Origin of the sequence: Pelagibacterium xiamenense (genome assembly GCF_021166475.1) — a bacterium.
In the GTDB taxonomy this organism is placed as follows: Bacteria; Pseudomonadota; Alphaproteobacteria; order Rhizobiales; family Devosiaceae; genus Pelagibacterium; species Pelagibacterium xiamenense.
The window spans coordinates 226,293-339,677 of the sequence record NZ_JAJOYS010000003.1 but is presented as its reverse complement, the minus strand read 5'-3'; the positions used below and the strand labels follow the sequence as shown (position 1 = coordinate 339,677).

Genomic DNA, 113,385 nt, shown 5'->3' with positions numbered 1-113,385 from the left:
CTGCCTTCCTGTTCCAGCGCGCGCTTTCTTTTGCGATCAGCGTTGTCGTCGCGAGCCTGGTCGTATTCGTGGTGCTCGAAGTCGTGCCCGGGGATCCGGCGGCGTTCATGCTTGGGCTCAACGCGGCGCCGGATACCGTGGCCGCGCTGCGTGAGCAACTCGGCCTCGATGCGCCGGTCTGGATGCGGTATTTGGGCTGGATCGGCGGGATTTTCACCGGAGAGCTGGGGACCAGTTATACCTACCGGGTGCCCGTGGCGGAACTGATCGCTGCGCGGCTCTGGGTATCCGTTCCGCTCGCGGCCTACGCCTTGACCCTTTCGACGCTGATTGCCTTTCCTGTTGGCATCCTGGCCGCGGCAAGGCGGGGAAGCGCAGTCGATGCGGGAGTAATGGGCGGAACACAACTGGGGATAGCGGTTCCCAATTTCTGGTTTGCGATGCTTCTGGTGCTCGTTTTCTCGGTCACACTACGCTGGTTTTCCGCCGGCGGGTTTCCCGGGTGGGATGCGGGGGCTTTCGAGGGCCTACGCGCGCTGACGCTCCCGGCGATCGCGCTGGCGCTGCCACAGGCAGCGATCCTGGCGCGCGTCATGCGGTCGGCGTTGCTCGATACGCTCGAGGAGGACTACATCCGTACAGCACGGGCCAAGGGGCTGACACGCGGTCAGGCTCTTTGGCGGCATGCTGTGCGCAACGCGCTCATTCCCGTGCTGACGATACTCGGGTTGCAGTTTTCCTTTCTGTTGGCGGGTGCCATCATCATCGAGAACGTCTTTTTCCTGCCCGGGCTGGGTCGGCTCGTCTTTCAGGCAATCAGCGCGCGCGACCTCATTGTGGTGCGTTCAGTGGTGATGTTGCTGGTCATCGCGGTCATCCTCGTCAATTTTCTCGTCGAGATTGCGTATAGCCTTGTCGATCCGCGGCTGGGGCGCCGGGTATGAGCGCGGTTGCTGTCGAGTCCGCAGGCCTTTGGCGTGCGGCACTTCGGTCTCCAGCGGTACTCGTCGGCGGCATGTTGAGCCTGGCCATCGTGGTTTTGGCTGCTGTTTCGCTCGTCTGGACGCCCTATCCGATCGACGGTGTGGCGATCGGCGCCAGATTCGCCCCACCGTCGTGGACACACTGGCTCGGGACGGACCATTTCGGACGGGACCTCGCCTCGATGATCATGGTCGGTGCGCGAACGTCGATCGCTGTCGCGCTCGTCGCAGTGGGCGTGGGCGTCGTCCTGGGGGTGCCGTTGGGTCTGGCTGCGGCGGCAGTGCGGGGGTCGGCGATCGATGAGGTCATCATGCGGGGCAATGACCTTGTATTCGCGTTTCCTGCGCTCGTCATCGCCATCCTGATCACGGCTGTCTTCGGGCCCGGTGCCGTCAATGCGATTATCGCTATCGGCATCTTCAATATCCCTGTTTTCGCCCGCCTGGCGCGGGGGGCGGCGCTCAGTCTGTGGACGCGGGAATTTGTGATGGCAGCTCGGTTGGCGGGCAAGGGGCGAGCACTGATTTCGGTAGAACACGTCCTGCCCAATATTGCCAACACGCTCATCGTACAGGCGACAATCCAGTTTTCTCTGGGAATCCTTGCTGATGCGGGCCTTGCCTATGTGGGACTGGGCGCACAGCCCCCAATTCCAAGCTGGGGGCGGATGCTCGCCGAGGCGCAGACGATGATCGCACTGGCGCCGCACGTGGCGATCGTACCTGGCCTTGCGATCGTTCTGACCGTTCTTGGGCTCAATCTTCTTGGAGACGGTCTGCGGGACCTCTTTGATCCACGGCTGCGTGGAGTGCGCCGATGAGCCTGTTACGCATTGAGGGCCTAGAACTTACCATCGGCGATACGCGGATTCTCGAGGATATCGCGCTATCGCTCGACGCCGGGGATGTTCTCGGCGTCGTTGGCGAATCCGGTTCGGGCAAGTCGCTGACAGCACTTTCGATCATAGGGCTTCTGCCCGAAGGCGCGCGCCTTTCGGGCCGTATTGCCATCGACGGGCGAGAGGTCGTTGGCGCCTCCGAGTCGGCGCTCACCGATTTACGTGGTGACACGGTCGGGATGATCTTCCAGGAGCCGATGACGGCGCTCAATCCGCTCATGACCATCGGCGACCAGGTCGCCGAAACGATCGTCGTACACCGTCGTGCCGGTTGGTCCGGGGCCAGGAAGACGGCCGCGGCAGTGCTTGAGCGTGTCGGGCTGCCCTCGAGCCAGATATCTCCGGACAGGTATCCGCATGAGCTTTCGGGCGGGCAGCGCCAGCGTGTGGGAATCGCGATGGCGGTTGCGCTCAAACCGCGCCTCCTGATCGCGGACGAGCCGACAACAGCGCTCGATGTCACGACGCAGGCGCAAATTCTCGCTCTTTTGCGCGCGCTGGCCCGTGACGAGGAGATGGGGCTGATCCTCATTTCGCATGATCTTGCTGTTGTGGCGCAGATGGCCGACACCATCGCCGTGATGCAAGGCGGCCGGATTGTCGAACAAGGAGAGTCTTCTGCGATTCCCGGGCGTCTCAAACACCCTTATTCGCGCGCGCTGTTCGAGGCTTCGACGCATCTACCGCCGAAGCGAGCGCGCGAGCGGGGGGAAATGTTGCTATCGGTTTCGAACGTGGTTCGGGACTATCCGTTGCCGCGGCGTGCGTTCTGGGAGGCCAAGCGCGCGTTGCGGGCGGTCGATGATGTGACGTTCTGCATCGATCGGGGCGAGAACGTTGGCCTCGTGGGCGAGAGCGGGTGTGGAAAATCGACCCTTGCCCGCGCGATTGTCGGGCTGGAGACGGTACAAAGTGGCCAGATCATGCTGGCAGGCCGACCGGTTGCCGGACTGCACAACACGGCGTTTATTACCCGGCGCGACATGCAGATGGTGTTTCAGGACCCTTACGGGTCGTTCAATCCCCGGCACAAGGTCGGCAGGCTGGTTGCCGAACCGCTGCATTTGCTGGGGCGGGATGCGCCGGACGGCGCGGCGCGCAGTCGTTCTGTCACCAATGCACTCGAGCAGGTCGGCCTCGGCAGTGCCGACGCGGACAAGTTTATCCATGAATTCTCGGGCGGGCAGAGGCAACGAATCGCGCTTGCCCGGGCGCTGATCACGGCACCGGCGCTTGTGGTGCTCGACGAGGCCGTTTCTGCGCTGGACGTCTCGATCCGTGCGCAAATCCTTGACCTCCTGGCTGAGCTTTCCGGACGGCTGGGGCTTTCCTATCTGTTCATCTCGCACGATCTGCACGTTGTGCGGGCGATCACGGATCGGGTTCTGGTCATGCGGGCTGGCCGGATCGTTGAGGCTGGCGCAACCGAGACGGTTTTCGCGTCGCCACGGCATGCATACACCCGCGCTCTGATTGCGGCGGCGCCGACGTTTGGCCGCGCGTGAGGAGATTGCGCGCCGGCTCTGCAGAGGTCCCTTGCGTCATGGGGCAGCCGGCGGTAATGACCAAGGCAGATCGGGCCTCATTTCGACGAAAAGGTGACAGCAAATGGTGGATTTCGCACACGCGCGCCGAACGATGGTGGACAATCAGCTTCGGACGAGCGGGATTACCAACTGGCGCATTCTCGACGTGATGAACCGGGTGCCGCGTGAACTGTTCGTTCCCCGAACCCGCGATGCGCTCGCTTACAGCGACGAGGAAATCGCAGTATCGGAAACCAGGACGCTGCCGACGCCGGCGATTTTCGGGAAACTCGTGCAACTCGCCGAAGTGGGCCCTGATGATGTCGTTCTCGATATCGCGTGCGGTACGGGTTACTCCACTGCGGTTCTTGCAGGGCTCGCGAGTGCGGTGGTGGCTCTTGAGGATGAGGAGGCTTTGGTCACCCAGGCCAACGACATTCTCGCCGATCTCGACATTGGCAATGCGGCCGCGGTGTGCGGACCGCTGGAGGCCGGCGTTGCCAAAGAAGCGCCGTTCGATGTCATCCTCATCGAGGGGGCTGTCGATCTGGTCCCTGAAACCCTGTTCTCCCAGATGCGGGACGGGGGGCGGCTTGTTGCTGTGATTGGCTCGGGCAATGCGGCAGTGGCGCACCTCTACGTCAAATCCGGCCAGGGCGTGGTTTCTCGCGCTGCATTCAACGCGAGCCTCCCGGTGCTCGATGCGTTCAAACGCACCCAATCCTTTGCATTTTAGCGTTTGCGCACTTTTTGTGGCGCGAACGGGGCATTTTTGCGTTCAATAATGTCGTAGACGAGTCAGTAAGGGACAGCAGTGTTGCCAAGTCGCCACGCCTCCCGTTCAGAACATTAAAAATTGTCTACGAGCGGCCTTGAGCGTTGAAAGCGGCTGACCGGCGCCTTACGTTAGCCGCGCGCTGGAGGCGGTTGTTATGTCGATTTTTCATGTCTTTCGTGTGAGCGCGGCTGCGCTTCTGGTTTCTGCTACATCCTTGGCCGTAAAAGCGGAATCGTTGCCGGAGGCCTTGGCTTACGCCTACTCCAACAACCCCGAGATCGCGTCCGCGTTCCTTTCCGTGCGCTCGGCGCGGCAAGCCATAAGATCGGCGGAAGGCTCGTTGCTGCCGACCGTTGGTGCGTCGGGCAGCTATCAAGCGAGTTGGACCGATACGCCGCAGATACCCGGCGAGAATTTCAACGACACCGTCTCCCTGGGGCTCAGCTACAATCAGACACTGTTCGATAACGGCGCCAGCCAGCTTGGCATTCAGGTTGCGGAGGCCGACTATGACGCAGCGACGCATGCTGCGACGAACACCGAGCAGAACGTGCTGCTCAATGTCGTTACGGCTTACTATAACGTCATTTCCAACCAGCGGATCGTCGGGATCCGTCAGGAAAACCTGTCGTTTGTGCGCGCACAGTTGCAGGCGGCTCGAGACCGGCTCGAACTCGGCGAGGGGACGCGGCTCGAAGTTGCGCAGGCTGAAAGCGCAGTAGCGCAGGCGAGCGCGAACTATCAGGCGGCGGTCAACAATCTGCGGACCAGCGAAGCGACTTACGAGCGCTATGTCGGACACGCGCCCAGCAATCTCTCGGGCGGCATGGGGGTCTCGCATCTTCTACCGTCGTCGATGGACGCCGCGCTTTCCATCGCAACCAGCGGTCATCCAGGGCTTCTCGCATCTCAGGCCCAGATCCGGTCCGCCCAGCTCGAAGCGCAGCAGACGCGGGCCGGGTTCGGCCCGAACGTTTCGGTGCAGGGGCAGGCGGGGTTAAACGGATTTACCTCCGGTTCCACCGCAAGCTCGGCCAGCGTGACGCTGAGCCTTTCCATTCCGATCTATACGCCGACGCGTGATCCCTCGATCCAGCTGGCAAATATCGGGCGCATGCAAAGCGAGCTTGATGCGTTCGTGACCCGCGATCAAATCGTTGAAGCGGTACGACAGGCCTGGGCCGGCATGCAGACCGCTGGCGCACAGATTGAATCGGCGACGGCGGCAGTTGCCGCCAGCCGGCTGGCCGTGCAGGCGGTTGTCGACCAGAGCGAAGTCGGGCAGGCGACGACACTCGATGTTCTTGACGCGCAAAGCGACCTTCTCATAGCGGAGGAAACGCTCGTCTCTGCGCAGGCGCAGCGTAATATCGCAACGTTTTCGCTGATCTCGGCTATGGGCAAGCTGACGGCGGCCGATCTGCAGCTTGCCGTGCAGCCGCGCGACGCCGAAGGGGCACCGATTACCCCGAGCGCGGCGCCGACCGATAGTTGGTCCGGCCTGCGCTAGGCCCTTTTACGGCGAAGATCGTCAGTTTTTCGTGGAAGAACGCCGCTTGCACCGCAGAGCGGCGTTTTTTGCAATGCGACGCTACGTTAATGTATTGTAAAGCGAATCAAAGACGGACGCGCCGTCTTGAGGCGTTTCAGTTGTAGAGTATCGGTCCGGCGCGAGGCGGGACCATTTCCGAGCGGGGCAGCGATGAATCAGCCGGCATCCAAAGAACCGACAATGGATGAGATCCTGTCGTCCATTCGGCAGATCATTGCCGACGACGATGAAGCGGCAAGCAAGACACCGGCTACACCTGCTGCGTCCGCCAAGCCGGTTGCAGCGAGCCCGGCACCCGCTCCGGAGCCGGAAAAGCCGTCGCCGGCGCCGGAAGTGAAGTCGGAGGAGCCGCTTATTGATCCGTTCAGCGACGACGATGATGAGGCGGTCGTGCCCCTGGAACTCTCTCCAGAGCAGATCGTGGCCGAGGAGGCAGTGAAAGGCCCCGCTGAGGACGATGATCTCGGCGCGCTTGACGCGGAAATGCCGTCTGCGGAGAGTCTCGAGGCTGCTGCCGGACTTGTAGTGCCCGACGATGTCGCTTTCGAACAGGATGACGACCCTGAACCTGCGGCGAAGGCGCAACCGCGCGTATCCGAAGGGGCACCGATGCCGGACGAGAGCCTGAGCAGCGATCTTGCCGATGAGCTGCTCGAACCCGCTACGCAGGCAGCGGTCCGCGGTGCGTTCTCGAAGCTTAATACGCAGAAGCTTTCGCCCGAAATGCCGCTTGGCGCCAGCGGGCTGACGATCGAGGCAATGATCCGCGAAATGCTGCGGCCCATGCTCAAGGAATGGCTGGACGAGAACCTGCCCACGATGGTGGAGCGGATCGTTACGCAGGAAATCGAACGGGTTTCGCGCGGCGGGAACTGATTTCGCTCTTCGGGGTGCCGCCGCGGTTGACTCTTGCGCGCGGCTTGGCTTTACAACTTACAAAATCCTAGATTGCGCCCGTCCCAATGTTGGGGCGGGCTGTTTCTGTGACAGGTATTTCATTCATGATCGAAAAGACCTACGAGCCGGCAACGGTTGAGGGGCGCATTTACGAGGAATGGGAGGCCGCCGGCGCCTTCGCGGCGGGGGCTGGGAAAAAGCCTGGCGCGGATAGTTACACGATCGTCATCCCGCCCCCCAACGTCACGGGATCTCTGCATGTCGGGCACGCGCTCAACAACACCATTCAGGATATTTTAGTCCGGTTCGAACGCATGCGCGGCAAGGACGTGCTCTGGCAGCCGGGCATGGATCATGCGGGTATAGCTACGCAGATGATCGTCGAGCGGCGGCTTATGGAAGCCCAGCAGCCAACGCGGCGCGAACTCGGGCGCGAGAAATTCCTTGAAAAAGTCTGGGAGTGGAAGGCCGAGAGCGGCGGGAACATTTTCAACCAGCTCAAAAGGCTCGGTGCGTCTTGCGACTGGTCGCGCGAACGCTTCACGATGGACGAGGGGCTTTCCAAAGCCGTGCTCAAGGTTTTCGTGCAGCTTTATAAGGAAGGGCTTATCTATCGCGACAAGCGCCTGGTGAACTGGCATCCGGGGCTGCAAACGGCGGTTTCGGACCTCGAGGTCGAGAACATCGACGTCAAGGGGCACATGTGGCACTTGCGCTATCCGCTCGCCGACGGCGTGACCTTTGAATTCCCTGTCGCCTTCGACGAAGAGGGCAGGCCGACCGAGTATGAGACACGCGACCATATCGTGGTGGCGACAACGCGGCCCGAGACCATGCTGGGCGATGTCGCTGTAGCGGTCCACCCGGAAGACGAACGCTATGCGCCCATTTTGGGCAAGTTTGTCGAACTGCCGATCGTCGGGCGTCGGATTCCGATCATCGCGGACGAGTATTCTGACCCCGAAAAAGGAACCGGGGCGGTCAAAATTACGCCGGCGCACGATTTCAACGATTTTGAGGTCGGCGCTCGGCACGGGCTTGAACCGATCAATATCTTTACGACCGAAGCGGCGATTAATGAGAATGGGCCGGAGACGTATCAGGGCCTCGACCGTTTCGCGGCCCGTAGCAAAGTGGTCGAGCATTTCGAGAATGCCGGACTTCTTGTCGAGGTCGAAACCAAGGTTATCGCGGTTCCCCACGACGAAAAGTCCAAGCAGGTCGTAATTGAACCCTATCTGACAGATCAGTGGTTCGTGAATGCCGCCGAACTCGCCAAGCCCGCTCTTGCCTCGGTCAAGGAGGGGCGGACGTCGTTCGTGCCCAAGAATTGGGAGAACACGTATTTTTCATGGCTCGAGAACATCCAGCCATGGTGCGTTTCGCGCCAGCTTTGGTGGGGACACCAGATTCCCGCCTGGTACGGTCCGGACGGACACTATTTTGTGGAAACCAGTGAAGAAGAAGCTTTGGCGAGCGCACGGGCGCACTATGGGCAAGACGTCGAACTGACGCGCGATCCTGACGTGCTCGATACGTGGTTCTCATCGGCGCTTTGGCCGTTTTCGACCCTGGGATGGCCTGACCAGACGCCCGAACTGGAGCGGTACTACCCCACCAACGTTCTGGTGACCGCTTTCGACATCATCTTCTTCTGGGTCGCTCGTATGATGATGTTCGGGCTGCATTTCATGGGGACGGAGCCGTTTTCGACCGTCTATGTCCATGCTCTGGTCCGCGACGAGCACGGCCAGAAGATGAGCAAGACCAAGGGCAATGTCATCGATCCGCTCGAATTGATCGAGTCCTATGGGGCCGACGCGATGCGCTTTACGCTAGCGGCCATGGCGGCTCAGGGGCGCGACATCAAGCTGGCAATCAGCCGGGTCGAAGGGTACCGCAATTTCGTTACGAAGCTCTGGAATGCAGCGCGCTTCCTTGAGATGAACGAATGTGTGCGGGTCGACGGGTTCGATCCTCGCTCGGTCGAGACATCGCTCAACCAGTGGATCGTGGGATCGACGTCGCGCGCCGTCGCCGACGTTACCCGTTCGATCGAGGGCTACAAGTTCAACGAGGCGGCCAACTACGCCTACGATTTCGTTTGGGGCACCTTCTGCGACTGGTATGTCGAGCTCGCAAAGCCGGTGTTTTCGGGCGATGACGCGAGGGCGAAGGCCGAAACGCGGGCGAGTGCGGCATGGGCCCTGGATCAGATCCTGAAGATGCTGCATCCGTTCATGCCGTTCGTAACCGAGGAGCTTTGGGCTGAAACCGGCAAGGTCGGGCCTGCGCGGGCGGGGCATCTTATGCTTTCAGAGTGGCCAGAGCTCAACGGGCTCGACTACCCGGAGGCGAGCGCGGAGCTGGGCTGGCTTTTGGAGGTCATCTCGGCGATCCGCTCGGTGCGCACCGAAATGAACGTGCCCGCAGGCGCCAAGGTGCCACTCGTGGTGGTTGGCGGTGACGCGACCACAAAGGAGCGCATCGGCATCCACGAGTCCGCGATCGCGCGGCTCGGGCGTGTGGCCCAGATCTCGGGTGCCGATACTCCGCCCGACAGTTCGGCGCTGTTTGTCGTAGGTGAGGCCACGTGGGCGCTGCCTCTGGCTGACCTGATCGATATCAACGCGGAAAAGAGCCGACTTGCCAAGGACATCAAGAAGCTTGACGGCGAGATCACCGGGCTCGAAAAGAAGCTCGGAAATGAGCAGTTCCTGGCAAAAGCACCCGACGAGGTTGTTGAGGAACAGCGTAGCCGTCTGGCCGAAGCGGTCGCACGGCGCGAGAAGCTCGAAAACGCGCTTGAGCGGTTGAGCTGACGCGGCGATGCGCCCGGTCAGACATGGGGCCCGGCGGCAATGACGCCGGGTCTCTGCCATTTGTGGCAAATTTACTACAGTCTTTGATGAGTCGTGCCGGGCGGACAGCGAGTCATCTTTCCGTAACCCGCAGTGCCACAATCTGACCCCAAACAAGCCGGACAACATCGGCTGGGCGGGCGGATTGTCTTGGGCGCGAATGGGCGCTGCAAGATCTGTTGTCCCGTGCGCGAAAACGGTTTGCTCATTGTCATATGTGGCTAGAGCGGATGGCGGGAGAAGCGGTTGACGACAGGAACTGCGAGCGCGGATTTCAGGGGCGGCCAATTGCGGCGGCGCGAGCCGATTGTCGCCGCCAATGTGCCCATAGTTCGCTCTAATCCCGACACAAAAGCCAATTATTCTGCATTTACAGCGTGGCCGGTGCGGCATGTGGCCCATAAGGCAGTCTGGTCGGCCAGACGGCGGGTTTTCGCCGCGGAACTTTCCCGGCGGATCGAAAAGAACAAAAACAAAATTAACAGGTGGGCGGCAGGCAGCGTACTTGCCGACCGAAACGAGACGGTTGAGTACTCCGGAAATGTGGTCCGCTCCGGCATGCGAGCGTGGCTTGCGCCGGGGATAAGAAGGTGTGTGATGCCGATAATGAGAAGTGTTGCGATCGCGGTTGCGGCATTTTCGGGAGCTTGGATGGCTGGAGTTGGTGTGCCCGTTTACGCGCAGAGCGCGGCTGACGCGGCGCACGAACTCGCCCTGATGCTCGACAGCGCGACAATGGATTTGAGCGGAGACAGTCTTGTTTCCGCGCTTGAGAATGCGGCGGCGGCTGGTCAGCCGATCGCGCTGTGGCAGCTCGGGCTGATGTATGAGTCGGGTGTTGGCGTGGAAAAGGATCCAGCCAAGGCATTCCGGTATTTTTCCCAGATTGCCAACGAAAACGCGGATGCGCCGCCACGATCGCTTGACGCTGATATCGTCGCGCAGTCGTTCGTCAAGATGGGCGAATACTACCTCAATGGCGTGCCCGACGCGGGCGTTGCAGTCGATGAGCGCCACGCGCAGAACCTGATTTTGCACGCGGCATCCTATTTCGGCGATGCGGACGCGCAGTATCGGGCGGGTCTACTCTATCTTGATCCCGATCAGCTTGGCGTCAACCCGCTTCAGGGCGCGCGCTGGCTATCGCTTGCAGCGCGTAAGGGGCACCCGGGCGCTCAGGCGCGTCTGGGCGACCTGCTCGTCCGTGGTGAAGGTATTGAAAGCCAACCCGTCGAGGGGCTGATGTGGCTGATCCTGGCGCAGCGCAACGCGGCCGGTACCGGCGAGGAAAGCTGGATCACCGAGTTGGCCGAAACCGCCAAGGCGGGCACGTCGGAACAGAACGTTTCGGCGGCACAAAGCGCTGCCGATATGCTTGGTGCCCAGTTCGCCGGATATTGACGATGTGCTCAGGCGGCGGCGTTGATCGCCGTCAGGGCGAAATCGCCTTCCACGGGAACGTGGTCGGACGGCTTGTCCCAGCTGCGGAGGTCTTTGTGGATCTTGACGGCTTTCAAACGGTCCGCGGCCTGGGCCGAAAGCATCAGATGATCTATGCGGATCCCGTTGTTGCGCCGCCAGGCGCCGCCCTGGAAGTCCCAGAACGTATAGGCGGCATCGTCGGTCGTCGCGCGTAACGCGTCCGTCAAGCCGAGATACGAGAGCGCTCGGAATTTTTCGAGGCTTTCGGGGCGGAACAACGCGTCGCCCCACCAGACCTTCGGGTCGTGGCAGTCATGGCCCGTAGGGATCAGGTTGAAGTCACCCATGAGGATGAAGGGCTCCTCGAAGGCGAGCCGAGTGCGCGCAAACGCGTGCAGGCGATCCATCCAACCAAGCTTATAGGGGAATTTCTCGCTTTCGACGGGATTGCCGTTGGGCAAATAGATGTTGCACACGCGCACCACGCCGCCTTCGGTCGAAAATACACCTTCAATCAGACGGGCTTGCTCGTCTGTATCGTCGCCCGGTAAACCGCGATGAACCTCGTCAAACGGAATGCGCGAGAGCAGGGCTACGCCGTTGAACCCCTTCTGGCCGTGCGTTTCGACATTGTAGCCGCGCGCCTCGAATTCTGCCCGCGGGAAGTTCTCATCGATGCACTTGATTTCCTGCAAGCCGACGATGTCGGGCTTAACCTCGTCGAGCCAGGTGAGGACGCCATGAAGTCGTGCGTTGATGCCGTTAACATTCCAGGTTGCGATGCGCATCGGGCCGTCCGGGGTCTAGTTTTCAGTAAGGGCGAGGCGCAAGCCCAGGAAGCCGAAGGTGCCGGCGAATCCCCGCTTTAGCCAGGATAAAACGTTCGGGCGGGAGATGACATAGTCCCGCGCCAGCGCCGCGCAGGCGCCGTAGCCGACGAAGCTTACGAACGTGATGGCCATGAAGACGAGCGCATGGATAAGCATCATCGCAGTCGCGTTTGCGCTTTCGAACGAAACGAATTGAGGCAGGAAAGCGAGGAAAAACAGCGAGAGCTTGGGATTGAGGATATTGATCAGCAAGCCGCTTGTCGCGATGCGCCGCAGGCTCACTGGCGCGCGCTCAGCGCTGACGGTCAGAGCGCTGTTGTCGCGGAGGATGCTCCAGGCCATGTAGAGAAGGTAGGCGGCGCCGGCGTACTTGATGAGCGTGAACGCAACCGCGCTTGTATGAAAGATCGCTGCAAGACCGACAATGCTGGCGAGTGCAGCAGGCAAGATGCCCAAGGTGCACCCCAGCGCCGCAGCGATGCTTGCCCTGAAGCCGCGCCCCAAGCCGATGGCAAGGGTATAAACCACGCCGGTCCCCGGAAGCAGGACGACCACGATTGACGTCAGCAGAAACTCTATGCTCATACGGCCCTCATTGCTCAAGGCGGGACCGTAGCGCAGGCTAATGTCGTGCGGCCAGCGCTAATTCGGGGTTTGCGCGAGTCTAAACTGAAAAGCTCGTTCCACACCCGCAGGACGCAACCGCATTCGGGTTCTTGATCTGGAACGACTGGCCGATGAGGTCGTCTACGAAATCGATCTCCGCGCCGCCCATGAATTCGAGGCTGAGCGAATCGATGTAAACGGTTGCCTCGTCCCGGGTCAGAACAAGATCGTCGTCATTGGGTGCTTCCTTGACGAGGTCATATTCGTACTGAAATCCCGAACAGCCGCCGCCCGATACCGAAATGCGCAACGCCGTGCCGGCGTCTTCTTTCGAAAGGATGCGGCGGATGCGCTTTGCGGCGCGTTCTGTCAAAACGACTTCGCTAGAAGAGAGTTGGACGTCGGACATGGCTCTGGTAACCCGGTTGATGTCACACGCAAATTGCGTGGGCTCCTGTAACATAAGAACATTGGCGCGCGCTGAAAAGAGGCAGACGTGGTGCAATCTGGAATCGGCCTGGCGGCCTATGCGTCCGATCCGGCAAAAACACGTGGACGCCTGGTGGCGCCCAGCGCCAGCCCGACACGCTCGGACTTTCAACGCGACCGCGATCGGATCATCCATTCGGCGGCGTTCCGGCGCCTGCAGCACAAGACTCAGGTGTTTTTGCACCATGAAGGGCATCACTACCGCACACGTCTGACCCATACGCTCGAGGTCAGTCAGATCGCGCGTTCGATTGCGCGGGCGCTGCAACTCAACGAGGATCTGGCTGAGGCCATTGCGCTTGCGCACGACCTCGGACATACACCGTTCGGGCACGCTGGGGAGCGCGTGCTGGCAGACTGCATGGCGCCCTGGGGTGGATTCGATCACAATGTGCAGGCGCTGCGCGTCGTCACCGTGCTTGAGAACCGCTACGCCGACCATGACGGGCTCAATCTCACATGGGAAACGCTTGAGGGGATATTAAAGCACAATGGTCCGCTTATGGACCGGGACGGCAATCCCGCAGGACGCTATGAGCGCGAGGGTATCCCTGCCGGACTTGACGCGATCCCGGCACTAGAGGACCTGATGCTTTGGAGTCATGCCAGCCTCGAGGCTCAGGCAGCGGCGATCGCGGACGACATCGCATACAACGCGCACGACATCGACGATGCAGCAAGGGCAGGGTTGCTGCAAATCGACGATCTTGTCGACGTGCCAATGGTCGGTCCGATCGCTGGCGAGGTGCTGCGCGAATGGCCGGATCTTGAGCGTGGGCGGCAGATTCACGAGGTTCAGCGCCGACTGATTACGCGGACGATCGAGGACGTTATCGCCGAAAGCGAAGCGCGGATTGCGCGTACTGCGCCGGAGAACTCGGACGCAGTACGCCACTGCGGAAAGACGCTGATCGGGTTCTCGGCAGGCATCGCTGACGAGGAACGGGCGTTCAAGGCTTTTATGTTCTCGCGGGTCTATCGCAGCGAGGACGTCATGCGTCCGGTTCGCGCAAGCGAGTCGGTCGTGCAGCGGCTCTTCGGTACTTATCTCAAGTCAGGCGATATGCCGGGCCGATGGGGGCAGGCGTTTGCAGCCGCCGCGGGGGACAAAGACAGGGCGAGGATTGTTTGTGACTTCATCGCCGGAATGACGGATCCGTTCGCCCTGGACGAGCACCAGCGTTTGTTTGACGCCAGACCGGAATTCCGTTAACCCGCTCGCGGACGATCGACAGCTTATTTTACCCAGGTTCGAAATGGATATTTTTGCCCTTTTTGAGGGGCGCGTCTCCGATGCGCTGATCGCAAGCTTTCCCGAGCTCGAGGGCAACGCGGACATTTTGGCGCGCGTCGTGGTCGAGCCGCCGCGCGATCCGGCGCACGGCGACCTTTCGACCAACGCGGCGCTTGTTGTCGCCAAGCCGCTGGGCAAGAACCCACGGGAGGTTGCGGCGGCGCTTGCTACACATTTCGAGAAAGACGAGGATGTCGCCTCGGTCGAGATCGCGGGACCGGGTTTTCTCAATTTCCGGCTCAAGCTCGAAATCTGGCATCAGGTGCTTGCTTCCATTGCCCGGCTTAAGGGAGACTACGGCCGTTCCAAGGTGGGGCAGGGCGAGAAGGTCAATGTCGAGTACGTGTCGGCAAACCCGACCGGTCCGATGCATGTGGGGCATACGCGCGGCGCTGTGTTCGGAGACGCGCTCGCGTCGCTTCTGAGCTACGCGGGCTATGACGTTACCAAGGAATACTACATCAACGATGCCGGTTCTCAGGTCGATACACTCGCGCGCTCGGCCTACCTGCGCTACCGGGAAGCGCTTGGCGAGGCGATCGAAATCCCATCGGGCTTCTATCCCGGCGACTATCTGATCCCCGTCGGCAAGGCACTGGTTGAGGAATTCGGAAATTCTCTGCTCGATCAGCCCGAGAGTGCATGGCTGGCTCCGGTCAAGCAGCATGTTCTCGCTGCGATGATGGAACTCATCAAGGATGACCTTAGAAAGCTCAATATCGAGCACGAGGTCTTTTTCTCCGAAAAAACGCTGCACGGCGCCGGCGGCGAGATCGAAAAGACTCTGGCCTGGTTGCGGGACGAAGGGTTCATCTACGAGGGCCGACTCGAGCCTCCCAAGGGCAAGACACCGGAAGACTGGGAGGATCGCGAGCAAACGCTGTTTCGTGCCAGTCAGTTCGGCGACGATGTCGACCGGCCGCTGATCAAGTCGGACGGGAGCTACACTTATTTCGCTGCCGATATCGCGTATCACCGGAGCAAGGTGTTGCGAGGATATACGACGTTGATTGACGTGCTCGGCGCTGACCATTCTGGCTATGCGTCTCGGATCGCGGCGGCAGTCAAGGCCGTTTCGGGCGGCACCGCCAAGGTGGACGTGCGGTTCTGCCAACTCGTCAAGCTGTTGCGCAATGGCGAGCCGGTCAAGATGAGCAAGCGTAGCGGCGACCTCGTGACGCTCGCGGACGTGGTCGACGAGGTGGGACCCGACGCGACGCGGTTCATGCTTTTGTTCCGCCGGAACGATGCGCCGCTCGACTTCGATTTCGCCCTGGTCAAGGAGCAGACACGGGACAATCCGGTCTTCTATGTCCAGTACGCGCATGCGCGGTGCTGGTCGGTTTTCCGGAATGCGGAAAAGGACATGCCCGAGCTCGATGTGTCGCCGGAGGCGCTTTTGGAGGCGGACCTGGGGCTTTTGTCGAGCTCAGATGAAATCGAATTGATGCGCATGATCGGGTCTTGGCCGCGCCAGGTCGCGGCAGCGGCACGCGCGCACGAGCCGCATAGGCTCGCATTCTATTTGCATGAGCTTGCGGCGCTGCTGCATGCCTTCTGGGCAAAGGGTAAGGAAAATCCAAGTTTAAGATTTGTTAACCAAGACGATCCGACACTGACGGTTGCACGACTCGCGCTTGTGGATGGCGTGCGTCAGGTCCTTGTCAATGGTCTTGGTTTGCTTGGCGTCAGCGCGCCGAAAGAGCTTTCATAATTAAGGCGCATTGCTGTGGACAAGTGCCCGATTAAGCTCACACTATTGCGCAGCTTTGGGCAAAGACGAACCGGGGCGATGCTCTTATGGACACTTCCAAGCAACGGCAAACATCGGCGGATGAGGATACCTCTGACGATCTGATTGCGGAACTGGCGCGATTGGTGGCCCAGGATGCGCGACCCGGCAATGCCCGGGCGCCACAGCGGCGGACCGAGCCTGGTTTTGCGGCCGAACGATCCGAGCCGGTCATCGCAGACGAACCTGAGGCGCAGGAGGAGGGCGCTGGACGTGACGAGCGCGCCGGCACAAATGCGAGCGTCGCGCCTGAAGGATCGGGCAGTGACGACGACATTATGCCTGTCTTCGATTTCGGTTTCGGTACGGCCCACAAGGTTGCGCAGGCCGAGCGCGAACCCAGCAGCGGTGAAGCGGCGCAGCAACCTGACCATGATCCGATCGCGGACCTCATCGTAGGCGCCGAGGCCGGAAGGTTTGATGCTGACCGGAGTGATGGCGCAGGCGACCTGTTCGAGGCCCCACCCGTTGCGGCGAGCGGTCCCGTCTCCCGCGTTTCACCCGACATGGCTGCAACCGCCCATAGCTCCGGACGTCGCGATGCGTCGTCGGGACGCGATCCTCTCAGCGAGATCGAAGCGTTGATCGGCGAAGCAGCCCGTGTGAGCGCATCGGGGACCGGCGGTCGTCGGGTACGTTCTGCTTTTTTGGGCGAGGATCAGGATCCGCAGACAGTCGAACGCGCTGTGGATTTCGCCGAGGATTCGATGCGGATCGCGCGAGAGGCGCGCAGCCGCAACGATCATGCGCGGCAAGATATAGAGCCGCCAATGCCCGATCTGAACCAAGCGGATTTTTCTCAGCGGGCTGACGAGCCCTATGCTGAAGGAGGCGACGATGGGCGGGTCGCTGCAGCTGCCCCGGCACGTGCGCGCCGGCGGTCCAGTGGCATCGTCGTGCCTGCGCTGGCGGGCGCGGTCATTTTCGCTTTGATCGGCGGCGCCTATGTCCTGTTCTTCTCGCCGCAGCAGGAATCCGGCGAACCGCCTGTGCTGACGGCAGAAGCCGGGCCGCTCAAGGAAGAGCCGGAAGAAGCCGTGACAGCATCGGCGGCGAGCGATTCGGTGGTCTTTAACGAAATGTCCGGGACTGCGACCAATGAGGGCGAAGCGCTTGTTTCGCGCGATGAAACCGGTGGTGTGACCGGCAACGCCGTCTCCAACCTCATCACGAGCGAGGATGGTACGGGCGAACTGGTCAATCGGTCAGTCCGCACTGTGACAGTGCGTCCGGATGGCACAATCGTGAGTTCCGATGACGGCGTTGCGGGAGGGACCGTCCTACCCGTCGATCGGCCCAATGTGCCGACGCTTTCCGATAGTGCAGCGAGCGAAGACCCGATCGGCGACGCCATCGTGGCGGCGATTGGTGAAGATACGGCGGCCGCCGCCCCGGCACCGGCCGCAGACCCCAATGTTTCACTTGCAGAGACCGCAGAGGCACCGGCCGGCGATGCCGCCGCGAGCGCTGACGATCCGAATGCTCCGCGGCCGATACCGCGGCCAGAAGGCCTCGTCGCATCCAATGCCACGACGCCCACCAGCTCGAGTCCGGCTGGTAACGAAGGCCAGCCGGAGATCGCCGCGGCGGTCGACACCACTGCGACCACACCCGCAACAACTGTTGCGGCGGCGCAACCGAGTGCGACGACGACCTCTGTAGCCGGCAGCGGCAGCGAGCCCGCAGCCTGGGTACAACTTGCCTCGCAGCGCAGCGAAGAGGTGGCGCGGGCCGGGGTCAGCGACCTCCAGTCGCGGTATGGGCCTTTGTTCAATGGCGCTGTTCCGGAGGTCAGCCGTGTCGATCTTGGCGAGCGCGGTATTTACTACCGGGTTCGGCTGCCACAGCCAACGCTGGCGGATGCCAATTCCGTTTGCGATGCGATCAAGGGGCAGGGCGGCGACTGTTTCGTGCTGAACAACTAGCCTGCCGATTGCCAGAAGGCTTGACGCGTGCGGGGGGAGTGGCAATGCTCGCCCAAAGCGTGTTCCTGCCCATCGTGAGCCCTTAATGGCCGATCCTTTGCACAGCTGGTTCGAAGACAATCCGGCGCCCGAACCGGATGCTGTGATGTATGTCGATGTGGGCGGGTACGAAGGCCCCCTCGATCTGCTATTGGACCTGGCACGCAAGCAGAAGGTCGATCTGTCTCGGATTTCGGTGTTGGCGCTGGCCGAGCAGTACCTCTCCTTCATTGAAACGATTCGGAAGCAGCGGATCGAGATCGCCGCCGACTACCTGGTGATGGCGGCGTGGCTTGCTTATCTCAAGAGCCGGCTGATGGTGCCCCAACAAGCCGATGACGAGGAACCGAGCGGCGAGGAAATGGCGGCGATGCTGCAATTTCGTCTCGCTCGGCTCGAGGCGATGCGGGAGGCCTCCGAGCGGCTGATGAATCGCGCCCGCCTTGGCCGCGAGGTCTTCGCGCGCGGTATGCCGGAGCCGGTCTCGATCACCCGGCACAGCCTTTGGGAAGCCGATCTTTACCAGCTCCTGAGGGCTTATGCGGCGCAGCGCGAGCGGAATATCCCCCCTGACTACACGCCAAAACAGCGTACGGTCTGGGCGTTGCAGGAGGCGCGCGAGATTCTCGAGCGGCTGATCGGGCAGAGTCTCGAATGGGTCTCGCTCGGCGCCTACCTCACGGAGTACCTGGCAAAACCCGAGGAGCGGACGACGGCACTGGCCTCGACTTTTACCGCTTCGCTCGAACTTGTGCGGCTCGGTCAGGTCGAGTTGCGCCAGACCCAGGCCTTCGCACCACTGATGGTGCGGCGGCGCCAGAACGAGCGCAACTGATGGACGAACAGGACAAGGCCGAGGAGCGGATGGAGCTCCATGCCCGCAATCTGCGGATTATGGAAGCCCTCTTGTTTGCTTCGTCCGAACCGGTGGCGCTTTCGGAGATCGAGCCGTACCTCAGCGACGGGGCCGACGCCGAGGCGCTTGCGCTGGAATTGCAGGAGATCTATGCGCCGCGTGGAATCGATCTGGTGCGCCGGGGCAGCAAATGGGCATTCAGGACTGCCGAAGATCTCAATTTCCTGTTGCGCCGCGAGGAAACCGAGAACAAGCCGCTTTCGCGCGCCGCGCTCGAAACGCTCTCCATCATCGCCTACCATCAGCCGGTGACCAGGGCCGAAATCGAAGAAGTGCGCGGCGTTTCGATTTCGAAGGGGACGCTCGATGTTTTGATGGAAGCAGGGTGGGTGCGTATGCGCGGGCGGCGGCGCACGCCGGGCCGGCCTGTGACCTACGGTACGACCGAGGCATTCCTCGATCACTTTGGGCTTGAGACGCTTGGCGATTTGCCTGGTCTTGAGGAACTCAAGGGCGCAGGGCTGCTCTCGAGCCGCATTCCGCCGAGCTTTCAGGTGCCGCTGCCACATGATGGCGGGCTGCGCGAGGACGAGGATCCGCTCGATCCCGACGATGTCGGGGACGAAGATATCTCCGTCGAGGAGGACGAAAACGCGCGCGAATAAGCGTTCACGATATTTGCCATGCGGCAAACTGAGCATCGCTTTTGGGCAACTCGTCCTTGTTTTCGGCGCTAATTGACAATATCTCTCAAGGCAAACCCGTTGGCCGGATTATCCGGTCGACCACAGGAGGTGCGTTTACATGAATCCAGGACCCTGGGGCATTCTTATCATCGCAGTCGTCGTGTTGCTGCTTTTCGGTCGCGGCCGGATTTCCAGCCTGATGGGCGAGGTTGCCGGGGGCATCAAGGCCTTCCGCAAGGGCATGGCTGATGACGAGAAGCCGGTGGCCGAAATCGATCAGTCGTCGAAGTCCGACGCTGCGATGTCCGAGGCCAAGGACACCGAGCGCAATAAAGACGCGTGATTTCGGCGCCCTTGGCGCCAGACAAGGATAGCAATCGATGCTTGGCCTAGGCTGGAGCGAAATGCTCGTGCTCGCCGTGGTTGTGCTCATCGTGGTGGGGCCAAAGGACCTGCCCGTGATGTTGCGCAATCTGGGGCGCATGATGGGTACCGTCCGGCGCATGAGTAACGAGTTCCGCCGCGAGATCGACAAGGCTATCGCTCTGGACGAGGTCAAGGAGGTCAAGCGCTCGGTCACAGAGCCGCTTCGGCAAACCTCGCAGGATATCAATCGCGAATTCAACGCGATCCGGAGTGGAAAGGTTGAGCCTACGGGCACTCTGAAGCCTTCCGAACCCGGCAAGGAAAGCGTCGCCGATGAGATCCGTGCGCGCGCCGGGATGACGCCTGCCAGGATCGAGGCGAACGAGACCGACAGCGGCAACGCGCCGGCCAGAACCAAGGCTGCAGCACCATCGGCCAGAAAAGCGGCTCCGCGCGCTGTAAAGTCCGAAACGAAAACTTCGGTGGCCTCCGGCGGCGCGGAACCTGTCCCGTCGGGGGCAAAGGCGAAATCATCGGGGTCGGGCGCGACGAAAGGCAAATCCACCAAGACATCCCGAACGTCATCGGGCAAAGGTGAGACGAAGTCGGCGAGAGCATCGGCCGGTTCCAGTGCCAAGCCGGCAAAACGCACGACGGCCGCTGGCAAGGCTCCTCAACGCCGGGCGGCACGGGCCAAGGCGGAGACAGCCGCCTCGCCGGATTCGGGGGAAAACTAGACCATGGCCGCAACCGAGTCCGAGCAGAAGGCCATCGGGTCCGACACGTCCACACGTGAGGATGAACTCAAGGGAAGCGAGGCGCCCCTGATCGAGCATCTCGCGGAATTGCGCACGCGGCTGATCTATTCTGTCATCGCGCTCGCGGTTTTGTTCGTCGGGTGTTTTTTTGTCGCTGACTATATCTACAATTTCCTTCTGGGACCGTTCATTTCGGCAGCGGGAAGCCCTGAAGACGTCCGGCTGATCTATACGGCCCCGCAGGAATTCTTCTTCACGAAGCTGTCGGTCGCGCTGTTCGCGGCGATTTTTCTCGCCTTTCCGGTGATCGCAAGCCAGATCTACCTGTTTGTCGCGCCGGGTCTTTACAAGAACGAGCGCTTGGCATTCCTGCCCTATCTCATTGCGACTCCGGTTTGCTTCGTCGCTGGCGCGGCGCTGGTTTATTACGGCGTGATGCCGCTTGCGCTGCGTTTCTTCCTCGGGATGCAGCAAACCGACACGGGCGGCGTAACGATCGAAATGGTGACACGGGTCTCCGAATACCTGTCGCTCACCATGACGCTCCTGCTCGCGTTCGGCGTCTGCTTCCAGCTTCCCGTCATCCTGACACTCCTTGCCCAGGTCGGGTTGATCGGTGTCGAAGACCTCAAGCGCTGGCGCAAATATGCCGTGGTCGTCGTGATCACCCTCGCTGCGTTCCTCACGCCGCCGGATCCGATTTCCCAGATCGGTTTGGCGATCCCGTTGCTGCTCCTTTATGAGCTTTCGATCATCGCGGTGAGGTTCATTGAAAAGCGGCGGTTGGCCAAAGAGGGCGATTGATGAAGGACCTCGAAAGCTAGCCCTCCGCTGGGCGGCTTGTCTTTCCACACGGGCTCGGTTAGGCACGAGCGGTTGCAAATTGTGCAACCGACCGACAATTCACGCCAACCGGACCAGGAACATGTTCGACATCAAATGGATCAGCGCCAACCCTGAGGCCTTCGATGCCGCGCTAAAGAAGCGCGGGATGGAACCGCAGGCGTCGTCCCTCATCGCGATCGACGATGAGCGCCGGTCCGTGGTGACCGAGCTCAACACCGTTCAGGAGAAGCGGAACGCTGCCTCCAAGCAGATCGGGCAGGCCAAGGCGCAGAAGGATGAGGAGAAAGCCCAAGCGCTCATGGCCGAGGTCAAGGCGCTCAAGGAGACGCTTGGCGATCTCGAGGTCCGCGAGCGGGAACTGACCGAGCAGTTGCGTGAAGCGCTGTCGGTCATCCCGAACCTGCCGCTCGAAGAGGTGCCGGAGGGTGCCGACGAGGATGACAACGTTCCCTATTTCCGCGCCAACGAGGGTGAGACGACGCGACCGGCCAAACCCGAATTCGCGTTCAAGCCCAAGGAGCATTACGAGCTCGGCGAAGCGTGGGGAACGATGGATTTCGAGACGGCGGCCAAGCTCTCGGGCAGCCGGTTTGTCGTTCTCAAGGGTCAACTTGCGCGTCTGGAGCGGGCGTTAGGGCAATTCATGCTCGACGTTCAGACGCTCGAGCATGGGTATACCGAAATCCAGCCACCGCTGCTCGTGCGCGACGAAACCATGTACGGAACGGGTCAGCTTCCCAAGTTCGACGGCGACTTTTTCTTCGCCGGTCACGGCGACGGACGGCTTGCACTCATCCCGACAGCTGAAGTTCCCCTGACCAACACGGTACGCGAGGTGATTTTGGCCGAAAGCGAACTGCCGTTGCGGCTTACGGCCCTGACGCCGTGCTTTCGCTCGGAAGCCGGATCTGCAGGGCGCGATACACGCGGAATGATTCGGCAGCATCAGTTCACCAAGGTCGAGATGGTTTCCATCACGACGCCGGAAACCTCGCGCGATGAGCTCGAGCGTATGCTCGGTTGTGCCGAGGAAATTCTGAAACGTCTCGGGCTGCATTATCGGGTCGTCACGCTGTGCACGGGTGACATGGGATTCGGCGCACAGAAAACCTACGACATCGAAGTTTGGTTGCCGGGGCAGAATGCTTATCGCGAGATTTCCTCGGTGTCCCTGTGCGGCGATTTTCAGGCGCGACGCATGGATGCGCGCTACCGGGATGGGGACGGTCGACCGCGCTACGTCCACACGCTCAACGGGTCCGGGCTGGCTGTCGGGCGGACGCTCGTCGCGGTTCTGGAGAACTATCAGAACGAAGACGGCTCCGTCACAATCCCGCCAGCGCTGCGCTCCTATATGGGGGGAACAGAGACCATAGGTGGATAGGAGAGGCCCTTGCGCATCCTTTTGACCAATGATGACGGCGTGGATGCGCCGGGACTTGCCGTTTTGCGAGAGATTGCGCTTTCGCTCTCAGATGACGTGTGGGTCGTTGCGCCTGCACATAATCAGAGCGGAACAGGGCATCGGTTTACATTCGGCTATGAGATTGCGCTCGAAGAGCGCGGCGAGCGGATCTTTGCGCTCGATGGCACGCCGGCAGATTGCGTCGTCGCCGGCGTAACGCATGTTCTCAAGGACAAGAAGCCGGACATTGTGCTGTCCGGTGTCAATCGCGGACAGAATCTTGGTGATATCGTCCACTGCTCGGGGACAGCGGCGGGCGCGCGCGAGGGCGCGCTTCACGGTGCTATCGGCATCGCGCTGAGCCAGGGGATGGACTATTCGAACGGCCGCGACGAAATCAGCTGGGAATGTGCCCGCGCATTCGGGGCGGAGACGGTCGAATCGGTGCTTGCGCTCGCGCGGGGCGGAGAGACCTACTTCAATGTCAATTTCCCGCTTTGCCTCCCCGAAGACGTCAGCGGCATCCGTCTCGTGCCGCATCAGCGTTTTTCGCGTTCACCATTCGAGCTCTATCCAAGCGACAATGCGGGAAAACACTTCGTCGCCATTCTTCAGACGCCCAAACCTCTGGACCCGAGCGCGGATTTCCATATCCTGCACGAAGACAACGCGATAACGGTGACGCCTTTGCTGCTGCAGCAGACCGATATGGCCCTTATCGAGCGGTACGATGGACGGTTGCCGTTCTCCGGACGCACGCGCGTGTGAGCATGGAGGACCACGACGGCCCAGCCGAACTCTTCGAAGCGCGGGCCAGCCTGATCCTGCACCTTCGGCAACTCGGCATCACGGATGCCGACATTCTCAGAGCGTTCGAAATCGTGCCGCACGAGGTGTTCGTGCCCGAACAGTTCGCCCGATATGCCTATCGCGAGGGTTCGCTGCCGATCGCGTGTGGGCAATCAATCACCTCACCGACCATTCTCGCGGGCCTGATTGCGGGGCTCGAACCCCAGGGCGTTAACAAGGTGCTTGAGGTGGGGACGGGCTCCGGCTATTCGGCTGCGTTGTTGTCCCGTATGGCGCGGCGTGTATTCAGTTTGGAGAAGTATCGTGCGCTCGCTACCGTCGCCCTCGAGCACTGGCGGGTTATTGGCTACACCAACATTGTCGGGCTGCATGAGGACGGTTTCAACGGCCTCGCGCAGCAGGCACCGTTCGACCGCATTCTCCTCACCGGCTCGGTCACCGACGTTCCCGAGGATGTCATCGAGCAGCTTGCCGACGGCGGGATCGCGGTCCTACCGCTTGGACCGGCCACCGAGAAACAGGCGATTTTGCGAATCGAGAGGGCCGACGACGATTTCGTCGAAACCGAAATCGGTACGGTCAGGCTGCCGCCTTTGACGCCTGGCCGCTCGCGGATGCTTTAGCTCTATTCGGCGCCAGCGCCTTAAGCTCGTCTTTACCTTAACAAGTTTACTCTAATTGCATCGAGTAGACGAGTTGACGAGTAGCCCCATGAGTTTCCGCGTAAATGGATCTCTTGCCCGAACACACGCATCCGGGCTGGCCCTTGTGGCCGCATCACTGGTTCTTGCCGGATGTGCCAGTTTGGGACCTCAGGGTAGCGACCCCACGACGACAAGTTCGACGACCCGGGTGGGCGGAGCGCAGATCGGTCAGGTCATGCCGAGCTTCCTGCCGCCCGCGAATGTCGGCAATGGTGCGCAGGTCGCGTCTGCCTCCGGGCAGCCGGCGCTTATCGATCGCACGACCGCGCAGCCGGTCAATGCGCAGCAGTCCGCGGTCGTTTCCTCCGATCTCCCTGCTCTTCAGTCATCGTCAGTAACGAGTACACAGGCCATGCCAGCGCAAACCGCAGTTGCTTCCGCGTCTCAAACTCCCGCAACACCCCAGCAGCCCGCTGCGACGCAGACGCCGCAGCTTGCCGTGGTGTCTGGGGATACCTATCACCACACAATCGCCTCCGGCGAATCGCTTTACACGATCGCCCGGCGCTACGATGTGAGCGCGACTGACATTATCGCGGCGAACAATATCGCCGCGCCGGATCAGATCCGGGTCGGACAGCAGCTCGTCATACCCGGGCGGCCCGATCTTCTTGCGGAGCGCGGGCAGGAGCCGCAACAGGTGGCTTCCGCAGACAGCACCCAGACGCTGACCGCGCCGGATGGTACGCAGGCCGCTAATGTCGTGACGCAGACGGCGGCCGCTCCGGCGGCGGCAACCGCTCCGGCGCCTACAGCCACGAGCCAGCAGGCGACCCAAACGGCCTCCGTCGCGCCGCAGCAGAGCGCGCCGGCTGCTGCCGAAACCAGTGATACATTCCGCTGGCCGCTCTCAGGCCGCGTGATCACCGATTTTGCGGCCTCCAAAGGTACCGGCATCAATATCGAGGCGCCCGAAGGCACCACGGTCCGAGCCGCCGAGACAGGCGAGGTCATTTATGTCGGAAATGCCGTCGAAGGTTACGGCAATCTCGTCCTCGTCAAGCACGCCAACGGCTTTGTGTCGGCCTATGCTCACCTTCAGAATATCGGTGTGGTCAAAGGCGATACGCTGTCTCGCGGCGATGCCATCGGCACAGTCGGGATGACAGGTTCGGTCAATCGCCCGCAGCTCCATTTCGAACTGCGCCGCGGTGCGACGCCCGTGGACCCGGTCCCTCATCTGGCCGGATAAGGCCGGCTCCGAACAATGCTCCTTGGGAGGCTGCGCGAGTCAGATCGCGCAGCCTTTTTCGCCTGCCAGGTGCCGAACGAACTGGATGGCGACGCGGCCTGAACGCGCACCGCGCGTTGCCGACCATTCTATTGCCTTGGCGCGCAACTCATCCGCACCGATCTCGATGCCGTAATAGCGCACATAGTTGTGCACCATTTCGAGATAAGTGTCCTGATCGCACTTGTGAAAACCGAGCCAGAGCCCGAAACGGTCGGAGAGCGAGACTTTTTCCTCGACTGCCTCGCTCGGATTGATGGCCGTTGAACGCTCGTTTTCAATCATCTCGCGGGGCATCAGGTGTCGTCGGTTGGAGGTGGCGTAAAAGAGTGTATTGTCTGGCCGTCCTTCAAGCCCGCCGTCGAGGACTGTCTTGAGCGCCTTGTAGGTGGTTTCGTCGTGATCGAAGCTCAAATCGTCGCAATAGACGATAAAGCGCTCGGAGCGCGTCACAAGAAAGCGAAGGAGTGCCGGTAGGGAACCGATGTCCTCACGGTTGATCTCAATCAGAACGAGACGTGCAACCGCCGGATCGTCGAGCGCGTTGATATGGGCATGAACCGCCTTGACCATGGAGGACTTCCCCATACCGCGCGCGCCCCACAAGAGGGCATTGTTTGCGCCGTATCCGCGCGCAAAGGCGAGGGTGTTCTCAACAAGCTGATCACGCAGATGCGCTACGCCTTCAAGCAACTCGAGCGGAACGCGGTTGACCTTGGCAACGGGCATCAGCAGTTGCCGCTCGCCGCTCCAGGCATAGGCGTCCGTGCCGGAAACCAGCTCCGGAGGCCTTGTGGAAATCCCGGCCATGCCGTTGAGGGCTGTGGCGATTTGCTCCAGCGCAGCGGAAATGCGGGAGAGAGGTTCGGATTCGGTCACGGGGGTAGGGCTCCTGGTCCGGGTCGGCTTGTTTGGCTTTGCCTTTCAACAGACCCAATTGTATAGTCCGCGCGATTTTTTGGGCGGCAGGGCCTGCCCAAACCCGCACGCGGCCTTTATATGGGCCATTCAGCCATGCTTTGACAAGCAGACCGCAAGGAGTCGTTATTTATGTTCATTTCGCCCGCTTATGCGCAAGGCGCCGGTGGCGCGTCGGGAGCGGATTTCATTACGAGTTTCATCCCGATCATTCTGCTCATCGTTATCTTCTGGTTCCTCATCTTCCGGCCCCAGCAGAAGCGGATGAAGGCGCATCAGGCGATGCTGGGCGCCATCAAGCGCGGTGACACGGTCATTACCAGCGGCGGCATCGTGGGTAAGGTTACAAAGGTGACCGAAGGGGACGACCTCGAAGTCGAGATTGCCACCGGGACCAAGGTCAAGGTCGTGCGCAGTATGATCTCCGACGTGCGGACCAAGTCCGAACCGGTCAACGACAATGCGCCGGCTGAGGACGAAGCCGCAAGCGCGCCGGCAAAGAAGCCCGCGCGCCGCTCGACGCGCAAGACCAATGCTAAGTCTGCCGCGAGCAAGAGTGCGGAAGATTCAGGGGATGCCTCCGAAAGCGGCAGCGACGAAAACAAGTCGTAGGCCGCACGGTGGCCAGGCATAATTTGGCCACATCATAGGCATTACACGCAGGGCGGGCCGCGCGTTTTGGTGGCCCGCCGGTTATTCCCGACCCGTCAGGATGGTCATATTATGAAATTCTCGCCGATCCGGTCCGCAATCATCATTTTCGTTGCGGTGCTGAGCCTGTTGATGGTGATCCCGAATTTCCTGGATGAGGAAACGGTCGCCGGATGGCCTGATATTCTGAAAGAGCGCATCGTCCTCGGGCTCGACCTCCAGGGTGGATCGCATCTGCTGTTGCAGGTCAATCGAGGCGAAATCGTCGAGAACAGGCTGAGCGAGATTCGGCGCGAAGCGCGGGCTATTCTTATCGAGGCCGGGATCGGAAGCGTTATCACCACACAGGATGAGACGCTCAATATCGCGTTGACCGATCCAAGCCAGGCTGCCGCCGCTCGAGAGGCGCTCGTGCCGCTGGAGACGACGATCGGCGGCAATGCTTTTTCGGCGGGGACGACGCCTGAAACCGAGATCACGGTTACCCCGGACAGCAGGATCGAGATCGCGCTCACCGAAGAGGGGATCGCGAGCCGGATGTCGTCGCTCGTTACCCAGTCGGTCGAGGTCATCCGTAGCCGTATCGACGAAGTGGGAACCACCGAGCCGGTCATTGCGCGGCAGGGTGACGACCGTATTCTCGTTCAGGTTCCGGGCTTTGACGATTCCGAGCGTCTCAAGGATCTCATCTCGCAGACTGCGCGCCTGACCTTCCATTTGGTCTACCCCAACATGACCGTCGCGCAGGCGCGGCAGCAGGGGCTGCCCGCCGGCACAGAGATCGTGCCGACGCGCGAGGGGGGCGAGGAACTGATCTACGAAGACGTCGCGCTCGGCGGCGAGCAACTGGTCGACGCACAACCGTCGTTCGATCAGAGCAATCGCCCCGTGGTCTCCTTCCGCTTCAATACCCAGGGCGCAATCACCTTCGGCGAGATCACGAGTGATAACGTCAACCGCCGCTTTGCGATCGTGCTCGATGGCGAAGTGATCACCGCGCCGGTCATTCAGCAGCCGATCACGGGTGGTCAGGGGCAGATTTCGGGCAATTTCACATCCGAAAGTGCCAGTGACCTTGCTGTACTCCTGCGCGCAGGCGCGCTGCCGGCGACACTTGATGTTATTGAAGAGCGTACGGTCGGGCCGAGCCTTGGTGCGGACTCGATCAGCGCAGGTGTCACCGCAGGCCTGATCGGCACGCTGGGCGTCGTAATCTTCATGTTTGCGGCCTATGGGCTATTTGGGCTTTTCGCAAACGTCGCGCTTGTCATCAACGTTGGGATGATTCTTGCGGCGCTCTCCACATTGGGCGCGACGCTGACGTTACCCGGTATCGCCGGTATCGTCCTGACCATCGGTATGGCGGTCGACTCCAACGTTCTGATATTCGAGCGCATCCGCGAGGAATTTGCGGCCGGGCGTGGCGCATACCAGTCGATCGAAACCGGTTTCAAACGCGCGATGACGACAATCGTCGATGCGAACGTGACAACGCTGATCGCGGCTGCGGTTCTATTCTTCCTGGGTTCCGGGCCGGTACAAGGCTTTGCGGTGACACTGGCCATCGGTGTTTTGACCACCATGTTCACCGCCTATCTCGTGACACAACTGTTTGTCGGGTACTGGTTCTCCTGGAAACGGCCCAAGTCACTCAAGATCAATGTTCTCGAGCGGTTCCTGCCGCTCGAGCCGAAAATTCCGTTCATGGCGTGGCGCAAGATCGGCTTCGCATTCACGCTCGTACTGATCCTCGCCACTGTCGGGCTCGAGGCCACGCGTGGGCTCAATCTGGGCATCGACTTCACCGGGGGCAGTGCCATCGAACTGCAGGCAAAAGAGGGTGAAGCCGATATCGGCGCACTCCGGGCCAAGCTCAATGCACTTGGGCTTGGTGAAGTGCAGGTTCAGGAGTTCGGGGCGCCCCAGGACGTTCTGGTGCGGATTGGCGCGCAAGAGGGGGGCGATACAGCCCAGCAGGAGGCCATGTCGCTTGTCGCCGATTCGGTCTTAGCCGATTATGACGTGCGGCGCACCGAGGTGGTCGGACCGACGGTTTCGGGCGAATTGGCCTTCAACGGCATCGTCGGCATTCTCGTGGCGATGATCGGCATCGTCATCTATGTGTGGCTGCGGTTCGAGTGGCAGTTCAGCGTCGGCGCCATCCTCGCACTCGCGCACGACGTGATCCTAACGGTGGGGCTCTTTGCGCTCCTGCAACTGGAGTTCAATCTTTCGAGTATCGCGGCGGTGCTGACGGTTATCGGGTATTCGCTCAACGATACGGTGGTCATTTACGACCGCATTCGCGAGAATCTCACCAAATACAAACGTATTCCGTTGGCCGACATCATCAACATGTCGCTCAATCAGACTCTCGCGCGCACGATTTTGACAGGCGGTACGACCGCGCTTGCGCTCCTGGCGCTGGTGTTTTTCGGCGGCGAGGTGATCCGCAGCTTCACGGTCGCGATGGCGTGGGGCGTGCTTGTCGGGACGTATTCGTCGATCTTCGTGTCGGCACCGATTCTTTTGTATCTGGGCGTCAAGACACGGAGCGAAACCGAGGCAGGGCCAACCAAGCCTGAAAAGCGGGCTGATGGCGCTGCCGTCTAGGAGCAGTTTTTGACCTGGGAACCGGGGCAGGGCCACTATCCCCATCAGGCTTCTATCGATGCCTACGGCAACTTCGGTTTCCGGTTCGCGGACATGTCGCACCGTGGCTCGCTGCTGTGCCTTCCCTCGGGTATGTTCGCCTGGGAGGTCGAGCGGCCGGAGGACGTCACGCTGGCCTCGCTCGACCGCGTATTGGCGCACGAGGAACTGGACGTTCTGCTCGTTGGGCTCGGATCCGACATCGCAGCTATCGATCCGGCGATCCGGGGGGCGTTCCGCGAGAAGGGCATCATTATCGAAGCTGTATCGACGGGCAGCGCCGTGCGGACGTATAACGTCCTGCTCAGCGAGGATCGTGCCGTCGCCGCGGCGTTGATCGCCGTTGAACAGGCTCGCTGATGGCGGAGCAGCGGCAGTCGGAAAGTTTGCGCCACGCGGCGGATGCCTTGCGGTCGGCCGACCCGGATCGCTATGCGGCAACGCTTATCGTGCCGCCGGTACACCGGCCAAGCGTGCAAGCGCTTTACGCCTTCGCTGCGGAGGTGGCCGGGATACGCGAGCGTGTGTCCGAGCCGACGCCGGGGGAGATTCGGCTGCAATGGTGGGTCGATGCGCTCGAAGGCAAGGGCCATGGAGAGGTCCTACAAAATCCGATTGCCGATGCGCTTCTTGATACCCTGGCAACATATGATCTTCCGGCAGGGCCGCTCGTGCGGCTCCTTGCGGCGCGGCGTTTCGATCTTTACCACGACCCGATGACCGATATGGGCCAGTTCGAGGGGTACGCAGGCGAGACGACTTCGATCCTCTACCAATATGCCGCAATGATTTTGTCCGGCGGGTCGGCGGAGACGGCGGCGGACGCGTCCGGACATCTCGGCGTTGCGCAGGCGCTCAGCGGACATATGAAGGCGTTTGGCTTCAATGCCGCTCGGGCACAGATATTCCTGCCCCTGCAGATCTTTACTGCCCATGGGGTCACTGAAAAGGAGATCTACGCGGGGAGCGCTTCAGATCGCATGGCCGAGGCGTTGGCGCAGATCGGGGACATCGCGCGCGAGCATGCAGAGAAGGCACGCAGCGCAATTGGGGCGTTGCCCAAATCCGTGCGTCCCGCCTTCGCGCCGATTGCACTGGTGGAAGCCGATCTGACCCGGCTTGAGCGCGATCCGCTTTCGGTCCTCAAAACTCTACCGCAACGGTCGCCGCTGGGGAGATTGTCACGGTTGATCTGGTGGGGCCTCAGGAACGGTTAGGCCGATTTGAGCCAGGTCTCGAGATCGGCCAGTGCGCGGGTGGAAATTGCTTTTTTCTTGGCCTTTGCCTTTTCCGGGCCGCGCCAGCGTTTGATGCCATCCGGCTTCTGCGGTGTGATAGCAGGAAACAGCCCGAAATTGACATTCATTGGTTGGAAGCTCCGGGCTCCTGAATACGCCTCGGCCTCGAGGTGCCCTCCGGTGATGTGACGGACAAGCGCTCCGAAAGCCGTGGTTTGGGGCGGGATGTCGGCTTTGCCGCCCTTTGCTTCAGCGGCGGCGAAACGGCCGGAAATGAGCCCCATGGCGGCGCTCTCGACATACCCTTCCACACCAGTGACTTGCCCGGCGAAGCGCAGACGCGGGTCGGCTTTGAGGCGCAGGTCGGGGCCGAGCACCTTCGGCGAATTGAGGAACGTGTTGCGATGCAGCCCGCCTAGCCGTGCAAACTGCGCATTTTCGAGGCCGGGAATCATGCGGAAGATCTCCGTCTGGACGCCGTAGCGCATCTTGGTCTGGAAGCCGACCATGTTCCAGAGCGTGCCGAGCGCGTTGTCCTGGCGAAGTTGCACGACGGCATAGGGGCGGTTATCGGGGTCGCGCGGATTGGTGAGCCCGACGGGCTTCATCGGGCCGTGGCGCAAAGTCTCGCGGCCACGCTCCGCCATGACCTCGATGGGGAGGCAGCCGTCGAAATAAGGAACGATCTCCCAGTCCTTGAACTCGTGTAGCGGAGCATTGAGCAGGCCATCGATAAAGGCGTTGTACTGCGCTTCGTTCATCGGGCAGTTGAGATAGTCCGCGCCTGTACCGGCCGGTCCGGGCTTGTCGTAACGGGATTGGGCCCAGACGATGTCCATGTCGATCGAATCGTAGTGGACGATTGGCGCGATAGCGTCGAAGAAGGCGAGGGAGTCTTCCCCCGTGAGCTTTTGAATGGCGTCGGCCAGTGCAGGGGAGGTGAGGGGGCCGGTGGCGATGATGACGTTGTCCCACTCCGCCGGTGGCAGCCCGGCGATTTCTTCGCGGGCTACGGCGATTTTGGGATGCGACTCGATAGCCTGCGAAACAGCTTTGGAAAAGCCGTCGCGATCAACCGCAAGTGCACCGCCGGCGGGTAGCGCGTGGGCGTCGGCGCACTTCATGATCAGCGAACCTGCGCGGCGCATTTCTTCGTGCAGCAAACCGACGGCATTATGCTCGTGGTCATCCGAGCGGAAACTGTTGGAGCAGACGAGCTCGGCCAGGTGATCGGTCTGGTGTGCGTCGGTTGGACGAATCGGGCGCATTTCATGCAGCACGACGTCGATACCGGCCTCCGCCGCTTGCCAGGCTGCTTCGGACCCTGCGAGCCCGCCGCCGATAACATGGATTACGCGCATTTCTTCCCCGCATTGGATATCTTGCGGCATGGCTATATCGGCTCGCGCGCGCCGAACCAAGTCCGATGCGGGCGATCTCATCGGCTTGTGAGGAGGAAATGACGGTTGGGAGGGTCAAAAAGAAGAAAGGCACCCTGTTTAGAGGGTGCCTTTCAAAACTCGTGTGCCGCGTGTTTCTTGCAATCAGATACCGTTGGCATGATCGCGGGCGATGCGCTGAATGTCGCTGCGGGCGATACCGAGGTCATTCAACTCGCGGTTGCCCAGGGCGTTCAGCTCGCGAACGGTCTGCTGGTAGGCCGACCACTTCTTGAAGGTCTTGCGAATATCCATTTGGTTGTCTCCTTTCGTTTGACGCCCAATACCTAAGTGGAATCGGTCCGGCTTTGCAGACCGGTTTTGCTCAAGCCCGCCTTGCACATTGTGCATGCCTAATGGGCAACGCCGATAACCGATTATTAACTGCGCAAGGTAGGGGGGAAATGGATACTGGAGACCCGGTACAGTGGGGAAGCGCAAGTTCGGACCATGCGAAAGGCAAAGCGGCGGCCAGTAAGGAACGGCTGGCGCACCGTCTCCGCTAGCACCACGCGCTAGAACTGATAGCGAATGCCAAACGTTGTTGCGTTCGCCGTGCCGCCGCCGAGGGTGTTCCAGGCCGGAGAACGATGATGGAGGCGCCAGAACACCTCGAGTTCCGGATGCTCCATGTGTGCAAAGCTGATTTCCGGGCTGAGATAGAAGACGAGATTGCCGGATAGGCCGTCTTCGGCTTCTCGTTCGGCCTCAACACCCATTGTGTCGGTTACTGTGCTCAATCCGAACGTGAGGGAGGGCGCTATTCGAATATCGCCTAAAACGAAACCGTCATAGCGGCCGACAACGCCTGCCCAGAGTTCGCCGGTTGTTTCCTCTTCACCGAGGCGGATCGCTGCGCCGAGTTCGCCGCCGATCTTGAAGTCTTGCGGAATTTCGAGAAAGAATTGCTGATAGCCGCCGCCGATCACGGCGGCATTCTCGTAGTCCGCGGTGATCGGAAACAGCATCCCGTCCATCGTCGACTCCCCCATCGGGCCGGCGAAAACGAACATCTTGCGCTCATCGATGGCGTAAGATGGCATCGCTTGGTCACGTGATTGGGCGAGCGTAGGGGATGTCGACGCGCACAGCGTGGCGGCGAGAACCAGCCAGAACCTCATCATTATTCCTGCTATTATTTCGCCATAACAACGCTCTGGAGCGGCTTTCTAGTCGTCCAGATTAAGCTATCAACGCTGTTTCAAGAACTTGGTTCCGGCAGCGGCACGATAGTGACGGCACAGTCACTCCGCCTTCCAAAATCCTCAAAAGGGGCATCTGGTTCCACAGAAGCCTACAGAAGGCGCTGCTGGGGGCTCCGTGAGCGTATGGGCAAGGTTTTTGGCCCGACTACCCCAGATTGAGAATAAGCAGGGGGCCTGCAAGCAGGAGCACAATGGCGGTCAGCCCTCTCACCAGGAGGTTGCCGCGGAGGCGGTCGGGCGGGATGAGACTGAGAATGAAAACGATCAGTGCGCAGATTCCGATCGGGCGCAGGGCTATGAAGTCAAAGCCGCCGGCCGTTCCCAGAAGCCGCAGCATGATCCAGTAGCCGGCAGCAAAGCCGACCGCAGCCGCTATGGCCATCAGCAGCACATCGGCAAAGATCGCGAGCATGCGGTCGCAATACTGCGTGTCGATCAGTACGACGATCGCGCCCGCGATGAGATAAGCTGCGCTGAGCGCGATAAACACTGGAGCCTGGGTTATGCCCGCCAGCGTCGCACCGGGAGCGTAGTCCGCGAGACCGCCAAATCCAGGCAACACGAAGGGCAGGGCATCGAGTCCCCAGACCGCGCCGAGCAACGCGAATGCGCTTGCAGCAAAAAACAGCGCGGTGACGGCAATGGCGCGCAGCCGGCTCGCGGTTGAATTCATGGAGCGTCAGTTTTCCTGGATGAAGACCGAATAGGCGACGTAGCAGTAGTTGGCTTCGCAGATTTCGAGGTCGAGCTCGATATCGACCCGGACAATCTCATCGGAGTTGAAATTCACAATCGGATAGTAGTCGTCGGCGCGGTCCTCAGCGAGCAATTTGCGCTCGGCAGAATATACGGCGATATCCAGATCCAAGCAGTCCTCATCGCAATCGCCCATGATCGTGACGGGAACGCCGGTGGGCAGGTCGAGGGTGACATGGGCTGTCTCGCCGGCATTCATGCGGTTTATGCCGTAGGAGTCGAGCAAATAGCCATCGCCGGCGATCTCGATATTCTCGAGAACCTGCTCGTAGAGCCTTGAAATATGCACGTTCTGTGCGACGGCAGGGGCCGTTGTCGCGAGGCCGGCAATGACGGCCACAAGGGCCTTGAACGAAGACATCGGCGAGCGTCCCCCGTAGTTCGGTCTTGTTGTGGCGAGCCTACGGGAGCGAGATGGCGCGGCGCAAGACTAAACAACGGCAACGGTCGCCGACGTTTACCAACATTGCGGTATGGCGACAAACTTACCGGAATTTAATTTGGCGGGTGCCGGTGGTGAGCTATATCTTCAAGCCAACGGAGAGGTGGCCGAGTGGCTTAAGGCGTGACCGAAAGGTCATAGGCGGCACCCCGTCTCGAAGGTTCGAATCCTTTCCCTCTCCGCCATTCCTCATTCAAAGCGAAGGGCCGTTTTGGTAGGCTCGCCGGGATTCGAACCCGGGACAACTCGATTAAAAGTCGAGTGCTCTACCAGCTGAGCTACGAGCCCCTACCATGTGCCGTGATTGCTGGCTGACGACGCGCGGAACATAGTAGCTCGGCCCCGTCTGTCAACCGCTTTTGTCGGCGCTCTAGCGAGGAGGTAGCGGGGTGCCCTCGAAACCGGCCGGCAAGCAGCTCAGTCCGGCGCGCGCGATCCGGGTGCACAGGGCCTCCGCGGACGAAAGGTCGGGGAGGGGGCCGGCGACGATTTGCACTTCGCTTCCCTCACCGGCGGGCAACACGCGCGGCTCAAGTCCAAGAACGAGCGCGCCAACATCACGTAAAATATCCTCCCAGGCCGCAGCGATCGCATCGCGCGGCTGGGGCTCTCCTATGGCGATACCCGAAGGCAACTCCCCCGCGATCCCGGCCGGGATCTGATCAGCCTCTACGTGGGCTGGCTGCGTCTCGGCCAGCACTGGGGGCATCGGTTGCTCAACGGGGGCCGCTTCGTCCTCTGCCTGACTGTCCGCGTCTGGAAAGAGCTCCGTGCGTTGGACATGCACTTCACCGCCATCGACGCTGGTCGTCTCGCCTCCGGCCTCGGTGATGGAGGCCGTAAGCAAGGCCCGGTCGATGTCGCTGTCGAGCGGCAGAGCCTCGATAAGAAGGGGCAGGCTGTTTTCCACGGCCGCGAGCCGGCGAACGGCATCGCCGCTGCTGTCGTCGAGAAGATCGAAGCGCGTCAACAGGCTCCTGTATTCGCGGTTGATTTCAGTGGTTTCTTCGGCGACCTCGGCCAACTGGGCGCGCAGTTGATTGAAGCTGCCGCCCTGAATTCGGGTTGCATGGAGTCCGGCAAGCAGGTTCGGCGGCATGAAGGCCGACAGATTGGCGCCCAGAACGGCAAGCGCGCCACTCAGCAACGCCGCGATGCCCCAGCCTGCGACGTCGAGCTGACGTATTTGATTGCTAATGCGCCCCAACCCGACGGCCCCGTTGTTAGCGAATCACAATAGGAAACAGTCTATCATTCGCGGGCCCTGTTATAACTTTTCCAACACCTTACTGCCACAAAGATGCGCGATGTCCGCGCCGAACAACAAAGGGGGCCGTGATTATGCCGAACCTATTGTCGATCATCCTTGCTGCGGGCGAAGGCACGCGGATGAAATCGGATCGGCCCAAGGTTCTTCATGAGGTCGGCCGTCTGCCGATTGTGGGGCATGTCCTAAAGGCCGCAACAGCGGCTGGATCGACGGATGTCGCCATGATTACAGGCCCCGGGCACGAGGCGATACGAGCCGCCGTGAGCGCGCTCAACCCCAATGTGCGGTTCTTCGAGCAGGTGGAGCGCCGTGGTACCGCGCATGCGGCAATGATGGCAGCGCCGGCCTACGAGGCGGCCGATGGCTATGTCGCTGTAGTCTATGGTGACCATCCGCTCCTGCGGGCTGAGAATTTCGCGCAGATCGTGGAACGGCTCGACGATGGGCTCGATGTCACCATCCTTGGTTTCGAACCCGAAGATCCGACGGGTTACGGTCGACTCATTACGGACGGCGACAGGCTCCTGGCCATTCGCGAGCACAAGGACGCAAGCGCGGCGGAGCGAGCAATCGGACTCTGCAATGCTTGCGTGCTGGGTTTCAAGGCCGAGGTTTTCCGCGCGCTGATCGGGCAGGTTTCCGACGACAACGCCCAAGGGGAATACTATCTCACCGATCTTGTCGAACTGGCGAACGCTGCGGGATACTCTGTGGGTTATGCCGTCGCACCGGAGGTTGACGTCATGGGGGTCAACGACCGCGTGCAGCTTTCGCGGGCCGAGGCAATTTTCCAGGAACGGCGGCGGATCGAGATGATGCGTGGCGGGGTTACGCTGATCGACCCGGCCAGTACGTATTTTGCCTACGATACGCAGATTGCGCAGGACGTCACAGTCGAGCCGCACGTGGTGTTCGGTCCGGGCGTCACGATCGAGACCGGAGCGACGGTCCATGCTTTCTCCCATATCGAGGGTGCGCATGTGGGGCCGAACGCCATCGTCGGGCCGTTCGCGCGCCTGCGGCCCGAGGCCGTGCTCGCGGAAGGGGCCAAGGTTGGCAATTTCGTAGAAATCAAGAAGGCCAATATCGGGACGGGCGCCAAAGTCAATCACCTGACCTATATCGGAGACGCCGAAATCGGAGCCGGATCGAACGTCGGCGCTGGAACGGTGACCTGTAACTACGACGGGTATAATAAGGCGCGCACCGTGATCGGGCAAAACGCATTCATTGGTTCGAACTCGGCTCTTGTGGCGCCTGTCGAGATCGGCGAGGGCGCCTATATCGCGTCGGGTTCGGTCATCACCGAACCGGTCCCCGCCGACTCTTTGGGCATCGGGCGGGCGCGCCAAACCAACAAGCCGGGATACGGCAAGGCGCTCCGTGAGCGCTTTTCGGCACACAAACACAAAAAGCAGGGGTAGGGCGCATGTGTGGGATTGTCGGCATCATCGGAAATCAGCCGGTCGCCGAGCGATTGGTCGATGCGCTGAGGCGGCTCGAATATCGCGGTTATGACAGCGCCGGCGTGGCGACTCTGTCGGGCGCGGGCATCGAACGCCGGCGCGCCGAAGGCAAACTCAACAATCTTGCAGCCAGGCTTGCCGAGGCTCCGCTTTCGGGAATGACGGGCATCGGGCATACGCGCTGGGCCACGCATGGCGGCGCGACCGAGGGTAATGCCCATCCGCATGCCACCGACAAGGTCGCCGTTGTTCACAACGGGATTATCGAGAATTTCCGGGAACTACTGGCCGATCTGGAGCGGGACGGATACCGCCCCCAGAGCCAGACCGATACCGAATCCGTGGCTCTTTGGGTGACCCGGGAGCTCGATCGCGGCGCGAGCCCAGAGGAGGCCGTATCGCGCACGCTGTCCAAGCTGCATGGAACGTTCGGTCTGGTGTTTCTTTTCGCCGGACACGATGACCTGCTGGTGGCGGCGCGCCAGGGGTCGCCATTGGCCATCGGACACGGCGCCGAGGAGATGTATCTGGGTTCCGATGCCTATGCCCTTGCACCCTTTACCAACCGGGTCACCTATCTCGAAGAGGGCGACTGGGCGGTGTTGCGGCCGGGGAAGGTCGTCATTCGGGACTTCGACGGCAACGCCGTCACGCGTGAGCAACAGATTTCGACGGCGTCTGCGGCTTTGGCCGATAAAGGCAATCACAAGCATTTCATGGCCAAGGAGATCTACGAGCAACCCGAAACGGTTTCCCATACGCTTGCGCACTATGTGGATCTCGCGTCCGAGAAGGTCGCTCTGCGCGAGACTTTGCCTTTCGATTTCGCGAAGCTTTCGCGGCTCACTGTAACAGCCTGCGGCACCGCCTATTATGCAGGGCTCGTCGCCAAATACTGGTTCGAGAAGTACGCCCGGCTGCCTGTGGACGTGGACGTTGCGTCCGAGTTCCGTTACCGCGAGCCCCCGCTGGCCGAAGACGGACTGATGCTGGTCATTTCGCAGTCGGGCGAGACGGCGGACACGCTGGCGGCGCTTCGGTATGGCGTACAGTGCGGGCAGCACATAGCGGCGCTGGTCAATGTCCGCGAATCGACTATCGCGCGCGAATCCGAGGTGGTGTTTCCCACGCTATGCGGGCCGGAAATCGGGGTGGCCTCGACCAAGGCGTTCACCGCCCAATTGACCGCGTTGGCCGGCCTTGCCATTGCCGCGGGCGAGGCGCGGGGCGTTCTGAGCGCCTCGGAGGCCCATACGCTGGTCCGCTCCCTGATCGAACTGCCGAGCGCAATTTCGGAAGCCTTGCGGAATGAGAACCGAATCGAAGCGATCGCCCGGCAACTCGCAAAGGCTCAGGACGTCCTCTATCTCGGGCGCGGGCCGATGTTCCCGCTGGCACTTGAAGGTGCGCTCAAGCTCAAGGAAATTTCCTATATTCATGCCGAAGGCTATGCGGCAGGCGAGCTCAAGCACGGGCCTATTGCGCTCGTAAACGAGGAAATGCCCGTTGTGGTCGTTGCACCGTCGGATCCTTTGATGGAGAAGACGCTCTCGAACATGCACGAGGTCGCAGCGCGTGGGGGCAAGATCGTGCTGGTCACCGATGCGGCCGGAGAGGCGGAGGCAGGTGAAGGGATTGGCGACATCGTCGTCATGCCGCAGGTGCATCCGTTCGTGGCTCCGATCGTCGCGGCAGTGCCTGTGCAGCTGCTTGCATATCACACCGCAGTTTTCATGGGCACAGATGTGGACCAGCCGCGTAACCTTGCGAAGTCGGTCACGGTGGAATGACCCGATTGTGCGCCCCTCTGGTCCAAACGCGACCTTGTATCGGAAAGGTCCGTCCCACATCTAAATCAGTTGGAACAGCCGGAGCGGCCCGCGCGTGACGGACAGCAAAAAGCACGACGACAATCCCATGGACGTTATTCTGCCCGCGACGCGGCCATCGCTCGGGCGGCGGATTGTCAATTATTTCCTCGCCGGACTGGTGCTCGCCGGTCCAATCGCGATCACGCTCTACCTCTCGTGGACCGTGATCGGGTGGATCGACGGGTTCGTGATGCCGTTCCTGCCCAGGGAATTGAATCCAGAGACATATTTGCCGTTCGACGTGCCAGGGGTCGGGCTCATCGTGGCGCTTGCCGCGATCACGCTGATCGGGTTTCTTGCCGCCAATTTCGTCGGCCGCCGGCTGCTGACGTTTGGCGAGCGGATCGTTTCCCGGCTTCCTGTAATTTCCTCGATTTATCATGCGCTTAAGCAGATATTCGATACGCTGATCACCCAGCGCGGCACCAGTTTCAAGAGCGTGGCATTGATCGAATATCCGCGCCCGGGCGTCTGGGCGGTTGTCCTCGTTGCCTCCGAAGCGCGGGGCGAGGTCGGGCACAAAATTCCAGGCGATGAGGTCATGGGGGTCTTCATGCCCACAACGCCCAATCCCACCACCGGTTTTCTGATGTTCCTGCCGCGCAAGGACATCATTTTTCTCGATATGACAGTGGAAGATGGTGCGAAGCTCATCATCTCGGCCGGCCTCGTTACGCCGGTCTATCACCCCGATGTCGAAAAGCTCGCTGCAGAGGCTATTGCCAAGCGAAACGCGGAGGCGTCAACCGGCCTTGATGAGCGGGATCGCGAGGTCCTTTCGGAAAAGGTAGAGTAACGTCCGGATCGCCTCGCCTTCAGGGCCTGTGAGACCCGGATTGCGTTCGAGCAGAGCACGGGCGTCCTCGTGGGCGAATTCCAACAGGTGCCGGTGGACGTCGGGCACGGCGATGCGGTAGCCGGGCATACCGGACTGGCGGGTGCCCAGGAGGTCGCCCTGGCCGCGCAGTTCGAGGTCCTTTTCAGCAATGAGGAATCCGTCTTCAGTGCTCTTGATCGTGTCGAGCCGGGCCCTGGCGGTGTCGCTCAAAGGCTCGTTGTAGAGCAGCAGGCAAGCCGAGCGCGCCGAGCCCCGGCCCACCCGGCCGCGCAACTGGTGGAGTTGCGCGAGGCCGAACCGCTCGGCGTGTTCGATGATCATGATGGTGGCGTTGGGAACGTCGACGCCAACCTCGATGACGGTTGTGGCTACCAGAATCTGGGTGTCGCCGGCCTGAAATTCTTCCATCACCTCCTGTTTTTGCGCGGCGCTCATGCGGCCATGGACGAGAGCAACCTTGTCGCCGAAGACCGCCTTGAGCGCGGCATAGCGGTCTTCGGCAGATACAACATCCAACGTCTCGCTTTCTTCGACGAGTGGGCAAACCCAATAGGCCTGGGCGCCTTCGTCGAGGCGGGCGGCCAATCGGCTGATGACGCGGTCGTATTCGGACGAGGAGAGAATGGCGGTATCGATCGGCTGGCGGCCGGCCGGCTTTTCCCGCAGCACCGAAACGTCCATGTCGCCGAAATGGGTAAGGACCAGCGTGCGCGGGATCGGTGTTGCGGTCATGACCAGCAATTCGGTCCTGTTGCCCTTGTCCGAGAGCGCGAGGCGCTGGTGGACGCCAAAGCGGTGCTGTTCGTCGACGACGGTGAGGCCGAGATTGTCGAAAGCGACGCCGGACTGGAAGAGGGCGTGGGTGCCGACGGCGATCTGAATGGTGCCGTTTTTCAGGCCTTCGAGGGCTTTGCAACGCTCGGCGGCGGGCATTTTTCCGGTCATCAGCACGCAGGTGAGGCCGGCTTTTTCGCATAGCGGCTGCATGGTTCGGTAGTGCTGGGCGGCAAGAAGTTCGGTGGGGGCCATAAGTGCGGACTGGGCGCCGCTTTCGGCCATCGTGGCCATGGCGAGGAGCGCAACGACGGTCTTGCCCGAGCCAACATCGCCCTGCAGCAGGCGCGACATGCGGCGTGGCGAGGCAATATCGGCCTTGATGTCCGCGAATGCCTGGCGCTGGCCATCGGTCAGCGCGAAGGGCAGGGCCTCTTCGATACGATGAACGACGATGCCGGTAAAATGACGCTCGATGCCCTTCGATTGCACCATCGTGGCGCGTACGATGGCAAGCGCAAGCTGGCCGGCGAGGTATTCGTCATAGGCCAGGCGCAGGCGCGAGGGGGAAACGATATCGCCCTCGCTCGGCCGAGCGGGCGCGTGAATGTGGCGGAGCGCTTCGGCGAAGCCCGGCCAACCCATAAGGGCGCGCCGGTCTCTGCCGATCCATTCGGGTACGATTGGGAGCGTTTCGAGCGCGGCGGCGATAACCCGGCGCAGGACCTTGGAAGAAAGCCCCTGGGTGAGGGGATAGACGGGCTCGACCATGGGGAGCGTGTCGAGCTTTTCGGGCGGGACGATATAGTCCGGGTGCGTCATCTGCTTGTCGTGACCGAAAAAGCCGATTTCCCCCGAGACGTATCGGGTTTCGCCGACGGGTAGCGCGCGCTCGACCCAGCCGCCCTTGGCGCCGAAAAAGACCAGCGTGATGTCCCCGGTTTCGTCGTGGGCCTTGACCCGCAGGGGGGCGCGGTTGTTGCCGCGCGGCGGGACGATGTGCTCGTCGATATGGAGCTTGAGCGTGGCGATGGAGCCGACCGGCGCGAAGGCGATGCCGTTCTGAGCACGGCGGTCGATCACGCCCGAAGGCATATGGAAGAGCACATCGAGGACGACAGCGTCCTGGCCGTCGGGCGCGCCGAAGAATTTCGCGAAAAGCGCGCCGAGTTGCGGGCCGACGCCTTTCATCGACTTGAGAGACCTGAACAGCGGGTTGAGGAGGTCAGGGCGCGGCACGACTCGTCCTGTTGGCAGTGGATCGGACCAGTATAGGTTAGCGGGACGCGAAGGGGAGCAAAAGGCTGACAAATCGGGTTTGACGTCTTATGTAGTCCGTCCAAATCGGAAAGCATCCTTCATGAACGACAGCGACAGTCTTGAAATCCGGCGCAAGCGCGTTCTCTACCGTGCCCAGCATCGCGGGACACAGGAAATGGACATTCTCATCGGCGGGTTCGTGGCGGACCGGCTCGAAGGCCTCGATTCGGCGATGCTCGACCGGCTCGAGGCGCTGATGGACCGCGAGGAAACCGACCTGCAGGCATGGATCATGGGACAGCGTGACATCCCGGCGGACGCCGATGCGGCGCTCATTGCCGATATTCGCGCGCACCAGATGACGAAGGCCGGCGCGTGACCCAGGTCGAAGCGACACACCTTCTGGATCGCCCCACGCAGATCCTTGCGAATCTCCCGGATGGTATGCAGCCGGCAGTCCTCGTTCGCGAGATCGAGAAACGATTGAACGAAGCGCCGCAAGCGCCTGTTTCAATTGCATTTGTAGCGCGTGACGGGCGCAGGCTCCTGCGCATGGCGGAGATTCTTGAGCGCATGTTGCCGGGCCATCCGGTGCTAACGCTTCCTGCATGGGACTGCCTGCCCTATGACCGCGTGTCGCCCAATGCGGTGACGATCGCGTCACGCATGGCGGCGCTGAGCCAACTTGCATCCGGCGAGACGCGGGGAGCCGTGGTCCTGACGGCGGTCAATGCGTTGGTACAGCGCCTCGTCCCCCGCGCGGACGTCGCCGAAATGACGTTCTCGGCCAAGGCCGGTGCCATGGTCGACAGCGACAAGCTGGTCGGATGGGCGACGGACAACGGGTATCTGCGCGTGCCGACGGTGCGTGAGGCCGGCGAGTTTGCCGTTCGCGGCGGACTTGTCGACCTTTATCCCGCCGGGCGCGACGCGCCGGTGCGGTTCGATTTTTTCGGCCAGCAACTCGAGACCATCCGGTCGTTCGATCCCGAGAGTCAGCGCACGACGGGCAACCTCAAGCGCGTGACGCTGGTGCCCATGAGCGAGGCACGGCTCAACGAGGAAACGATAAGACGCTTCCGGCGCAACTATACCACCGCCTTCGGCGGCAATACTGCGGACGACCCGCTCTATGGCGCGATCAGCGCCGGGCAGCGCTTCGCGGGGATGGAGCACTGGCTGCCCTTCTTTTATGAGCGAATGGAGACGCTTGCCGACTACGTCGGGGATGCGCCGTTCTATTTCGACGATCAGGCGCGCGAGGCCTTTTCCGAGCGGCGCGACCAGATCCTCGATTATTTCGATGCACGCCAGCAGGCGCGCGAGCAGGGCAGCGTGGCCGGGGCGCCCTACAAGCCGATCCGGCCCGAACTGCTCTATCACACCGGGGCAGGGGCGTTCGAACTTGCGCGCGGACACGATGTCAGCGAACTGACGCCGTTCATGCCGGCGGACGAAAATCTGCCGGTCCTCGATTGCGCCGGCCATATGGCGCCCAATTTCGCCGCCGAACGGCAGACCGCCCAGACCAATCTCTTCGAGAGCGTCATCGCGCGCATTAAGACCGAAGCACGGGCCGGTCGGCGGACGGTCATCACCTGCTGGACCGAGGGCACGCGCGATCGCATGGGGCAAGTGCTCAAGGATCACGGCCTCAAGGCCATCCGCATGGTCGAGAACTGGCAGGCGGTCTTCGAACTCAAGGTCGGGCAGCTCGGACTTGTCGTCCTGCCGCTTGAAACCGGGTACATCACCGACGATATCGCGGTGCTTTCCGAGCAGGACATTCTCGGGGAGCGGATTATCCGTTCGACGCGGCGCAAGAAAGCGTCCGATGCGCTCACCGAGGCGACCAGCCTTTCGGCCGGGGATCTCGTGGTGCACGTGGACCACGGTATCGGGCGGTTCATCGGCCTCAAGGCGATCGAGGCCGCCGGTGCGCCGCACGATTGCGTCGAGATCGAATACGCCAAGGGCGACAAGCTCTATCTGCCGGTCGAAAACATCGAGCTCCTGTCGCGGTATGGCGCGGAGGGTGGCGAACTCGACCGGCTGGGCGGCGTCGCCTGGCAGGCGAAGAAGTCCAAGCTGAAAAAGCGCATCCGGGATATGGCGGAGCAGCTTATCCGGATCGCGGCGGCACGACAGGCGGCAACGACGCATCCGGTCGAGGTGCAGACAGGGCTTTACGACGAATTCTGCACGCGCTTCCCCTATGAGGAAACCGAGGATCAGCTCACCACGATCGATGCCGTCTTCGACGACCTGACCTCCGGCCGGATTATGGATCGGCTGGTCTGCGGCGACGTGGGGTTCGGCAAGACCGAGGTCGCGCTGCGTGCCGCGTTCGCGGTTGCGATGGCCGGACGGCAGGTTGCGGTCGTCGTCCCGACGACGCTCCTTTCGCGCCAGCATTTCAAGACGTTCCAGGAGCGGTTCGCCGGGTTGCCGGTCACTGTGCGGCAGGCCTCGCGTCTTGTGCCTTCCAACGAGCTCAAGGCGACCAAGGACGGGCTGAACGACGGCAGCGTGGACATCGTCGTGGGGACGCACGCGCTCTTGTCCAAGTCGGTCGGGTTCCGCGATCTGGGGCTTCTGATCATCGACGAGGAGCAGCATTTCGGCGTGGCGCACAAGGAACGGCTCAAGGAGCTCAAGTCCAACGTGCATGTCCTGACGCTCTCGGCCACGCCGATCCCGCGAACCCTGCAACTGGCGCTGACCGGTGTGCGCGATCTCTCGCTCCTGGGCACGCCACCGGTCGACCGGTTGGCGATCCGGACCTTCGTCTCTCCCTTCGATCCGCTGGTGGTGCGTGAGGCGCTCTTGCGCGAGAAATATCGCGGCGGGCAGGCGTTCTATGTGTGTCCGCGTATTTCGGATCAGCCCGACATCGCGGAATTCCTCAAAGAGCATGTGCCGGAGGTCAGCTTCGTCGTCGCCAACGGCCAGATGCCCCCGGGCCAGCTCGACGATACGATGAACGCGTTTTACGACGGCAAGTTCGACGTTCTGGTGGCGACGACCATCGTGGAGTCAGGCCTCGACGTGCCCACCGCCAACACGCTGGTCGTCCACCGCGCCGATAAATTCGGGCTTGCCCAGCTCTATCAGATCCGTGGCCGGATCGGACGCTCCAAGACTCGCGCCTATGCGATCTTCACCGTCCCGCCGGATCGGAAACTGAACGACCAGGCGCAGCGCCGGCTGCAGGTCCTCCAGTCGCTCGAGTCGCTGGGCGCGGGCTTTCAACTCGCGAGCCACGACCTCGACATCCGCGGCGCGGGAAATCTTCTGGGCGAGGAACAGTCGGGGCACATCCGCGAGGTCGGTTTCGAGCTTTACCAGTCCATGCTCGAAGAGGCGGTCGCGTCGCTCAAGAGCGGGGAAACCGAGGAGGAACAGGAAGGCCAGTGGTCGCCGCAGATTTCGCTCGGCATGCCGGTGATGATCCCGGAGGACTACGTGCCGGACCTGCAGGTACGCATGCAGCTCTACCGGCGCCTTGGCGACTTGACCGAAACCGGCGAGATCGACGCCTTCGGCGCCGAACTCATCGACCGGTTCGGGCCATTGCCGGAGGCTGTCGAAGGGCTGTTGAAAGTCGTGCTGGTCAAATCCTTGTGCAGGACCGCCAATGTCGAGAAAGTCGATGCGGGACCCAAGGGCGCGCTTATCACACTTCGGGACGGGGTTTTCCCAAATCCTGCCGGATTGGTACGGCATATCGCCGATCCTGGTCAGGCTGCCAAACTGCGGCCCGATCAGAAGATCATGTTCGCCCGGAACTGGCCCACTGCCGAACAGCGGCTGAGAGGCAGCGCGGCGATTCTTTCGCGGCTGGCTGCGCTTGCCGCCGAGAAGTGAGGCAAGCGCGCCACAGGGGCGCGGCATTGACGATTGGATTGAGCCGGGTGTCATGTTATTGCCCGATTCCCCGGCTCTGGAAGAGCGCGAAACGTGAAGATTCTCGTGGGGTTTTTCATCGAGCCCCGCTCACAAATACACAGGGATGTCCATGACCTTTTTAAGAGCAATCCTGGCCAGTGCCGTCGCGGTAGGCCTCGTTCTGCCGCCTTTCGCACCGGTCTATGCGCAAACTGCCGACGCCGGTACGGTCGAGGAAGGCCAGAACGCAGAGGGCAGCCCCGAAGACAACTGGCTCAAGGTTTGCGACGAACTCGAAGACGGTCGCCAGGCGTGCATCATGCGCCAGGTGGTGACCAGTGGGGGCGTCTTTACCGGATCCTTCCTTCTGCGCGACGATCCGAGCCAGGAAAGCCGGCTTTTGGCCGTCGCGGCTGTTCCGCTCGGCGTATTGCTGCCGTTCGGGCTTACATGGCAGATCGACGGGGGCAAGCCGGTGCGCGTGCCTTATATGGTGTGCGATCCGCAGTCCTGCGCCGCCCAGCTTGTGATCAACGAAGCCTATATTCAGAGTCTCAAGCGCGGTGCGACGCTGAAACTGACCGCCAAGAACCGCCGCAACGAGGACATCACGATCAATATCAACCTCGCCGGGTTCACTGCGGTCTATGACAGCGAGGACGCGTTGACGATCGAAGAACTTAACGCTGCGAATTCTTCGTCCAACGTGCTCGAACAGGTCCTGCAGGACCGCGCCGAGGAGATGCGCCAGCAGATCGGCAGCGAGGGTGGCGAGACGCCGCCTCCGGCCGAAGGCGATGCTCCTGCAGAGGGTGCGGCGCCGGCTGAGGGCGACGCGCAGTAGCGTTCAAGCAGCGATGTACTGGAAAAGGCGGGCTTTTGGGTCCGCCTTTTTTGTTGCGGACGATCAGCTCCGCCCCATGCCAAACCCTATGGCGAACCTGCGCAGGGGCGGGACGGTCTTGAGCGTCCAGAGACCCACGGTGCGCAGCGCTTGCGCTGGCAAGTGGTCGGACAATAATGACCGGAACAGGGTGTCGACGAACGTGCCTGTGCGCATGAGATCGGCGGCGCGCATATGTGCGTATTTGTCCGCTGTCGCGCCGGCCCAGCCATAGGCGCTGCGGTTGGCGAGATCGAGCGCACGCAGAAGGTCGGCGACGTCGCGCAGGCCGAGATTGAAGCCCTGCGCGCCGATGGGGGGGAAGGCGTGGGCCGCCTCGCCCACGAGGACAGCGGCATCCTTGCCGGCCCTGTTCACAAAGATCGAAGAGAGCGGGAAAACGTGGGCGCCCGTCAGCGGCACCAGCTTGCCGAACAGGCGCTGGCTCTTTTGCGCCAGGGCTGTGGCGAGCGCATCGGGGTTCGCGCGCGCGGCATTGAGCGTCTCGGGCGTGTCGATCCACACGAGATTGGCCCTGGCGCCGCCGGCGGGAACAAGGGTGAACGGACCGTTGGGGTAATGAAATTCGACAGAGCAGGCGCCGATGGGGCGCTCGAGTTCGAGGTCGCACACAAGGGCGGCCTGCTTGAAGTCGTGCTGGCGCACGCCGATGCCGGCGAGCTTGCGGACCTTCGAACCCTTGCCATCTGCGCCCACGAGGAGTTTCGCTGCGCAGGCGGTGCCATCCTCCAGCGTCAGGTGCCAGGTTTCCCCAACCCTTTGCGCTTCTGCCAGGCTGGTCTGCCGGATATCGAGCGTTGCAAGGTCGGCGCCGGCGGAATCGAAGGCTTCTCCCAACCGAATGTTGGCGAAGTTCCATCCGAATGCCTCGAGATCGAACTCGGCAGCGTCGAAAAGCGTTTCGGGCGCACGTAGCAGCCGGCCGGTCGCGTCGATGATACGGATTTGGGAAAGCGGCACGCCCAGAGCCGCGGGATCCCGGATCAGGCCGACCTTTTGCATCAAGTCAACGCTGGGGCCCATCAGCGCCGAGGTGCGGCGGTCGGGCGGCGCCGCGGGGGCGATATGAACTACGGAGAACCCGGCCTGCGCGGCGGCGAAAGCGGCGGCCTTGCCCACAAGCCCGCCGCCTATGACGGCGATATCATACTGGCTGTCCATGACGCGCGTCTCCTCTGACCGGACCCTAAACGACATAGGCGTTCGCGGTGCGGGCGGCAAGCGCGGCGGGCGCGATGCGGCGAATTGCCGAATGCGATGGCGGCGATTGCGGCCTTGTTCTTTGCGGTCCGGCTGTGCCAATGTCCGGCGTCGGACGCTGACGCGTCTTCGCAAGCGACCATCGGAATCCCCGCCGCCGAAAGGACTGTCCAAACCATGAAAGCTATCGTCGTCGACAATTTCGGTGGCCCGGAAGTCCTGGACTACCGGGACGTCGAGATCGCCGAACCGGGATCGGGCGAGCTGCGCATCCGGCATTCTGCGATCGGCGTCAACTTCATCGACACCTATCACCGCAACGGGCTTTATCCGAATCCGCTGCCGCTGACGCCCGGCTCGGAAGGCGCCGGGGAAGTGGTTGCCGTGGGGCCGGGCGTGACCGGTTTCAAGCCGGGCGACCGGGTGGTCTATCAGGGCGCCATAGGGGCGTACGCCCAGGAGCGGAACCTGCCGGCAACGCGGGCCCTGCATCTGCCCGATTCGATCGACTACGAGACCGGCGCCGCGATCACGCTCAAGGGGCTGACGGCGTACTACCTCCTGTTTCTCACATGGCCGGTTCGCGCAGGCGAAACCATTCTTTTTCACGCGGCGGCGGGCGGCATGGGACTGATCGCCTGTCAGTGGGCCAATGCCATCGGCGCTCGTGTGATCGGCACGGCGGGGTCGGCGGAAAAGGTCGCGATGGCCAAGGCCAACGGATGTCACGAGGTCATCAACTATGCCGAGGAGAATTTCCCCGAGCGCGTCCGGGAATTGACCGGTGGGAGGGGCGTCGATGTGGTGTATGACGGGGTGGGGCAGGCGACATTCGAAGGATCGCTCGACTGCCTGCGGCCCATGGGGCTGATGGTGAGCTACGGGAACGCGACCGGGCCGGTTTCCATCCCGGATCTGGGCATCCTGGCGCGCAAGGGCTCGCTCTTTCTGACCCGTCCGACCGGGGCGCACTACTATATGGAGCGCAACGCCCTTCTGGCGGGCGCCAAGGCCTTGTTCGCGGCCGTCGAATCCAAGGCCATCAAGCCGCATATCGGGCAGACGTTCCGGCTTTCGGAGGCGGCCGAGGCGCACCGTGCGCTCGAGGCGCGCGAAACGGTCGGGTCGACGATTTTGTTGCCATAGGCCGGCGGCGGCTGGACAGGGTCCGGCCAAGGCGGTAAACGGCTCGCAGAACCGCGGCGCGGTTCGTTTCGGAGGGATGGCCGAGTGGTTGAAGGCACCGGTCTTGAAAACCGGCAGGCGGGTGACCGTCTCGTGGGTTCGAATCCCACTCCCTCCGCCAGTTCACTTGTGGGCACGTGCCTTGAGGGTGCCAGCTACTGTGGGTGTTGGGCCTTAACTGGCGGGCACTCGGGTAGGAGCTGGTCGAGCGTTATCGTTCCGAACCGCGCGATGAACAGCTTTTCCACTTCGGCCATGGTATCGGAAAGTGCCATGCCATCCTGTTCATTGGTTTTCGGGTCTTCGCGGGTCCGGGCACCGCAACCGGGCGTGGTCGCATCATGAACGCCAATTCAGCGCCCTTCCTGGGCTTTGCCAAGTTCTGCCCATTGAGGCTTAGTTTCGCTGGAAAAATTCGACGATTGCATCGTCGATCTGATAGCCCACCTCGGCAACTTCCGTCCGGCGAGCGTTTGCAGAAAGTTGACCCGTGACGAGAACGGGATCCCACAGGTTCCCGTTCCCCCATGGGTTCCGGGGGGTGACGAAAACGAGCTGGTTTGGCGGCGGCGGCGGGACATGAATGCATGCGCCGACAAATGGCACGAGGACGAAATTTGTCGCGCCCTCGGCCGTCACCTCGAGAGGTAGGACATATCCCGCCATCGAGATGAGCTTGTTGTCCAGCTCAAGGTTCAGCGCCGTCCCGTTTTCGTCGAACTCCGGTATCCAGACGTCTGCCTTATAGTCCTTCTCGCCATCGCCGATGATCTCGCCATAATCGAGTCCTTCGGGGATGAGATCGGGCCAGCGAATTCTTAGGGCTTCCTGAGCCTGTGCGGAGTGCCGTGGTACCATTGGCACAAGTGCGAATGCAGTAGCCGCCAAAAGAAGACGACGGCGATCAATGAGACGGGTCGGGTTGGCCATCAATTTCTCCCATTCTCTAAATTCGTACAATCATGCCGTCGGCGAGCGACATCCTGTAGGCGCGCCAGGCTGGCAATAGGCTGGCGACTGCCGCTGCAAGTACGATGGTCACCATGACCGCTATCTCGACGCCACCGGGGGGAGCGATTGTCAGCCACAATCCATACTGCTCATCGACCCAGCCGCGTCCGGTTACAAGGGCGGCGTATGTGAGTGCCAATCCGAGCAAGACGGCGGCTGTCGCAATAAGCGTCGCTTCAAATATCAGCAGACCTACAATCGTGGCGGGACGAGCTCCCATCGCCCTCAGTATCGCCATTTCGCGTCGCCGTTCATTAAGTCCCGAGAAAGTCATGGCAACCAGTCCGGCCAGTGCCGTCACGACGACCATAGCCGAAACACCAAGCAGCGCGGTTTCCGCAAGGCCTACGATCTGCCAGAGTTCCTGTAGGGCGAGGCCGGGCATGACGGCCAGAAGAGGCTCGCCACGATATTCGTTTATCCACCGCTGCAGCTGGAATATTTCAAGCCTTGAGGTGGTGCCAATCATCGCTGCGGTTATGGCCTCAGGTGTCAGGTCCATCCGGCGTATCTCTTCCTCCGAAGTCGAGCGTCCCGGTATCCGCGCGCCACTGCTCCAGTCGACATGGATCGCCTCGATGGCTTCGAGGGTGACGATTACGGTGCGGTCGATCGGCGTCCCTGTTTTTTCCAGAATTCCTGCCACCCGAAATGGCCGGTCCTCATGCTCGTAAAAGGAAGCGATCCCGTGCGAGATAATAATCTCATCGCCGGTCTGGTATCCTAGTGTTTCGGCGACGTCGGTCCCTATGACGGTATCGTAGAGATCACCGAGTGCGGTGTTCCCCGATCGGGCCGCCAATGCCCGCCCGCCGCGATACTTGTAGTGATCGAAAAACGCTGGCGTTGTTCCCATGACGCGGAATTGGTGATGACTGTCACCAAGGGAGATCGGCACGATCCAGTCAACTTCCGGACGATCGGCTATCTCGCGATAGCTTTCCCAGGTGACGTTGTTGGTCGCATTGCCTATACGAAAAACGGTATAGAGCAGGAGCTGCACCGAGCCCGAGCGCGCGCCCACGATCAGGTCTGTGTTCGAGATCGTATCCGCAAACGAAGCGCGCGTGCCTGTGCGAATGTTCTCGATGCCGAGAAGCAGGAGAACGGACAGTGCAATCGTGAGTACGGCCATCGAGACCGTCAAGGCACGCGCACGCAGGCTGGCGAGGGCTAATCTCAGGAGCATGGGTTCTCCTGTGTGCCCGGAACGATGTCCTCGATCCGGATTACCTCGTCGAACAAGCGGGCGAGCCGTTCGTCGTGACTCACCATGATCAAGGCCGAACCCGCTTGAGTGACTTGTCCAAACAGTAGATCGAGAAAGCGAGCCTGGGAGTTTGCATCCAAGGCAGAGGTGGGCTCGTCGGCCAGGACGAGTGCCGGCGTGCCAATAAGAGCCCGTGCGACCGCAACGCGTTGTTGCTGTCCGACGCTCAACCTGTGCGCGGGTTGATCCTCAATACCCTCAGGCAATGCAAGACTTGCGCACAGGTCCCGGATCGCAGTCTCGACGTTCGGGACGCGAGCGCGCCGTTCAGGAGCAAACCGTAGCGGAAGGGCAATATTATCGGAGACCTTCGCATAGGGCAGCAGATTGAATTGCTGGAAGATGATCCCAACATTCTCGGCCCTGTACCGGTCGCGATAACGCGCACTCAATTCCGAAAGGTCGGTGCCCGCCACACGAAGTGTACCCTTCTGCGGAGACACAATGCCACCGATCAGAGAGAGGAGGGTGGTCTTGCCAGATCCGCTCGGACCGAACAGGAGCACCTTTTCGTTTCGGCCAACATGCAGCTCCGGGATCACCAATCCGCGGCCGGCCTGATGCGGCCAGCGAAAGCAGAGGTCGACAATTTCAAGAACAGGACCCGTCATTTTAGGGGAGGCTTATCGAGGGCCGGTCCCTGCTTATTTCGACTGTCGCTTGTCCGGAATCGCTGACGATGCGGACGGCCAGTTCTTCGGCGTTCGCGAAGTGCTCGAAATATACAGGCTCCAGCGTCGTTAGATTGCCAATCTGCTCGCAGTGCAGTTCTACGTTGGCAGCTACGCTAGAGTGAACGGCTTCTTCGTGCTCATCCACGTGGTCATGGTCATCGTCGTGATCATCTTCATGTTCATGCTCGTGGCCATGATCATGTTCCTCGTCATGCGCGTGATCGTCACTGTCGCTATGGGAATCATGGGATTGCATCAAGGACACGTCGTTGGTTTCGACGCCGCATCCTGCCGATTCTGTAATGCCCCAGAGGTCAAGCGGGTCAGACAGGTACTCGCGCGCCCTGTCGATCGCTTCACGTTGCGCTTCACTCGTGGCCTCAGTTTCAAAACCGACAACATCGAAGGCAGGCGCCTCTAGAGCAAGGGCGATGTGGTCACCTTCAATCGCAATGTCCAGGGAGCCTGACCCGTGAATGTGGGATCCCAGCTGGCGGTGATCTTGCGCGAAGGCGACTCCGGTGAGCAGCGCCGGACTTGCAAAAATGATTGCTCGCATAGCCACTCCTCCTCGGCATGCTGTTCTCAACACTATCACCCCTGAGGAGCGCTGATCGCAGGTCCAATACACTATACAATGTCGCGAGATAATACGGAGACCGTTTCGTTTTTTTGTATAAATATCTGCGCCTTCGCTACCCGTCCTAATGCCTCCTACACTCAAACGATCGCGGCGAGGAGCTCGTATCGCGATGCGGCTGGAAGCCGCAAACATCTAGGAGGAGAATATGAGAATTTCCCAAATTGCACTCGCTGCCGCTCTTGCGGTCGGCGGGGCGGCTCCGGCATTGGCTGTCGATCAGGCGGACATGATCGCTGCTCGGCAGCACATATTCGGTGAGCATCTTGTCGATCCTGAAACGGGCGCCTTGCCCGAAGACAAGGTCATCGCGTCCTGGCTTTCGGCTTCTGCGTTCGCCATTTCCGTTCAGGGTCAGGTGTTCATGCTCGACAGCTTCATCACGCGGCCGGAAGTCGAGCGCGGGCGGACACCGCTCGTTATCGCCGACCTTGTGAACCTCAACCCTGAAGCGATCCTGCTCGGCCATGGTCACGGCGACCATGCCGATCACGCTGCGTACATCTCAGCCATGACGGATGCTGTGATCTACGCAACCGAGGAAACCTGCGGCACAATGCAGCTGGATTTCGACCGGATGGCAGCTGATCCGCGCATTCAGGACTTCCCGGAGCGGGCTTTCCCGGAGGGCGCGAGTATTGACTGCGTGAACGTGACGTCCGAAGGATCCGTCCCCGGCACCGAAATCGTCAACCTGCCGTTCCTTGAGCCGCAGGCTTGCGTGACCGCCTTCAGGCACCTCCACTCGGTGGCTGTCGATCCCGATCCCGATTTTCCGCCGACACCTGTGGAAATCATCGTCGATGAGCGCGACGAATACCTGTTCCCCGAGGGGCTTACAGTGTGGCCAAGCCGCGCCGGGCCGGACTTCGAGCCCGAAGACGATCGTCAGTTCAATACGACAACCACCCCGGGTGCTCCCGGTGGTGCTGACGCGCTGTTTTTCACATTCATGCTGCGTGACGGTACCAACTTTACCTTTGTCTGGAACAACAGCGCCGGCGCGCTCAAGGAGGGCATTGGCCGCAATTACGAGGGTACGCCCGAAGATGGTCAGCGGATCATCGACATTCTTGAGGCGCTCGCTCCGACCGACCTTCATCTGGGCACGGCCGCGTCGGGTAACTTCGACAACAACGGCTTGCGCGATCTGATCATGTATCAGCAGGCCCTTGATCCGAAAATCTATGTCCCCAACCATCACACGACCGGATCCCGGGCCCGCGAGGGCTCTTCGCTCTCGGTCTACGCCGGGTATGTGGACCAGATGGATCTGATGAGCATTCCGGAGGACGAACGGCCCCAGATTCATTGGCTCGTCGATCCCACCGACTACCTCAAGCCGATGGTTTTTGACATCGACAATCCGGCATGGTCGGACCCTGCGAAGACCGAAGCACTGGCAAACTATTGTGCTCCGACAGAGAGCGATGACGCTGTTGAGGTCGAATTGCTCTAGCCTGACGGCATAAACACAGCGCCAAGAAAGGAGGCCGTCGCAATGCGACGGCCTCTTCTTTTTGATGTAATGGCAGGCGACGGCATCCCGAGCTACAGCGTGCCTTAAGCGATCAGGATCGCGCGGAAATCATTGACATTGGTCAGGGTCGGGCCGGTTATGACAAGATCATTGAGCGGTTTGAAAAAGCTGTAGCTGTCATGGCGCTTGAGAAACGCGTCGGCGGAAAGGTCCTGAAGTCGCGCGCGTTGGAGCGTATCTGGAGCCACGATGGCTCCTGCAGCGTCCTCAACCCCATCGATACCATCGGTATCGCCAGCGATCGCCCAAACATTGGCGGTACCCTTCAATGCGATGGCGAGGCTGAGCAGAAATTCAGTGTTGCGCCCGCCTTTTCCTGGCGCGGTACCCGCGATTGTAACCGTGGTTTCTCCACCCGATAGCACCACGCAAGGAGCGGCGACCGGCGCGCCCGAGCTTCGGATGCTGGCAGCAACGCCGGCCAGGATCTTGCCCAGTTCGCGGCTTTCTCCTTCGAGAGCGTCACCAAGTGACAAGGTTGCGAGCCCGTAGCTGTGAGCAACCGATTGCGCGGCGGCAATGGCCTGACGCGGCGAAGCAATGAGCCGAACCTTGCCGGTGTTTGCAAGCTGGGTTTGACCGGAGCCATCAATAAGAGACTTCGCGGCTGGGGGGAGGGGGATGTCATACCGTTCTATGACGGCCCTGGCTCTGGCGTTGAGATCGGGAACAGGAATCGTTGGGCCCGAAGCAACTTCTGAAGGAGTGTCCCCGGGCACATCGCTGATGACCAGCGTTTCAATGCGCGCGGGAGCCGCCGCAAGGGCAAGTTTGCCACCCTTGATGTTGGATAGCGCGGCCCGAACGCAGTTGATCTCATTGATGGCTGCTCCGGACTTGAGCAGTTCTTCGTTTATTGTTTGTTTGTCCTCGAGCGTCAAACCATTCGCGGGCTGAACCAAGAGGGAGGACCCGCCACCCGAAATGAGCGCTATGACCAGATCATCGGGGGTCAGGTTTTGCACCGCTTCAAGAATAGCGCTCGCGGCGTTGAGGCTGTTCTCATCGGGAACCGGATGCGACGCTTCGAGTACCTTGATGCGCTTGGTCGGCGCGCCATGCCCATAGCGCGTAACCACAACGCCCGACATGTCAACGTCGGGCCAGGCTGCTTCCAAGCCCGCTGCCATGGCCGCCGAAGCCTTTCCTGCCCCGACAACTATGCATCTGCCCACTGGCTTGCTGGGGAGGTTGTACTGGACTGCTCGTCCGGCCTCGGCGCTGGCAATTGCAGCGTCGAACATTTCGCGCAACACCTTGCGCGCATCGGCATCGGTCCAGGCCATAGGCTATTCCAGGCTGTTCGAGCCTGAGATAGCCGAAACTACAGCATCCGTCACTTCCCGTGTAGTCGCATTACCACCGACATCCGGGGTCAGAATGCCTTCTTCGCAGACCCGATCAACCGCTTGCATCAAGCTCGCGGCGGCCGAAGCTTCGCCCAGATGCTCGAGCATCTGCGCCGCAGTCCAGAACGTCGCGACCGGGTTTGCAATGCCCTTGCCGGTAATGTCGAACGCTGAGCCGTGGATGGGCTCGAACATCGAAGGGAAGCGCCGTTCAGGGTCGATGTTGCCGGTCGGTGCCACGCCCAGGCTTCCTGACAACGCACCTGCAAGATCCGAAAGAATATCGGCGTGCAGATTTGTTGCGACGATGGTGTCGAGGCTCTTGGGATTCTTGACCATGCGCACGGTCATCGCATCGACGAGCATCTTGTCCCAGGTGACGTCCGGGAACTCCTTTGACACCTCGGCTGCGATCTCGTCCCACATCACCATGCCGTGCCGCTGGGCATTGGATTTTGTCACGACGGTAAGCAGTTTACGCGGGCGGGATTGCGCCATCTTGAACGCATACCGCATGATACGGGTCACGCCGACACGCGTGAAAATGGCCGTCTCGGTGCCGACCTCCTCAGGAAGTCCGCGGTGCGCGCGCCCCCCGTGTCCGGAATACTCGCCTTCGGAGTTTTCCCGGATGATGACCCAGTCCAGATCACCGACGCCGACACCCCGCAATGGCGACGTGATGCCTGGAATAATGCGCGTGGGGCGCACATTGGCATATTGGTCGAACCCCTGACAGATGGGCAGGCGCAGGCCCCAGAGCGTGATATGGTCCGGAACGTCGGGCGCGCCAACGGCGCCGAAATAGATTGCATTGAAATCGCGCAACTGATCGAGGCCGTCGTCCGGCATCATCTTGCCGTACTTTTTATACCAATCAGAGCCCCAGTCGAACTGCGTGAAGGTGAACCGCAGATCGCCCCTGCGCTCCGACAGTGCGGACAGAACGGCGCGACCGGCTTCAATGACTTCAGGGCCAATTCCGTCAGCCGGAATGGCGGCAATCTTGTATTCGCGCATTGACGTAGAATCCTTAAAATCTGGCCGCCCGTCGATGGCAGCTCTCCCTGAGGCGCGACTTTCCCGTCTTGACCCCTTTTGGGCAATGCTTCATATATCATATAAAAAATTGATATAAAGAGGTGCTTGTGGAGCTGCTCCAGCTACGATGCTATCTCGCTGTCGCCGAGACATTGCATTTCGGAAAAGCCGCTCAACAGCTTGATATGCTGCCAGCCAGTTTGAGCCGACACATCAAGCTGCTGGAAGACAGTCTCGGGACGACGTTGATTGCGCGGACGACGCGGCATGTTTCTCTGACCGCAGCGGGCTTGATGCTGCTCGAGGATGCAAAGGATCTCATCGATCGTTCCGATGCACTCGAAGAGAAGGCGCGTTTGAGCCGATCGTCCGACGCCCAGGTCCTCAGAGTGGGCGCAATCGACAGCGTTGCAGCCGGCATGATGCCGGAATTGCTTCATTATTTTGGTCTGGAGCACCCCGATATCAAAATTACACTGATGGAGCAGAAGACCATAAGGCTTTTGCCGCGTCTGCTGTCGGGTCGGCTTGACGTGGCCTTTGTGCGTCCTCCCGAGACGCGCAACCCCAAGCTTGTTTTTCGCCCTCTGTTCTCCGAAACGGCGGTCGTGGCGATGCCATCGGATCATCCTCTCGCCAAGAGGGACATGCTGCAAATCGGCGAACTTGTCGATCAACCGCTTATCGTACCGGATCGCAGGTCCAGACCGCATAGTCACGATCTCACGATCAAGCTGTTTCTCGAAGCGGGTCTGAGCGCGCGCGTCGCGCAGGTCGCAGAGGAGAAGCAGACGATCGTGAACATTGTCAGCGCGGGGCTGGGATTGGCCATTGTGCCGCGTTGGACGATGCGCTTGCAGGTGCAGGGGGTAACGTTTGTTCCAATAGATTTGTCTGGAAGTTCCGTGCGCGACAAGCTTGCTCTTGCTGTCACTTGGGTGCGTGGGACCAATGACCCACTTCGTGAAGCACTTCTAGACACGTTGGCCCGGCATCAGAAGCAAATCGCCAAATCAGCTTAATATAAAAAAATATTATATAATCTCACGCACATTGTTGCCGGATAAGGAGGGTCCTAGCGTGTGGGTCGAGGTGATCGATGTGATTGCCGCGGGAGACTTCAGATTATATGGGAGGAAAAACATGAAACTAAAACTGGCACTGCTGGCTTCGCTTGCAGCCTTTGTCGCCCAGCCGGTTATGGCGCAAGACGATTGGCCAAGCAGCTTCAACGTGGGGACAGGCAGCCAGGGCGGTACCTACTTCGTATATGGAAGTGGTTTTGCGTCCATGATTTCTGAAGAGCTCGGCGTGAATGCGAGCGTGGAAATCACAGGTGGGCCCGTTCAGAATGTGACGCTGGTGGAAACCGGCGATCACCTGATGGGCTTTGTGACCCTCGGGCCGGCTGACGAAGCCATCAAGGGTGAAAGCCCCCTGATGCCTGGTGTGCCGCACGAGAATGTGCGCGCGCTATTCCCAATGTATCAGACGCCGCTTCAGGCTGCGGTACTGGCAAGCTCAGACATTGAAACCTTCCAGGACATGGCCGGCAAGCGTATCGGTGTCGGCCCTGCCGGCGGAACGTCGGCGACCTACTGGACGCGCTTTTTCGAAAACGCCGAAGGCTACGAGGATGTCACTATTTCCAATGCTGGCGGCTCGGACACGGCCGGTCAGCTCAAGGATGGGCTGATCGATGCCTTCGTTTACGCAGCCGGCCTGCCCACGGGCGCCTACGCACAGCTGGCTGTCGAAAACGACGTGCGCTTCATTTCCATGGACGACGAGACGCTCAATGCGATGCTCGAGATCGTTCCCGCGATGTCGCCCTTTACCATTCCGGCTGACACCTATGAGGATCAGCCAGAAGATCTGCAGACGACTTCGCTCTGGAATTTCGCCATCGCCAACGCATCCATGCCCGAGGATCTCGCTTACGAGATCACGGCCCTGGCCATGGAGAACCATGAACGCATGGTTCAGAATCACGCTGCCGCGGCTGAAACTCTGCCCGAGAACGTGACCATGAACTCCGTTGTTCCCTTCCATCCTGGCGCAGTGCGCTGGTTCGAAGAGAACGGCTACGAGATCGCAGAGAACCTCAAGTAGGTTCGGTTAAGTCAACTTAGCGGATGCGTTGCATGCGGCGTTGCCAATACGCAGCGCCGCATGTCTTATTCAGGGTGGAGTGATTTTCGATGTCTGACGACAATCGGAGCCAGGGCGTTGCAACCCAAAATGATGATGCCAATGACGAGATTTCGCTGATCGAGCGTCAAACCGCGGAGGCGTCGGTTGATCAGGAACCCAAGGTCGACAACGAAAGGCTGTTTTTCGGCGCTCGGCATTGGGCCATTGCGATCATGTGCGTCGCGTTTTCAGCATTTCACCTGCTCGTCCTGAACGTCTGGCCGCTGGAAACCTGGACTTTCCGGCTTTCGCACGTGGGTGGCGGCTTGTTGCTCGGCTACCTGATCTTCAGCGCAAAATCGCTAACGGATGTCGCGGAAACGCCGGCATCGCCGGTCTCCAAATTATTCCTCGCTCTGGGTGGGGCAGGGATCGTGTACGGTGCGGCGCTCGTTTTTGTGGTGTGGGTGCATGGCGCCATTTCCGGATCGCCCATACCGCCCGCATGGGCAATGGATACACTGGGCATTCCGCTCGCTGCCGGTACAGCCCTGCTTGTCGTCAATAGCTGGCTCTTCCCCGACCAACGGCGCAACGCTATACCACTGGGCGATGCCTTTCTTGGCGTTGCGACAATTGCGGCGGTTGCCTACCTCATAAAGTTCGCTCCGCAGCTCCAGTTGCGTGCAGGCATGCCGATGGCACTGCCAGCCGATATGTGGGCGGCCGTCACTGGCGTGATCCTCATTCTGGAACTCACGCGACGCGTTGCCGGCCTTGCGCTTGTCATCATCGCCGGTGTCTTCGTCGCCTATTCATTCCTCGGGCCATGGCTTCCGGGGATTCTCGAACATCGTGGCTATGATGCAAAGCGCTTCTTCAGCTACATCTTCACCGACAACGGTGTGCTCTCAGCACCCATCGCGATATCATCGACTTACATCATCCTCTTCGTGATCTTTGCCGCCTTTCTGCAGGCGACGCGGGTGGGTGAGTACTTTGTTAATATCGCGTTTGCCGCTGCCGGACACCGGCGGGGCGGGCCCGCCAAGGTCGCGATCTTTGCGTCGGGGCTGATGGGCATGATCAATGGCACATCGGCAGGCAACGTGGTCGCCACAGGTAGCCTTACGATCCCGCTGATGAAAAAGGTCGGCTATCGGCCGCAGACTTCGGCGGCCGTGGAAGCTGCAGCCTCATCTGGCGGACAGATCATGCCGCCCATCATGGGCGCCGGCGCCTTCATCATGGCTGAAATCACGGGCATCTCCTATATGGAGATCGTCTGGGCGGCGATCATTCCCGCGATCGTCTACTTCGCCTCGGTCTTCTTCATGGTCGATTTCGCTGCGAAGAAGTACGGTATGGTGGGCCTTCCAAAGGACCAGCTGCCCAAGCTCGGTGCGTTGCTGCGTCAGATTTATCTTTTCACCCCAATCGTCGTGCTGATCTTCTCGCTGTTCTCGGGATTCTCGGTCATTCGGTCCGGCACTCTGGCCATGGTCACAGCAGCGGTTGTTTCCTGGCTGACGCCTCACCGCATGGGACCCCGCCAGCTTTTCCTCGCGCTCGAACTTGGTGCCCGGATGGTGCTGCAGCTTATTGCCGTGTGCGCAACCGCAGGCATCATCGTCGGCGTCATTGCATTGACCGGCATTGGATCGCGGTTCTCGTCCGTGCTTTTGGGGCTGGCCGATCAAAGCCAGTTGCTTGCCCTGTTTTTCGCCATGTGCGTTTCGATCGTGCTCGGAATGGGCATGCCCACGACGGCAGCCTATGCGGTTGCCGCCAGTGTGATTGCACCCGGCATTATCAATCTGGGCGTCGAACCGCTCATCGCCCACTTCTTCATCTTCTACTTTGCCGTGATGTCCGCGATCACGCCTCCGGTAGCTCTCGCGGCCTATGCAGGTTCCGCATTGGCGGGGTCCGACCCTATCAAGACCAGTGTGGAAAGCTTCAAGATCGGGCTCGCAGCATTTATCGTGCCTTACATGTTCTTTTATTCAGACGCACTGCTTATGCAGGGAGAATGGTACGAGATATTGCATGTGGGTGTGACTGCGACCCTGGGCGTGTTCCTGCTGTCGGGTGCTGTTCAAGGGTGGTTCTTCGGCCAAGCGAATTGGCCGGTCCGGATAGCCCTGATCGTGGCGGCCCTATCGCTCATATCGGGCGGCTGGCAGACCGACATGTTCGGGATCGTCTTGGCAGGTCTTACGACCGCATATCAGGCGAAGTTCGGAAGCAAAGAACCGGTGCCCATGCGCGCCTAGTCCTCCCGGGGCATCCGGGCCGAGGGGCAAGTCCCCTGGCCCGGATGCCTTTTTCAAGGCATAACCCCAGTAAGCGGTGCAGACTATGAGCGGGACCATTCTGCGTGGTTCGCGAAGGTACTGGCGGGCGTCAATCGCTCTTTTTCTGGCTGCGTTTTCGGTGTTTGCGGCAATCTACTGCGTGCAACCGCTCCTTCCCATTTTCGCGTTGGAGTTCAATCTCACGGCCACTGAGAGTTCGGTCGCGATATCTGCGGCGACCGGAACGCTGTCCGTTTCACTTTTGCTAGTCAGTTGGCTGGGAAATCGTTTTGACCGAAAGCGATTGATGACCTTCAGTCTGCTTGCCACCAGTGCCCTCGTCATTGCGATGGCGTTGGCAAGCGATTGGGCAGCCTTCATTCTCGTTCGCGCGTTGATTGGTATCGCCGTGTGCGGCGTGCCGGCCATCGCGATGGTTTACCTCGGGGAGGAAATGGACGCTGCTGCTTTGGGCTTTGGCATGGGCATGTTCGTGGGTGGCTCGGCCATCGGTGGCATGAGCGGGCGCTTGCTGATGGGGTTGCTGCTGGAAGTCGTCACATGGCGAGAAGCGCTACTGATGCTGGGCGTAGCAATACTGGTGAATGCGATCGGATTCGCCCTTTTGCTCCCCAAGCCTCGAAACTCGGCCACCGGCGTTCTGAGCTTTCCGGATCTGCTGTCCAACCTGCACCATGTCGTTTCAGACAGAGCATTGCGGCTGTTGTTGCTTTGCTCGTTCCTGCTGATGGGCTTGTTCGTCGCGATCTACAACTACGTTGCGTTTCACCTGCTTGCGCCACCCTATAACCTCAGCCCGGCAGCGGTGGCGCCCATTTTTGCTGTCTATCTGGTTGGCACCATCGCATCGGCGACGATCGGCTCGGTCGCAGGCCTGGTCGGTCGTCGAAAGGTCCTGTGGCCCATGATGCTGGTGATCATTGCAGGCTTGCTGGTCACGCTTGCGCCGCCGCTTTGGGCCGTAATCGTGGGATTGGCGATTACCACTTTCGGGTTTTTCGGCGCGCATTCCACTGCGAGCGCATGGGTGGCGCGCCGATCCGGACAGGCACGGGCTCAAGGTTCAGCACTTTACCTTCTGGCCTATTATGCCGGATCGAGCCTGTTGGGGACCGCTGCGGGCGTGGGGTGGTCTTTCTGGCAATGGCCCGGTGTCATCGCTGCTTGCATGCTGTTTGCCCTGGCAGGGCTTGCTGCCGGCTTCAAGCTGGCGGCCATACCGCCCTTGGGGCAGCCGGAGGCGACATCGTTTGCAGGCTCGCCCTCCGAAAAGTGAGGGTACCTGTTAAGGGCTAAGGCGCGGCACTGGGTTGTCCGGTCGCGATAGGGAACGCACAACGGCATGCGATCGTTTGTGGTTTATCGCAACAAAGGAGACCACAAGATGAATTGGGACGAAATCAAAGGCCAGTGGAGCCAAGTGAAGGGCAAAGCCAAGCAGGAATGGGGCAAACTGACCGACGATGACCTCGACGTCGCTGAAGGGCGCCGAGACGAACTGGTGGGGCGGATTCAGGAGCGTTACGGGGTCGCCAAGGAAGAGGCTGAACGGCAGATTGACGACTGGATGAACCGGATGTGAGCGGTCCTAGCCGGTCGAAGGGTGGTCCTCGCGCCGGCTGCCCGACCGAAATGCTGAAAGCGAAATAACGTTGGCGTGGGGGTGGGCGTCCGGCTTGTGGTACGCGATCTCCCACGCCGTTTCGAGGAGTTCCTCGATTGAAAGACACAGCGGGACCGGCAGGCTCCTGGTGCGCCAGAGGCTGTCAAAGACAGCTTCCGCCTGACCGCAAACCGCTTCGCGTCCGTTGGATGTTCCAGCTTCCATACCCATCGCGCGGAGTGTGCAGCCGGGCGGACCAACGGGCAGCAAACACACGCAGCGCGATTTTAATCAAAGGCCCATGCTCGCTGCCGGTCACAGCTTTGGCGGGATGCGGTTGGCGTGCTCGCGCTCCCTGATGCGGCGGCTGCGCTGGCGCCGGGTAAGAATGAACATCACGACGGCAACCACAAGCGCGCCGCCCAGCATAACGAGGCCAAACTGTGTGGCCGACAGACCGGCGCCGAGCAAAAGGAGTACGGCCAGAAGCAAGGCCGCCGCTATAGCTATCAGGCGCAGATTGCTCATTACGTTCTCCTCTTCCCTCCTGTCTGAGCCTGCCGGGTTTGGGTTGCCATTGCAAGGGTGGCGCGGTACCGCTCGAAGCAGTCGAAATCCGGGACGGTTCAAGAGTGAGCGCTGCGCAACCGCATCTGCTGCCCCACATACCGACGCTGATGCCGCTCGGGGACAGCGCCCTTGTTGTCAAATATGCGGATCGCTTCGATCTTCACGCCAACCGTGCCGCGATCGCGATGGCAGGGCTTCTGGAGGCCCGGCACGTGCCCGGAGTTCTCGAGGTTGTGCCGAACCTCGTTTCCGTTCTGGTGCGGTTCGATCCGACCGAAACGCGTTTTGGCGCGGTCGCCGGGGAGATCCGCTTGCTTGCTTCGCTCAATCGGACGAAGGGCGGAACGCCGCAACGTCATCGCCTCCGGGTTCGTTTCGGTGCGGACGAGGGGCCGGATCTCGGGGCTGTCGCCAATATGGTGGGCATGACCCCCGAAGCCTTCATCGCGGCGCACAACGCGGCGCCCTTGCGCGTCCTGGCGACAGGGTTCGCGCCCGGGTTCGTTTATTGCGGCATACATGAGGAACCGCTGCATCTGCCGCGGCGCACGGATGTGCGTCCCTCGGTACCTGCCGGCAGCGTCATTTTCGCCGCCGGGCAGACCGCGATTGCGGCCACGCCGATCCCGACCGGATGGCATGTGATCGGGCGTACCGACTTTCGCAATTTCGATCCGGACGCGGATCCGCCGACGCGCATGCGTCCCGGCGACGCCGTGACATTCGAGGCGGTCTCGTGACGACGCTCATTGTGGAACGGGCCGGACCATTGGCCACGGTTCAGGACCTGGGCCGACCGGGGATGCTCGCGCATGGGATCAGCGCGTCGGGCCCCATGGACCGGGACGGCTTTGTTCGCGCCGAAATGGAGGCCGGTCGCGCGTGCGGGGCCGCGATCGAGTGCGCAAGTTCCGGCATCGTGTTTCGAATCGAGGGCGGGCCGGTGCATATCGGGTTTGCCGGCGGCGTCTTTACTGCGAAGCGCAATGGCGTACCGCTCGACTGGCCCGGAGGCGTGATCGCAGAAGATGGCGATCTGATCGACGTGAGTGCCGGGCCTAGAGGCAATTATGGTTACATCCGTTTCGACCGGGAGATCGACGTGCCGCTGGTTCTGGGCAGCCGCGCAACCAATGCAACGGTCGGGCTCGGCGGGTTCGAGGGCAGGGCGCTCGCGGCCGGTGACCGGATCGCGTTGGGTCCACTCATTGGCGAACGCCCGGTTGCAGAGATGTCCGCCGACCAGGGGCAGGGGACGGAACCGATCCGGTTTATCTGGGGCCTCCACGCCGATCTCTTTTCCGCCGCGCTGCGGCAAAGGTTTCTTTCGGCGCGCTTCGTGGTGACGGCGCGGATGGATCGGATGGGCGTCAGGCTGGAAGACGCCGAGAAGGTGTTCGCCGACCACCGCATCCTGACGCTGGTTTCAGATGCCGTCGTTGCGGGGGACATCCAAATTCTGGGCGATGGGACTCCGATCGTTCTGATGCGCGACCATCAGCCGACGGGCGGCTATCCGCGCATCGGAACGATCATTAGCGCCGACCTCGACAGGTTTGCGCAAACGCGACCTGGAACATCGGTTATTTTCCAAAGCGTTACCGTAGACCGCGCGCGTAATACATTAGTTGAACGGAGGCGGGCTTGATCGATCTAAATGCCGACATTGGCGAAGGCATGTCCAGCGACGCGGCGCTTCTCGAGGTCGTCACCAGTGCCTCGATCGCGTGCGGCGGACACGCCGGAAACGAGCGGACGATGCGCGAAACACTGCGGGCCGCCAGGGCGCGCGGCGTTCGGGTGGGAGCCCATCCCGGTTTCGCCGATCCCGAGCATTTCGGACGCAGGCGGCTGGAACTGCCTGTCGGCGCGGTAAAGAAGCAGGTCCGTGAGCAGGTCGGGCGCCTGTCCGAGATCGCGCGGGAGGAGCGCGTGGGGCTTGCGTACGTCAAACTCCATGGTGCCCTGGCCAATATGACAGCGGAGGACGAGGCGCTTGCGCGCGTGATTTTCGCCGATGTCGCGGTGCATTTTCCGGGCCTGGCGGTGATGGCGCTCGAACAGTCGGGGCAGCACCGGGCCGCCGAAGCGGCCGGGCTGCCGGTCATCGTCGAGGCCTATGCCGACCGGGGTTATCTATCAGACGGGCTTCTGGCGCCGCGTGATGTCGAGGGAAGCGTTCTGACCGATCCCGATGCTGTCGTCGCGCGGTGCGTGCGGCTTGCGGAGCGTGGAGAAATCGTCGCCGTGGACGGAACGATCCTCAGGTCTTCCGCGCACTCGATCTGCGTTCACGGGGATACGCCCGGCGCCCTTGAACTCGCCAAAGCGGTGCGTGCGGCGCTTGAGAATATCGGCACAGTTTAGGGCGCATCGGCCTTATTGCAGACGCAAGCCGTTAATAGTCTGTACACGAAGCTGTGATTTCTGCTAAAGGCCTGCGGGCTAACCGTATCGCATATTCCCTACGGAAGCTTTTGTATGATTGTGAGCACGATTGGCGCGCGCAAGCGCCGCACTGCAGTGACCGTTATTTCGATTATTGCTGCTGGCGCTTTACTTGCCGGTTGCGGCTCGATGGCGGACATATTCAGCGGCTCCAAGTTTTCCGAGGGTGAGATGGGCGTCAGCGCATCGCCTCGCGTCACCTCGTCGCGCAATGTGCCCAAGGGCGGCGGGCGCTATCAGATCGGCAAGCCTTATCAGGTCGCCGGGCGCTGGTTTGAGCCGCGCGAGCAACCCGAACTCGATATCACCGGCCAGGCCTCTTGGTATGGACCGGCTTTCCACGGCCGGCTCACCGCCAATGGGGAGGTGTTCGACCAGTACCACCTTTCCGCTGCACACCCGACGCTGCCGTTGCCGTCTTACGTCCGCGTGACCAATCTTGCGAACGGCGTCTCGACCATTGTACGCGTCAACGACCGGGGGCCTTTCGCCCACAATCGGGTTATCGATCTGTCGCGGCGCACCGCCGAGGTCCTGGGTTTCATCGACAACGGCATTGCCGACGTCCGCGTGCAGTATGTGGGGCCCGCACCCCTTGAAGGCGACGATACGCGCTTCCTCGTGGCTTCGATCAATCAGATCACGCCGCTCGAAGATCCGGCTGTCCAGGTGGCCTATCAGGAAACACAGGTTGCCCAGGCCGAGACGGGCACTGCGCTCGACGCGATTTCGGGGGCCGCGACACCGGTTCCCAGCGATATCCCGTTCCAGGTGCTCGGCTATAGCGCGTTGGTCGAGGATACCGGGCTTTCGGCGATGCCGGAGCCGACCGGGACGCCGGTGCAAATCGCTCTGGGCAATTTCGACGATCCGGCGCGTGCCGATGCGATCGCCCGGGCCTTTGCGCTCTACGGTGCCGTCGATCGGACCGAAGTCGTGCTCGGGGATGCTGTGACTGAGGGGCTTGCGCTAAGCTATCTTCGCGAGGGGGTTACTATCGAGGATGTGACCGGGCTTGCCGCAGAACTTGGCTTGAATACGCCCGTTTTATACTAAATACTTCCATTCCTGTCTCCGCGGTTGAACGCACGGCGTCATTTTCGTGCGCGGAAACAGTAATAGGAGGGCGCGCGCCTGGCGTGCCGGAAGTATATGCGCGTATTGGGGCGGGGGATTCCCGGGCTCTTTTTCCTTCTGATTATGCTTGCCGGCGCCGCGCGGGCGCAGGTCGATTTCGATACGCAGGCACCCTATGCCGTGCTCATGGACTACGAGTCGGGCGTGGTGCTTTTCCAGAAAAACGCGGACGAGCTGATCGAGCCGGCCAGTATGGCCAAGCTTATGACGGTGGCGGTCGTGCTCGACATGATCGAGCGCGGCGCGCTCGACCTCAAGGATGAGTTCGTCATTACAGAGCATGCGTGGCGAACCGGCGGGGCGCCCTCGCGCGGCTCGACGATGTTTGCCGAACTGGGCTCGTCGGTGAGCGTCGACAATCTGCTGCATTCGGTAATCGTTCAGTCGGGCAACGACGCTGCGATCGCGCTTGCCGAAGGGATCGCCGGCTCTGAGGCGGCATTTGCCGGTCTCATGAATGAATTCGCGCTCGATATCGGGCTCGAAAATTCGCATTTCACAAATCCGAGCGGCCTGCCGGATGAGGGCATGCATATGAGCGCGCGCGATCTGGCGTATCTGGCGCGCTACATCATCCGCGAATTTCCGGACTACTATCCGGTTTTTGCGCTCGAAAGTTTCGAATGGAACGGGATCTCGCAATCCAACCGCAACAACCTGCTGAACATGGGGCTCGGGATCGACGGGCTCAAGACGGGCCACACCGAGGCGGCGGGCTACGGCATCGTGGTTTCGACCACGGAGGGTGGACGGCGGCTTGTGGGGGTCCTGCACGGGCTTGAGAGCGCGAGCGCCCGCACCGAGGAAGCGCGCAAGCTCATGACGTGGGGCGCGCGAAGCTTCGAGCGCATTCCCGCCTTTGCAGCGGGCGCGATTGTCGGCCACGCCAGGGTCTATGGCGGGGAGGTGCCGGAAGTCGGCCTCGTCGGAGAGGGGGCGATCGACATCTACCTGCCGCGGGGCAACCGGCGATGTCTGTCGGCGGAGATCGCCTATCACGCGCCGATCCTGCCACCTGTCGCCGAGGGGCAGAGACTTGCGCAACTGCGCATACTCTGCGATGACCAAATCATCCAGATGGCGCCGCTATATGCTGCCGAATCTGTCGGGGAGGGCGATATTACGCGCCGCGCATCGGATGCACTCCTCGAATTGATGTTCGGGTGGCTTTAGGCCTCACGACAGCAGCGAACGGGACCGAAATACCGCTATGGCATCAGCGCGCTTTGTGACGTTCGAGGGCGGGGAGGGGGTTGGTAAATCCACTCAGGTCAAGCGGCTCGCGGCGCGGCTTTCGGAAGTCGGCATCGGCTCGGTGCGCACGCGCGAACCTGGCGGAACGCCCAAGGCCGAAGCCATCCGTTCGTTCATCCTGCAGGGGAAGTCCGAAAGCTGGGGCGTGGGCGCTGAGGCAGTGCTGTTTGCCGCGGCGCGGCACGATCACGTGACATCGCTCATCGCCCCCTCGCTTGCGGGTGGGAAATGGGTAATCTGCGACCGGTTCGCCGATTCAACGCGGGCCTATCAGGGGCTCGCGGGAGGGGTCGACGACAAGCTGATCGATGCGCTTGAGGATATCGCCCTTGAAGGGCATGTTCCGGATCTGACGATCGTTCTGGACATGGACCCGGCGCTGGCGTTCGAGCGGGTTCGCCAGCGGGCTATCGAGGACGGCATGCCGGCGCTTGCCGACAGGTTCGAGAAAGAGGATCTCGATTTCCATCGCAAGCTGCGCGAGAGCTTCCTGAAGATCGCCGAGGCCGCTTCCGAGCGATGTGTCGTGCTGTCCGCGGATCAGGATGCGGACGATCTCGAGGAGGCGATCTGGCTGATCGTCACCAGCCGCTTTCCCGAAATCTCGCACGGGAGGCGGGAGGCGTGAGTTTCGAGCGCCGCGAGGCCGACCAGATCGAGAATGTCGCATCGCCCGAGACCCAGGAACTCGTTGGGCATGTCGACGCATTGGCCGGGCTCGAGGCGGCCCTTGCGGCGGGACGGATGCCTTCGGCAGTGCTGCTGCACGGGCCGCGGGGGATCGGCAAGGCGACGTTTGCGTTCGCCGTCGCGCGGATGGTCCTGACCCGCAGCGGAGACGAGCCGTTCGAGCGGGTCGCGGCGCAGGTGGCGGCTATGTCGCACCCGAACCTTTCGGTCCTGCGCAAGCCGCGGGATCCGGCGAACGCTGAGCGGTTCTATACGGCGATCCGGGTGGATGACGTGCGTGCGGCGCGCGACAGCCTGCATCAGACGCGGGGGCGGTCGGGGTATCGGATCTGTGTCATCGACAGCGTTGATGATTGCAACGTGTCATCGGCCAATGCGCTTTTGAAGACGCTCGAGGAGCCGCCGGCGGAGACCGTGTTCATCGTGATTTCGCACCGGCCTGGCGGGTTGCTGCCGACGATCCGGTCGCGGTGCCAGACGCTGGGGCTGCGGCCGCTTTCGGACGCTGATGTTGCGGGGATATTGCGCCGCGCCCGGCCCGGGCTTTCAGAAGACGACCTCGCCCGGGCGACGACGCTTGCCAAGGGGCGCCCGCGGCGGGGGTTTGAGACGCTGATGCTCGAGGAAGGGGACGTCCTCGATGCGCTCGTCACCTGGCTCGCCGCGCCGGCGAACCAGCCCACGCGGGCGCAATTGACGATCGCAGATGCGCTTGCCGCGGCCAAGGGCGCGGAGCTGGCGTTCGCCCAGGACATGATGCGCGACTGGATTGCGGCGCAGGCCGAGAGCGCGGCGCGCGGCGGGGCGCGTTTCCACCTTGCATCGGCAAACGCGCTGTGGGACAAGGCCAACGCCCTGTTCGCCGACGCCGATATCTACAATCTCGACCGGCGGCAGACATTGGTTGCGGTATTCGATCTCATCCGCGATCACGCGCGCAAGACGATTCCAGTCAGCTGATTTCAAGCGATGAGCAAGCCCAGTTTCTATATCACCACGCCGATTTTCTATCCCAACGGCGTCCCGCATATCGGCCATGCCTATACGGCGTTGGCGACCGATACGATCGCCCGGTTCCACCGGCTGGATGGCAAGGACGTGTTCTTTCTGACCGGCACCGACGAACACGGCCAGAAGATGCAGCAAACGGCGGAAAAAGAAGGCATAGCGCCCATCGAACTGGCGACGCGGAACTCGCAGGTGTTCCGCGACCTATGGGACGCGCTGGAGATTTCCTACGACGACTATATCCGCACGACCGAGCCGCGCCATCATCGGGCTTCGGAGGCCATCTGGGAGCGGATGACGGCCAATGGGGATATCTATCTCGATACGTATTCGGGCTGGTATTCCGTCCGGCAGGAAGGCTTTTTCGACGAGAAGGAGACGACCGTCGGTGAAGACGGCGTGCGGCGCGAACCGCTGGGCTCGCCGGTCGAGTGGGTCGAGGAGGAGAGCTATTTCTTCCGGCTCTCGGCCTATGCCGACAAGTTGCTCGCCTATTACGAGGCGCATCCGGAATTTATCGCACCGGCGGAGCGCCGCAACGAGGTCATCAGCTTCGTGAAGTCGGGGCTGCGGGACCTTTCGATCTCGCGCACGACGTTCGATTGGGGCATCAAGGTGCCCAGCGATCCCAAGCATGTGATGTATGTGTGGGTCGACGCCCTCACGAACTATATTACCGCAGCGGGGTTCCCGGACACGAACGACGCGCGCTGGCATTATTGGCCGGCAGACGTTCACCTAATCGGCAAGGATATCCTGCGCTTCCACGCGGTCTATTGGCCCGCCTTCCTGATGTCGGCGGATCTGGCGCTGCCCAAGCGCGTATTTGCGCACGGGTTTCTCTTCAACCGTGGCGAAAAAATGTCGAAATCGGTCGGCAATGTCGTCGATCCGTTCGAACTGGCGCAACGCTATGGCGTCGATGCGATGCGGTACTATTTCCTGCGCGAGGTTTCGTTCGGGCAGGACGGATCATACAGCCACGAGGCGATCGTCAACCGGATCAACGCCGATCTCGCCAATGACCTCGGTAATCTCGCGCAACGGTCGCTCTCGATGGTCGCCAAGCATTGCGATGCGAAGGTGCCGCAGCCTGGAACGTTCACGGCCGAGGACGAAACGATCCTCAAGGCAGCGGACGCTATGCTGGGCACGGCGCGGGAGGCGATGGACGTGCAGGCCATCCACTCCATGCTGGCAACGGTCTGGCAGGTGGTGGCGGATGCCAACCGCTATTTCGCCAGCCAGGAGCCATGGGCACTGCGCAAGAGCGATCCAGCGCGCATGGCGACGGTGCTCTATGTGACGATCGAGGTCGTGCGACAGGTCTCCATTCTCGCGCAGGCGGTGATGCCGAAAGCGGGCGCGAAGCTGCTCGACCAGCTCGGGCTCGACGAGGGCGCGCGCGATTTCGCCTCGCTCGGCACGTCGGGGCGGCTTGAGCCCGGGCAGGACCTGCCCGCGCCGCAGGGCGTGTTCCCGCGCTATGTCGAACCGGGCAGCGAGGCCGCGAAATAATGCTGGTCGACAGCCACTGCCACCTCGATTTCGACGTGCTCTCCGCCGATCTCGACGGCGTCCTGGCGCGGGCGGCGGACAATGGCGTTGGCGCGATGGTGACAATCTCGACGCGAATCCGGCGCTTCGATGCGATAAAGGCAATTGCCGGGGCGCATGAAAACGTGTGGTGCTCGATTGGAACGCACCCTCATAATGCGCATGAAGAACTCGATGTAACTGCCAGTGATATAGTCGCTTTATCGAAACACCCGAAATGTGTAGCTATCGGTGAGGCCGGGCTTGACTACCACTACGACTCCTCGCCGCGGGACGCTCAGGCCGAAGGTTTCCGTAATCATATCGCGGCGAGCCGAGAGACCGGTCTGCCGTTGGTTATCCACGCGCGATCGGCCGACGAGGACATGGCCGCGATCCTCGAAGAAGAAACGGGGAAGGGGGCTTTCCCCTTCGTTCTGCACTGCTTCTCGTCGGGCGTGGAACTGGCGCGGCGCGGGTTGGCGCTTGGCGGTTACGTTTCGTTCTCGGGAATCGTGACGTTCAAGAATGCGGCTGAAATCCAGGAGGTCGCTCGGTTCGTGCCGGAGGACCGGTTCCTCGTGGAAACCGATGCGCCATATCTGGCGCCGGTGCCGCACCGCGGCAAGACGAACGAGCCGGGCTATGTGCGGCATACCGCCGAGAAGGTCGCGGAGCTGCGGGGGACGACACTCGAGGCCGTGGCCGAGCAATCGACGGCGAATTTTCTGCGCCTTTTCAACAAAGTACGGCTGCCCTGACGATGAGCGCGCCGCTTTCCGACCGCATAGTGGCAACCATATTGGGGTGCGGATCGTCGGGCGGCGTACCGCGCGTGGGCAATATCTGGGGCGCGTGCGATCCGGCCAATCCGAAAAACCGCAGGCGCCGGTGCGCGCTTCTGATCACTGGTACGCACAAGGACATGCCCGGCAAGACGCGCGTTCTGATCGATACGGGCTGCGATTTGCGCGAGCAGTTGCTGGATGCCCAGGTCGACGAGGTGGACGGCGTCTTCTATACGCACGAGCACGCCGATCACACTCACGGGATAGACGATCTGCGGGTGCTGGCGCTCAACGCCAAGCGCCGCGTCGACGTCTATATGAGCGTTCCGACGGAGGTGCGGCTGCGTGAGGCGTTCGGCTATTGCTTTACAGCTCCCGAGCACAGTCCGTACCCGCCGATCCTGAACGCGAACTCGATCGGGGACGGGGAAAGCACCGAGATCGAAGGGGCAGGGGGGCGCATGGTGCTCACGGCGTTCGAGCAGGAGCATGGTAGCATCACGTCGCTTGGCTTCCGGATCGGCGATTTCGCCTACTCATGCGACGTATCCGGCATCCCTGTGGCGTCGCGCTGGGCAGTGCAGGGGCTCGATACCTGGGTCGTAGACGCGTTGCGCTACACGCCGCATCCGAGCCATCTCAGCCTGCAGCAGTCGCTGGCGCTGATAGAAGAACACAAGCCACGACAGGCGGTTCTGACCAATCTGCACGTCGATATGGACTATGCCGTCGTCAATGGCGAGACGCCCGCGCACGTGCATCCGGCCTATGACGGGATGACGATCGAGGTCGTGTCCGGCGCGCGCTGAGCGGCAGTAAAATCGGGGGTGGTGCTCGGCCTGCCGATGTGCCAACGTCCATTGCGAGCGCATGCCAGCCGTTGCGAGGATACATATGGCCGGCCCACAGCAACCACCTTGCGAGGCACCCGAAGGCATTCAGCCTGCCGGCCGCGATACGCGCTGGGTTCTGCCCGCGACGATCCTCGGGTCGAGTCTGGGGTTCATCGATGGGTCGGTGGTGAATGTCGCCCTGCCGGTCATCCAGCGCGATCTCGACGCGGGGCTTGCCACCGCGCAATGGGTCGTCAACGGCTATATGCTGATGCTCGGGAGTCTTATCCTCTTGGGCGGCACGGCTGGGGACCGGTTCGGCCAGCGCCGGGTCTTTCTGTTCGGCCTTGTTGGATTTGTCGTGGCATCCATCGGTTGTGCTATAGCGCCGGGTCCGGTGGCGCTGGTCGTCGCACGCTTCGTTCAGGGCACAGCCGCTGCGTTTCTCGTGCCCGCAAGCCTCGCCCTTATCGGTTCTGCATTCACAGGGGAAGAGCGCGGCAAGGCCATTGGAACCTGGGCGGCGGCCGGAGCGCTCACGACAGCGCTGGGGCCACCTCTTGGGGGCTGGCTCGTCGACACCGTGGGTTGGCGCGCGATATTCATGATCAACGTGCCGATCGGTGCGCTGGCCCTTTATATGGGGTGGCGCATCGCAAGCAGTCCGGGCCTGCGCGAATATCAGAAGCTGGATTTCGCGGGCACCGGCCTGACGGTCGTCGGGCTCGGCCTCTTGAGCTATGGGCTGATTGCGGCGGGTGAGGGCAATACGGTTGCCGGGCTTGCCGCCATCGTGTTGTCGGTTCCGTTCGCGATTGCCTTTATCGTCGTCGAACGGCGCTCGGCCGCGCCAATGGTGCCGATGTCGCTGTTTGACAACCGGGATTTTTCAGGCGCGAACGGGCTGACGCTGGTGCTTTATGCGTCGCTCTCGGGCTCGCTTTTTCTGCTGCCGTTCGTCCTGATCTACGCACACGGCTACAGCGCCGCCGCGGCGGGTGCCGCGATGCTGCCGTTTTCCATTCTGCTGGGTGCGGGGTCCCGGTGGTCCGGCGCGGTCGCCAAGCGCATTGGCGTCCGGCCCATGCTTATTGTTGGGCCGGCCCTGACCGGCCTTGGATATCTGGTCCTGGCCGCTTTGGTTGAAACCGGGTGGTACTGGATCGGATTTTTTCCCGGCATTGTCGTCATCGGGGTCGGCATGACGATTACGGTGGCGCCGCTGACCACCACTGTGTTCGACGCGGCACCGGACGATGCGGGTGGAACCGCCTCGGGAATCAACAATGCAGCAGCCCGGATCGGCGGGCTTATCGCCGTGGCGGCCCTTGGGTTCGCGTTCGGAGGCTCGGACTTGGCGAACCTTCCACCTGAGGTCCTAATGACGTCGTACCGCTGGGTCATGATTGCCGCGGCGGTCATGGCGTTTGCCAGCGCCGCAGTGTCATGGGCAGCCATAGGCCGGACCGCGCCGATCCCGGCGACGCAGGAATAAGGCTGCCGGCGCAATCCTCACCGGCAGCGTGCCGCGTTCAGGTGAGAAAGTTCCATAATATATATTATGCGAATCCGCTATGTACCGGTGCCGCGTGCCGAGGTGCGGCCTGGCACTCCCGGACACCGAATGCTGATTTGCCCTAACCTGCTGTTCGTGCTGAACTTATTGAGGTTCCACGAGCAAGGAGATTCGTGACCATGCTTGATCGTGCTTTTCTCAGACAACTTGAGGGGTACGGCCTGACGACTGCGCAGATCCGCTATCATCTGCCCGATCAACCTTCGCTGCTTCAGATCTATGTCTGGCAGGAATACGACCTCGCCCCAAGATTTCCCGAGCTAAAGGGGTTTCTCGATTTCTGGGCGCGGGAACTTGAGGGTCCGCTACATTCGGTGAGCATTGCGCACGCGCGGCTCATTCGGCCCGTCGAGATCAGCAGCGTGCGGGATATCGCAACGCTGCACTAGAACGGATTGGCGGACTTCCAAGGGGCAACTGCGCCCCTGAGGGCGCGGAAGGCCTCTTGCGTGTCAGGAGCGCTGCCCTAACATATGGGCCAGAGTCGGAGCCGTTCCTGGGTCCCGTCGTTCTCACACCCACTCGCGAAAGGGCAATCGATGCCCCCTCACCTTTTCACGCCGCTCCAGCTCGGACAACTCGAGTTGGCGAACAGAATCGTCGTGGCACCCATGTGTCAGTATTCGGCGACCGACGGATGCATGAGCGACTGGCACACGACGCATCTGGGCACGATGGCCCAGTCCGGCGCGGGGCTTTTGATCATCGAAGCGACGGCGGTTGCGCCCGAGGGGAGAATTTCCTACGCCGATGTGGGTCTTTGGGACGATGCCACCGAAGCGGCAATGGCCGGCGTGCTCGAGAGCGTAAGGCGCTGGTCGGATGTTCCGATCTCCGTGCAGCTTGCCCATGCCGGGCGCAAGGCATCGACGGAGAAGCCCTGGCTCGGGGGTGCGCAGATCGCTCCGGATACGCCAAACGGATGGCAAACGGTTTCGGCAAGCGACTTGCCGTTCCGGCATGGGCAGAACGCTCCGCTCGCGCTCGGCACCGATGGCCTCGCTGCGGTGCGCAACCAGTTCGCCGAGGCCGCGCACAGGGCGGCGCGTCTCGATCTCGACAGTATCGAAATCCATGCGGCGCACGGCTATCTGCTGCATCAGTTCCTCTCTCCCTTGAGCAACAAGCGGACCGACGCCTATGGCGGGTCGCTGGAGAACCGGATGCGGTTTCCGCTCGAAGTGTTCAGCGCGGTGCGGGATGCGTTTCCGGCCGAGAAGCCGGTAACGTTGCGGCTCTCGGGGACGGACTGGGTCGAGGGCGGCTGGGACGTTGATCAGAGCATTGCCTTCGCCAAGGCACTGGAGGCGCGCGGATGCGCGGCGATCCACATTTCGAGTGGCGGGCTCGACCCGCGCCAGGCGATCCCGACGGGCCCCGGCTATCAGGTGCCTCTGGCGCGCGCAGTGAAGCAGGCCGTTTCGATTCCGGTGATTGCGGTCGGGCTGATCACGGGGTACGAGCAGGCAGAGGAAATCGTGGCGACCGGCGATGCGGACCTTATCGCGCTGGCGCGCGGTATCCTCTACGATCCGCGCTGGCCGTGGCATGCGGCGGCGCACCTGGGTGCCCGCGTCTGGGCCGCACCCCAATATCTGCGGTGTCAGCCCCCGACGCACAAGCAGTTGTTCGATACGCAAACGGGATAGGCCCGCATGGAACCTTCGCGCGATATTTCCCGCCTGATTGAAATCATGGCGGCGCTCAGGACCCCCGTCACCGGATGTCCGTGGGATCTTGAACAGGACTTCAAGACGATCCGGCACTACACGATCGAGGAGGCCTATGAAGTGGCCGACGCGATCGAACGGGAGGATTATGAGGATCTGCGCGATGAGCTGGGCGATCTGATCCTGCAGCCGGTCTATCACGCGCAGATGGCTTCCGAACAGGGCCTGTTCGACATCGGCGACGTGATTTACGCTGTCACCGAAAAGCTCATCCGGCGGCATCCGCACGTTTTCGGAGACGCCGAGGCCGGGACGGCGACGAGCTCGGAAGCGCGCTGGGAGAACATCAAGGCCGCCGAGCGCGCGACGAAAGCCGAACGGCGCGGGGCGGACAGGCCGCCCTCCTTGCTCGATGATGTTCCGCCCGGCCTGCCCGCTCTCGCCCGCGCCGGAAAATTGGCCAAGCGTGCCGCGCGCGTCGGGTTCGACTGGCCCGATGCCGACGCGGTACTCGCCAAGTGCCGCGAGGAATTCGAAGAGGTCGCCGAAACGTTTTCCGAAACCGATGAAGAGGCGCGCAAGGAAGAGATCGGCGACCTGCTGTTCTCCATCGCCAATCTTGCCCGCCACGCCGGTATCGATCCGGAAGCGGCTTTGCGCGACGCCAACGCGAAGTTCGTGCGCCGGTTCGAGCATGTGGAAGCCCGATGCCGGCAGGACGGCTTCGACATTGACGAGGCGGGGCTCACTCGGCTCGATCGCTATTGGAACGAGGTCCGCACGGCGGACAAGAAGGCGAAGTCAGCGGTCGAGGGGTGACGCCCGCCCCGCAAAGCGCGCGAGGAAATCGGCCCGATTGCGCGTCAGAACGCGCACTGTGAACGTCGTTCCTTCCGCGTCGGGTTCCCCGCGCGAGAGCACTTCGGTGTTGGCATAGAGCCAGCCGGTGTCGGCGCTCGAGGTGTGGGGAACGTGCACGGAGAATTCCCGCGCATCCTGGGCCAGGTTCTTTTCGACGGCGGTGAGAAGTGCGTCCAGCCCCTGCCCGGTCAACGCAGAAACCGGAACGGTCTCGACGACCCTTCCAGCCGGCTTGACGCCGGCAAGCCCGTCGGGCGCGGTGAGGCTGTCGATCTTGTTCCACACCTCGATAATCGGCGTCGTCTCGCCCGTGACGCCCAGATCCGCAAGCACGGCGAGAACGTCGGCCGCCTGGGCGGCGTGATCGGGGTTGGCGACGTCGCGGACGTGTAAAATGACGTTGGCCTGAGTCACCTCTTCGAGCGTGCCCCGGAAGGCGGCGATGAGATCGGTTGGCAGGTCGGAAATGAACCCCACCGTGTCCGAGAGCACAATTTCGCGTCCGTGCGGCAAGGTCGCTTTGCGCACTGTGGTATCGAGCGTTGCGAACAACAGGTCCTGCGCCATCACCGTGGCGCCTGTCAGTGTATTGAAAAGGCTCGATTTGCCTGCGTTCGTATAACCGACGAGAGCGACGACCGGATAGGGCACCGCGTCGCGCGGGCCGCGCTGGAGCTGACGGGTTTTGCGGACCTTTTCGAGCCGCTTTTCGAGAATCAGGATGCGGTCCTGAATCTGGCGTCTGTCGGATTCGATCTGCGTCTCGCCTGGACCGCCGAGGAAACCGCCGCCGCCGCGCTGACGCTCAAGGTGGGTCCAGGAGCGTACCAGCCGGCCCTTCTGGTAATTGAGGTGTGCCAGTTCCACCTGCAGCACGCCCTCGCGCGTTGCGGCGCGCTCGCCGAAAATTTCGAGAATCAGTGCCGTCCGGTCGAGCACCTTGACCTCGAGCTCGCGCTCGAGATTGCGTTGCTGAATTGGAGACAATGCCGCGTCGACGACGAGCAGTTCGACCTTCTCGGCCTTGATTCGCTCGGCCAGTTCGTCCACCTGCCCGCCGCCGAGGTAGGTTGCGGGCTTGATCTCGCGGATGCGCAATATCTCGGTGAAAATCAGGTCGAGATCGATCGCGCCCGCCAGGCCTATGAATTCGGCATGGCGGGTTTCCGCGGCACGAGCATTGCGCGAGCCCCTGACGTCAGGCGTAACCAGGCCTGTGCGCGTCTTTTTCTCGCGCAGGTCGAGGAGGCCCTTTTCATCGCGGCGCGTCGGCGCGTCGCGATTATCGGAAGCGATCAATCTTGGTTGCTCTCGGGATCGAACAGCTGGATCGGTGTACCGGGCATGATCGTCGAAATCGCGTGCTTGTAGACAAGTTGCGATTGCGCATCCCGGCGCAGGAGCAGGCAGAAATTGTCAAACCAGGTGATGACACCCTGGAGTTTCACACCATTGACGAGAAAAATCGTCACCGGGACTTTCTGCTTGCGAACGTGATTAAGGAAGGAGTCTTGCAGGTTTTGCACCTTTTCACTGGGCATTTGTCAGCCTCTTGTTAGCGGTGGGACCTTTGGCCGGACCAAGCCGGACGCGGACCCTTGATTATGGGGCAGTCAGTTCAACGGCGCTGCCCCCTGCCCTGTTGCGTGTCAACGTCTGCAACTATGGCACATGTAAATGTGGCTGCATATAGGGCGTGGGCCGATGGGACTACCAGCGATTTCCTGTCACTGCGGCCAGCACGACGAGAATTTCGATGCGCGCGATGATGGCAAGGCCCGCGATCGTGAGAAGCGTCGCATCGGGGACCGCTCCGACACCGAGACCGGGCAGTGCTCCCGAGACCATGTTGCCAACCTGGGAAAACGCGCCGGTCGCGAGCGCTATCGCGTCGGGCAGCGCGACGCCCTGGGCCGCGAAGAGCAGAATGCCGATGGTGATCGCGAGAACGGCGAGGAAGAACGCGCTCCACACCGATTTGGCGATCGCGCGCGGCTTGGGGTCGTATTGCACGTCGTCGCGGAGCATGGCGTTAGGATAGACGAGCCGGTTGAGCTCGTTGCCAAGGTGCCGGAGCATCGTGCCCAAACGGAAGACCTTGATGCCCCCGGCGGTCGAATATGAGCAGCCTCCGACGAATACGACGAGCAGCACGAGTTCGAAAGGCAGCCCGATCCCGACCCGCCTGTCGTGGGTAATACCCGTCGTTGTCATCGTCGATATTGCGTCGAAGGCGTAGTTGAAGGCCTTGCGGCTCGCATTGGCCCCGGGCCCCGAGACAATCAGCGCGCCGAGGATCGCCAGGGCAACGAATATCGCCAGCGCGGTGAGATAAAGCACGCCCTCCTCATGGTCGCGCGTTCCCGTCCAACGGCGCTCGCGGATCATCTTCTGCCAGATGATGCTGGTCGCACCGACAACCATGAAAACCATCATGATGGCTTCGGCGCCGGTATTGTTGAGCACGCTTGCGCCGGTCTGGTGCGGTACGAAGCCGTTGGTGGACATCAGGCTCATGGCGACGATGAGCGCATCGCGTGGCGGCACGCGGAATATCACCAGCAGCAGCGCACACAATGCTGTCAGGCTCGCATAGGGCACGATGACCGATCTTAGGGTCTGGCCGAATCGCGGATCGGTTTCCGTGCGGGCGTGCTGCACCAGCCGGAGGTTGCCGCTTGGCGTGCCGCCAACCTCGTACGGTCCGAGAATGTAGACGGCCAAGAGCAGTGTCATGAGGCCGCCGATCCAGGCCGTCATGCCGCGGTAAAAGCCCATCGCGATCGAAATGTCCTCAATCGGCCGCACTGTGACCCCGAGGGTCACCGCCGCCGAGGCCGCCTCGAAAACGGCGCGTGCGAGGGAATGCCCCTCAACCAGAATGAAGACGGGCGTCGCCGCGACGACCAGCGACAGCCAGATCGCGATGGTTGTGCTGAATACCCCGGCCCTGTTGAGCCGCCGCCGGCGCGGCCAGAGCGCGAAGGCGGTGACCGCCGAGAGAAAGCCATAGCCCGCCATCGTCAGGGACAGGGCTTCGAGCGTGCGCCAGTTGCCTTCGAGAATGGCCGCGATCGCGGGCACGATCAGCCCGACGGCGAAGATGGCGAATACGCCCGCAGCGAGAATCCCGATTGTCGGCAAGAACTGTCCTTACGTTCAGAAGAAATCGATGGAGACCCGGAACATGCGCTCGACCTGGCGCAGGCTTTCGGCAAGCGCAAAAACGATCACGAAGTCGCCCGCCTGGACCGTGACATCGCCGCTGGGCATTAAAACCTCGTCGCCGCGGATGATCGCGCCGATCCGGATGCCCTCGGGAAAGTTGAAGTCCCGTAAGGGCTTGCCGACCAGCGTCGAGGTTTCGAGCGCTTCGGCTTCGAGCAGCTCGGCTGCCCCGTTGGCAAGGGTGTAGACGCCCCGGATGCGGCCGCGGCGGACATGACGGAGGACCTTGGAGACCGTGATCGCACGGGGATTGATGAAGGCGTCGACGCCGAGTCTTTGGGCAATGCGCGGATATTGGCTCTGGTTGACGAGCGCGATATTGGCGCGGCATCCCATTTCCGAGGCGAGAACGGATGTGAGAATGTTGGTCTTGTCGTCGTTGGTCAGCCCGAGGAACATGTGCGCATCGCGCACGTCCACCTCGCGCAGGATGTCGCCCTGCAGCGCATCGCCGAAAACGACGATGGAATGGTTCAGAGCTTCTGCGGCACGCTGGGCGTTGTCGCGGTTGCTCTCGACGATGCGTACCGACACGCCGGGGTCCAGCTCTTCGATGCGCCGGGCCACATAGCGCCCCACATTGCCGGCGCCGGCAATGACGATACGCGACGGGGGCGCTTCGTCCCGGCCGAAAAGCCCCAGAATGCGGCTGACCTGGTCGCGCGCGACCGCGACGACGGCCTGGTCGCCGGCGATCATATGCTCGTGCGAGTGCATGACCCGCATTTCGCCGTCGCGCCGCACGCCCATCACCGTGGCGTTGAGATTGGGGAAGAGGTCGGTCAAATGCTTGAGCGGCGTGTCGATCACCGCGCAGTCCTCGCGCACGTCGACCTCGATGACCACGACCTTTTCGTCCTCGAACGTGACGATCTCGTTGGCACCGGGATAGGCCATGCGCTGGAGGATCAGATCGCCGACCTCGACCTCGGGGGAAATAATGACGTCGATAGGCAAATGGTCGCGCGAAAACAGGTTGCTCCATTCGGGTGCAAGGTAGGTTTGCGAGCGGATACGCGCGATTCGCGTGGGCACCTCAAAGATCGAATGCGCCACCTGGCAGGCGGTCATGTTGACCTCATCGACCTGTGTGACGGCGATCAGCATGTCCGCGTCGCGCGCACCGGCCTGGGCAAGGACGTCCGGGTGCGAGCCGTGGCCATGCAGGCCGCGGGCGTCGAGCGTGTCGCGCACACGCTGGACCAGCGCGGCATTGTTGTCGATGACGGTGATTTCGTTGCCTTCGGCCGAGAGGCGCTCGGCAATGCCATAGCCGACCTGGCCGGCACCACAGATAATGACGCGCATTCATGTTCTCCTGGATTGCCCGTTGGGCCGCGCCTTAAATCGCGTGCTAGCACGATGCAAAAATTGCCTAAAGCCCCAATGACTTGATCTTGCGGTGCAGAGCGCTGCGCTCCATGCCGACAAATTCCGCGGTCTTTGAAATATTGCCGCCGAACCGCTCGATCTGGGCGATCAGGTATTGCCGTTCAAAGACTTCGCGCGCGTCGCGCAGGGGCAGGCTCATGAGGTGCGCCGAGGAATCGGTGTCCCCGATTGTGGGGAGAACTTCGGAAATATCGGAGGGCAGCATGGTGGCGGTGATTACGTTATCCGCAGGCTTCTGGTCGCGCACAAGGATCAGTAGCCGTTCGATGGCGTTCCGCAGCTGCCTGGCGTTGCCGGGCCAGTCCTGTCCCTGAAGAACGGCAATGGCGTCGTCGCCGAAAACGAAGCGCGGCAAATTGTGCATGCGCGAGAGCTGGGCGACGAAGAGATCGACGAGCGCGGGGATATCCTCGCGGCGTTCGCGCAGCGGCGTCAGTTGCAGCGGCACCACCGAAAGCCGGTGGAACAGGTCCGAGCGGAACTTGCCCTCCTCGATCAGCGTGGCGACGCCCTGGGAGCTCGAGGAAATGATCCGCACGTCGACGGGAACGGGGCCCGTGCCGTTGATGCGGGTGAACTTGTTTTCCACGAGCGTTCGCAAAAGCGCGGTCTGCGCTTCGAGCGGCAGCGCCGTCACCTCGGACAGATAGAGCGTGCCGCCATGGGCGCGTTCGAGCGCGCCGACTTCGGTTCTTACGCCGCTCTTGTCCCGGTTTTCCTTGCCGAAGAGGACAACGGGAATTTCATCCGGGGCGTAGAGTGCGGCGTTGATCTCTATGAAGGGTCCGTTCGCGCGCGGGCTTTTGAGATGCAGCAGCCGTGCACAGAGCCCCTTGCCGGACCCCGCGCCGCCGGAGATGAAGACCCGCGAGCGCGTCCCGGCGGATTTCTCGATGAGCGAACGGACCTGGTTGATCGCGACGGAGACGCCGGCAAGCTCGGATTCGCCGCCGGCCCGCTCCTTGAGGTCCGCGACTTCGATCCTGAGCTTGCTTGCTTCTATGGCGCGCTGGGTGATCAGCAGCAGCCGGTCGATCTTGAAGGGCTTCTCGATATAGTCGTAAGCCCCCCGCCGGATCGCGGAAACCGCCGTTTCGACGTTGCCATGACCCGAGATCATGACGACCGGCAGGTCGGGGTGGTCCGCCTGCAAAAGGTCGAGGAGCTGCAAACCGTCAAGCCGCGAGCCCTGCATCCAGATGTCGAGGAAAACAAGGTTGGGGCGGCGTCGCGCGATCTCGGCGAGCGCTTCATCCGCATCGCTTGCCTGACGAGGCTCGTAGCCTTCGTCTTCGAGAATTCCCGCGATGAGTTCGCGGATGTCTTCCTCGTCATCGACGATCAGAACGTCACGGGCCATTTATTTGAATGCCATCGCAGAAACGCGCGATGTCTCCTCGTTGTTCTTATCTGACGCTTCGGGCTGCGAGCCGCCAGGCGTGTCGGGAGCCTGTTTTCCACTTATGTACAAAGGCAATGTGAACGCAAAGCAGGCGCCGATGCGGCCCTTTGTATCGGGCTCGGCGTCGCGCAGGTCAACCCTGCCGCCGTGCTGCTCTATGATCTTTGCGACAATTGCGAGGCCGAGCCCGGTGCCCTTCTCGCGGGTCGTCATATAGGGCTCGAGAAGCTTGTGACGGTCGGTGTCCGGCCAGCCCTTGCCGTTGTCGGACACGGTGACGACCGCCTCGTCGCCCAAGGCCGACGCGGACACTGTGACGGCTGGGTTGTCGATGGTATCGATCCCAACGGATTCAATGGCTTCCACGGCGTTCTTGATGAGATTTGTGAGCGCCTGGGAGATCAGGCGCGTATCGAAATAGGCCTCGATCGTGTCGTCGGGCACGTCCGCCCGAATTTCGATCTCGGGCTGACGGACGCTCTCGAGGAACACCGCCTGGCGTACGGCGTCGGTAAGATCGGCGCGCGCGATGGTTGCTGTGGGCATGCGGGCGAACGACGAGAACTCGTCGACCATGCGGCCGATATCCCCGACCTGTCGGACGATGGTCGAAATACATTTCTCGAAGACGTCGCTGTCGTCCTCGACCTTGGACGCATAGCGGCGGCGAAGGCGTTCGGCCGAAAGCTGGATCGGGGTCAGCGGGTTCTTGATTTCGTGCGCGATACGGCGGGCGACGTCGGCCCATGCACTGTTGCGCTGCGCCGCGACCAGCTCGGTGATATCGTCGAGCGTAATCACATAGCCCTTGGATTCTGTCATCGTCCCTTCGCGGGTCAACCGGACCTGATAGGTACGGCGGTCGAACCCCGTGGCGAGCTGTATCTGGTCCTGCACCCTGCCCCGGCGCGCGGACTGGGCGCGATCCATGATGGGCGCGAGTTCCGGCGCGATCTTGGACAACTCCGCGTCCATCAATTCGAGCTCGTCCTGTCCCAGGGCCTCGCAGGCGCGGGAGTTGACGAGCGTGATGCGTCCGAAGGCATCGAGCCCGATAATTCCCGCCGAAACGCCCTCCACTACCGCTTCGGTGAACTGCCGGCGCTGGTCGTTAGTCTGGCTTGCGGCAACCAGCGCATCGTGCTGGGAACGCAATTGCTGGGTCATCTTGTTGAAGCGCAGGGTCAGGTCGTGCATATCCCCGCGCCGGCCCGGAACCGGCAGCTGTACGTCGAGGTCGCCGCTCGACACGCGGTTGGAGGCGATCATCAGGTTGCGGATCGGATCGACGAGGCCATTGGCAAGCGCGATACCGATCCAGAGCGCGGCCAGAAGGAACACGAACGCAACGCCCACATACATCAGCGTGAACGTGATCTGGAAAACGAGCCGGTTGGAGTCGTAGAGCCGGTATTCGGTGATGTTTTCGTCGGTGAGGCGCACATATTGCAGGACCTCGGGATCCACCGGTCGCGCGACGAACAGGAACGCGTCGGTATAACCGCGTAGCCTGACGACCGCGCCCACGAGACTTGTCGACCCGGGCGCGATGAGGGTGGGCGTGCCTTCCCCCGCCTCCGCGAGCACGGCGTCGGGGACACGCGGCGGGGCGCCCGGCACGTTGATTTCGGCCCGCAGCAGCGTGTCGCCTGTCGAATCGACGATGCTCGTATAGGGCAGCGAACGTGTCGTTGCGAGGGCTGTGAGAATGCGCTGGAAACGCTCTCTGTCGGTCGCATAAGTGTCGCGCGCGTCTTCGAGCTCGGTCGCCATCCAGATGATGTCGTCGCGCAGCACCTGGGCGTGCTCGAGCATATAGGAGCGCGCAACCAGCCGGGAGCTTTCCACCATCGAACGCGTCCGTTCGGAAAACCACTGGTCGAGCCCCTGGTTGAGCGCGAGCGTTGCAACAACGGCCACGATGAAGGCGGGGCCTGCCGCGATGATCGCGAACATCGCGACGATGCGCACCTGCAGGCGCGCGCCGGCCTGGCGCCGCACGCGCGCCTGAACCAGCATCACGATTTCGGTGAGAACCAGCGCGATGACGAGCGTTATGAGGATCGCGTTGGCGATCCAGATATAGGTCCAGACCTCCGGGCTTGGATCGATAGGCGCCGCCCCGCTCATCACGAGGAACGAGGCCGAGGCCACAAGGACAGCGACCAGCACGACGACGAAGCCGATCTGCCGTATCAGCCGGTTGTTCTGGAATAGGGCCCGCCCCGGAATCTGCCGCGCGGTTTTGGACGGTTCGGGGATCGCCTTCGTCATAAATGGCGCCTTATGGCGCCTCCCTTTCTTGCCGACAGCTCAGGGCGCGGAGTCTCGCGCAACTCGCGATCCGGTTCAAGCCACTTGTTGCCAAAATGCTACAGTGAGACCCGACCCGCAGGGTCAAATCGCTCCAGTGGAGCGATTTGAGGGTCGAACGCGCGAGCCTGCGGTGAGGGTCCGTCCGTTCCTACGACAATTGGCGCGACTGCTTGACGATTTCGATGCCGTGATTGCGCACCTTCTTGCGCAACGTATTCCGGTTGAGGCCAAGCAGTTCCGCGGCCTTGATCTGATTGCCGCTGCACAGGTTAAGCACCGTCGAAATCAGAGGCACCTCGACCTTGTCGAGAACGCGCTGATAGATCCCCGGCGGCGGCATGTTGGGCTCGTGCTCGCGGAACATCTGGGCGAGTTCCGTCTCGATCACCGTACCGATATCGGCCGGTCCGGCCTTGGCGGTAAATGTCGCGCGGTCGGCGAGGTTCAACTCGTTCTGGACGATTTCGACCGATATCGTGTCGTCCACATAGAGCGCCGCCAGGCGCCGCACGAGGTTTTCGAGCTCACGCACGTTGCCGGGCCAGTGGTACTGCTGCATCATCCGGATCGCTTCGGGCGCGATGACCTTGACCGGTTCCCCCTCGCGCTGCGCCTGTTTTAAAAAACTTGCCGCGAGGTCCGGGACGTCGTCGATGCGTTCGCGCAAAGGCGGCAGGCGGATCGGAACGACGTTGAGGCGGTAGTAAAGGTCCTCGCGGAAGAGGCCCTGCCGGATGAGCTGGCTGAGGTCCCGGTGCGTGGCGGCGACGATGCGGACATCCGTCTTGATCGACGTGCGACCGCCAACCATCGTGTATTCGCCCTCCTGCAGAACGCGCAAAAGGCGCGTCTGGGCGTCCATGGGCATGTCGCCGATCTCGTCGAGAAAGAGTGTGCCGCCCTCGGCCTGCTCGAACCGGCCGGAGGACCGGGCCGTGGCCCCCGTGAAGGCGCCCTTCTCATGCCCGAAAAGCTCTGCCTCGATCAGGTCGCGCGGGATGGCGGCCATGTTGATGGCGACGAATGGCCCGTTCTTGCGCTTGCCGAAATTATGCAGGGCCTTGGCGACGAGTTCCTTGCCGGTCCCGCTTTCCCCCGTAATCATGACGGTCAAATCCGTCTGCATCAGCCGCGCGAGCGCACGATAGATATCCTGCATGGCCGCCGAGCGGCCCACGAGCGGCATGTTCTCCTGCTCTTCGGCGCGTCTTTCGGCGTCGGCCGGCCGCGTCGCATCGGCAAGCGCGCGGCCCACCACGTTGAGCACTTCGGTGATGTCGAACGGCTTGGGCAGGTATTCGTAGGCACCCAGCTCCGAGGCGCGGATCGCCGTCATGAAGGTATTCTGCGCGCTCATCACCACGATGGGGAGGTCCGGGCGCAGTTTCTTGATCTTGGGCATGACGTCGAAGGCGTTGCCGTCGGGCATCGAGACGTCGGTGATGAGGATATCCCCCTCCCCGCGGGTCACCCAGTTCCACATGGTGGAAATGTTGCCGGTAGGCCTGACGTCATAGCCGGCGCGGGAGAGCGCCTGGTTGAGCACCATGCGGATGGCGGCATCGTCGTCTGCGAGGAGAATGGTTTGTCCGGGCATGGCTATTGTTCGCTCTCACTGGATTGAGCATCGCCGGGTTTTGCGACAGGAAGCAGAATGCGGAAACGCGTACGTCCCGGGCGGCTTTCGCAGTCGATCACTCCTCCATGATCGCCCACGATCTTGGCGACGAGCGCCAGTCCCAGACCCGAGCCGCTGAGTTTGGTGGTGACGAAAGGATCGAAAAGGAACGGCAGGATGTCGGCAGGAACGCCGGGGCCGTTGTCTTCGATCACAATTTCGAGCGGCAACGAGATTCGCTGGGACACTCCGGTAACGCTGATGCGGATGCCCGGACGAAACGCCGTTGCGATCCGAATTTCCGGTTTTGCCGTTCTATCAAGGGCTTCTGCCGCATTCTTGATAAGGTTCAGGAAGACCTGAATGAGCTGGTCACGATTGCCGAGCACCGGTGGCAGGCTTGGGTCGTACTCCTCGGAAAACGTGACGCCCTTGGCGACGCCATTGGCGGCGAGCAGCTTTACGCGCTCGAGCACCACGTGAATGTTGATCGGGCTGCGATCGACGGGCCGTTCGTCGCCGAAGACTTCCATACGGTCCACCAGATCGACGATCCTGTCGGTTTCGTCGCGGATCAGCCGCGCCAGCGAGCGGTCGTCCCCTGTCGCCGATTGCTCGAGCAGTTGCGAGGCGCCGCGAATGCCCGAAAGCGGGTTCTTGATTTCGTGCGCCAGCATCGCCGCAAGGCCCGTCACCGACCGCGCGGCGCCGCGCGAAACGAGCTGGCGGTCGATCTTGTCGGCCATTGTGCGTTCCTGGAAGATCAGCGTCACATAGCCGTCGATTTCCGGGATAGGGCTCGCGTAGACGTCGGCGATCCGGTCCTCGTTCATTCGCGAGGAGCCGATCTGCACGCGATATTCGATCATCGAGGCGTGGCGGTTAAGCACGCTGTCGATGAGGCTCAGTATCGGGGAGCCAAAGGCGATGAAATCCGAGAGCTTCTGGCGCGTCAGAATGCTCGAGGATGCCTGGAAGAACGCTTCAGCAGCGTAGTTCGCGAATATGATCGCCCCTTCTTGCCCACAGACGATAACCGGTTGGGGCAAGGATTGCAGGATGGCGGTCTGAAGATCGATACTCAACGCGGCGCTCATGCGGCTTGGCTCCATTGGGCGCCGATAAGGTCGGGCAGCATGGCGCGCACTTGGGCGGGGTCGTCTGCCGTCATCGCCCGGCGACGCAGCGCCGGATCGGCCGAGCCGAGCGCATCGAGGTACCAGCCTATCTGCTTGCGCGCCACGCGGACGCCGAGCGCCGTGCCGTATTCCTCGAGCATGTCGTCATAGTGGTCGGAGACGAGCCGGACCAGCGCGTCGCCGGTTGGCGCGTCGGCTGCCGGCGTCCCGCAAAGCGAAGCGCCGATCTGCCCGACAAGCCAGGGCCGCCCCTGGCCCCCTCGCCCGATCATGACGGCATCGGCACCGGATTGGGCAAGCGCCGTGCGCGCGGCCTCGGACGAAGTGATATCGCCGTTGACGACAACGGGAATGGACACCGCTTCAACCACCGGACGGACAAGGTGCCAACGCGCCTCGCCCTTATAGAACTGCTGACGCGTCCGCCCGTGGACGGTCACCATTTTGACGCCTGCGCTTTCAGCGCTTTTTGCGATGTCGGCGGCGTTGAGATTGTCGTCGTCCCAGCCGAGGCGCATCTTGACCGTCACGGGCAGGTGCGTCGCGTTGACCGTGGCTTCGATCAGGCGCAGCGCGACGTCGGGCACGCGCATCAGAGCCGATCCGGCGAAGCCGTTGGTGACACGCTTGGAGGGGCATCCGAGATTGAGGTCGATGACGTCGGCGCCGGCCTCCTCCGCGATCCGCACGCCCTTCACGAGCCATTCGGCCTCGCAGCCGGCGAGCTGGATGACGTGCGGCAGCCCAGCGCTCTTGCGCGTCTTGCGGACCATGTCCGCCTGCCCGGTGCTCAGGGCGGCGCTGGCGATCATTTCGGAGACGACAAGCCCGGCACCGAACCGCGCCGCGATGTCGCGCATTGGGCGGTCGGTAATCCCTGCCATCGGTGCGAGAAATGCCCGATTGGACAGAAGGACATTGCCTATGCTTATTGTGGAGGCAGGATTTGCCAAGTGCTATGCCTTAAAACTGCTCAAAGCGCCTTCATTGATGACAGATTAGTCAAAACTCGCGTCAATTCAATGGCTCATTGCGCCTGGGGTTTACGAAAGTCAGCGACGCTGACCTTGTGCTGTGCCCCGCCCGGGGATAGAGCAATGCGCAGTCTTGGAAGGGGCAGCGCCATCTAACATGTCGCATTTGGATCGCATAGCCGTAATCATCGTTGCCGGAGGCGCCGGCGCGCGCGCAGCCACACAGGGCGACAGCCTGCCCAAGCAGTACCGTCCCATCGTCGGCCGTCCCCTCCTCGCGCGCACGATCGAGGCGTTCCTCGCCATGGACCGTGTCAGCCTTGTGCTCCCGGTCATCGGTTCCGATCATAAGACACTCTACGAGGCGCTGGGACTTGCGCACCACAAGCTCCTGCCGCCGGTCGTGGGTGGTTCGACGCGGCAAATGTCAGGTCTTGCCGGGCTCGACGCTCTCGAGGCGGCAGCGCCGGACATCGTGCTCATTCACGACGCCGCGCGCCCGTTCGTTTCGGCCTCGCTCGTAGACAGCGTCGTTACCGCGCTTGCCGATGCGGAGGGCGCCGTGCCCGTGACGCTCGTCACCGACACCATCAAGCGTTCGGTCGACGGCAAGACCGTGGGCGGCACCGAGGACCGCACCCAACTCTTTGCCGCCCAGACGCCCCAGGGGTTCCGCTATCGCGACATCCTCAAGGCGCATCGCCGGGCGGTCGAATTCAGCGACGGGTTCACCGACGACGCGGCGATTGCCGAATGGGCGGGATTGCGTGTCGTGCTGTCGGAAGGCTCGACGCGGAACATCAAGATCACGCTGCCGGGCGATTTCGAGCGTGCCGAGCGGATGCTATCAGGAGACGGACTTATGGAAACACGGGTCGGCGCGGGCTACGATGTGCACGCTTTCGAGCCGGGCGACGCCGTGGTCCTGGGCAACATCGCGATCCCGCACACTGCGAAGCTCAAGGGCCATTCGGACGCCGACGTCGTCCTTCACGCCCTTGCGGACGCGATCTACGGCGCGCTGGCAGAGGGCGATATCGGCGCGCACTTCCCGCCCAGCGAGGCGCAGTGGAAGGGTGCGGATTCGCGGATCTTTCTCGAACACGCCGTTGGCCGCGTGCTCGCCCGGCGCGGGCGCATCGTTCACCTCGATGCGACGATTGTCTGCGAACGCCCGAAAATCGGGCCACATGTGACATCGATACGGCACCGGATCGCCCAAATCGCCGGGATCGATGCCGGCCGCGTTGCCGTCAAGGCAACAACGTCGGAACGCCTGGGGTTTACCGGGCGCGAGGAAGGGATCGCCGCGCATGCCGTTGCCACCATCGAGTTACCGAAAGGATAGGCGATGAGGATAGATCCCGCGCTTTACGATCTTGCCCAGGCCGTCAATGACGCGCTTCGCGCGGCAGGAGCCACCCTTGCGACCGCCGAGAGCTGCACCGGCGGGCTTATCGCCGGTGCGATCACGGCGGTGCCCGGCTCGTCGGACATTCTCTATGGCGGCTTCGTCACCTATTCGAACGCGGCCAAGACGGCCATGATCGGTGTTCCGGAGGACCTGATCGCGCATCACGGGGCGGTTTCGCCCGAAGTCGCCCGCGCCATGGCCGAAGGCGCCCGCCGGACCGCGCAGACCGATTTCGCGATTGCCGTCACCGGTGTCGCCGGGCCTGGCGGCGGCAGCCTCGAAAAGCCGGTAGGGCTTGTCCATTTCGGGTTCGCAAGCGCCACGGCAACTGTTCACGAACAGCGCCGGTTCGGTGATATCGGGCGGGACCGGGTGCGCGCGGAAACGGTTCGGGTTGCGCTCAGGATGGTCCTTGAAGCTATGGCCTGAGGCCGATGAGAATACGCACGACGTCGGCTTGCCGGTGCACGCCCATTTTCCACATCGCGGATTTGAGCTGGTTTCGAACCGTGTGAATGCTCACGGCGCGGTGTTCGGCGAGTTCGGCCTGGGTCTTGCCATCGGCGATACCCAGCGCGATCGCGGTCTCTGCCGCCGTCAGCCCATGGCCCTCGGCGAATGCGGACAATTCGGACCCGGCCGGGGTGTCGGGCGCGATTGTGACAAGCAGGCTCTGCCCCGCATAGCCGATGGTCAGGGGAAAGGACGGCACATTGTGTCGTGCCGGGTCGAACGTCACCGCGCGGATCGTATAGTCTTGCAGGTGTTCCCCCGAAGACCCCGCCCTCGCCCGCGCATGGAAGGTTCTGGAGACGGTGGGCAGGCCGTTCCGCAATCCGATCAGGCATTGATCGAGAAAGGCGGCTGCCCCGCTGTCGGAAAATGAAACCCGGCCATGATGGGTGTCGCGCAATATTGCGCCGGACAACAGCATGTCCATTGCGGCTGAATTCGCAAAGAGCACGAAGCCGTTTTCCGCCACCAGAAGCACGGCGGCCTCGCCGCGTATGTCTCCCTTGCGCAGCAGATCGTTTTCGAGCGACTGGCTGGCGAGCATGCGGGCGATTTCGAACGCCTGCTTGAGGTGTGGCGCCAGAACGCTGACGGTCCTGAGCCATTCGCGCTCGAGCTTTTCCTCGTCCGCAAGCCGGATATTGCCCCCAAAGGCAAGTACGCGCGTTTCATCTTTGAGCAGGAACACACCGCCCCCGGCGGCGACATCCTCCTGAGGGCGAACCCAGTCGTTATAGAACTCCGTTGCCAGCAACTCGTCCTTGAGGCGCATCTTCTGGACCGGCGTAACCACGCCGGGGACGACCTCCGCGAAGCCGGGCGCCCACGCGTTCATTTCGCCGTAGTACTCGCTGTAGCTCTGGAGAAAGTCCGGATCGTAGCCCGATGCCAGGTACCCCAGCGATATGTCCGCTGACGTATCGTGGCCGAGCAACTGCACACGCACGCCGCCAATTGTGCGGGTCACTTCATCAAGAAAACGCTGCCATAGGCTCGCGTCGAAGACGGCGCTGTAGAGCAGTGCCGTCAGCTTATCGAGCCCGTCCATATCGATTTGGCAATCGCCCATGATCCAAATGAACTATCAAAGCAAAATAGATGTCGCAATAGTCCAAATGGTTCATGCGCGAACTAGATCGCCTCGAACATAGTCTCCTCAGGAAGTCAACTTCCGTTCTATTCCATGGTCCAAGATGGACAGCGAAATCAGGGGGTCGAATATGGAGAATTCACGCATTTGGATACTTGGTTGCACGGCGATTGTCGGGGCAGCTCTCGGCGGGTGCGCGTCTACGGGCGGCGGCGGCGGGGGCGGCGCGACACTTAATGCCGTTTACGCCGAGGATGCCGGTACAGTCGGCGAGGCGCTGGCGTCCGGAGAGACCTTGATGGCTTACACCTCGAGCATGTCGCTCTCCGCGGTCAGGGAAAATGGCGTTTGGCAGAGCGATCCTGCATCGCCTCAATTCTCGCTCGTGCTCAACGACGAGGGCGGGATCGATGTCACTATCGACGGCAAGACGGTGAGCTTCACGGCCGCCGACCTGAGCGGGGAGTACGGATGGGAGTCCGGTGATGATGGCGTCTTCACATGGAGTGCCGATTCCGCTCAGCAGGCCCTCGATGGCGACGCTTTTGGCCAGTATCACCAGGTTTGGTCGTACTTCTGGCATCCCGAGGACACGATGTATAACGGGTTTGCCGTTATCGGCACCGAAACGACACCGGACGCGGTTGCAGCCCAGTCGGCCTCGGCAACATATTCGGGATGGGCGGCTGCCGATGCCTATTTCGCGGGATCGGAGAGCGATACCCGCACGCGGTTGTTTGGAGATCTTGCGCTTGCCGCGGATTTCGACGCCGGGACGATTGGCGGAACCATGAGCAATATCGGTGTCCGAGTCCGGTCCGATGGTGATTGGGGTGCCACAACCGATTTGGACGGCACGATCGCTCTCGAAACGTCGTCGATTTCGGGCAATGGCTATTCCGGAACGCTTGCGCCGGATGCAACCCTTGAGAGCGAACTGGCAATGGAGGATTTCGAGGGCGGCTACGGGGGCAAATTCTACGGGCCAGATGCCGAAGAAGCCGGCGGCACGCTTGGCTTCACCGGTGTCTCGGACGGCGATGCCGTAGTCGGCGCGGGGTTCTTTACCGCCCTGCAGGACTAATCCATCGGGTCGATCGTATGGGGCTGGCGGCAACGCCGCCCGTCCCGCCTCGGCCTCACAGGACATTCCATGGCTCGCCTTTTCGCTCCCTTTCACACCGTGGCGCGGACGCTGACGCTCGTTGTGTTCATGCTGATCCCGCTGCAACCGGCATTACCGCTCGAGGAACGGGCCTCTCCATTCGGCCCAGTGCTCGCACACCTGTTGGCGCAGGGCCGCTATGACGACGCGCGACGTCTCGCGGCGGAGATTTTCGCCGGACAACCAGGTGGCGCGGTTCAGCTTACCCAACTCGAGGGTATCATCCTGCTGCGCGACGGGCGCGTGGATGAAGCGGTCACCGTCTTTCGTGCGATACTGGCTGCACGACCGGATTTCACGCCGGCGCGGGTCGAACTGGCCCGCGCCCTGCGCATGAAGGGCGAAACCGATGCTGCCTATCACCAGTTCGAACTCTTGGCGCACGGCGGCGCCCACCCGGCGCTTCGGCAAATGGCGGCGGACGCCATGGACGCCCTGCGCGCAGAAAGGCCTTTGGGGGCATCGGTTCGCTTTGCGCTCGTGCCATCGACGAATTTCAACAAAGGCAGCGGGCATGAGACGTTCGACACCGGCGGGCTGGTCTTCTCGATTGACGAGAACGCGCGCGCCAGAACCGGCCTTGGCGTGGCTCTGGGCGCAACCGCTTTTGCCGCGTTCAGGATCGACGAAGATAACGATCTGACCGTTTCACTCATTGGTGATACGACCAAATATGTTGATGCCGCCGATTACGACCACGCCCAGGCCGGTCTCGAACTCACCTATGCGCACCGACGCCAAGGACTCATGATCGGCCTGGGCCCTGTTGCGCGCTACCAGTGGAGCGGCTGGGAACCGTATCTGGCGAGTTACGGCGCTGCCATCGAGGCTGCCGCTCCCGTTGGACCGGGTGACCTCGTCACCGCCACTTTTGAGGTGCTCGCGCGCGACTTTGCCGTGCTCGATCACCGGGACGGTTGGCAGGCCACAGGTACCATTGGCCTGCAACATCGGTTTTCGCCCTCCGCGAGCCTGGCGGTTACCCTCGGCACGACGCTGGAGCGGACGCAAAGGCCCCATATCGATCACAACGACATCGTTGTGGGTGTAACGCTTCGCAACGAATGGCATGGCGGGCTGATCACATCGCTGTTCGCATCATACGAACACCATGCCTATCTCGGCGATTATCCCGCTGTCGGGGCGCCGCGCGCCGATCACAAGATTACGGCCGGGGTTACCCTGGCGCACAGGGCCATCGATATTGCCGGATTTATGCCGCAGGTCAGCTATCAGTATTCCCGGCAGGTCTCGAACGTGACCTTCTTCGACTACGACAGCCACGATGTAAGGCTGGGGCTGACGCAATCCTTCTGATCACGAAAACCGCCGCGCCGCCTCCGTGACGAACGCGTCGATGATCTCTTCCTGCTTGGCCGCAAAGGCCGGCTCGGCGATGGAGCGGATCAAAGGATTGGCGATCTTGAAGTCGATGTCGAAGCGGATCAGACTCCCCTGCCCGCGGGGCGTGAAGCGCCAGAGCGAATCCAGGTGGCTGAACGGACCGTCTATGGCGCGGGCGCTCAGCGTCATCGCCTCGCGGTCGACAACAATGCGGCTGGTATAGGACTGCGCGATCGGGCCGAAGCGGATGTGCATGCGCGCGACGAACCTTGTCCCGGGCGCCGCCGGATCGCGTTTCACTTCCATATGCTCGCAATGGGGAATGAAACGCGGGTAGGTTTCGACGTCGGCGACGAGTTCGAGCATGCGTTGCGGCGCATGCGGCGTTATCCGCTCGAACGTTCTTTGCATCAGGCGATGCCGAGCCTTGCCTGCCGTGCGGCGCGAAGCTGCGCAAAATCCTCGCCCGCATGGTGCGACGAGCGCGTCAGCGGGCTCGAGGACACGAGCAGGAAGCCCTTGGTTTTGGCGACAGTCGCGTAGGACTTGAACTCCTCGGGCGTCACGTATTTTTCGACCTTGTGATGCTTGCGCGTGGGCTGGAGATATTGCCCGATGGTTAAAAAGTCGACATCGGCAACCCGCAGGTCGTCCATCAGCTGCAACACTTCGTTTCGCGTTTCGCCCAGCCCCACCATGATGCCGGATTTGGTGAACATCTGGGGATCGAGTTCCTTGACCCGCTGGAGAAGACGGATCGAATGGAAGTAGCGCGAGCCGGGCCGCACCGTGAGGTATTTCGACGGCACGGTTTCGAGGTTGTGGTTGAAGACGTCGGGCTTGGCCGCCACGACAATCTCCAGCGCGCCTTCCTTGCGCAGGAAGTCCGGTGTCAGGATTTCGATCGTCGTTTTAGAGTTGCGCGCGCGGATCGCGCGGATCACGTCCGCGAAATGCTGCGCGCCGCCATCGGCGAGATCGTCCCGGTCGACCGAGGTGATCACCACGTGCTGGAGCCCGAGCTTTTCAACGGCCTTGGCGACGTTTTCGGGCTCATTGGGATCGAGCGGTGTGGGCAGGCCCGTGCGCACGTTGCAGAACGCGCAGGCGCGCGTGCAGATCTCGCCCATGATCATCATGGTTGCGTGCTTCTTGCTCCAGCACTCCCCGATATTGGGGCAGCCGGCTTCCTCGCACACGGTCACCAGTCCGTGCTCGCGCACGATATCCTTGGTCTCCCGGTAAACGGGCGAACCGGGCGCCTTGACGCGGATCCAGTCCGGCTTGCGCAGCATTTCGGTATCGGGGCGGTGCGCCTTTTCCGGGTGCCGCGGGCGGTTTGCGGTCGTATCGAGCAGTGTAACCATGATGCCTTTCCAGGTTCCGCTTCCACGGGTGTGGAGCGCGGATTCCGGCAGCCAAATGCCGGGAGACGATGGATTGTGGCAGCTTAGTCGAAGACGCGGGCGAGGAAAACGACGGAAACAGCGCCGATGGCGGCCGTCACGATGTGTCGTGTCATCGCGTTGCTGATCGGAACGTCGACGCCGAACTGGGTAATGAAGAAACCCACGATACCGGCGCCGGCAACGCCGGCAGCGAGATAGCGCCAGACGGTATGGGCGGAAAAGATCAGGCTCCCGGCCAGCCCGCAGGTCAACCCTACGGCAATCCAGATCAGGAATGGCTCGGCCGTCACTGCAAACATGCCCGTCCCCATCAGACGATTATGCGTGCCACAAGTTTAGTTCAAATGCTCCGGTTTTCGAGAGATTTTAAGCGATAACCGCGGGGTTCTTCATATATTGGTCAATTTACGCCTAGCGCAATGGCACCGATTTGAACGAATTTCCCGCGGTTATCGCATTCGACGTTTCCTCGGATATGGCTCGGCGGCTAGGTCCGGGACTTCACGAGCCGATAGATCCAGATCAGCAGGCAGGCGCCTATGACGGCAATGATGAGCTGGCCGATAATGCCGCCCAGTGTGCCGCCCACGATAAAGAACAACAGCGCGTTGAGCACGACGGCGCCGGCAATGCCGAGCAGGATGTTTACGATCAGATTGTGATCCGACTTCATGATCTGTTCCGCGATCCATCCGGCAATACCGCCGATGATGATGGCTCCGATCCATCCGATGCCTTCCATTGCAACCTCCTAAGTTGGTGTTTGCATGAGGGACAATGTGCGTACCCGCCGTTCCGATGCATGAAAATCACGCATCGCCCTAGAGATCACCGATTTCGACCCACGCACCGGCCTGGCTCGCCGAGCGGATCGTCGCCTCGACCAGCGCGAAGCTCAAAAGATTCTCCTGGCCGGAGCTGAAATGAGGTGGTGTCCTGCCTGTCTCGATGGCCGTGGCGATCGCGTTGAGCGTTCCGGCCCGGTCGAGATGGTCGAGTTTGGGCAACGCGATTTCGTCTGCCTCGCCCGAAAGGTCGCGGGTGCGCACGATGTCGGGCAGATTGCCCGTGGCGCGGTGATCGCGCGAGCTCCACCAGATTTCGCCTTTCGAGCAATCCATCGACCAGGCCCCCGACCACGCCGTGTCCTGCGCGCCGCTCATCCACGAGCCGCGATAGCTCACCACGGTCCCCTTCTCGAATTCGAGGGTCGCAACGCCGATAGGATGATGGACGAACTGGCTATCGGTGGTATTCCAGGTGCGGCAGGAGACGCGTTTGGGGTCGTCGCCCAAAACCATGCGCATAAGATCGAAATGGTGGATCGCCATGTCCGCCAGAAGCGGATCGGGCATTTCCCAGAACCGGTAGCCGACGGATGGGGCGTGTTTGCGGAAGTCGATCGATACGAGATTGACGTCGCCCAGCGTCTTATTCGCAACCATTTCCGCGACTTTATGCGGCGCGGGATTGTGGCGGTAGTTCTGGCTGACCATCAGGATGCGGCCGGCCTTCTCGGCCCTGGCCACCAGGTCGCGCGCCTGGGCGAGGGTCGAGGCGAACGGCTTTTCGACGAGGACGTTGAAGCCAAGATCCAGCGCCTGCCCGACGACGGGATGATGCGCCTCCGTTCGCAGCGTCGCCAGCACCAGATCGGCGTCGGTTTTTGCGATCGCCTCTTCGAGGCTCAGGAAGCACTTGTCCGGCGCGACACCCAGTTCGGTTTGCACCCGCCTGATCGCCTCGGGATTGGCATCGACATAGGCGACCGGGGCCACGCGCTCCACGGTGGGAACGATCTCCTTGGCCCAGGAAAAGCCCCATCCGCCAAGTCCGACCTGAATTGCCCTGACCATGCCAGCGTTCTCCGCGTCAGATGTTGAGCGCCTGCCCGTAGGCGTCCAGCACGCTTTCCTTCATCGTCTCCGAAAGCGTTGGGTGCGGGAAGATCGTGTGGATCAGCTCTTCCTCGGTCGTTTCGAGATTCATCGCGACGACGAACCCCTGAATCAGCTCGGTCACCTCGGCGCCGACCATATGCGCGCCCAGGAGCTCGCCGGTCTTGGCGTCGAAAATGGTCTTGACCAGCCCGTCGGGTTCACCAAGCGCAATCGCCTTGCCATTGCCGACGAACGGAAAACGTCCGACCTTGATCTCGCGGCCGGCCTCCTTCGCCTTGGCTTCGGTCAGTCCAACGCTCGCGACCTGTGGCTCGCAATAGGTGCAGCCCGGGATTTTGGCCTTTTCGAGCCCATGTACCTTCTTGCCCGCGATGGTTTCGATCGCGATCACCGCCTCGTGCTCGGCCTTGTGTGCGAGCATCGGCGGACCGGCGACGTCGCCGATGGCCCAGATGCCCTCGACGTTCGTCCGGCCATGATCGTCCACGACGACGATGCCCCGGTCGATCTTGACCCCGATCTTTTCGAGCCCGAGATTTTCAGAGTTCGCCTGAACGCCGACCGCCGAGATCAGCTTTTCGGCCTTGATCTCTTTCTTCTCGCCGTTCTTGAGCTCGACATGCGCGGTGACGCCATCCTTGGTCTTGTCGACCTTGGAAACCTTGGCGTCCGTCAGGATGGAAATGCCGCGCTTTTCGAAGCGCTTGCGCGCAAGTCCGGCGATCTCGGCGTCCTCCACGGGCATGATCTGCGGCAGGAGCTCGATCACCGTCACTTCTGCGCCCATGGAGCGGTAGAAGGACGCGAATTCGATGCCGATGGCGCCCGAGCCCATGACGGCGACGGATTTCGGCATTTTTTCGGGCTTCAGCGCCTCGAAATAGGTCCAGATCTTGTCGCCGTCCGGCTCTATGCCGGGCAGGACGCGCGGCCGCGCGCCGGTCGCGACGATGATGTTCTTGGCCTTGTACGTCCCCTCCCCGAGCGTCGTCTTGGGCTTGGGGTGCTGCGGTTCGACGGGCTTTTTCTTTGTGGCTTCGACCTTAACCTCGCCGACCTTCGTGATCGTCGCCTCGCCCCAGATGATATCGACCTTGTTCTTCTTCATGAGGAACTGGCAGCCGTCGTTCATGCGGCCCGCGATCTGGCGCGAGCGTTTGACGATCTCGGAGATATCGAAGTCGAACTTGTCGGCCTTGAGCCCGTAGTCCTTGGCGTGGCCCATATGGCCGTAGATCTCGGCGGAACGCAGCAGCGCCTTGGTGGGGATACAGCCCCAGTTCGAGCAGATGCCGGCCATGTGCTCGCGCTCGACAACCGCCGCTTTCATCCCGAGCTGCGATGCGCGGATGGCGGCGATATAGCCGCCGGGGCCGCCGCCGATCACGATGACATCGTATTGATCCGCCATAGGAAAAACCTCTTTATGGTTGGGCCCTAAAGGCCGAGCAATTTCGAGACGACCGGCGCCAGAGCATCGCCAATGGCGCGCGTGTTCGCCGCGTCGAGGTGGACGCCGTCGAGCGGCGAAGCCTTCGCCACGCTCGCAGCATCGAAGAAGGTGCAGCCGGTATCCCTTGCAACCCGCTCGTAATGACCGGCGAGATCAGGGCTTTCAGTCATTCCGTGCCGGAACATCGTCGAAAGGTCGGCGTGTTCGGTCGCGATGCAATGCGGCGGCGCCACCAGAACGACCTCGGGTACAGGTGCGGTTGCGTCGTAAGGATGAGTACGCACGATCTCGGCAAGTCGTTTCATGCCCATCGCGGCGCCCAGTGCGGAGCCGCAGATATAGGACTTCATATCGTTTGTGCCGAGCATGATGACGACGCAGTCGATCGGTTGATGGCTCGAAAGCAGCGTGGGCAGCGTTCGGGCGCCGTTCCGGTCGGCGGGCGAGGAGAAGTCGTCAAAGACAGTGGTGCGCCCTCCAAGCCCCTCGGCAATCACCCTTGCCTTTCCGGCAAGGCCCGCCTCGAGCCGTGTCGGCCACCGGTCCTCATAGGCGTGCCGCGGCCCTCCGGCCGGATCGGCGCCAAAGGTCAGGCTGTCGCCGTAAGCGAGGATAGTCTTCATCGTCCTGCCCTTACGCCAGCATCATGGTGGGCGTTTCGATCAGTTGCTTGAAAACCCCCAGCAGTTCGGCCCCGAGCGCGCCGTCGACCGAACGGTGGTCGCAAGAGAGCGTCACCGTCATGAAATTGCCGGTCTTGATCTCGCCCTTTTCGGCATAGACGCGTTCCTCGCCCTTGCCGACCGCAAGAATGGTCCCGTGGGGCGGATTGATAACGGCGGCGAAGTTGGAGATGCCGTACATCCCCAGATTCGATACTGCCGTCGAGCCGCCCTGATATTCGTGCGGCGCAAGCTTCTTGGACCGCGCACGGGTAGCAAGGTCTTTCACTTCCGCGGAAATCTCGCGCAACGTCTTGGTGTCGCAGGATTTGACAACCGGCGTGAACAAACCGCCGGGGACCGACACGGCCACGGCCACGTCGGAGCGCTTGTGGTAGAGAATCGAATCTCCGGCCCAGGTCGCGTTGGCCTGCGGTAGCCGCTGAAGCGCAACGGCCCAGGCCTTCATGATGAAGTCGTTGACCGAGAGCTTGTATTCGGGCTTGCCGTCCTTGTCCTTCTTGGCCGCGCCATTGATCTGCTCGCGGGCGGCCAGAAGCGCGTCGATGCGGCAATCCATGTTGAGATAGAAGTGGGGAACGGTCTGTTTCGCCTCGGTCAGCCGCGCGGCGATGGTCTTGCGCATGCCGTCGGCCGGGACGAGTTCGTAAGTCCCTTCCTCGTAGAGCGAGAGCACCTGCTGTTTGCCCAGTCCGGCAGCCATCTGCCCCCCGGCTGCCGGTGCCGCTGCCGCAGCCGCCTTGCCAGAAACGCCGTCTTTCTTGGCCTTCTCGATGTCGGCTTTGACGATGCGTCCCTTCGGCCCGGAGCCCGACAGCGCGGCAAGGTCAATGCCAGCGTCCTTGGCCAGGCGCCGTGCGAGCGGCGAAGCGAAAATGCGATTGCCATCGCCTTTGGTCGGCGCCGGCCCGGCGCCTGTCGCGGGAGTGCTGCCCTTGGCCGCTTCCGGCGTTGCGCCGGCGGGAGCGGCCTTTGCGGCTTCCTTGGCCTCGCCATTGGTTTTGGCTTCCGGTTCCGGTGCCTTCTCGGCCTTGGGCGAGCCGGCATCCGCCTTGATGTCGTCCGCGCTTTCGCCCTCTTCGAGCAGCACGGCGATCACGGCGTTGACCTTGACGTTCTCGGACCCTTCATCGACGAGGATCTTGCCAATGGTGCCTTCGTCGACCGCCTCGACCTCCATTGTCGCCTTGTCGGTCTCGATCTCCGCAATGACATCGCCGGAGGAGACGGTATCGCCTTCCTTGACATGCCATTTGGCGAGCGTGCCCTCCTCCATCGTCGGCGACAGGGCGGGCATTGTGATGTTGATGGGCATCGGAATGGCCTCCCTTAGCTGCGATAGGTGACGGCATTCACCGCCGCGATGACTTCGTCGACATTGGGCAGCGCGAGCTTTTCAAGGTTGGCCGCGTAAGGCAGCGGCACGTCCTTGGCGGTGACGCGGGTCACGGGCGCATCGAGATAGTCGAAGCCCTGCTCCATCAGGCGCGCGGCGATTTCCGAGCCGACCGAACCCTGCGGCCAGCCTTCTTCGACCGTCACGCAGCGGCCCGTTTTCTTGACGCTTTCGAGCACCGTCTCGAAATCCATCGGGCGGATGGTCCGAAGGTCGATGAGTTCGACATCGACACCGGCTTCGACCAGCTTCTCGGTCGCCTGGGTCGCGTAGCGCATACCCATAGAGAACGAGACGATGGTGACGTCCTTGCCCTCGCGCGCGATCCGGGCCTTGCCGATAGGCAGCACGAAATCGTCCATCTTCGGGACCGGCCCGGTCGAACCGTAAAGGATCTCGTTCTCGAGGAAGACGACCGGATTGGGGTTCCGAATAGCGGCCTTCAGGAGCCCCTTGGCGTCCGCCGCCGAATAGGGTGCGATGACGATGAGGCCGGGAACGTGGGAATACCACGCCGTATAATCCTGGCTGTGCTGCGCGCCCACGCGCGCCGCCGGGCCATTGGGACCACGGAACACCATCGGGGCCTTGATCTGCCCGCCGGACATATAGAGCTGCTTGGCGGCGGAATTGATGATCTGGTCGATGGCCTGCATGCCGAAGTTCCAGGTCATGAATTCGACGATCGGCTTCAACCCGGCAAAGGCGGCGCCCACGCCGAGACCGGCAAAGCCGTGCTCGGTAATGGGCGTATCGATGACGCGCTTGCCGCCGAATTCCTGCAGCAGGCCCTGGGTGACCTTATAGGCACCCTGATACTCAGCGACTTCCTCGCCCATCACGAAGACGTCGGGGTCGCGGCGCATTTCCTCGGCCATGGCGTCGCGGAGCGCTTCACGCACCGTGGTCTCGACCATCTCGACGTCGTCGGGCAGGTCGGGATCGGCCGCGGGCTTGAACTCGGGCGCCTTGGGCGCCGCGTCGGCCTTTGCTGAAACTTCGGGTTGGCTTGTCTCGGGCTCGGCAGCATCCGGGCCGGGCTTTTCACTTTCCTTGGGCGCTTCGGCAGGCTTTTCCGAGATGTCGGCCGCGCTCTCGCCCTCGCCCAGCAGCGTTGCGATGAGGGTATTGACCTTCACCCCTTCGGTGCCTTCGGCAACGTGAATCTTGCCGATGGTACCTTCGTCGACGGCTTCGACTTCCATCGTCGCCTTGTCGGTTTCGATTTCGGCGATGACGTCACCGGGCGCGACGCTATCGCCTTCCTTCACGACCCATTTGGACAGAGTGCCCTCTTCCATCGTGGGCGACAGGGCGGGCATCAGAATATCGGTTGGCATGAAACAGTCTCTCTTAAAAGGCGGTCAGGCGACCGTTTCTGATCAGGCGCTGATGGTTACGTCGGTATAAAGCTCGGAGGCGTCGGGCTCGGGATCGTTGGTGGCGAAATCCGCGGCCTCGGTCACGATGGCGCGGATGTCCTTCTCGATCTCCTTGAGCTCCTCTTCGGTAGCATGCCCGCCCTCGAGGAGGCGCTTGCGCACCTGTTCGATCGGATCGCGTTCGGAGCGCATGGTCGAAACTTCCTCTTTCGAGCGGTATTTGGCCGGGTCCGACATCGAGTGCCCGCGATAGCGGTAGGTCAGCATCTCGAGGATGTAGGGGCCTTTGCCCGAACGCGCGTGCTCGATGGCGCGCCCTGCGGCGTCCATCACCATGCGGACGTCCATGCCGTCGACCTGTTCGCCCGGAATGCCGAAGGAGACGCCGCGCTGGGAAAGATCGGTCGTCGAGGCCGAGCGCTCGATCGAGGTGCCCATGGCGTACTTGTTGTTCTCGATCACGTAGACGACCGGCAGGTCCCAGAGTTTCGCCATGTTGAAGCTCTCATAGACCTGGCCTTGGTTGGCGGCGCCGTCGCCGAAATAGGTGATCGAGACGTTGTCTTCTTCGCGGTACTTGATCGCAAACGCGATGCCGGTGCCGAGGCTCACCTGAGCGCCAACGATACCGTTGCCGCCGTAAAAGCGCTTGTCGGTCGAAAACATATGCATCGACCCGCCCTTGCCCTTGGAGAGCCCGCCCGAACGGCCTGTCAGTTCGGCCATGATACCGTTGGGATCCATGCCAACCGCCAGCATATGGCCGTGGTCGCGATACCCGGTGATCGAGGAGTCGCTGTCCTTGGCCGCCATCTGGATGCCGGTCACGACGGCCTCCTGCCCGATATAGAGGTGGCAGAAACCGCCGATCAGCCCCATGCCGTACATCTGGCCCGCTTTTTCCTCAAAGCGGCGGATCAGGAGCATCTCGCGGAAGGCGTGAAGCTCTTGTTCCTTGGTGAACTGGGGGGCATTGGAGGTGGACTTGGCCTTGGTGGCCGTCGCTTTGCGCGCCATGCGGGACGTCTCCAGAAATGGTGGACCCGGGTCACGCGGAAGGGAGCCGCGCAACCGCAGAATGCTTCTTACACAATATCGTCGCGCCGGTCACTGGGAAAGCGCTGCGATATGCTCGGTTCACGGTTTATGGTATTGATATAAAAGCAGGAATTTAAGTTATCCGAATTTCAGTTAATTTTGAAAATCAACTGATATGTGGTTACTTTGTATCGTCCGGAACGATAATGATGTCGTCAGGGTGGACGAGGCCAAGGAGCTCCCGGGAACGCTCGGTTATGATGTCCGGATCGAGCCGTTGCGGCTCGAATAGCGCAATGCGATGCCGGTAGGCTTCGATCTCGGTGTCAAGCGCCGCCTGGCGGGCTTTCAGCACCTCGATTTCGGCAAGCATATCCTTCTGGCTTTCAAGCCCGAATGTGCCGGTCAGCAGGTGGTAGCCCAGATAGCCCTGAAACGCCACCAGCCCGGCGGTGACCGAGAGCTTCAAAAGAATGGAGGGACGTTTGACGCGCGTGGGCATGCGGGTGCGGGACTCGAAACGGGAAACGTTCGCCCTTTATGACTCGGTTAGCCTTAAGGACTGGTTTCGTCCCGAGGGATTTGCATCAGGCGGCGCTGAGCGTGCTGCCGAGTTCCGCGAGCGAGGCGACGAAACGGATGTGGCCGCCGGTATTACACTCGTAGACAAAGTCCCGCAGCGCCGTGCTTTCAGCGGTATGGGCCGAGATATCGCCGATGATGGCTGCCTTGATGTTGTAGTTCGCGAGCTTTTGAAAAAAGCCGCCCGCCTGCTTTGTGCTCAGAACGAAGAATTCCGGGGCCAGCCGGGAAGCCGGGATCGCCACCCAATCGGCGCCGGTCCCGTAAGTTTCGCCGATGACGGTAAGCGCATCGTCCTCTCCAGCAAGCAGCGCGCCCGCCGAATCGAGTTCGACGACAACCTCGGAGCCGAACATATGGACTTGCATGGGTACCCTCCTGGGCGGCGTGTGGGCAGGGCACGGACGCCCTGCCCTTTCTGGCCTTATCCCTTGAGAATGGACCGGCCGGCATAGACCGCGGCCGAGCCGAGATATTCCTCGATACGGATGAGCTGGTTGTACTTCGCCAGCCGGTCGGACCGCGCCAGCGAGCCGGTCTTGATCTGCCCGCAATTGAGCGCAACGGCGAGGTCGGCAATCGTCGAATCCTCGGTTTCGCCCGAGCGGTGCGACATGACCGCCGTATAGGACGCCTTGTGCGCGGTCTCGACCGCGTCGAGGGTCTCGGACAGCGAGCCGATCTGGTTGACCTTGACGAGGATCGAGTTGGCGACACCCATCTTGATGCCGGAAACCAGCCGCTCGGTGTTGGTGACGAAAAGGTCGTCGCCCACGAGCTGTACCTTGCCGCCAATCGCCTGGGTCAGGCCCTTCCAGCCCTCCCAATCGTCCTCGGCCATGCCGTCTTCGATGGAGATGATGGGGAACCGGGCGGTCAGATCTTCGAGGTATTTGACCATCTCGTCCGATCCGAGCGACTTGCCCTCGCCCTTGAGATTGTATTTGCCATCGGCGAAGAACTCGGTCGAGGCGCAATCGAGCGCGAGATAAACGTCTTCGCCCGGCTTGTAACCGGCCTTTTCGATCGAGCGCATGATGAAGCCGAGCGCGTCTTCGGTCGAGGAGAGGTTCGGGGCGAAACCGCCCTCGTCGCCCACATTGGTGTTGTGGCCGTCTGCGGCAAGGTTCTTCTTGAGCGTATGGAAGATTTCCGAACCGATCCGCACCGCGTCCGCAATCGAGGACGCGCCAACCGGCATGATCATGAATTCCTGGATGTCGATGGGGTTGTCCGCGTGCTCGCCACCGTTGATGATGTTCATCATCGGCACCGGCAAAACGCGCGCGTTCGGGCCACCGACATAGCGGTAAAGCGGCAGCGCGCTCGATTCCGCGGCGGCCTTGGCGACCGCGAGCGAAACGCCGAGGATGGCGTTTGCGCCGAGCTTGCCCTTGTTGTGTGTGCCGTCGAGGTCGATCATGGCCTGATCGATCTCGATCTGGTCGAGCGCATCCATACCCTCGACTTCGCTGGCAATCACGGTATTGACGTTGTCGACGGCCTTCGAGACGCCCTTGCCCGAATAGGTATCGCCACCGTCACGCAGTTCGACGGCCTCATGCGCGCCGGTCGAAGCGCCCGAGGGCACCGCGGCCCGGCCGAAGCTGCCATCTTCGAGAACCACATCGACCTCGACGGTCGGGTTGCCACGGCTGTCGAATATCTGCCGGCCAATGACGTCAACAATTGCGGACATGCGCTGAGAGCCCTCTCTTTGTGCGGATGAGACCAATGGATGACCTTCTAAATAAGGTCACGCGGCTATGAAAGGCCTTGGCGCAGAAATATTGCACCCGCATGACTATGCGGCGAGCGTTACCACGACCGCGCCGCGCTTGGTCGCAACCACCGTATGCTCATACTGAACGCACGGCGCTGCCGGCACACTCACCAGCGTCCAGGGATCGTCCAGATCTTTTTCTTCGGCCATCTGTCCGCCCAGGGATAGGAACGGCTCGATGGTGAAGACCAGTCCATCGCCGATGCGCCGGCGTTCGGAGCGATCCGGCCATGTGGGGATTTCGCCCGGCGCATCGTGCAGGCTATCGCCCACGCCGTGGCTCGCCAGGTTGCGGATGAGGGTATAGCCGTGCATCCCGGCGAATTTGCCGATGGCCGTACCGATATCGGCGAGCCCGCCGCCGGCCCGCACCGCCCGGATCCCCGCCCACATCGCCTTCTTGCCGTCCCGGCAGAGCTTTTCGATGCGCGGCCGCCCCGGCGGCACGATGTAGGAGGCGCCGGTATCGGCAAAAACGCCGTCCTTTTCCGCCGAAACGTCGATATTGACCAGGTCGCCGGCCGCGATCACGCGGTCACCCGGCATGCCGTGCGCGATTTCCTCATTGACCGAGATGCAGGTCGCGCCGGGGAACTGGTAGGTGATTTCCGGCGCCGAGCGCGCGCCGCTCGCCTCGAGCACCTTGCGGCCGATGTCGTCGAGTTCCTGCGTCGTGATCCCCGGCTCGAGCGCGGCTGCCATCGTATCGCGCGCCACGGCGCAAATCCGCCCGATGGCTTTCAGCCGCGCAAGGTCTTCCTCCGAGGTGATCGTCACCGTGTCAGCCTCTCAATTTATGGAAATGCGCCAACAGCCCTTGCGTCGAACTGTCATGGCTTTCCGCCGAGGTTGTGCCCTCGACTTTGGGCAGCAGAGCCTTGGCGAGCTGTTTGCCGAGCTCAACGCCCCACTGGTCGAACGAATTGATGTTCCAAAGCGTCCCCTGCACGAACACCTTGTGCTCGTAAAGCGCAACGAGCTTGCCCAGGGTCGCCGGGTCGAGCCTCGAATAGACGATGGTGTTGGAGGGCCGGTTGCCCGGGAACACCTTGTGGGGCAGCAGCGCCTTGATCTGCGATTTGGAGAGCCCGGTGCCCTTGAGTTCGGCCGCAACCTCCTCCTCGGTCTTGCCCAGCATGAGCGCTTCGGACTGCGCAAAGCAGTTGGCCACGAGCTTGTCGTGGTGCGGCGGCAGGGTTTCGTGCGGGTTGGCCGCAACAAGAAAGTCGCAGGGGATGACGCTCGTACCCTGATGGATCAGTTGGTAGAACGCGTGCTGGCCGTTGGTGCCGGGCTCCCCCCAGATGATCGGCCCGGTCTCCCAGGGTGTCGGCTTGCCGTTGAGCGTCACCGATTTGCCGTTCGACTCCATGTCCTGCTGCTGAAGGTACGCCGGAAAGCGCGATAGCCGCTGATCGTAGGGCAGCACGGCGTGGCTCGCGAACCCCCAGGCATTGCGGTACCAGGCACCGATCAGCCCCATGATGACCGGCAGGTTCTCTTCGAGCGGCGCGGTGCGGAAATGTTCGTCCATTTCCCCCGCCCCGCGCAAAAACGCCTCGAAATTGTCGAATCCGACCGCAATCGCAACTGGCAACCCGATCGCCGACCACACCGAATAGCGCCCGCCGACCCAGTCCCAGAACCCGAAGATCCGGTCTTCGCGGATGCCGAAGGTCTGGCAGCCTTCGATATTGGTCGAAACGGCCGCGAAGTGATCGGTCACGGCGTCCTCGCCCAGTGCGTCGGCGAGCCATTTGCGCGCCGAATGCGCATTGGTCATCGTTTCGTCGGTGGTGAAGGTCTTCGAGGCGACGATAAACAGCGTCGTCGCCGGATCGAGCCCCTTGAGGGTGTCGGCGATATGCGCGCCATCGACGTTCGAGACGTAGTGCGCACGCAGGTTGGGCCGCGTATAGGGCGCAAGCGCCAGCGTCGCCATCACCGGCCCAAGATCGGACCCGCCAATGCCGATATTGACCACATCGGTGAACTGCTCGCCGCCGTGCCCGCGAATGCCGCCGTCCCGGACGTCGTCGGAAAAGCCCTTGATCCGCGCAAGCACATCGCGCACCGCCGGCATCACATCCTCGCCGCCGACATTGACCGGCGCATCGCCGAAATAGCGTAGCGCCATATGCAGCACCGACCGGTGCTCGGTCGCATTGATCGGCTCGCCGGCCCACATCGCATCGCGCCGCGCTTCGAGATCGATTTCGCGCGCGAAGGCAAAGAGCGCCTTCAGCGCCGGGGTATCGATCCGGTTCTTCGAATAGTCGAGCAGGATATCCCCGAAGGTCGCCGAATAATTGGCGAACCGGTTGGGCTCATTGGCGAACATCTCGCGCATGGAGGTGCCCGAAAGGCGCTTCCTGTGTTTGACGAGATCGGCAAAAGCGGCCTTGCGGGTTTTGTTCGACATGAATACGTCCTCTGTGACTAGTCGAGCGCAGGCAGGTCCCCACGAGCCCATCCCTCACGGACCGATGCGCAGTATGATACGAAAGTCGCATCCTCAATCGCACGCCGCATCCCGTCCATCAACTCCTGATAGTAGGAAAGATTGATCTGGGAGAGGATCATCGCGCCGAGGATTTCCTCGCACTTGACGAGGTGGTGCAGATACGCCCGCGAAAACCGCCGCGCCGTCGGGTTGGCAGAGGTCTCGTCGAGCGGCCGCGGGTCGTCGCGGTGCCGGGCGTTCTTGAGATTGATGACCCCATAGCGGGTATAAACATGCCCGTGCCGCCCGGCCCGCGTCGGGTGCACGCAGTCGAACATGTCGATCCCGCGCGCAACCGCGCCCAGAAGGTCGTCGGGCTTGCCCACACCCATCAGGTAGCGCGGCTTGTCCTCGGGCAGCTGCGGCGTGATGTCTTCGAGCACCGAGAACATCACCTCCTGCGGTTCGCCCACTGCCAGCCCACCGACCGAATAGCCGTGGAAGCCGATATCAACGAGCCCCGCCGCCGAACGCGCCCGCAACTGTGGCACGTCCCCGCCCTGAACGATCCCAAAGAGCGCCCTGCCCCTGGCATCGTCGAACGCGCGCTTGGACCGTTCGGCCCAGCGCAGCGACAGTTCCATGCCGCGCTCGATTTCGGCGTGCTCGGCGGGCAGCCTGACGCATTCGTCAAGCTGCATGATGATGTCGGAATCCAGCAGCTTCTGGATTTCTATGGACCGTTCCGGTGTGAGGTTGTGGCTCGATCCGTCGATATGGGATTTGAACACCACCCCGTTCTCGTCGAGCTTACGCAGCGTCGCGAGGCTCATCACCTGAAAACCGCCGGAATCGGTGAGGATCGGCCGCTCCCAATCCATGAATTTGTGCAGCCCTCCGAGCCGCGCCACGCGCTCCGCGCCGGGCCGCAGCATCAGATGGTAGGTATTGCCCAGCAATACGTCCGCGCCGGTCTCGCGCACCTGCTCGGGATACATGGCCTTCACCGTCCCAGCCGTACCCACGGGCATAAAGGCGGGCGTGCGGATCTCTCCACGCGGCGTATCGATCTGTCCCCGCCGGGCCATGCCGTCGGTCGTATGGAGGGTGAAACGGAAATGTTCAGTCATTGGTGGCCCGGAAAAGCAGCGAAGAGTCGCCATACGAATAGAACCGGTAGGCGTTTTCGATCGCGTGCTTATAGGCTTTGTGCATGGTCTCCAAGCCGGAAAAGGCCGAGACCAGCATGAAGAGCGTCGAGCGCGGCAGGTGGAAATTGGTCATCAGCACGTCGACCACCCGGAAGTCGAACCCCGGCGTGATGAAGATGTCGGTATCCCCGGCAAACGCCTGAAGCGCTCCGGTCTCCCGCGCTGCGCTTTCGAGGAGCCGCAGGCTGGTGGTCCCCACGGCCACGACCCGCCCGCCGTCGGCCTTCGCCTTTTCGATGCGCGCGACGGTCTCCGGCGAGACGACACCCCATTCGGCGTGCATCTTGTGGTCCTCGGTATCGTCCGCTTTCATCGGCAGGAAGGTCCCTGCTCCCACGTGCAGCGTCACATGTTCGATGGTGACGCCCAACTCTTCGAGCCGGGCAAGCAGTTCCTCGGTGAAATGCAGCCCCGCCGTCGGCGCCGCGACCGCACCGTCATGCTCGGCATAGACCGTCTGGTAATCCTCCGCATCCCGCGCCTCTATGCCGCGCTTGGCCCCGATATAGGGCGGCAGGGGCATTGCCCCGCGCGCCTTGATGGCCTCGTCGAGCACGGCATCGGAAAAATCGAACGCCAGGGTCACCTCGCCATCGGAAACCACCTTGACGGTCGCGGAGAGCTCATCGAGCAGGCAAACCTCAGAGGTCGCGCCAAAGACGACCCGGTCGCCCTCCTTAAGGCGCTTTGCCGGCCGGGCGAAGGCACGCCAGGTGTTACCGTTCTCACGCTTGTGGAGGTTGAACGAGACGTTTGCGGCATACTCACCGCGATGGCGGACGCCCTTCAGATCCGCCGGGATGACCCGCGTATCGTTGACCACGAGCACGTCGCCGGCGCGCAATATACCGGCGAGATCGGTCACGACGCGATCCGTGAGCGTTCCGTCGGACGCCACAACGAGCATTTTGGCGCTATCGCGGGGCGAAACCGGATGCAGCGCAATCCGGTCGTCCGGCAGTTCGAAATCGAAAAGGTCGACTTTCATTCTAGACGCACTAACTGATACCGTTTTCGGTGAGGGAGGCCGGCACATCTCGCCCGCCGTGCAAGACGCGCCACACGTCGATAAACGTGTTCTGCTCTACGTAGAAGACCAAGTGCGGAAAGCGCTTGATGGGCCAAATCCGGACATCGGGGATACCCAATATATCGGCATACCGTAAAGCGCCGGCCCCAGGGTGTCGGGAGATTTGCAGGCTGGCGTTGTCTAGCGCCTGGATGAAGTCGGACGCTGCTCGTTCCCCGCCTTCCAGAAGATAATAGTCGATGATCTCGTCAACGTCCCGGACGGCCAGCGCGCTGAATTCGACCAGCTTGCCACTCATCCAGTCTTGCGACGCACCCGCGCCCGGAGACCATCGAAATAGGCTGCATCGGCCGTTGCGCCCGGCCCTGACGCCGCCCCCTCAAGCAGAAGCTTCCTCAATTCCTGCCGATCCCGCTCCTTGCGGATCAACTCGCGCACATATTCGCTCGACGTGCCAAAGCCGCGTTCGGCGACCTGCTCGTCGACGAAGGCCTTCAATGCGTCGGGCAGAGAAATGTTCATCGTCGTCATGGCAGTCAGCCTAGCGGCTTTGGCAAAAATTGGCAAGATTGGCGGCTAGGCCAGATCCGCCGCTACGCGCATGGTGACGATCTTGTCCGGGTTGCGCACCGGTTCGCCGCGCTCCAGCGCATCGATGGCGTCCATGCCCTCGATCACCTTGCCCCAGACCGAATACTGCCGGTTGAGCCAGGGGGCTTCATCAAAGCAGATGAAGAACTGCGAATTGGCAGAATCCGGATTGGCCGTCCGGGCCGCCGAAACCGTACCGCGCACGTGCTTTTCCTCGGAGAACTCGGCCTTCAAATCCGGCTTGTCCGATCCGCCCGTACCGTTGCCCTTGGGGCACCCGCACTGCGCCATGAAGCCGTCGATCACACGATGAAAGACGATCCCGTCATAGAAGTTCTCGCGCGCCAGTTCCTTCATGCGTTCGACATGGCCCGGCGCAAGGTCCGGGCGCATTTCGATGACGACCGTGCCCTTGGAGGTCTCCAGAACCAGCGTATTTTCGGGGTCTTTATAGTCGGCCATTATTCTTGTCCTGCCTTATATAAGAGAAATCTTATTCGCTGACGCGCAGCGAAACGATCGTATCGGGGTCCTCGACCACACCGTTGGCGCGCGGGTCGCCCTTTTCGATCTGGTCGACAAATTCCATCCCGTCGATGACCTCGCCGAAAAGCGTATACTGCCCGTTGAGATGCGGCGCATCGGCGGTGACGATGAAAAACTGCGAATTCGCGGAATTCGGGTCCATGGTGCGCGCCATACCGAGGGTTCCGCGTGCGAACGGCGCATCGGAGAACTCCGCCTCCAGATCCGGCAGGTCGGATCCCCCCGTGCCGTTGCCGAGCGGGTCGCCGGTCTGGGCCATGAAGCCCTCGATCACACGATGGAACTTGAGCCCATCGTAAAAGCCGGAATTGGCAAGCTCGGTGATCCGGGCGACATGCTCGGGCGCGAGATCGGGCCGCAGGGCGATGGTAACGGTGCCGTCCTCGAGTTCGAGCGTTGCAATCGGAGCCCCTTCGGGCGCTTCAGCATTCGCCTGCGAAGCCGGCAGGAAGGACCATGCCGTCATCGCAGCAAAAAGGGCGACAAAGGCAATGACGAGGGCGCCAACAACGCGGTTGGCCGGTTTTTGGGAGTGAGCAGCCATCAGGACTCCAGGGCTTTGAGAACGTTACGCGGAACGAAAGCGGCGATATCGCCGCCCATTTCCGATATCTGGCGCACAAGCGTTGCCGAAATGTGGCGGACGAAGGGGCTGGACGGCACGAAAACCGTCTGGAGGTCGGGCACCATCTGCGCGTTCATGCCCACCATCTGCATTTCGTAATTGTAGTCGGTGGTGTCGCGCAGCCCGCGGATAACGATATTGGCCCCTACACGCTGTGCTGCCTGTACCATCAACCCGTCGAACTCGACAATCTCGACGGCGACCCCGATCCGCTGCGCGATTGGCCCGGTGACCTCGGCAAGAAGTTGCCGGCGG

General features: G+C 61.8%; 106 protein-coding genes, 3 tRNA genes and 1 pseudogene (2 of these 110 running past the window's edge). 57 read left to right on the top strand and 53 right to left on the bottom strand.

Features of this window, described 5'->3' with window-relative positions; genetic code table 11:
- The 8 genes from LSG43_RS14325 to LSG43_RS14290 all read left to right on the top strand — a co-directional run.
- On the top strand, nt 1-944 hold the 3' portion of the coding sequence (locus tag LSG43_RS14325) for an ABC transporter permease (protein WP_231805385.1). Its footprint begins 4 nt before the window's first position; 944 of the gene's 948 nt are visible here — the last part of the coding sequence; its start codon lies off the left edge, out of view; the stop codon is at nt 942-944.
- A complete protein-coding gene (locus LSG43_RS14320; RefSeq protein WP_231805383.1) occupies nt 941-1,804 on the top strand; it encodes an ABC transporter permease in 864 nt (287 codons plus the stop codon). Before LSG43_RS14325 ends, LSG43_RS14320 begins: the two co-directional genes overlap by 4 nt.
- Nucleotides 1,801-3,387, top strand: coding sequence for an ABC transporter ATP-binding protein (locus tag LSG43_RS14315; protein ID WP_231805381.1), 1,587 nt, complete (start codon nt 1,801-1,803; stop codon nt 3,385-3,387). The genes LSG43_RS14320 and LSG43_RS14315 overlap by 4 nt, the downstream gene beginning before the upstream one ends.
- Before the next feature lie 103 nt (nt 3,388-3,490).
- Nucleotides 3,491-4,144, top strand: a complete 654-nt coding sequence (locus tag LSG43_RS14310) for a protein-L-isoaspartate O-methyltransferase family protein (protein ID WP_231805379.1) — start codon at nt 3,491-3,493, stop codon at nt 4,142-4,144.
- 196 nt (nt 4,145-4,340) lie between these two features.
- Nucleotides 4,341-5,696, top strand: coding sequence for a TolC family outer membrane protein (locus LSG43_RS14305; protein WP_231805377.1), 1,356 nt, complete (start codon nt 4,341-4,343; stop codon nt 5,694-5,696).
- 222 nt (nt 5,697-5,918) lie between these two features.
- Nucleotides 5,919-6,614, top strand: coding sequence for a DUF2497 domain-containing protein (locus LSG43_RS14300; RefSeq protein ID WP_231805375.1), 696 nt, complete (start codon nt 5,919-5,921; stop codon nt 6,612-6,614).
- Between the two features lie 125 nt (nt 6,615-6,739).
- Nucleotides 6,740-9,457 carry a valine--tRNA ligase gene (locus LSG43_RS14295; protein ID WP_231805373.1) on the top strand — a complete coding sequence of 906 codons (2,718 nt, stop codon included), beginning with the start codon at nt 6,740-6,742 and terminating at the stop codon, nt 9,455-9,457.
- A gap of 690 nt (nt 9,458-10,147) precedes the next feature.
- Nucleotides 10,148-10,897 carry a tetratricopeptide repeat protein gene (locus LSG43_RS14290; RefSeq protein WP_231805371.1) on the top strand — a complete coding sequence of 250 codons (750 nt, stop codon included), beginning with the start codon at nt 10,148-10,150 and terminating at the stop codon, nt 10,895-10,897.
- Nucleotides 10,898-10,905: 8 nt separating this feature from the next.
- Here LSG43_RS14290 and xth read toward each other — a convergent pair whose 3' ends face one another.
- The 3 genes from xth to erpA all read right to left on the bottom strand — a co-directional run bounded on the left by xth (nt 10,906) and on the right by erpA (nt 12,763).
- On the bottom strand, nt 10,906-11,706 hold the full coding sequence (gene xth / locus LSG43_RS14285) for an exodeoxyribonuclease III (protein WP_231805369.1): 801 nt from the start codon (nt 11,704-11,706) through the stop codon (nt 10,906-10,908).
- A gap of 15 nt (nt 11,707-11,721) precedes the next feature.
- Complete coding sequence (locus LSG43_RS14280; RefSeq protein ID WP_231805366.1) at nt 11,722-12,333, bottom strand: LysE family translocator; 612 nt, start codon at nt 12,331-12,333, stop codon at nt 11,722-11,724.
- Nucleotides 12,334-12,412: 79 nt separating this feature from the next.
- The gene (gene erpA / locus LSG43_RS14275; protein ID WP_231805364.1) at nt 12,413-12,763 is read right to left on the bottom strand and encodes an iron-sulfur cluster insertion protein ErpA; all 351 of its coding nucleotides are present in this window, start codon (nt 12,761-12,763) and stop codon (nt 12,413-12,415) included.
- An 87-nt stretch (nt 12,764-12,850) separates the two neighbouring features.
- On the opposite strand from erpA, the gene LSG43_RS14270 reads away from it, so the two are divergent.
- The 12 genes from LSG43_RS14270 to LSG43_RS14215 all read left to right on the top strand — a co-directional run bounded on the left by LSG43_RS14270 (nt 12,851) and on the right by LSG43_RS14215 (nt 25,516).
- Complete coding sequence (locus tag LSG43_RS14270; protein ID WP_231805362.1) at nt 12,851-14,056, top strand: deoxyguanosinetriphosphate triphosphohydrolase; 1,206 nt, start codon at nt 12,851-12,853, stop codon at nt 14,054-14,056.
- A 43-nt stretch (nt 14,057-14,099) separates the two neighbouring features.
- Nucleotides 14,100-15,851 carry an arginine--tRNA ligase gene (gene argS, locus LSG43_RS14265; RefSeq protein WP_231805360.1) on the top strand — a complete coding sequence of 584 codons (1,752 nt, stop codon included), beginning with the start codon at nt 14,100-14,102 and terminating at the stop codon, nt 15,849-15,851.
- Nucleotides 15,852-16,207: 356 nt separating this feature from the next.
- Nucleotides 16,208-17,854, top strand: a complete 1,647-nt coding sequence (locus tag LSG43_RS14260; RefSeq protein WP_231805358.1) for an SPOR domain-containing protein — start codon at nt 16,208-16,210, stop codon at nt 17,852-17,854.
- Between the two features lie 85 nt (nt 17,855-17,939).
- Entirely contained in the window at nt 17,940-18,728 is a 789-nt protein-coding gene (locus tag LSG43_RS14255) for a segregation and condensation protein A (protein WP_231805356.1), read from the top strand.
- Nucleotides 18,728-19,414: an SMC-Scp complex subunit ScpB gene (gene scpB, locus LSG43_RS14250; RefSeq protein WP_231805354.1), complete on the top strand. Its 687-nt coding sequence runs from the start codon at nt 18,728-18,730 to the stop codon at nt 19,412-19,414. Before LSG43_RS14255 ends, scpB begins: the two co-directional genes overlap by 1 nt.
- Before the next feature lie 139 nt (nt 19,415-19,553).
- Nucleotides 19,554-19,778, top strand: coding sequence for a twin-arginine translocase TatA/TatE family subunit (gene tatA, locus LSG43_RS14245; RefSeq protein ID WP_231805352.1), 225 nt, complete (start codon nt 19,554-19,556; stop codon nt 19,776-19,778).
- 37 nt (nt 19,779-19,815) lie between these two features.
- On the top strand, nt 19,816-20,538 hold the full coding sequence (gene tatB / locus LSG43_RS14240) for a Sec-independent protein translocase protein TatB (RefSeq protein WP_255714408.1): 723 nt from the start codon (nt 19,816-19,818) through the stop codon (nt 20,536-20,538).
- A 3-nt stretch (nt 20,539-20,541) separates the two neighbouring features.
- Complete coding sequence (gene tatC / locus LSG43_RS14235; protein WP_231805348.1) at nt 20,542-21,363, top strand: twin-arginine translocase subunit TatC; 822 nt, start codon at nt 20,542-20,544, stop codon at nt 21,361-21,363.
- Nucleotides 21,364-21,484: 121 nt separating this feature from the next.
- Nucleotides 21,485-22,789, top strand: coding sequence for a serine--tRNA ligase (gene serS / locus LSG43_RS14230; protein ID WP_231805346.1), 1,305 nt, complete (start codon nt 21,485-21,487; stop codon nt 22,787-22,789).
- A 9-nt stretch (nt 22,790-22,798) separates the two neighbouring features.
- Complete coding sequence (gene surE, locus LSG43_RS14225) at nt 22,799-23,578, top strand: 5'/3'-nucleotidase SurE (protein ID WP_231805344.1); 780 nt, start codon at nt 22,799-22,801, stop codon at nt 23,576-23,578.
- Nucleotides 23,579-23,580: 2 nt separating this feature from the next.
- Nucleotides 23,581-24,243: a protein-L-isoaspartate(D-aspartate) O-methyltransferase gene (locus LSG43_RS14220; RefSeq protein WP_231805690.1), complete on the top strand. Its 663-nt coding sequence runs from the start codon at nt 23,581-23,583 to the stop codon at nt 24,241-24,243.
- A 145-nt stretch (nt 24,244-24,388) separates the two neighbouring features.
- A complete protein-coding gene (locus tag LSG43_RS14215) occupies nt 24,389-25,516 on the top strand; it encodes a peptidoglycan DD-metalloendopeptidase family protein (protein ID WP_231805342.1) in 1,128 nt (375 codons plus the stop codon).
- Between the two features lie 39 nt (nt 25,517-25,555).
- On the opposite strand, the gene LSG43_RS14210 is transcribed toward LSG43_RS14215, so the two are convergent.
- Complete coding sequence (locus LSG43_RS14210) at nt 25,556-26,434, bottom strand: ATP-binding protein (RefSeq protein WP_231805340.1); 879 nt, start codon at nt 26,432-26,434, stop codon at nt 25,556-25,558.
- A 171-nt stretch (nt 26,435-26,605) separates the two neighbouring features.
- Here LSG43_RS14210 and yajC point away from each other — a divergent pair.
- The 4 genes and pseudogenes from yajC to LSG43_RS14190 form a co-directional block, all read left to right on the top strand.
- Nucleotides 26,606-26,935, top strand: a pseudogene (gene yajC, locus LSG43_RS14205) (preprotein translocase subunit YajC); the annotation flags it as partial.
- 258 nt (nt 26,936-27,193) lie between these two features.
- The gene (gene secD / locus LSG43_RS14200; protein ID WP_439652046.1) at nt 27,194-29,737 is read left to right on the top strand and encodes a protein translocase subunit SecD; all 2,544 of its coding nucleotides are present in this window, start codon (nt 27,194-27,196) and stop codon (nt 29,735-29,737) included.
- Between the two features lie 9 nt (nt 29,738-29,746).
- Nucleotides 29,747-30,136: an Mth938-like domain-containing protein gene (locus tag LSG43_RS14195; RefSeq protein WP_231805336.1), complete on the top strand. Its 390-nt coding sequence runs from the start codon at nt 29,747-29,749 to the stop codon at nt 30,134-30,136.
- The gene (locus LSG43_RS14190; RefSeq protein ID WP_231805334.1) at nt 30,136-30,993 is read left to right on the top strand and encodes a phytoene/squalene synthase family protein; all 858 of its coding nucleotides are present in this window, start codon (nt 30,136-30,138) and stop codon (nt 30,991-30,993) included. Before LSG43_RS14195 ends, LSG43_RS14190 begins: the two co-directional genes overlap by 1 nt.
- Here the strand turns inward: LSG43_RS14190 and trmFO are convergent.
- The 5 genes from trmFO to LSG43_RS14165 form a co-directional block, all read right to left on the bottom strand.
- Nucleotides 30,990-32,375 (bottom strand): methylenetetrahydrofolate--tRNA-(uracil(54)-C(5))-methyltransferase (FADH(2)-oxidizing) TrmFO, encoded by a 1,386-nt coding sequence (trmFO, locus tag LSG43_RS14185; protein WP_231805332.1) that lies wholly within the window; start codon nt 32,373-32,375, stop codon nt 30,990-30,992. The two genes, LSG43_RS14190 and trmFO, sit on opposite strands and share 4 nt — an antisense overlap.
- Nucleotides 32,376-32,558: 183 nt before the next feature.
- Nucleotides 32,559-32,708, bottom strand: a complete 150-nt coding sequence (locus LSG43_RS14180) for a DUF1127 domain-containing protein (protein WP_231805330.1) — start codon at nt 32,706-32,708, stop codon at nt 32,559-32,561.
- A 260-nt stretch (nt 32,709-32,968) separates the two neighbouring features.
- Nucleotides 32,969-33,574, bottom strand: coding sequence for a hypothetical protein (locus LSG43_RS14175; RefSeq protein ID WP_231805328.1), 606 nt, complete (start codon nt 33,572-33,574; stop codon nt 32,969-32,971).
- 229 nt (nt 33,575-33,803) lie between these two features.
- On the bottom strand, nt 33,804-34,331 hold the full coding sequence (locus LSG43_RS14170) for a hypothetical protein (RefSeq protein WP_231805326.1): 528 nt from the start codon (nt 34,329-34,331) through the stop codon (nt 33,804-33,806).
- 6 nt (nt 34,332-34,337) lie between these two features.
- Nucleotides 34,338-34,775 carry a hypothetical protein gene (locus tag LSG43_RS14165; protein WP_231805324.1) on the bottom strand — a complete coding sequence of 146 codons (438 nt, stop codon included), beginning with the start codon at nt 34,773-34,775 and terminating at the stop codon, nt 34,338-34,340.
- A 178-nt stretch (nt 34,776-34,953) separates the two neighbouring features.
- On the opposite strand from LSG43_RS14165, the gene LSG43_RS14160 reads away from it, so the two are divergent.
- Nucleotides 34,954-35,041: transfer RNA gene (locus tag LSG43_RS14160), tRNA-OTHER, on the top strand.
- A gap of 27 nt (nt 35,042-35,068) precedes the next feature.
- Here LSG43_RS14160 and LSG43_RS14155 read toward each other — a convergent pair.
- A tRNA-Lys gene (locus LSG43_RS14155) sits at nt 35,069-35,144 on the bottom strand.
- Nucleotides 35,145-35,226: 82 nt separating this feature from the next.
- Entirely contained in the window at nt 35,227-36,063 is an 837-nt protein-coding gene (locus tag LSG43_RS14150) for a hypothetical protein (RefSeq protein WP_231805322.1), read from the bottom strand.
- Between the two features lie 134 nt (nt 36,064-36,197).
- Between LSG43_RS14150 and glmU the strand changes: the two genes are divergently transcribed.
- The 3 genes from glmU to LSG43_RS14135 all read left to right on the top strand — a co-directional run bounded on the left by glmU (nt 36,198) and on the right by LSG43_RS14135 (nt 40,259).
- Nucleotides 36,198-37,550, top strand: coding sequence for a bifunctional UDP-N-acetylglucosamine diphosphorylase/glucosamine-1-phosphate N-acetyltransferase GlmU (gene glmU / locus LSG43_RS14145; RefSeq protein WP_231805320.1), 1,353 nt, complete (start codon nt 36,198-36,200; stop codon nt 37,548-37,550).
- Between the two features lie 5 nt (nt 37,551-37,555).
- Nucleotides 37,556-39,382: a glutamine--fructose-6-phosphate transaminase (isomerizing) gene (gene glmS / locus LSG43_RS14140; RefSeq protein WP_231805318.1), complete on the top strand. Its 1,827-nt coding sequence runs from the start codon at nt 37,556-37,558 to the stop codon at nt 39,380-39,382.
- Nucleotides 39,383-39,476: 94 nt separating this feature from the next.
- Nucleotides 39,477-40,259, top strand: coding sequence for a DUF502 domain-containing protein (locus LSG43_RS14135; protein WP_231805316.1), 783 nt, complete (start codon nt 39,477-39,479; stop codon nt 40,257-40,259).
- On the opposite strand, the gene recG is transcribed toward LSG43_RS14135, so the two are convergent.
- Nucleotides 40,206-42,314 (bottom strand): ATP-dependent DNA helicase RecG, encoded by a 2,109-nt coding sequence (gene recG / locus LSG43_RS14130; protein WP_369412493.1) that lies wholly within the window; start codon nt 42,312-42,314, stop codon nt 40,206-40,208. The two genes, LSG43_RS14135 and recG, sit on opposite strands and share 54 nt — an antisense overlap.
- Before the next feature lie 121 nt (nt 42,315-42,435).
- On the opposite strand from recG, the gene LSG43_RS14125 reads away from it, so the two are divergent.
- The 3 genes from LSG43_RS14125 (at nt 42,436) to LSG43_RS14115 (ending at nt 47,067) form a co-directional block, all read left to right on the top strand.
- On the top strand, nt 42,436-42,714 hold the full coding sequence (locus tag LSG43_RS14125) for a succinate dehydrogenase assembly factor 2 (protein ID WP_231805315.1): 279 nt from the start codon (nt 42,436-42,438) through the stop codon (nt 42,712-42,714).
- 65 nt (nt 42,715-42,779) lie between these two features.
- Nucleotides 42,780-46,202, top strand: a complete 3,423-nt coding sequence (gene mfd / locus LSG43_RS14120) for a transcription-repair coupling factor (RefSeq protein ID WP_439652045.1) — start codon at nt 42,780-42,782, stop codon at nt 46,200-46,202.
- A gap of 151 nt (nt 46,203-46,353) precedes the next feature.
- Nucleotides 46,354-47,067, top strand: a complete 714-nt coding sequence (locus LSG43_RS14115; protein WP_231805311.1) for an invasion associated locus B family protein — start codon at nt 46,354-46,356, stop codon at nt 47,065-47,067.
- A gap of 63 nt (nt 47,068-47,130) precedes the next feature.
- Here the strand turns inward: LSG43_RS14115 and LSG43_RS14110 are convergent, their stop codons facing one another.
- Nucleotides 47,131-48,288 carry an FAD-dependent monooxygenase gene (locus tag LSG43_RS14110; RefSeq protein ID WP_231805309.1) on the bottom strand — a complete coding sequence of 386 codons (1,158 nt, stop codon included), beginning with the start codon at nt 48,286-48,288 and terminating at the stop codon, nt 47,131-47,133.
- A gap of 216 nt (nt 48,289-48,504) precedes the next feature.
- Between LSG43_RS14110 and LSG43_RS14105 the strand changes: the two genes are divergently transcribed.
- A complete protein-coding gene (locus LSG43_RS14105; RefSeq protein ID WP_231805307.1) occupies nt 48,505-49,473 on the top strand; it encodes a quinone oxidoreductase family protein in 969 nt (322 codons plus the stop codon).
- Nucleotides 49,474-49,543: 70 nt separating this feature from the next.
- A tRNA-Ser gene (locus LSG43_RS14100) sits at nt 49,544-49,633 on the top strand.
- 275 nt (nt 49,634-49,908) lie between these two features.
- Here the strand turns inward: LSG43_RS14100 and LSG43_RS14095 are convergent.
- The 4 genes from LSG43_RS14095 to LSG43_RS14080 are packed head-to-tail and all read right to left on the bottom strand — an operon-like array spanning nt 49,909 to nt 53,026.
- Complete coding sequence (locus tag LSG43_RS14095; RefSeq protein ID WP_231805305.1) at nt 49,909-50,442, bottom strand: DUF3299 domain-containing protein; 534 nt, start codon at nt 50,440-50,442, stop codon at nt 49,909-49,911.
- 16 nt (nt 50,443-50,458) lie between these two features.
- Nucleotides 50,459-51,712 (bottom strand): ABC transporter permease, encoded by a 1,254-nt coding sequence (locus tag LSG43_RS14090; protein WP_231805304.1) that lies wholly within the window; start codon nt 51,710-51,712, stop codon nt 50,459-50,461.
- Nucleotides 51,703-52,404 (bottom strand): ABC transporter ATP-binding protein, encoded by a 702-nt coding sequence (locus tag LSG43_RS14085; protein ID WP_231805302.1) that lies wholly within the window; start codon nt 52,402-52,404, stop codon nt 51,703-51,705. Before LSG43_RS14085 ends, LSG43_RS14090 begins: the two co-directional genes overlap by 10 nt.
- 1 nt (nt 52,405) lies before the next feature.
- Nucleotides 52,406-53,026: a ZrgA family zinc uptake protein gene (locus tag LSG43_RS14080; protein ID WP_231805300.1), complete on the bottom strand. Its 621-nt coding sequence runs from the start codon at nt 53,024-53,026 to the stop codon at nt 52,406-52,408.
- Nucleotides 53,027-53,255: 229 nt separating this feature from the next.
- Here LSG43_RS14080 and LSG43_RS14075 point away from each other — a divergent pair, with 229 nt between their 5' ends.
- Nucleotides 53,256-54,566, top strand: coding sequence for an MBL fold metallo-hydrolase (locus LSG43_RS14075; RefSeq protein ID WP_231805298.1), 1,311 nt, complete (start codon nt 53,256-53,258; stop codon nt 54,564-54,566).
- 104 nt (nt 54,567-54,670) lie between these two features.
- On the opposite strand, the gene LSG43_RS14070 is transcribed toward LSG43_RS14075, so the two are convergent.
- Together LSG43_RS14070 and LSG43_RS14065 are read right to left on the bottom strand one after the other, a co-directional pair.
- On the bottom strand, nt 54,671-55,933 hold the full coding sequence (locus LSG43_RS14070; RefSeq protein ID WP_231805296.1) for a glycerate kinase type-2 family protein: 1,263 nt from the start codon (nt 55,931-55,933) through the stop codon (nt 54,671-54,673).
- A 3-nt stretch (nt 55,934-55,936) separates the two neighbouring features.
- Nucleotides 55,937-57,016, bottom strand: coding sequence for a tartrate dehydrogenase (locus LSG43_RS14065; protein WP_231805294.1), 1,080 nt, complete (start codon nt 57,014-57,016; stop codon nt 55,937-55,939).
- A gap of 128 nt (nt 57,017-57,144) precedes the next feature.
- On the opposite strand from LSG43_RS14065, the gene LSG43_RS14060 reads away from it, so the two are divergent.
- The 5 genes from LSG43_RS14060 to LSG43_RS14040 all read left to right on the top strand — a co-directional run bounded on the left by LSG43_RS14060 (nt 57,145) and on the right by LSG43_RS14040 (nt 63,070).
- Entirely contained in the window at nt 57,145-58,059 is a 915-nt protein-coding gene (locus LSG43_RS14060) for a LysR family transcriptional regulator (protein WP_231805292.1), read from the top strand.
- A gap of 121 nt (nt 58,060-58,180) precedes the next feature.
- Nucleotides 58,181-59,149, top strand: coding sequence for a TAXI family TRAP transporter solute-binding subunit (locus LSG43_RS14055; RefSeq protein WP_231805290.1), 969 nt, complete (start codon nt 58,181-58,183; stop codon nt 59,147-59,149).
- Between the two features lie 89 nt (nt 59,150-59,238).
- Nucleotides 59,239-61,446 carry a TRAP transporter permease gene (locus tag LSG43_RS14050; protein WP_231805288.1) on the top strand — a complete coding sequence of 736 codons (2,208 nt, stop codon included), beginning with the start codon at nt 59,239-59,241 and terminating at the stop codon, nt 61,444-61,446.
- 85 nt (nt 61,447-61,531) lie between these two features.
- Nucleotides 61,532-62,764, top strand: coding sequence for an MFS transporter (locus LSG43_RS14045; protein WP_231805286.1), 1,233 nt, complete (start codon nt 61,532-61,534; stop codon nt 62,762-62,764).
- 108 nt (nt 62,765-62,872) lie between these two features.
- A complete protein-coding gene (locus LSG43_RS14040; RefSeq protein ID WP_231805284.1) occupies nt 62,873-63,070 on the top strand; it encodes a CsbD family protein in 198 nt (65 codons plus the stop codon).
- A gap of 6 nt (nt 63,071-63,076) precedes the next feature.
- On the opposite strand, the gene LSG43_RS14035 is transcribed toward LSG43_RS14040, so the two are convergent.
- Both LSG43_RS14035 and LSG43_RS14030 read right to left on the bottom strand, forming a co-directional pair.
- Nucleotides 63,077-63,316, bottom strand: a complete 240-nt coding sequence (locus tag LSG43_RS14035) for a hypothetical protein (protein ID WP_231805282.1) — start codon at nt 63,314-63,316, stop codon at nt 63,077-63,079.
- Between the two features lie 90 nt (nt 63,317-63,406).
- A complete protein-coding gene (locus LSG43_RS14030) occupies nt 63,407-63,619 on the bottom strand; it encodes a hypothetical protein (protein WP_231805280.1) in 213 nt (70 codons plus the stop codon).
- A gap of 104 nt (nt 63,620-63,723) precedes the next feature.
- Between LSG43_RS14030 and LSG43_RS14025 the strand changes: the two genes are divergently transcribed.
- From LSG43_RS14025 to mazG, 14 genes are all read left to right on the top strand, one after another.
- A complete protein-coding gene (locus LSG43_RS14025) occupies nt 63,724-64,401 on the top strand; it encodes a 5-oxoprolinase subunit B family protein (protein ID WP_231805278.1) in 678 nt (225 codons plus the stop codon).
- Nucleotides 64,398-65,309 carry a 5-oxoprolinase subunit C family protein gene (locus LSG43_RS14020; RefSeq protein WP_231805276.1) on the top strand — a complete coding sequence of 304 codons (912 nt, stop codon included), beginning with the start codon at nt 64,398-64,400 and terminating at the stop codon, nt 65,307-65,309. Before LSG43_RS14025 ends, LSG43_RS14020 begins: the two co-directional genes overlap by 4 nt.
- A complete protein-coding gene (locus tag LSG43_RS14015) occupies nt 65,306-66,028 on the top strand; it encodes a 5-oxoprolinase subunit PxpA (RefSeq protein ID WP_231805274.1) in 723 nt (240 codons plus the stop codon). The genes LSG43_RS14020 and LSG43_RS14015 overlap by 4 nt, the downstream gene beginning before the upstream one ends.
- A 114-nt stretch (nt 66,029-66,142) precedes the next feature.
- Nucleotides 66,143-67,165: a septal ring lytic transglycosylase RlpA family protein gene (locus LSG43_RS14010; RefSeq protein WP_439652037.1), complete on the top strand. Its 1,023-nt coding sequence runs from the start codon at nt 66,143-66,145 to the stop codon at nt 67,163-67,165.
- Nucleotides 67,166-67,261: 96 nt separating this feature from the next.
- Nucleotides 67,262-68,419 (top strand): D-alanyl-D-alanine carboxypeptidase family protein, encoded by a 1,158-nt coding sequence (locus LSG43_RS14005; protein WP_231805272.1) that lies wholly within the window; start codon nt 67,262-67,264, stop codon nt 68,417-68,419.
- Nucleotides 68,420-68,456: 37 nt separating this feature from the next.
- Nucleotides 68,457-69,128, top strand: coding sequence for a dTMP kinase (gene tmk / locus LSG43_RS14000; RefSeq protein WP_231805270.1), 672 nt, complete (start codon nt 68,457-68,459; stop codon nt 69,126-69,128).
- The gene (locus LSG43_RS13995; RefSeq protein WP_231805268.1) at nt 69,125-70,150 is read left to right on the top strand and encodes a DNA polymerase III delta subunit-related protein; all 1,026 of its coding nucleotides are present in this window, start codon (nt 69,125-69,127) and stop codon (nt 70,148-70,150) included. Before tmk ends, LSG43_RS13995 begins: the two co-directional genes overlap by 4 nt.
- A 9-nt stretch (nt 70,151-70,159) precedes the next feature.
- Nucleotides 70,160-71,716 (top strand): methionine--tRNA ligase, encoded by a 1,557-nt coding sequence (metG, locus tag LSG43_RS13990; protein WP_231805266.1) that lies wholly within the window; start codon nt 70,160-70,162, stop codon nt 71,714-71,716.
- Nucleotides 71,716-72,495 (top strand): TatD family hydrolase, encoded by a 780-nt coding sequence (locus LSG43_RS13985; protein ID WP_231805264.1) that lies wholly within the window; start codon nt 71,716-71,718, stop codon nt 72,493-72,495. The genes metG and LSG43_RS13985 overlap by 1 nt, the downstream gene beginning before the upstream one ends.
- 2 nt (nt 72,496-72,497) lie before the next feature.
- On the top strand, nt 72,498-73,331 hold the full coding sequence (locus tag LSG43_RS13980; RefSeq protein ID WP_231805262.1) for an MBL fold metallo-hydrolase: 834 nt from the start codon (nt 72,498-72,500) through the stop codon (nt 73,329-73,331).
- An 85-nt stretch (nt 73,332-73,416) separates the two neighbouring features.
- Nucleotides 73,417-74,850, top strand: a complete 1,434-nt coding sequence (locus LSG43_RS13975; RefSeq protein WP_231805260.1) for an MFS transporter — start codon at nt 73,417-73,419, stop codon at nt 74,848-74,850.
- A gap of 200 nt (nt 74,851-75,050) precedes the next feature.
- Nucleotides 75,051-75,320: an usg protein gene (locus LSG43_RS13970; RefSeq protein WP_231805258.1), complete on the top strand. Its 270-nt coding sequence runs from the start codon at nt 75,051-75,053 to the stop codon at nt 75,318-75,320.
- A 150-nt stretch (nt 75,321-75,470) separates the two neighbouring features.
- The gene (locus tag LSG43_RS13965; RefSeq protein ID WP_231805256.1) at nt 75,471-76,580 is read left to right on the top strand and encodes an NADH:flavin oxidoreductase/NADH oxidase; all 1,110 of its coding nucleotides are present in this window, start codon (nt 75,471-75,473) and stop codon (nt 76,578-76,580) included.
- 6 nt (nt 76,581-76,586) lie between these two features.
- Nucleotides 76,587-77,420, top strand: coding sequence for a nucleoside triphosphate pyrophosphohydrolase (gene mazG / locus LSG43_RS13960; RefSeq protein ID WP_231805254.1), 834 nt, complete (start codon nt 76,587-76,589; stop codon nt 77,418-77,420).
- Here the strand turns inward: mazG and hflX are convergent.
- The 9 genes from hflX to dusB form a co-directional block, all read right to left on the bottom strand.
- Nucleotides 77,403-78,758, bottom strand: a complete 1,356-nt coding sequence (gene hflX, locus LSG43_RS13955) for a GTPase HflX (RefSeq protein ID WP_439652044.1) — start codon at nt 78,756-78,758, stop codon at nt 77,403-77,405. The two genes, mazG and hflX, sit on opposite strands and share 18 nt — an antisense overlap.
- Nucleotides 78,758-79,003 (bottom strand): RNA chaperone Hfq, encoded by a 246-nt coding sequence (gene hfq, locus LSG43_RS13950; RefSeq protein ID WP_231805250.1) that lies wholly within the window; start codon nt 79,001-79,003, stop codon nt 78,758-78,760. The genes hflX and hfq overlap by 1 nt, the downstream gene beginning before the upstream one ends.
- 169 nt (nt 79,004-79,172) lie before the next feature.
- Complete coding sequence (locus LSG43_RS13945) at nt 79,173-80,606, bottom strand: potassium transporter TrkG (RefSeq protein ID WP_231805248.1); 1,434 nt, start codon at nt 80,604-80,606, stop codon at nt 79,173-79,175.
- A gap of 15 nt (nt 80,607-80,621) precedes the next feature.
- A complete protein-coding gene (trkA, locus tag LSG43_RS13940; RefSeq protein WP_231805246.1) occupies nt 80,622-81,998 on the bottom strand; it encodes a Trk system potassium transporter TrkA in 1,377 nt (458 codons plus the stop codon).
- 67 nt (nt 81,999-82,065) lie between these two features.
- Nucleotides 82,066-83,442, bottom strand: coding sequence for a nitrogen assimilation response regulator NtrX (gene ntrX, locus LSG43_RS13935; RefSeq protein ID WP_231805244.1), 1,377 nt, complete (start codon nt 83,440-83,442; stop codon nt 82,066-82,068).
- Nucleotides 83,443-85,758 (bottom strand): sensor histidine kinase NtrY-like, encoded by a 2,316-nt coding sequence (locus LSG43_RS13930; RefSeq protein WP_231805242.1) that lies wholly within the window; start codon nt 85,756-85,758, stop codon nt 83,443-83,445.
- 190 nt (nt 85,759-85,948) lie between these two features.
- Nucleotides 85,949-87,397, bottom strand: a complete 1,449-nt coding sequence (ntrC, locus tag LSG43_RS13925) for a nitrogen regulation protein NR(I) (protein ID WP_231805240.1) — start codon at nt 87,395-87,397, stop codon at nt 85,949-85,951.
- Between the two features lie 2 nt (nt 87,398-87,399).
- Nucleotides 87,400-88,515, bottom strand: coding sequence for a two-component system sensor histidine kinase NtrB (locus LSG43_RS13920; RefSeq protein ID WP_231805238.1), 1,116 nt, complete (start codon nt 88,513-88,515; stop codon nt 87,400-87,402).
- Complete coding sequence (gene dusB, locus LSG43_RS13915; RefSeq protein WP_255714382.1) at nt 88,512-89,510, bottom strand: tRNA dihydrouridine synthase DusB; 999 nt, start codon at nt 89,508-89,510, stop codon at nt 88,512-88,514. The genes LSG43_RS13920 and dusB overlap by 4 nt, the downstream gene beginning before the upstream one ends.
- Before the next feature lie 178 nt (nt 89,511-89,688).
- On the opposite strand from dusB, the gene LSG43_RS13910 reads away from it, so the two are divergent.
- Nucleotides 89,689-90,879, top strand: coding sequence for a bifunctional 2-C-methyl-D-erythritol 4-phosphate cytidylyltransferase/2-C-methyl-D-erythritol 2,4-cyclodiphosphate synthase (locus LSG43_RS13910; RefSeq protein ID WP_231805234.1), 1,191 nt, complete (start codon nt 89,689-89,691; stop codon nt 90,877-90,879).
- A gap of 3 nt (nt 90,880-90,882) precedes the next feature.
- Nucleotides 90,883-91,374: a CinA family protein gene (locus tag LSG43_RS13905; RefSeq protein WP_231805232.1), complete on the top strand. Its 492-nt coding sequence runs from the start codon at nt 90,883-90,885 to the stop codon at nt 91,372-91,374.
- On the opposite strand, the gene LSG43_RS13900 is transcribed toward LSG43_RS13905, so the two are convergent.
- Nucleotides 91,364-92,527: a helix-turn-helix transcriptional regulator gene (locus LSG43_RS13900; protein ID WP_231805230.1), complete on the bottom strand. Its 1,164-nt coding sequence runs from the start codon at nt 92,525-92,527 to the stop codon at nt 91,364-91,366. The two genes, LSG43_RS13905 and LSG43_RS13900, sit on opposite strands and share 11 nt — an antisense overlap.
- 151 nt (nt 92,528-92,678) lie before the next feature.
- Between LSG43_RS13900 and LSG43_RS13895 the strand changes: the two genes are divergently transcribed.
- Nucleotides 92,679-93,632 carry a transferrin-binding protein-like solute binding protein gene (locus LSG43_RS13895; RefSeq protein ID WP_231805228.1) on the top strand — a complete coding sequence of 318 codons (954 nt, stop codon included), beginning with the start codon at nt 92,679-92,681 and terminating at the stop codon, nt 93,630-93,632.
- Between the two features lie 69 nt (nt 93,633-93,701).
- Nucleotides 93,702-95,030: a surface lipoprotein assembly modifier gene (locus LSG43_RS13890; protein ID WP_231805226.1), complete on the top strand. Its 1,329-nt coding sequence runs from the start codon at nt 93,702-93,704 to the stop codon at nt 95,028-95,030.
- On the opposite strand, the gene LSG43_RS13885 is transcribed toward LSG43_RS13890, so the two are convergent.
- The 22 genes from LSG43_RS13885 to coaD form a co-directional block, all read right to left on the bottom strand.
- A complete protein-coding gene (locus LSG43_RS13885) occupies nt 95,031-95,468 on the bottom strand; it encodes a type II toxin-antitoxin system RatA family toxin (RefSeq protein WP_231805224.1) in 438 nt (145 codons plus the stop codon). It lies immediately after the preceding gene.
- On the bottom strand, nt 95,468-96,424 hold the full coding sequence (gene lipA, locus LSG43_RS13880; protein ID WP_231805222.1) for a lipoyl synthase: 957 nt from the start codon (nt 96,422-96,424) through the stop codon (nt 95,468-95,470). Before lipA ends, LSG43_RS13885 begins: the two co-directional genes overlap by 1 nt.
- Before the next feature lie 83 nt (nt 96,425-96,507).
- Entirely contained in the window at nt 96,508-96,765 is a 258-nt protein-coding gene (locus LSG43_RS13875; protein WP_231805220.1) for a GlsB/YeaQ/YmgE family stress response membrane protein, read from the bottom strand.
- A gap of 188 nt (nt 96,766-96,953) precedes the next feature.
- Complete coding sequence (locus LSG43_RS13870; RefSeq protein WP_231805218.1) at nt 96,954-97,208, bottom strand: GlsB/YeaQ/YmgE family stress response membrane protein; 255 nt, start codon at nt 97,206-97,208, stop codon at nt 96,954-96,956.
- Nucleotides 97,209-97,287: 79 nt separating this feature from the next.
- On the bottom strand, nt 97,288-98,322 hold the full coding sequence (locus LSG43_RS13865; protein WP_231805216.1) for a Gfo/Idh/MocA family protein: 1,035 nt from the start codon (nt 98,320-98,322) through the stop codon (nt 97,288-97,290).
- Nucleotides 98,323-98,338: 16 nt separating this feature from the next.
- Nucleotides 98,339-99,778 carry a dihydrolipoyl dehydrogenase gene (gene lpdA, locus LSG43_RS13860; RefSeq protein ID WP_231805214.1) on the bottom strand — a complete coding sequence of 480 codons (1,440 nt, stop codon included), beginning with the start codon at nt 99,776-99,778 and terminating at the stop codon, nt 98,339-98,341.
- Nucleotides 99,779-99,804: 26 nt separating this feature from the next.
- Nucleotides 99,805-100,443 (bottom strand): SGNH/GDSL hydrolase family protein, encoded by a 639-nt coding sequence (locus tag LSG43_RS13855; protein WP_231805212.1) that lies wholly within the window; start codon nt 100,441-100,443, stop codon nt 99,805-99,807.
- Nucleotides 100,444-100,453: 10 nt separating this feature from the next.
- Nucleotides 100,454-101,818, bottom strand: coding sequence for a pyruvate dehydrogenase complex dihydrolipoamide acetyltransferase (locus LSG43_RS13850; protein ID WP_231805210.1), 1,365 nt, complete (start codon nt 101,816-101,818; stop codon nt 100,454-100,456).
- Between the two features lie 14 nt (nt 101,819-101,832).
- Entirely contained in the window at nt 101,833-103,239 is a 1,407-nt protein-coding gene (locus LSG43_RS13845) for a pyruvate dehydrogenase complex E1 component subunit beta (protein ID WP_231805208.1), read from the bottom strand.
- A gap of 42 nt (nt 103,240-103,281) precedes the next feature.
- Nucleotides 103,282-104,298, bottom strand: a complete 1,017-nt coding sequence (gene pdhA, locus LSG43_RS13840) for a pyruvate dehydrogenase (acetyl-transferring) E1 component subunit alpha (protein ID WP_231805206.1) — start codon at nt 104,296-104,298, stop codon at nt 103,282-103,284.
- A gap of 202 nt (nt 104,299-104,500) precedes the next feature.
- A complete protein-coding gene (locus LSG43_RS13835; RefSeq protein WP_231805204.1) occupies nt 104,501-104,821 on the bottom strand; it encodes an FtsB family cell division protein in 321 nt (106 codons plus the stop codon).
- 85 nt (nt 104,822-104,906) lie between these two features.
- Nucleotides 104,907-105,269, bottom strand: a complete 363-nt coding sequence (locus tag LSG43_RS13830; protein WP_231805202.1) for a DUF4180 domain-containing protein — start codon at nt 105,267-105,269, stop codon at nt 104,907-104,909.
- 56 nt (nt 105,270-105,325) lie between these two features.
- Nucleotides 105,326-106,600, bottom strand: a complete 1,275-nt coding sequence (gene eno, locus LSG43_RS13825; RefSeq protein ID WP_231805200.1) for a phosphopyruvate hydratase — start codon at nt 106,598-106,600, stop codon at nt 105,326-105,328.
- A 105-nt stretch (nt 106,601-106,705) separates the two neighbouring features.
- Nucleotides 106,706-107,461: a type I methionyl aminopeptidase gene (gene map / locus LSG43_RS13820; RefSeq protein ID WP_231805198.1), complete on the bottom strand. Its 756-nt coding sequence runs from the start codon at nt 107,459-107,461 to the stop codon at nt 106,706-106,708.
- 4 nt (nt 107,462-107,465) lie between these two features.
- Nucleotides 107,466-109,106, bottom strand: coding sequence for a glucose-6-phosphate isomerase (pgi, locus tag LSG43_RS13815; RefSeq protein ID WP_231805196.1), 1,641 nt, complete (start codon nt 109,104-109,106; stop codon nt 107,466-107,468).
- Between the two features lie 17 nt (nt 109,107-109,123).
- Nucleotides 109,124-110,257: a tRNA guanosine(34) transglycosylase Tgt gene (gene tgt / locus LSG43_RS13810; protein WP_231805194.1), complete on the bottom strand. Its 1,134-nt coding sequence runs from the start codon at nt 110,255-110,257 to the stop codon at nt 109,124-109,126.
- The gene (gene queA / locus LSG43_RS13805; protein ID WP_231805192.1) at nt 110,250-111,326 is read right to left on the bottom strand and encodes a tRNA preQ1(34) S-adenosylmethionine ribosyltransferase-isomerase QueA; all 1,077 of its coding nucleotides are present in this window, start codon (nt 111,324-111,326) and stop codon (nt 110,250-110,252) included. Before queA ends, tgt begins: the two co-directional genes overlap by 8 nt.
- Before the next feature lie 10 nt (nt 111,327-111,336).
- Entirely contained in the window at nt 111,337-111,666 is a 330-nt protein-coding gene (locus LSG43_RS13800) for a type II toxin-antitoxin system RelE/ParE family toxin (protein WP_231805191.1), read from the bottom strand.
- Nucleotides 111,663-111,899, bottom strand: a complete 237-nt coding sequence (locus tag LSG43_RS13795) for a type II toxin-antitoxin system ParD family antitoxin (protein WP_231805190.1) — start codon at nt 111,897-111,899, stop codon at nt 111,663-111,665. Before LSG43_RS13795 ends, LSG43_RS13800 begins: the two co-directional genes overlap by 4 nt.
- A gap of 45 nt (nt 111,900-111,944) precedes the next feature.
- On the bottom strand, nt 111,945-112,421 hold the full coding sequence (locus LSG43_RS13790) for a peptidylprolyl isomerase (RefSeq protein WP_231805189.1): 477 nt from the start codon (nt 112,419-112,421) through the stop codon (nt 111,945-111,947).
- 31 nt (nt 112,422-112,452) lie between these two features.
- Nucleotides 112,453-113,049, bottom strand: a complete 597-nt coding sequence (locus tag LSG43_RS13785; protein ID WP_231805188.1) for a peptidylprolyl isomerase — start codon at nt 113,047-113,049, stop codon at nt 112,453-112,455.
- Nucleotides 113,049-113,385, bottom strand: partial view of a pantetheine-phosphate adenylyltransferase gene (gene coaD / locus LSG43_RS13780; RefSeq protein WP_231805186.1) — the 3' portion only. The gene runs 152 nt beyond the window's last position; 337 of the gene's 489 nt are visible here — the last part of the coding sequence; its start codon lies beyond the right edge, outside the window; the stop codon is at nt 113,049-113,051. Before coaD ends, LSG43_RS13785 begins: the two co-directional genes overlap by 1 nt.

What these genes read in the sequence shown, in the direction of transcription:
- LSG43_RS14320 (WP_231805383.1), top strand. Translation starts at nt 941, where the DNA reads ATGAGCGCGGTTGCTGTCGAGTCCGCAGGCCTTTGGCGTGCGGCACTT.
- LSG43_RS14315 (WP_231805381.1), top strand. Translation starts at nt 1,801, where the DNA reads ATGAGCCTGTTACGCATTGAGGGCCTAGAACTTACCATCGGCGATACG.
- LSG43_RS14310 (WP_231805379.1), top strand. Translation starts at nt 3,491, where the DNA reads ATGGTGGATTTCGCACACGCGCGCCGAACGATGGTGGACAATCAGCTT.
- LSG43_RS14305 (WP_231805377.1), top strand. Translation starts at nt 4,341, where the DNA reads ATGTCGATTTTTCATGTCTTTCGTGTGAGCGCGGCTGCGCTTCTGGTT.
- LSG43_RS14300 (WP_231805375.1), top strand. Translation starts at nt 5,919, where the DNA reads ATGGATGAGATCCTGTCGTCCATTCGGCAGATCATTGCCGACGACGAT.
- LSG43_RS14295 (WP_231805373.1), top strand. Translation starts at nt 6,740, where the DNA reads ATGATCGAAAAGACCTACGAGCCGGCAACGGTTGAGGGGCGCATTTAC.
- LSG43_RS14290 (WP_231805371.1), top strand. Translation starts at nt 10,148, where the DNA reads ATGGCTGGAGTTGGTGTGCCCGTTTACGCGCAGAGCGCGGCTGACGCG.
- xth (WP_231805369.1), bottom strand. Translation starts at nt 11,706, where the DNA reads ATGCGCATCGCAACCTGGAATGTTAACGGCATCAACGCACGACTTCAT.
- LSG43_RS14280 (WP_231805366.1), bottom strand. Translation starts at nt 12,333, where the DNA reads ATGAGCATAGAGTTTCTGCTGACGTCAATCGTGGTCGTCCTGCTTCCG.
- erpA (WP_231805364.1), bottom strand. Translation starts at nt 12,763, where the DNA reads ATGTCCGACGTCCAACTCTCTTCTAGCGAAGTCGTTTTGACAGAACGC.
- argS (WP_231805360.1), top strand. Translation starts at nt 14,100, where the DNA reads ATGGATATTTTTGCCCTTTTTGAGGGGCGCGTCTCCGATGCGCTGATC.
- LSG43_RS14260 (WP_231805358.1), top strand. Translation starts at nt 16,208, where the DNA reads ATGCCTGTCTTCGATTTCGGTTTCGGTACGGCCCACAAGGTTGCGCAG.
- LSG43_RS14255 (WP_231805356.1), top strand. Translation starts at nt 17,940, where the DNA reads ATGGCCGATCCTTTGCACAGCTGGTTCGAAGACAATCCGGCGCCCGAA.
- scpB (WP_231805354.1), top strand. Translation starts at nt 18,728, where the DNA reads ATGGACGAACAGGACAAGGCCGAGGAGCGGATGGAGCTCCATGCCCGC.
- tatA (WP_231805352.1), top strand. Translation starts at nt 19,554, where the DNA reads ATGAATCCAGGACCCTGGGGCATTCTTATCATCGCAGTCGTCGTGTTG.
- tatB (WP_255714408.1), top strand. Translation starts at nt 19,816, where the DNA reads ATGCTTGGCCTAGGCTGGAGCGAAATGCTCGTGCTCGCCGTGGTTGTG.
- tatC (WP_231805348.1), top strand. Translation starts at nt 20,542, where the DNA reads ATGGCCGCAACCGAGTCCGAGCAGAAGGCCATCGGGTCCGACACGTCC.
- serS (WP_231805346.1), top strand. Translation starts at nt 21,485, where the DNA reads ATGTTCGACATCAAATGGATCAGCGCCAACCCTGAGGCCTTCGATGCC.
- LSG43_RS14220 (WP_231805690.1), top strand. Translation starts at nt 23,581, where the DNA reads ATGGAGGACCACGACGGCCCAGCCGAACTCTTCGAAGCGCGGGCCAGC.
- LSG43_RS14190 (WP_231805334.1), top strand. Translation starts at nt 30,136, where the DNA reads ATGGCGGAGCAGCGGCAGTCGGAAAGTTTGCGCCACGCGGCGGATGCC.
- trmFO (WP_231805332.1), bottom strand. Translation starts at nt 32,375, where the DNA reads ATGCGCGTAATCCATGTTATCGGCGGCGGGCTCGCAGGGTCCGAAGCA.
- LSG43_RS14180 (WP_231805330.1), bottom strand. Translation starts at nt 32,708, where the DNA reads ATGGATATTCGCAAGACCTTCAAGAAGTGGTCGGCCTACCAGCAGACC.
- LSG43_RS14175 (WP_231805328.1), bottom strand. Translation starts at nt 33,574, where the DNA reads ATGAGGTTCTGGCTGGTTCTCGCCGCCACGCTGTGCGCGTCGACATCC.
- LSG43_RS14170 (WP_231805326.1), bottom strand. Translation starts at nt 34,331, where the DNA reads ATGAATTCAACCGCGAGCCGGCTGCGCGCCATTGCCGTCACCGCGCTG.
- LSG43_RS14165 (WP_231805324.1), bottom strand. Translation starts at nt 34,775, where the DNA reads ATGTCTTCGTTCAAGGCCCTTGTGGCCGTCATTGCCGGCCTCGCGACA.
- glmU (WP_231805320.1), top strand. Translation starts at nt 36,198, where the DNA reads ATGCCGAACCTATTGTCGATCATCCTTGCTGCGGGCGAAGGCACGCGG.
- glmS (WP_231805318.1), top strand. Translation starts at nt 37,556, where the DNA reads ATGTGTGGGATTGTCGGCATCATCGGAAATCAGCCGGTCGCCGAGCGA.
- LSG43_RS14125 (WP_231805315.1), top strand. Translation starts at nt 42,436, where the DNA reads ATGAACGACAGCGACAGTCTTGAAATCCGGCGCAAGCGCGTTCTCTAC.
- mfd (WP_439652045.1), top strand. Translation starts at nt 42,780, where the DNA reads ATGCAGCCGGCAGTCCTCGTTCGCGAGATCGAGAAACGATTGAACGAA.
- LSG43_RS14115 (WP_231805311.1), top strand. Translation starts at nt 46,354, where the DNA reads ATGACCTTTTTAAGAGCAATCCTGGCCAGTGCCGTCGCGGTAGGCCTC.
- LSG43_RS14110 (WP_231805309.1), bottom strand. Translation starts at nt 48,288, where the DNA reads ATGGACAGCCAGTATGATATCGCCGTCATAGGCGGCGGGCTTGTGGGC.
- LSG43_RS14105 (WP_231805307.1), top strand. Translation starts at nt 48,505, where the DNA reads ATGAAAGCTATCGTCGTCGACAATTTCGGTGGCCCGGAAGTCCTGGAC.
- LSG43_RS14095 (WP_231805305.1), bottom strand. Translation starts at nt 50,442, where the DNA reads ATGGCCAACCCGACCCGTCTCATTGATCGCCGTCGTCTTCTTTTGGCG.
- LSG43_RS14090 (WP_231805304.1), bottom strand. Translation starts at nt 51,712, where the DNA reads ATGCTCCTGAGATTAGCCCTCGCCAGCCTGCGTGCGCGTGCCTTGACG.
- LSG43_RS14085 (WP_231805302.1), bottom strand. Translation starts at nt 52,404, where the DNA reads ATGACGGGTCCTGTTCTTGAAATTGTCGACCTCTGCTTTCGCTGGCCG.
- LSG43_RS14080 (WP_231805300.1), bottom strand. Translation starts at nt 53,026, where the DNA reads ATGCGAGCAATCATTTTTGCAAGTCCGGCGCTGCTCACCGGAGTCGCC.
- LSG43_RS14075 (WP_231805298.1), top strand. Translation starts at nt 53,256, where the DNA reads ATGAGAATTTCCCAAATTGCACTCGCTGCCGCTCTTGCGGTCGGCGGG.
- LSG43_RS14070 (WP_231805296.1), bottom strand. Translation starts at nt 55,933, where the DNA reads ATGGCCTGGACCGATGCCGATGCGCGCAAGGTGTTGCGCGAAATGTTC.
- LSG43_RS14065 (WP_231805294.1), bottom strand. Translation starts at nt 57,016, where the DNA reads ATGCGCGAATACAAGATTGCCGCCATTCCGGCTGACGGAATTGGCCCT.
- LSG43_RS14055 (WP_231805290.1), top strand. Translation starts at nt 58,181, where the DNA reads ATGAAACTAAAACTGGCACTGCTGGCTTCGCTTGCAGCCTTTGTCGCC.
- LSG43_RS14050 (WP_231805288.1), top strand. Translation starts at nt 59,239, where the DNA reads ATGTCTGACGACAATCGGAGCCAGGGCGTTGCAACCCAAAATGATGAT.
- LSG43_RS14045 (WP_231805286.1), top strand. Translation starts at nt 61,532, where the DNA reads ATGAGCGGGACCATTCTGCGTGGTTCGCGAAGGTACTGGCGGGCGTCA.
- LSG43_RS14040 (WP_231805284.1), top strand. Translation starts at nt 62,873, where the DNA reads ATGAATTGGGACGAAATCAAAGGCCAGTGGAGCCAAGTGAAGGGCAAA.
- LSG43_RS14035 (WP_231805282.1), bottom strand. Translation starts at nt 63,316, where the DNA reads ATGGAAGCTGGAACATCCAACGGACGCGAAGCGGTTTGCGGTCAGGCG.
- LSG43_RS14030 (WP_231805280.1), bottom strand. Translation starts at nt 63,619, where the DNA reads ATGAGCAATCTGCGCCTGATAGCTATAGCGGCGGCCTTGCTTCTGGCC.
- LSG43_RS14010 (WP_439652037.1), top strand. Translation starts at nt 66,143, where the DNA reads ATGATTGTGAGCACGATTGGCGCGCGCAAGCGCCGCACTGCAGTGACC.
- LSG43_RS14005 (WP_231805272.1), top strand. Translation starts at nt 67,262, where the DNA reads ATGCGCGTATTGGGGCGGGGGATTCCCGGGCTCTTTTTCCTTCTGATT.
- tmk (WP_231805270.1), top strand. Translation starts at nt 68,457, where the DNA reads ATGGCATCAGCGCGCTTTGTGACGTTCGAGGGCGGGGAGGGGGTTGGT.
- metG (WP_231805266.1), top strand. Translation starts at nt 70,160, where the DNA reads ATGAGCAAGCCCAGTTTCTATATCACCACGCCGATTTTCTATCCCAAC.
- LSG43_RS13985 (WP_231805264.1), top strand. Translation starts at nt 71,716, where the DNA reads ATGCTGGTCGACAGCCACTGCCACCTCGATTTCGACGTGCTCTCCGCC.
- LSG43_RS13980 (WP_231805262.1), top strand. Translation starts at nt 72,498, where the DNA reads ATGAGCGCGCCGCTTTCCGACCGCATAGTGGCAACCATATTGGGGTGC.
- LSG43_RS13975 (WP_231805260.1), top strand. Translation starts at nt 73,417, where the DNA reads ATGGCCGGCCCACAGCAACCACCTTGCGAGGCACCCGAAGGCATTCAG.
- LSG43_RS13970 (WP_231805258.1), top strand. Translation starts at nt 75,051, where the DNA reads ATGCTTGATCGTGCTTTTCTCAGACAACTTGAGGGGTACGGCCTGACG.
- LSG43_RS13965 (WP_231805256.1), top strand. Translation starts at nt 75,471, where the DNA reads ATGCCCCCTCACCTTTTCACGCCGCTCCAGCTCGGACAACTCGAGTTG.
- mazG (WP_231805254.1), top strand. Translation starts at nt 76,587, where the DNA reads ATGGAACCTTCGCGCGATATTTCCCGCCTGATTGAAATCATGGCGGCG.
- hfq (WP_231805250.1), bottom strand. Translation starts at nt 79,003, where the DNA reads ATGCCCAGTGAAAAGGTGCAAAACCTGCAAGACTCCTTCCTTAATCAC.
- trkA (WP_231805246.1), bottom strand. Translation starts at nt 81,998, where the DNA reads ATGCGCGTCATTATCTGTGGTGCCGGCCAGGTCGGCTATGGCATTGCC.
- ntrX (WP_231805244.1), bottom strand. Translation starts at nt 83,442, where the DNA reads ATGGCCCGTGACGTTCTGATCGTCGATGACGAGGAAGACATCCGCGAA.
- LSG43_RS13930 (WP_231805242.1), bottom strand. Translation starts at nt 85,758, where the DNA reads ATGACGAAGGCGATCCCCGAACCGTCCAAAACCGCGCGGCAGATTCCG.
- ntrC (WP_231805240.1), bottom strand. Translation starts at nt 87,397, where the DNA reads ATGCCCGGACAAACCATTCTCCTCGCAGACGACGATGCCGCCATCCGC.
- LSG43_RS13920 (WP_231805238.1), bottom strand. Translation starts at nt 88,515, where the DNA reads ATGAGCGCCGCGTTGAGTATCGATCTTCAGACCGCCATCCTGCAATCC.
- LSG43_RS13910 (WP_231805234.1), top strand. Translation starts at nt 89,689, where the DNA reads ATGTCGCATTTGGATCGCATAGCCGTAATCATCGTTGCCGGAGGCGCC.
- LSG43_RS13905 (WP_231805232.1), top strand. Translation starts at nt 90,883, where the DNA reads ATGAGGATAGATCCCGCGCTTTACGATCTTGCCCAGGCCGTCAATGAC.
- LSG43_RS13900 (WP_231805230.1), bottom strand. Translation starts at nt 92,527, where the DNA reads ATGGGCGATTGCCAAATCGATATGGACGGGCTCGATAAGCTGACGGCA.
- LSG43_RS13895 (WP_231805228.1), top strand. Translation starts at nt 92,679, where the DNA reads ATGGAGAATTCACGCATTTGGATACTTGGTTGCACGGCGATTGTCGGG.
- LSG43_RS13890 (WP_231805226.1), top strand. Translation starts at nt 93,702, where the DNA reads ATGGCTCGCCTTTTCGCTCCCTTTCACACCGTGGCGCGGACGCTGACG.
- LSG43_RS13885 (WP_231805224.1), bottom strand. Translation starts at nt 95,468, where the DNA reads ATGCAAAGAACGTTCGAGCGGATAACGCCGCATGCGCCGCAACGCATG.
- lipA (WP_231805222.1), bottom strand. Translation starts at nt 96,424, where the DNA reads ATGGTTACACTGCTCGATACGACCGCAAACCGCCCGCGGCACCCGGAA.
- LSG43_RS13875 (WP_231805220.1), bottom strand. Translation starts at nt 96,765, where the DNA reads ATGTTTGCAGTGACGGCCGAGCCATTCCTGATCTGGATTGCCGTAGGG.
- LSG43_RS13870 (WP_231805218.1), bottom strand. Translation starts at nt 97,208, where the DNA reads ATGGAAGGCATCGGATGGATCGGAGCCATCATCATCGGCGGTATTGCC.
- LSG43_RS13865 (WP_231805216.1), bottom strand. Translation starts at nt 98,322, where the DNA reads ATGGTCAGGGCAATTCAGGTCGGACTTGGCGGATGGGGCTTTTCCTGG.
- lpdA (WP_231805214.1), bottom strand. Translation starts at nt 99,778, where the DNA reads ATGGCGGATCAATACGATGTCATCGTGATCGGCGGCGGCCCCGGCGGC.
- LSG43_RS13855 (WP_231805212.1), bottom strand. Translation starts at nt 100,443, where the DNA reads ATGAAGACTATCCTCGCTTACGGCGACAGCCTGACCTTTGGCGCCGAT.
- LSG43_RS13850 (WP_231805210.1), bottom strand. Translation starts at nt 101,818, where the DNA reads ATGCCCATCAACATCACAATGCCCGCCCTGTCGCCGACGATGGAGGAG.
- LSG43_RS13845 (WP_231805208.1), bottom strand. Translation starts at nt 103,239, where the DNA reads ATGCCAACCGATATTCTGATGCCCGCCCTGTCGCCCACGATGGAAGAG.
- pdhA (WP_231805206.1), bottom strand. Translation starts at nt 104,298, where the DNA reads ATGGCGCGCAAAGCGACGGCCACCAAGGCCAAGTCCACCTCCAATGCC.
- LSG43_RS13835 (WP_231805204.1), bottom strand. Translation starts at nt 104,821, where the DNA reads ATGCCCACGCGCGTCAAACGTCCCTCCATTCTTTTGAAGCTCTCGGTC.
- LSG43_RS13830 (WP_231805202.1), bottom strand. Translation starts at nt 105,269, where the DNA reads ATGCAAGTCCATATGTTCGGCTCCGAGGTTGTCGTCGAACTCGATTCG.
- eno (WP_231805200.1), bottom strand. Translation starts at nt 106,600, where the DNA reads ATGTCCGCAATTGTTGACGTCATTGGCCGGCAGATATTCGACAGCCGT.
- pgi (WP_231805196.1), bottom strand. Translation starts at nt 109,106, where the DNA reads ATGTCGAACAAAACCCGCAAGGCCGCTTTTGCCGATCTCGTCAAACAC.
- tgt (WP_231805194.1), bottom strand. Translation starts at nt 110,257, where the DNA reads ATGACTGAACATTTCCGTTTCACCCTCCATACGACCGACGGCATGGCC.
- queA (WP_231805192.1), bottom strand. Translation starts at nt 111,326, where the DNA reads ATGAAAGTCGACCTTTTCGATTTCGAACTGCCGGACGACCGGATTGCG.
- LSG43_RS13800 (WP_231805191.1), bottom strand. Translation starts at nt 111,666, where the DNA reads ATGAGTGGCAAGCTGGTCGAATTCAGCGCGCTGGCCGTCCGGGACGTT.
- LSG43_RS13795 (WP_231805190.1), bottom strand. Translation starts at nt 111,899, where the DNA reads ATGACGACGATGAACATTTCTCTGCCCGACGCATTGAAGGCCTTCGTC.
- LSG43_RS13790 (WP_231805189.1), bottom strand. Translation starts at nt 112,421, where the DNA reads ATGGCCGACTATAAAGACCCCGAAAATACGCTGGTTCTGGAGACCTCC.
- LSG43_RS13785 (WP_231805188.1), bottom strand. Translation starts at nt 113,049, where the DNA reads ATGGCTGCTCACTCCCAAAAACCGGCCAACCGCGTTGTTGGCGCCCTC.